The organism is Variovorax sp. FG153, from assembly GCF_057809595.1.
Genome location: NZ_JBMDKG010000003.1, coordinates 1 through 112910 on the forward strand (window position 1 = coordinate 1; position 112910 = coordinate 112910).

Here is a 112910-nt window from a genome sequence, read left to right on the forward strand (position 1 = left end):
TTTGGTTACTTTCTCTTGGCGAGACAAGAGAAAGTGACTCGCCCGCCGGGGCGAGTCCCGGCCAACAGCCTCAAAAAAACGCAAAGCAGACCCAGGCACCAGCCCGCCGAAACGCCCCTCAAATCATCGGCGTAACCGCCCCATCCATCGCCACGATCGCCCCCGTCACATAACTGGCCTTCCCCGAAGCCAGAAACAGCACCGTATTCGCGACTTCTTCCGGCGTAGCAATGCGCCCCAGCGGCAGCCGAGCGGTGGCCCGCTTCAGCGCCTCGTCGGTATCGATGCCCTGCAGCTTCGCATCAGCCTTCATCCCTTCGGCCAACCGCGCAGTCAGCGTGAGTCCAGGATTCACCGCATTCACGCGCACCCCCTTGGCGGCATAAGCCGCAGCCATCCCGGCACTGACCAGCATCAGCGCCGCATTGGCGGCACCACCGGCCATGTGCACGGGACTCGCGACCTTGCCGCCCTGCCCGATGACATTGACGATGGCCCCACTGCCGCGCTGCCCCATGCGCTTGACCACCGGGTCGATCATGTGGATGTAGCTGAAGTACTTCGCATCCATCGCGTCGTGCCAGGCGGCGGGCGTGAGGTCGTCGGGCGGGGTGCGGCGCGCGGCGCCGGCCGAGTTCACGAGCACGTCGACGGCACCTAAGGCCTGCTCGGCGGCGTCGAGCGCGGCCAGGGCGGCCGCCGGGTCCTTGAGGTCGGCGGCATGCAGCGAGACGCGGCCCTCGGCCTGCGCGTGGGCCGCGAGCAGTTCCTGGCGGCCCTGTTCCAGGTTGGCCGGATCGCGCGACACCAGGCTCACGCGGGCGCCCTCGCGCAGGAAGCCGAGCGCGCAGGCCAGGCCGATGCCCTTGCTGCCGCCGGTGATGAGTACGTGGCGGTCCTGGAGTTCGAGATCCATCTGAGTGTCCTTGTGGGTGGTTGGCGGAGTCGCGTGGATTGAATCACCGCTCTAAGATCGCCGGATGAACGCTCCCACGGTATCCCTGCCCCGCTTCTGGTCACAGCTGTCCACGCGCGACTTCGCCGCGCTCGATGTGGCAGCCACGGTGGCGGTGCTGCCGCTGGGCGCCACCGAGCAGCACGGGCCGCACCTGCCGCTCGGGGTCGACACGGTGCTGGCCGACGGCATCGTCGCGGCGGCGCTGCCGCTGCTGCCGGCGGAGCTGCCGGTGCTGTTCCTGCCGACCCAGCAGATCGGCCTGAGCCCCGAGCACGCGCGCTTCGCGGGCACGCTCACGCTGTCGGCCGAGACGCTGATCCGCATGTGGAGCGAGATCGGCGCCGGGGTGGCGCGCGCCGGGGTGAAGAAGCTGGTGCTGTTCAACGCCCATGGCGGCCACGTGGGCGCGATGGACATCGTGGCGCGCGAGCTGCGCGCCGCGCACGGGCTGATCGTCTATTCCGCGAGCTGGTTCAACCTGCCGCTGGGCGAGGCGGGCGCCCGATTCAGCGCGCACGAGCACCGCTTCGGCGTGCATGCGGGCGAGATCGAGACCTCGATGATGCTGGCGCTCGCGCCCCAACTGGTGCGCATGGACGCGGCACAGGATTTCCGCTCCAGCTCCGAGCAGCGCGCGGCCGACTACGCGATCCTCGGCAACGGCAGGAGCGCGAAGCTGGGCTGGGCGATCGAGGACTACAACGCGCAGGGCGCGGCGGGCAATGCGGCGGCGGCCACGGCGCCGGCGGGCCAGGCGGTCGTCGATGCCGCGGCGGCGCAGCTCGCGCTGCTGCTGGCCGAGGTGTCGCGCCTGCCCTTGAGCACCGCGAACACCGGCCCGCTGTCCTGAAAAAAGAACGAGAGAAGAGCGGGGGCGCTCAGGCCTTCGCCAGCACCTCGGCGAACATGCCCGAGTCGACGTTGCCGCCCGTCAGGCTGATGCCCACCGTCTTGCCGCGCCAGCGTTCCCGCTGCTGAAGCGCGCCCGCGAGCGCGGCGGCACCCGCGCCCTCGGCCACGTTGTGGGTGTCGCTGAAGAGGATGCGCATCGCCTCGCCGACCTCCTCGTCGCTGACCGCGATCACGTCGTCGGCCTCGCGCAGCAGCACCTCGAGCGACTCGGGCACGGGCACGCGGCAGGCCATGCCGTCGGCCAGGCGCGTGCTGACCGGCGACTCGACCGGACTGCGCGCGCGGAACGAATCGAGATAGGCGGTGGCATGGGCCGATACCACGCCGACGATCTTGGTGGCGACGCCGCAGTGCGCGCGCGCCGCTGCCGCGCCCGCGAAGCCCGAGCCCAGGCCGATGGGCACGAACAGCACGTCGGGCGGCGCGTGCTTCAGCGCCTCGAAGAACTCGACGTAGGCGGTCGACACGCCGCGCACCAGCTCGCGGTGGAACGAGGGCACGCGGTGCAAGCCGTCGCGCTCGGCCAGCACGGCCGCATGCTCGGACGCGGCCTGGAAGTCCTCGCCGTGCTCGACCAACTCGACGCCGAGCGCGCGCATCGCGGCGTTTTTCTCGACCGAGTTGCCATGCGGCACCACGATGGTCGCGGCCAGGCCGTGGCGGCGTGCCGCGAAGCCCAGCGACTGGCCATGGTTGCCGCGCGTGGCGCTGATCACGTGGCGCGCCTCGGGCCGCTCGCGTGCCAGCGTCTCGAAGTAGGTCAGGCCGCCGCGGATCTTGAAGGCGCCGACCGGCGTGTGGTTCTCGTGCTTGGCCCAGAGCTTCGCGCCCAGGCGCCGTTCGAGCAGCGGCCAGGCGTACTGCGGCGTGGGCGGCATCGCCGCGTGCACGGTGGCGAGCGCGGCTTCCATTTCTTCGCGGGTGAATCGCATGGTGGTCACTTTCTTTCGGTCAATGCGACACGCACCGCCAGCGCGGCGAGCACGCTGCCCATCACGTAGCGCTGCGCGCGCAGCCAGCCTTCGCTCTTCGACAGCACGGCCGTGATGCTCGCGGCGCCGACGATCATCGCCGTGTTGACCACGGCGCTGCTGGCCATCTGCGCGGCGCCGAGCTGCAGGCTCTGCAGCAGCACCGAGCCGCGCTCGGGATGGATGAACTGCGGAAAGAACGAGAGGTAGAACATCGCCACCTTCGGGTTCAGCAGGTTGGTGAGGAAGCCCATGCGGAACAGCTTGCCCGGCGGGTCGGCCGGCAGCGCGCGGGCCTCGAAGGGGGCCGCGCCGCCGGGGCGCACCGCCTGCCAGGCGAGCCACAGCAGGTAGGCCGCGCCCGCGAAGCGGATCGCGTCGAAGGCCAGCGGCACCGCGAGCAGCAGCGCCGTGAGCCCGAGCGCGGCGGCGCACAGGTGCACCAGGAAGGCCATCAGCACGCCGCCCAGCGAGATCAGCCCGGCGCGGCGGCCCTGGATCAGGGTGCGCGAGACGCAATAGATCATGTTCGGCCCGGGCGTGAGCGCGAGCAGCAGCGAGGCGAGCGCGAACCAGGCGATTTCGGTCAGGGTCAGCATGTCAGAGTCCTCGGGATTCCAGGGTGACGGGGCCGCGCGGCGTGTCGAGCACGGCCACGAGGTTCGGTGGGCCGGCCTCGACCTGCAGCGCGCGCAGGCCGATGGCCGAGAGCGCGGCCGACAGCGCCGGCGCGCGCGGATGCGTGGCATGCAGCGAGCGCAATGCGAGGCCCGAGGCCGGCACGGCATCGACCGGATGCACCGGGCCCCACTGGATCAGCGTGGGCAGCGCGCCGTAGAACAGCCGCTGGCCGTCGTCGCGCACCGCGATCTGCCATTCGAGCCGGCCGGCCGCGGTGTCGCGCGAGGCCTCGAGCAGGTGGCCGCGGTCGATGTGCGCATGCTCCTCGCGCGCCAGGGCCTGGATGGCGGCGCGCGCATCGGGCACGTGCGCCACGAAGTGGATCAGCCGCGGGCCGTGCCGAGCGAGCCCGGCCTGCAGCTCGGCATCGTCGAGATCGAACCAGCGGCGCGTGTTCGGGCGCGATGGCGTCTTGCCCGGCTCGATCGCGATGATCTCGGCATAGGCGCGCGGAAAGGTCTCGCTCGCGACCTTCAGTAGCCGGTTGTGGGTGCCCATCAGCGGATGCGCGCCGCCGGGCGCGGGCACCACGCCCAGCGTGGCCTCGCACCAGGCCACGCCCTCGGCCAGCGAGGCGGCGGCGATCACGAGGTGGTCGACTTCGGCGTGCATGGCGCGGTCTTCCGGGTTCAGAGCGTGACGTTGCCGTCGATGCAGGTCACGGCATCGCCGCCGACCCAGATCCGACCCTCGGCGTCGCGCTCGATGTGGACGCGGCCCGCGCGGCCCAGGCACTGGCCCTGCGCGGCCAGGTAGCGCGCGGGCATGTGGCCGTCGGCGATCAGCCATTCGGCCAGGCTGGCGTTGAGGCTGCCGGTGACCGGGTCTTCCTGCACGCCGACCGGCTCGGCGAAGGCGCGCACCTCGAGGTCGATCTTCGCGCCGTCGTCCAGCGGCACGGCGGGGCGGTTGCCGAAGGCGCGCGCCTCGCGGTTCGAGCGGCCGATCAAGAGCGAGGTGTCGTGCACCGTGGGCACGCCGGCCACGCCGGCCTTCACGCCCAGTTCCTTCAGCGCGCGATGGTCGGGCGCGAGCGCGAGCACGGCGTCGGCATCCTCGAGCAGCAGGCCGAACCAGACCGGGCCGTTGTCGAGCACCTGCGCGGCGATCACCTGCTGCGCCTTCAGGCCCAGCGCGCCGGCCACCTTGGCCAGCAAGGCGGGGCTCGGCGCGCTGCGCTTGAGCGGCGGCGCCGCGAAGGCCAGCCGCGTGCCCTCGCGCCGCAGCGGCACCAGGCCGGCGCCGCATTGCTGCACCACTTGGCCGGAGGCCTTGGGTTGGCCGCCGGCCTGCAGCCAGGCATGGCAGCTGCCGATGGTGGGATGGCCCGCGAACGGCAGCTCGCCGCCAGGCGTGAAGATGCGCACCCGGTAATCGGCCGCGGGATCGGTGGGCGGCAGCAGGAAGGTGGTCTCGGACAGGTTGGTCCACTGCGCGAAGCGCTGCATGGCCGCATCGTCGAGCTCGCTGCCATCGATCACCACGGCCAGCGGATTGCCGAAGTAGGGATGGGCGGTGAAGACGTCGACTTGCTTGAACGGGCGGGATTTCATTTCTTACTCGAGAGGGAGATCGAGCACGCCGCGCGCGCCCGGACGGAGGAGCAGGTCGTTGAACCAGCGCTCGACATTCGGCCAGCCGGGCCGGCGGTACTCGGCGGCCGGCAGGTTGAACCAGCGGTGCGCCTCGCAGCCGATCGGGATGTCGGCCATGGTGAAGCGCTCGCCGGCGATGTAGGGGTGGCGCGCGAGGTGGGCGTCGAGCAGACCGAACAGCGCCTCGCTCTCGCGCACCGAGGCCTCGATCAGCGCCGGCTGGCGTTCGGCCGGCGGCGTGCGCACCCATTGCACGAAGGCATCGCGGCTCGCGCGGTTGAGGGTGGTCTGCTGCCAGTCCATCCAGCGCTCGGCGTCGAAGCGCGCGGGCAGGTCGGCCGGGTAAAAGGCACCGTGCGAGTACTTGGCGCAGAGGTAGCGCACGATCACGTTCGACTCCCAGAGCACCACGCGCTCCGCGCCCTCGCCGTCGTCGATGGTGGGCACCATGGCGTTGGGATTCAGTGCCAGGTATTCCTCGGTCTGCACCACGCCGAAGCGGCCGCCGGCCTCGGTGCGCTGGAAGTCCAGCCCGAGTTCCTGCGCGCACCACACCACCTTGCGCACGTTGATCGAGCTGATGCGGCCCCAGATGTTGAGCATGTCGTCGTCTTTCCTTGAAATTGGGTGTTCGGGTCAGTCCCGCATGATGCGCGCGGTGCCCGAGACGCGGATCGAGCTGCCGGGCGCGGCCGGGATGCCGGCGTGCAGGCGCGACAGCATGCCCATGTCCTCGCCCTGCACCACGTCGATCGCGCCGCCGTGCGGCCAGCCGATATCGCGCAGGTAGCCCGCCAGCGCTGCGGTGGCGGCGCCGGTCGCGGGGTCTTCGTAGACGCCGCCCGAAGCGAAGGGATTGCGCGTGTGGAAGCGCTGCGCGCTCTCGGCATGCAGCAGCACGATGGTCGTGAGATCGAAGCGGGCCATCAGCGCGCGGCCGGCCTCGAGCTCGTAGCGCATCGCCGCCAGCGCCGCGCGGCTCTCGAGCGCCAGCACCAGGTGATCGGCACCCGCATGGGCGACGGCCGGCGGGATGCGCGCATCGAGCGCGGCCGCGTCGAGACCGAACAGCGCCAGCGCGGCCGACAGCAGGGCCGGCACGGCGGCGGCGCTGCGCGTGGGCGGCGATTGCAGCGCGGCCTCGACGGTGGCGCCGTTGCGGCGGCCCTCGACCGTGATCCGCGCCTGGTTCAGCGTGAGCGGAAACACGCCGTCGCCGTGCTGCAGCGCGAGCGCCGCGCCGAGCGCGATCGTCGCGTGGCCGCAGAACGGCACTTCGGACTGCGGCGCGAAGTAGCGCACGCGCCAGCCGTCGCCGGTGCGCGCGGCGAAGGCGGTCTCGGAGAAGCCCACGTCGGCGGCGATGCGCTGCATCCGCGCCTCGGGTGGCAGGGCCTCGGCGATGACGACGCCGGCGGGATTGCCGCCTTGCTCGCCATCCGAGAAGGCCGCGATCTTCAGGACATTCATGGGGACCTTTTCAGCGCGGCACGGGTCGGTCGAGGAACAGCAGGCGCACCGCGAGCGCCAGCATCACGGTGGCGAGCAGGCCGCGCTGGAATTTCTCGGCGCCGGGGCGGCGCTGCAGCCAGCGCCCGACCTGTCCGCTGCAGGCGCCCAGCAGGGTGTTGAAGCCCAGCGCCGCCAGCGACAGCACGATGCCGAGCTGCACCAGTTGCAGCGGCACGCTGCCGCGCGCGGGATCGACGAACTGCGGCAGGAACACCATGAAGAACAGCAGCGCCTTCGGATTGACCAGGTTGTTCAGCAGGGCCATGCGCACGATGCGGCCGAAGCCGGCCGGCCGCGCCTGCACGCCCGGGCGCAGGCCGCCGCCGCTGCGCAGCGCCTGCGCGGCGAGCCACAGCAGGTACAGCGCGCCCGCGTAGCGAAGCAGGTCGAAGGACGGCGGCCAGGCGGCCACCAGCGCGGTCACGCCGGTGGCGGCGAACAGCGTGTGCACCAGGTCGGCGGCCGAGATTCCGAGCGCCGCCGCGAAGCCGCCGCGCGGGCCATGGGCCACGCCGTGCGAGAGCACGAAGGCCATGTTCGGGCCCGGCGACAGGAACAGCGCCAGCACCGCGAGCAGGAACAGCGAGAGGGTGGCGAGGCCGATCAAGACAGGCTCCGGTGGCTGCGCGCGCTCAGATCTGCGCGGCCGCGAGCTGCTTGTCGCCGGCCAGCGCGAGCTCCTCGCGCACCGTTTGCGCCAGCGCGGCGATCGCGGTGTCGATCTCCTCGACGCTCGCGGTCACGAACGACAGCCGCAGCGTGCGCGCGTCGCCTTCGCCGGCATAGAAGGGCGCGCCGGGCACGAAGGCCACGTTGCGCTCGACCGCCTTGGGCAGCAGGGTCACGGTGTCGATGCCCTCGGGCAGGCGTGCCCACAGGAACATGCCGCCCTTGGGCGCGTTGAACTTCACGTCCAGGCCGGCCATCTCGCGCGTGAGCGCGGCGCTCATCGCATCGCGCTGGCGCTTGTAGAGCGCGCGGATGGTGGGCACGTGGCGCTCGAGGAAGTTGTCCTTCATCACGGCCGACACCATGCGCTGCGTGAAGATCGGCGTGTGCAGGTCGACCGCCTGCTTGGCCTGCAGCAGCTTCGGGTAGATGGACTTGGGCGCCACCAGGAAGCCCAGGCGCAGGCCCGGTGCCAGCACCTTCGAGAACGAACCGAGGTAGATCACGCCCTCGGGGTTGCGCGCGGCCAGCGGCAGCGGCGGGGCTTCGTCGAACCAGAGCTCGCCGTAGGGGTTGTCCTCGACGATCGGCAGGCCGGCCGCGGCGGCGGCGGCCGACACGGCGGCGCGCCGTTCCTCGGTCATGGTGCGGCCGGTGGGGTTCTGGAAGTTGGGCAGCAGGTAGATGAAGCGTGCATCCTTGGCCTTGGCGACCAGGTCCTCGACGATCACGCCGTCGTCGTCGCTGGCCACGCCCACGGGGTTGGGTTCCATCGGGCCGAAGGCCTGCAGCGCGCCGAGGTAGGTCGGGGTCTCGACCAGCACCTTGCTGCCCGGATCGATCAGCACCTTGGCGACCAGGTCGAGGCCCTGCTGCGAGCCGGTGGTGATCAGCACCTGCGAGGGATCGACGTTCCACGGCAGCATGTCGGCCACCGCCTGGCGCAGCGGCGCGAAGCCCTCGCTGGCGGCGTACTGCAGCGCGGCCTGGCCGTCGTTGTGCAGCACCTCGGCGCAGGCGTCGGCGAAGGCCTGGATCGGGAAGGTCTTGGGCGAGGGCAGGCCGCCGGCCAGGCTGATGATGCCGGGGCGCTCGGTGACCTTGAGGATTTCACGCAGCACCGACGGGTTCATCTTGGCGGCGCGGGCGGCGAGTTTCCAGTTCATGGGAGTCTTCTTTCTGACGGTGAGGGGCGATGCGAACGAACGGGGTGCGGATGCGAGGGTAAGACGGCGGGCGCGATCAGTCCACGGCGCCGACGGGCCCGCGAATGGCGGGGGCGGCGGGCGCCGGCGGCTGCGACAGCCGCTTGCCGACCACCACCGTGGCCACCACCGCGGCCGCGAAGCCCAGCGTGACCACGTCGAGCGGCTCGCCCAGCAGCGGGATCGACACCAGGATCGAGAGGAAGGGCTGCAGCAGCTGCGTCTGGCTCACGCGCAGCGCGCCGCCGAGGGCCAGGCCGCGGTACCAGGCGAAGAAGCCGATCCACATCGAGAACATGCCGACGTAGACGAAGCCCAGCCAGGAGGCGGTGGCGATCGGCTGCACGGGCCACAACACGAGCGTGGCCGGCAGGGTGACCGGCAGTGCCATCACGCAGACCCAGCAGATCACGCGCTCGGCGCCGAGCGCGGGCGTGACCTGCGCGCCGTAGATGTAGCCGAAGGAGGCGGCGATCACGGCGCCGACCAGCAGCAGGTCGGCCCATTCGAAACCGAAGCCGTGGCCGTTCTGGCTTGCGCGCACCAGCGAGAACACCACCACCAGCAGGCTGCCCGCGATGGCGCAGAGCCAGAAGCCGAGCCGCGCGCGCTGGTGCAGCACCCAGGCCGCAACCGCGGCCGTGACCAGCGGCAGCAGCGCCGTCACCACCGCCGCATGGCTGGCCGTGACCACGCGCAGCGCATAGGCCAGCAGCAGCGGAAAGCCGATGCAGTTGCCGAGCACCGCGATGCCCAGCGGCCTCCACTGGTGGGGCGCCGGCCGCGGCGAGCGCGTGACCAGCAGGAACACGGCCGACAGCAGGCCCGCGAGCGCGGCCCGGCCGAGCGTGACGAACCACGGCGAGAGCTGCGGCTGCGCCTGCGTGCCGGTGGCCAGCCGCGTCATCGGCAGCGTGACCGCGAACAGCGCCACGCCGATCACGCCGAGCCACATGCCGAGGGTTTCGTCCTTGATCTTCATGGCGGACCTAGACGCGCAGCATCCACCAGGCGGTGAGCACCAGCACGGCGGCCATCGCGCGGTTGAACCAGGCGAGGCGCTGGCCCTTCGACAGCCATTCGCGCAGCAGCGCGCCGGCCAGCGCATAGGTGAAGTTGCTCGCGAAGGCGTAGACCAGCATCACGGGCGCGACGATGGCGAAGCGGTGCAGCGGCTCGGCCTGGCCCGCGATCCAGCCGGCCACCAGCGTGAGCGCCAGCAACCAGGCCTTGATGTTGAGGAACTGCAGCGCCACGCCCTGCACGAAGCCGACCGACAGATTGGCATCGTCGGCGCGGCCCAGCGTGGTGCTGGTGGCGAGCTTGAACGCGAGGTACAGCAGGTAGGCGATGCCCAGCGCCTTGATGGCCCAGCGCAGCGCGGGCGCCGCCATCACCAGCGCGCCCAGGCCGGCCGCGCACAGCGCGAGCAGCAGGGTCCAGCCCACGGGCACCGCGACCACGAAGCGCATCGCGCGCGGCAGGCCGCCGTTGGCCGCGAGGGTGGTCGACAGCGTGGTGTTGGGGCCGGGCGAGAAGCTCATCGCCGTGGCCAGCACCAGCAGGGCGGTGAATTCTTGCCAGTTCATGACACACACTCTAAACTTTGGACCATTACAGTTCCAGTACAGATGGTCGTACACACTGCCAATCTGTATCGGGCTTGCGTACAACACAGATCGAACGCCGATGCTGACACGAACCTCGTCCCAGTCGCTGACCGCCCAGCTGGCCGATCGCCTGGCCGAACGCATCCGCAACCGGCTGCTGTTGCCGGGCGCGCGCCTGCCCTCGGTGCGCGAGTGCGCGCGCCAGCAGGGCGTGAGCCCCTACACCGTGGTGGCCGCCTACGACCAGCTCTTGGCGCTCGGGCTGGTGGAGGCGCGGCGCCAGCGCGGCTTCTTCGTGCGCGATTCGGGCCGCGATCCCGGCCGCGACCCGGCCCAGCCGCCCGGCGACCCGCTGCAGGTCAGCGCGCTGTCGATGGTCACGCAGATGATGGCCTCGCGCACGCCGGCCGACGCCAGCTCGCTGATCCGCAGCATGTTCCACCGCCCGAGCGACAAGCCGCAGCCCGGCATGGGCGTGTTCCCGCCCGACTGGCTCGATTCCTCGTTCATGCCGACGGCGGTGCGGCGCATGACCAGCACCGCGATGCTGCAGGAGCTGTCGCTGCAGTACGGCGAGCCCGCGGGCGACGCGGCGCTGCGACGCAGCCTGTCGCAGAAGCTGGTGGGCATCAACGTGCCGGCCGCGCCCGACCAGATCGTGACCACCATCGGCGCCACCCATGCGCTGGACATCGTGAGCCGCACCATGCTGCGCGCCGGCGATCCGGTGATGGTCGAGGAGCCCGGCTGGGCGCTCGAGTTCGCGCGCCTCGAGGCGCTGGGCATGCGCATCCTGCCGGTGCCGCGCCGCGCCGACGGGCCCGACCTCGACGTGATGGCGCAGTACTGCGCGCTGCACAGCCCGAAGCTGTTCGTCAGCGTGAGCGTGCTGCACAACCCGACCGGCTACAGCCTGTCGCCCAACAGCGCGCACCGCGTGCTGAAGCTGGCCAACGAGCACGACTTCCACATCGTCGAGGACGACACCTACAGCCACCTCGCGCCCGAGCACGCGACCCGGCTCAGCGCGCTCGACGGGCTGCAGCGCACCATCTACGTCAGCGGCTTCGCGAAGATCCTCGCGCCCAACTGGCGCATCGGCTTCCTGGCCGCCTCGCCCGCGCTCAAGGAGCGGCTGCTCGAGACCAAGCTGCTGGCCACCCTGACCTCGCCCGCGCTGTTCGAGCGGGCGCTCTCGTGGTGCATCGACCAGGGCCAGCTGCGGCGCCATTCGGAGCGCGTGCGCATCCGGCTGGAGGGCGCGCGCGCGCGCGCCGCCAAGCTGGTGCTGGCGCACGGCTGCACCTTCGCGTCCGAGCCCGCGGGGCTGTTCGGCTGGGTCGACACCGGCGTCGACACCGACGTGCTGACCCAGCGCATGCTCGACCAGGGCTACCTGTTGGCGCCGGGCTCGCTGTTCCATGCGCGCCGGCCGCCCACCACGCTGATGCGCATCAACTTCGCCAGCTCGCAGGACGCGAGCTTCTGGAAGGTCTTCGCCAGGACGCGCGACGAGCTTTGAGCCGGGCGGGGCGGGCCCTGCCTTGGAGTAAGCTGGCAGCACAACACCCGCCAGACCGGAGACCTGCCGCATGAACAAAGCCAGCCAACCCTTCGATTTCAGCCAGTTCGTACCCGGCTTCGACTTCCTCAAGAACCTCGCGGCCGGCGCGAGCGGCGCCGGTTCCGTGCCCGGCATCCCGAGCATGGCGAGCTGGGTGGCGCCCACCATGAGCGTCGAGGAGGTCGACAAGCGCATCCAGGAACTCAAGACGGTGCAGTACTGGCTCGAGCAGAACGGCCATGCGCTCAAGGCCACGATTCAGGCGCTGGAGGTGCAGAAGATGACGCTGTCCACCCTGCGCGGCATGAACGTGCGCATGGAGGACCTCGCGGGCGCGTTCACGCGGCAGGCGAATGCGGCGGCCGCGGCGGTCAGCCCGGCGCCGGCAGCCGCGGCGCCCGAACCCGAGGTCGAGCTCGAGGACGAAGAGGAACTCGACGCGGAGGAAGAGGAAGAGGAGGAAGAGGCACCGCCGTCGCGCCGCAAGGCCAGGCCGGCCGCCAAGGCCTCGGCCAAGTCCGCCGCGGGCGATGCCGCCGGCGGCGCGGTCGACCCGCTCAAGTGGTGGGGCTCGCTGACCGAACAGTTCCAGCAGATCGCGAGCACCGCGCTGCAGGACGCGGCCCAGCTCAAGATGCCGGCCGTGACCCAGCCGCTGGCCGACGCCGTCGGCAAGGCCATGGGAACCGCGAGCGCCTCGCGCAAGTCCACCCCCCGCAAGGCCTCGACGGCCGCCAAGCGACCGGCGGCGAAGAAGCCGGCCGCGGCGCCCGCGGCCCGCAAGCGAACGGGCGGCCGACGCTGAGCCGCCTTGTCCTGAACATCGAACGAAGCAGGTTGGCACGATGAAGTTGTTTCCCTCCGGTCACGCCACCCATCCGCAATGGCGCATGGCGGCCGGCCTCGTGCTGGCCCAGCTGCGTGCGCAGATGGCGCTGCCCGACTACGCCTCGGCACCCACCCTCGGGCTGCTCTACATCACCGACCACTATGCGGTCGACGCGCAGGAGATCCTCGACCACCTGAGCGCCGAGCTGCCCGAGGTGACCGACTGGGCCGGCACCGTTGGCGTCGGCGTGTCGGCCAACAATGCCGAGTACTTCGACGAACCCGGCCTGAGCCTGATGCTCTGCGCGCTGCCGAGCGACCAGTACCGCGTGTTCTCGGGCGTGGCGCCGCTCGCCAGCTCCGAGATGAGCGGTTTCGAGGCCCACACGGCGCTGGTGCATGCCGATCCCGCCACCCCCGACCTGACCGAGCTCATCGGCGAGATGGCCGGGCGCACCGACACCGGCTACCTGTTCGGCGGCCTTTCGTCGGGCCGCGGCGGCGCGTTGCAGTTCGCGGTCGGCGGCAACGGCAACATCCGCGGCCAGGGCGCGGCCGGCGGCGTGTTCTCGGGCGGCCTGTCGGGCGTGGTGTTCGGCGAGGGCGTGCGGCTGGTGTCGCGCGTCACGCAGGGCTGCCAGCCGCTGCGCTCGGGCAGCGCGCGCGAGCGCGAGATCACCGAGGCCGACGGCAACCTCGTGCTGCAGCTCGACGGCGAGCCCGCGCTCGACGTGCTGCTGGCCGACCTGCAGGTCTCGCTCGAGCGGCCGCAGGAGGCCATCGAGGCCGTGCGCGCCACCCTGGTGGGCCTGGTCGATGCTGGCAGCGATGGCATCCGCCGCACCGGCGACCTCGGCGCCGACGTGCTGGTGCGCCGCATCATCGGCCTCGACCCCACGCGCCGCGGCATCGCGATCGCCGACGTGGCCGAGGCCGGCATGCGCCTGAGCTTCTGCCGCCGCAACGCCCAGGCCGCGCGCGCCGACCTGATGCGCATCTGCGCCGAGATCCGCGAGGAGCTCGAGCCCGAGGAACAGACCCTGGCCACCGCGCGCGCCGTCGCCGCCGGCGAGGCCGAGGCGGCACCGCATCCCGCGCGGCGCATCGCCGGCGCCGTCTACGTGAGCTGCTCGGGCCGCGGCGGCCCGCACTTCGGCGCGCCCGGCGCCGAGCTGCAGATCGTGCGCCACGCGCTGGGCGACGTGCCGCTGGTCGGCTTCTTCGCCGCGGGCGAGATCGCGCGGCACCACGTGTATGGCTACACGGGGGTGCTGACTGTGTTCACGGCGGACTGAAGTCGGGATCGGACAGCCGAACGCGGAAGGAAGACCAAGGAGCGCAGAAGTCGCGAAAGAAGGCCATCAAGAAATTTCTTGGCGGTTGCTTTTGCGTCCTTCGCGAAACCTTCGCGTCCTCTGCGTCCGGCAACCCGCTTTCCGGGCCTCAGCCCAGCGCGGGCCGCGCCACGCCCGCCACGGGCCGGGGCAGTCCCGTGAACGCGAAATCCACCTCCGGCACCAGCCCGCTCACGATGCGCGCGATCGACTTGCCCGAGCCGCAGGCATGGGTCCAGCCGAGCGTGCCGTGGCCGGTGTTGAGGTAGAGGTTCGCGAGTTTCGTGCGGCCGATCAGCGGCACGTTGCTCGGCGTGGCCGGGCGCAGGCCGGTCCAGAACTGGGCTTGCGTGGTGTCGCCGGCGCCGGGGAAAAGTTGCTCGACGCGGCGCACGATGGCTTCGCAGCGCACGCGGTTGAGGTCGCGGTCGTAGCCGTTGAGCTCGGCCGTGCCGGCGATGCGCATGCGGTCGCCCGACTCCGAGGTGTAGCGCGAGAACACCAGCTTGTATTCGTCGTCGGTCAGCGAGACCTGGTAGGCCTTGCTCGCGTCCTTGACCGGCAGCGTGACCGAATAGCCCTTGGCCGGATAGATCGGCAGCCGGATGCCCAGCGGTGCCGCCAGCAGCGGGCTCAGCGATCCCATTGCCATCACGAAGGCATCGCCGCGGATGCGCTGGAAGCGGCCCTCGGCGTCGGTGGCCTCGACGTGGTCGATGGCGCCGCCCACCTCGCGCAGCGCGGTGATGGTGTGGCTCATCAGGAACTTCACGCCGGCCTCGGCCGCGCGCTTCGCGAGTTCGCGCGCGAAGCGGTTGGCGTCGCCCGATTCGTCCTCGGCCGTGTAGGTGGCACCGGCCAGCCGGGGCCGGATATGGGCCAGCGCGGGCTCGAGCTTCACGGCCTCGTCGGCCGAGATCACCTGGCGCTCGCAGCCCAGCGCGCGCATCTGCTCGGCGGGCGCGAGGGCGCCGTCGAACTCCTTTTGCGTCGTGTAGAAGTGCAGGATGCCCTGCGTGCGCTCGTCGTAGCGGATGCCGGTGTCGCGGCGCAGCTGCTGCAGCGTGTCGCGGCTGTAGGTGCCCAGGCGCACGATCTGCTCGATGTTGTGGCGCGTGCGCGCGGGCGTGCACTCGCGCAGGAACTGCAGGCCCCAGAGCCACTGGCGCATGTCGGCGCGGATGCGGAACAGCAGCGGGGCGTCTTCCTTGCCCAGCCACTGCAGCACCTTGAGCGGCGCGCTGGGATTGGCCCAGGGCTCGGCATGGCTCACCGAGATCTGGCCGCCGTTGGCGAAGCTGGTCTCGGCGGCCGGCGTGGCCTGCCGGTCGATCACGGTCACGTCGTGGCCGAGTTGCTGGAGGTAGTAGGCCGAGGTCACGCCGAGCAGGCCGGCGCCCAATACGATCACGCGCATTTCAAGTACCTTTCGAGGTCGAAGCGCTTGAACGGCTTGAAGGTCGTGCTACTGAATAGATAGCGCGCAACCGGACGGCCGTCCAATTGCCGCTCCCCCTGTCCTCGGTACCTGAGAGTTTCATCCGCTGCACCTTGCAGCGGACTTGCTCCTTCGGCGCAGCACGGCCGCGATGGGCGATGTGCTGGCTCTCCAGACGGCGTTTCAGTGGTTGCAGTACAGGTCCCGCGCGAAGCGTGGAGCCGACCTGAGCGTTTATGGGAGTTTGCGCCTTCGGTGGGGCTGCCTGCGCGATGCATGCGGCCCGCTCTCCTGCAATGGGTGGCGATTGTAGGCGGGCCCTGCGCACCGGCCAACCCCGGGATTCGGCCTTGCGCACGGGTGGGATAATCCATGCCCGGCCGCGCCCGCGCGGCTGCAGGCTTCGACCACGCGACTCAGCAATCACACAGCACAGGGGACTCCATGATCCTGGTTACCGGCGGCGCCGGCTTCATCGGCGCCAATTTCGTCCTCGACTGGATCGCGCAAGGCGACGAACCGGTCGTGAACCTCGACAAGCTCACCTACGCCGGCAATCTCGAGACCCTGGCCTCGCTCAAGGACGATCCGCGCCATGTCTTCGTGCAGGGCGACATCGGCGACAGCGCGCTGCTCGACCGCCTGCTGGCCGAGCACAAGCCGCGCGCGGTGGTCAATTTCGCGGCCGAGTCGCACGTGGACCGCTCGATTCACGGCCCCGAGGATTTCGTGCAGACCAACGTGCTCGGCACCTTCCGCCTGCTCGAGTCGGTGCGGGGTTACTGGAACGCGCTGCCGGCCGATCCGAAGGCGGCCTTCCGCTTCCTGCACGTGTCGACCGACGAGGTCTACGGCTCGCTCTCGAAGACCGACCCGGCCTTCACCGAGGAGAACAAGTACGAGCCCAACAGCCCCTACTCGGCCAGCAAGGCCGCGAGCGACCACCTCGTGCGCGCCTGGCACCACACCTACGGCCTGCCGGTGCTCACCACCAACTGCTCGAACAACTACGGCCCCTTCCATTTCCCCGAGAAGCTGATCCCGCTGATGATCGTCAACGCGCTGGCCGGCAAGCCGCTGCCCGTGTATGGCGACGGCATGCAGGTGCGCGACTGGCTCTACGTCAAGGACCACTGCAGCGCGATCCGCCGCGTGCTCGAGGCCGGCCGGCTCGGCGAGACCTACAACGTGGGCGGCTGGAACGAGAAGCCGAACATCGAGATCGTGAAGACCGTGTGCGCGCTGCTTGACGAACTGCGCCCGCGCGCCGACGGCAAGGGCTATGCCGAGCAGATCAGCTACGTCACCGACCGCCCCGGCCATGACCGCCGCTACGCCATCGACGCGCGCAAGCTCGAGCGCGAGCTCGGCTGGAAGCCGGCCGAGACCTTCGACACCGGCATCCGCAAGACGGTCGAGTGGTACCTCGCCAACGGCGACTGGGTGCGCAACGTGCAAAGCGGCGCTTACCGCGCCTGGGTCGAGAAGCAGTACGACGCGAAGGCCCCTGCATGAAGCTGCTGCTGCTGGGCAAGGGCGGACAGGTCGGCTGGGAACTGCAGCGCAGCCTCGCGCCGCTGGGCGAACTGGTCGCGCTAGATTTCGACAGCACCGACTTCCACGCCGACTTCAGCCGGCCCGAACAGCTGGCCGACACCGTGCGGCAGGTGCGCCCCGACGTGATCGTCAATGCCGCCGCCCACACCGCCGTCGACAAGGCCGAGAGCGAGCCGGAGTTCGCGCGCAAGCTCAACGCCACCTCGCCCGGCGTGGTGGCGCAGGCCGCGCAGGAGATCGGCGCGCTGATGGTCCACTACTCGACCGACTATGTCTTCGACGGCAGCGGCACCGCGCCCTGGAAGGAAACCGACGCGACCGGCCCGCTGAGCGTCTACGGCCGCACCAAGCTCGAGGGCGAGCAACTGGTGGCGCGGCACTGCGCGAAGCACCTGATCTTTCGCACCAGCTGGGTCTATGCGGCGCGCGGCGGCAACTTCGCCAAGACCATGCTGCGGCTGGCCAGGGAACGCGACAAGCTGACCGTCATCGACGACCAGTTCGGCGCCCCCACCGGTGCCGAGCTGCTGGCCGACATCACGGCCCATGCCATTCGCGCCACCTTGCAGGACCCGTCCAAGGCCGGGCTCTATCACGCGATCGCGGGCGGCGAGACCACCTGGTACGGTTACGCGCGCTACGTGCTCGAACTCGCACAGCAGGCCGGTGTCGAGCTCAAGGCCGGGCCGCAGCAGGTCGAGGCCGTGCCGACCAGCGCCTTTCCCACGCCGGCCACCCGGCCGCACAACTCGCGCCTCGACACCTCGAAGCTGCAGGCCGCCTTCGGGCTGGTGCTGCCGCCGTGGCAGAACGGCGTCGCGCGCATGCTGCGCGAGATCCTCTGAGCGCGCATCGCGCGCCGGACCCGAACCCCTGAAGAGAAGACACCAACGATGACCATCCAGACGACGCAGCGCAAGGGCATCATCCTGGCCGGCGGCTCGGGCACGCGGTTGCATCCGGCCACGCTCGCGATCAGCAAGCAGCTGCTGCCGGTGTACGACAAGCCCATGATCTATTACCCGCTGAGCACGCTGATGCTCGGCGGCATGCGCGACATCCTCGTCATCAGCACGCCGCAGGACACGCCGCGCTTCCAGCAACTGCTGGGCGACGGCAGCCAGTGGGGCCTGAACCTGCAGTATGCCGTGCAGCCCAGTCCCGACGGGCTCGCGCAGGCCTTCATCATCGGCGACAGGTTCGTCGGCAATTCGCCGAGCGCGCTGGTGCTCGGCGACAACATCTACTACGGCCACGACTTCGTGCACCTGCTGTCCGATGCCGATGCGCAGGCCAAGGGCGCGACCGTCTTCGCCTACCACGTGCACGACCCCGAGCGCTACGGCGTGGTGGCCTTCGATGCGCAGGGCAAGGCCAGCAGCATCGAGGAGAAGCCGCTCGAACCCAAGAGCAGCTACGCCGTGACGGGCCTCTACTTCTACGACAACCAGGTCGTCGACATCGCCAAGGCCGTCAAGCCCAGCGCGCGCGGCGAGCTCGAGATCACCGCGGTCAACCAGGCCTACCTCGACCTCGGCCAGCTCAACGTGCAGATCATGCAGCGCGGCTATGCGTGGCTCGACACCGGCACGCACGAGAGCCTGCTCGAGGCGGGCCAGTTCATCGCCACGCTCGAGCACCGTCAGGGCCTGAAGATCGCCTGCCCCGAGGAGATCGCCTGGCGCAACGGCTTCATCGATGCCGCGCAGCTCGAGAAGCTCGCCGCGCCGCTCGCCAAGAGCGGCTATGGCAAGTACCTGCAACGCCTGCTGAAGGACGAGGTGCGTTCGTGAAAGTCACCCCTACCGCGATTCCCGACGTTCTCGTCATCGAGCCGAAGGTGTTCGGCGACGCGCGCGGCTTCTTCTTCGAGAGCTTCAACGGCAAGGCCTTCGACGAGGCCGTGGGGCGCCATGTCGAGTTCGTGCAGGACAACCATTCGCGCTCGGCCAGGGGCGTGCTGCGCGGCCTGCACTACCAGATCCAGCAGCCGCAGGGCAAGCTGGTGCGCTGCGTGCGCGGCGCGGTGTTCGACGTGGCGGTGGACATCCGCCGCTCGTCGCCGACCTTCGGCCGGTGGGTGGGCGAGGAGCTCAGCGAGCACAACCACAAGCAGCTGTGGGTGCCCGCGGGGTTCGCGCACGGCTTCCTGGTGCTGACGGAGACGGCGGAGTTTCTCTACAAGACGACCGACTATTACGCGCCGGTGCATGAGCGGGCGATCCGCTGGGACGATCCGAGCCTGGCCATCGCCTGGCCCGAACTCGGCGCGGCCTTCACCTTGTCGGACAAGGACCGCGCGGCGTCGACCCTGGACGGCGCCGAACTGTTCGCCTGACGACTTCGCCCGCTGGACTCAGGCGCTGGCGCCCGGCGGCGCGTAGCCGTCGACGACTTCCATGATCTGGTCCGCGGTCACCTCCCACGAGGTGATCCGGTACTGGGTGGCGATCAGCTTTTCCCGCGCTTCCAGCGCCGCGGAATCGGCGCAGTAGTGACGAATCTTCTCGGCCCACTCCGGCACGTTCCACGGGTCCGCATAGTCGATGATGTCGCCCGCGATCTCGGGCACCGAGGCTGCGTGCGACGCGAGGCAGAACTTGCCGTGCGCCAGGCTCTCGGCGACCGGCAGGCCCCAGCCTTCGTACAGCGATGGATAGAGGGTGAACAGGCAACGCTGGTAGAGCAGGTTCAGCTCGACATCGGTGACGTTGTTCAGGATCACGATCCTGTCCTCGACCCGCAGGTCCTGCTGCAGCGAGGCCATGAAGTCGTCGACCCGCCAGCCCTGCATGCCGACGAACACCAGCTTCGGTGCGTCGAAGCCCGATTCGAGCAGGCGCAGGTAGGCCCGGTAGAGCGTTTCGTGGTTCTTCCGGATCTCGACGGTGGAGACGAACAGGAGGAAGCGTTCGCCGGCGAGCTTTCGAACGGCGCTCGAATAGTGTTCCTCTCCCACGACCTTCGGCAGCGTGTCGCCCTCGCGGATCACCGTCATCGGCGGCATCGGCGTTTCGATCTCGCGCAGCAGTGCCTTCAGGTCCCGGGCCGTGCATTGGGAATTGCACAGGATATGGTCCGAGGCCCAGGCCATCGTCGCGTAGAAGCTCGCGAAGAACTGGGCCTTGCCAGCCTGGTAGAAGTGCGGGAACAGGACCGGAATGATGTCGTGGATGACGTTGACGACCTTGAAGGCGCTGCGCTTCTTCTCGCGATAGAGGCAGGCCATCTTGTTGCCGTGGTCCCAGTCCAGGCCCATCGTGAGATAGAAGTCGCCCGGCTGGAACAAGCCGGGCGAGCTCGGGCCCGCGCCCTGCGCCGGCACGAGTCCCGCGGGACCCTCGGCGGCAACCAGCGGCACCAGTCGTGCCGCCTTCCATTCGTGATACGCGAAGGCCAATGTGCGGCGCACCGCGATCATGCGGCGCCGCACGCCCGACTCGTATCTGGCGGGCAGCGCGCTCAAGGTGCCCAGCACCGCCTTGCGCAGAAGCCGTTCCAGCCGCCGTGCCAGGCGCACCGGCGGTGGCCCCGATGCGGCTTCGGGTGCCGCCGGTTGCGAGGCCTTGCGGGTCGCCGCGGCCTGCTCGTCGGAGGCGCGATTCAGGATGGCCCAGGCCTCGCTCTGCGGCATCTCGAAGAACTGCTCCTTGCCCCAGTCGAAGACGCACAGCCGCACCCGGTCCGGCCATTTGGTCAGCATCCAGCGGCAGCATTCCTGCTCCATCCGGACGATGCCCACGGGCGCGCGCGTCCAGTGGAGCGAGGTGGTGAAGTCGAGCCAGAGGGTGCGTCGCTCAAGCATGGGCATGGCGTGCGAAGGTGGCGAGGAGGTGGGTGGGCATCGGTGCGAGTGTCGACTCCCAGAGCAGTCGTCGTCGGTGGTTCAGCACGGCCTCGCCGATGGCGAGGCGTTCGCGGTGCAGCAGCTCGAACAGCCGGGCGCGGAACGCATGCGGATCGTCCTCGACGAAAACGCCGGGGTCTCCGATGAAGTCCTCGAAGCCGCGGAACGCCGTCGAGGTCCCGATCACGTAGGCGCCGGTCAACAGTGCTTCGGCCGTCTTGATGTTGGATCCGCCGCCGGCCGTGATCGGCAGGATGTAGACGTGGCCGAGGCGGCGCAGCGCCACGATGCCCGCGTCGTCGACGATGCCGAGGCGCAGCGTGCGGTCGTCGTTGATGCCGGCCCAGCGCCTGTACTCGCGATGCTTCTCGAGCAGGCTCGTGACGCCCCCCGCGATGACGAGCTTGCGGTCCGGTGGGAGGAAGGCCAGCGACTGGCTGAAAACCGAAAAGAATCCCACCGCGTTGGGCGGGTGCGCACTGCTCACGAAGACCGCGAACGGTTCCCGCGGCAGGGCGCGCTTCCACGTCTCGATCGCGTCGGGCGAGGCGTCCGGTGGCGAAGTACCGTTGGGCGCGAGAACGGCGTCTTCGCGCTGGCCGAGCTCGTTGAGATAGGCCTGGTCGGCGGCGGTGACAGCGAAGACGATCTCCGCTTCCAGCGTGATCTCGCGCTCCAGCGCGAGGATGTCCTCGCCATGCTGCGCGACCAGCGCCTCGGTCGCCCCCGACTGCGCGAGGATCTGCCGCTTCATCGCGTGCTCGATGTTGTGCGCCGAGTGGACGATCCGGGGGCGATGCTCCTGCGGCCCGAGTTCGGCCAGGCAGGCGCGCACCAGTGGCCACAGATAGAGGTGGTCGATCTGGATGAAGTCGTAGGGCTTGCTGCGCAGCACGCGAAGCAGTGCATCGCGGGCCTGCCGGGTGGTGGCGATGTGCAGTCCCCAGAGATGGTCGTAGACGACGTGCTCGCACTCTTCCAGCGGCCGGCCGCCCAGGGTGCCGGGCAGCACGATGTCCGTCGTCGCATGCCGCGGGTAGGAGCCCTCGGGAAAGAAGCCGACATAGTCCACCTCGATGCCGGCCTTCCTGTACGCCTCGTAGATGTGCCGCGTCCTGAGCTGCCCGCCGTGCCGGGGCTCGATGATCGGGAAGGTGGCAATGATGAGGACTTTGGCTGCGGACATGAAGGCAATGGCTCCTGGCGACGACGGCATGGACTGCCCTTGCGGCGGGCGGGTCAGCGGTCCGCCCCGGACGATCGGATGAAGCGGGCGCACTCCGGCGGTGCGGCCCGCGCGGGAATCAGAAGGACTTGCCTTCGGCGTTGCGCCGCAGATCCGCTTCCACCATCATCGTGCACAGCTGTTCGAGCGTGGTCCGCGGCGCCCATCCGAGCTTTTCCTTGGCGCGCGCCGGATTGCCGATCAGCAGGTCGACTTCGGCCGGGCGATAGAACTTCGGATTCACGCGCACCAGCGTCTTGCCCGACTGGATGTCGATGCCGACCTCGTGCTGTTCCTCGCCTTCGAAGCGCAATTCATAGCCCGCCGCCTTGAACGCCATGTCGACGAACTGGCGAACGGTCTCGGTCCGGTTCGTGGCCAGCACGAAGTTGTCGGGCGTGTCGGCCTGCAACATCATCCACATGCCTTCGACGTACTCCTTGGCGAAACCCCAGTCGCGCTTGGCGCCCAGGTTCCCGAGCTCGAGCACATCGGCCTTGCCGAGCTTGATCTTGGCCACGCCGTCGGTGATCTTGCGCGTCACGAACTCACGACCGCGCAACGGACTTTCGTGGTTGAACAGGATCCCGCTGCAACCGAATATGTCGTAGCTTTCCCGGTAATTGATCGTCATCCAGTGCGCGAAGAGCTTGGCGACGCCATAGGGGCTGCGCGGATAGAACGGCGTGTCCTCGACCTGCGGAATGGCCTGCACCTTGCCGAACATCTCCGAGGTGGATGCCTGGTAGAAGCGGATGCCTGGATTGGTCAGGCGGATCGCCTCGAGCAGGTGCAGCGCACCCATGCCCGTGATCTGCGCCGTGGCATCGGGCTGGTTGAAGCTCACGCCCACGAAACTTTGCGCCGCGAGGTTGTAGACCTCGTCGGGTGCGGTTTCCTTCATCAGCATCAGCGAATTGCCGAGGTCGGTCAGGTCGTATTCGACGAGGTGGAGGTCGGGATGGTCCTGAATGCCCAGTTCCTCGATGCGCCAGAAGTTCACCGAGCTGGTTCGGCGATAGGTGCCGTAGACCACGTAGCCTTTGTTCAGCAGCAACTCGGCCAGATAGGCCCCGTCCTGCCCTGTGACGCCCGTGACGACCGCGCGCTTTTTTGTCATGAATATCCTCTCGAAACGAAGCGGCGCCTTGTTGGCCCGGAACACTCAATTGTGCCCCAACTGCCAGTGCGCTCCGGCCGCCGGAACCGGTGCGGACTCGCCGTCAGGAAAGTCCGGATCGGCCTGACCTAGAATTTGTCATCGTGCAATCGCTGCCGCTCAGGGTGGCCGAAATTCCAAGAATGACTGAACAAAAACCGCGGCTCGCGCTGGACCTGGATGTCCTGACCGAGGGGGGGAAGACCGACGCGTACCGGGTGTGCGAGAGACTTTGCGAGGGCTTGGCCCGGTCGCCGCAATTGGCCGTGCAATTCATGGCGGATGCGATGCGCGTGGCAGATGCGGATGCGCGTCTTCGCTCTGCCGGATTCGTTGCTTCGCTGCAGCCGATCGAGGCACTTCCCTCCAGGAAGACCGATATTGCACTGTCGTTCTTTCGGCCGGAATCGCAGGGCTGGCGCGAGGATCGCACCGTTGTGCATGCTCACGTCATTTACGACTTGATTGCAATCGCACGGCCCGAACTCTTTTCTCCGGCCGTAGCAAAAAGCGCTCACGATCTGGTATCGAGCCTCGATCAGCGCTCATTGGTATTCACCTTGTCGGAATTCGCGCGGCGGCAATTGCTGCGTTTCCGGCCGGATCTCAGTCCCGCCCAGGTCGCGGTCATACCGCCGGCGGTGAGTGCCTGGTTCGAGCCCTGCGAGGATGCCGCGCGCCGGGCTGCTGCGCGCTCGAAACATGGCGTTCCCGCGGCCGTGCCCTATGTGGTGGCGAGTGCATCGGCGCAGCCCTCCGAGGTGCTCGATCGACTGGTGCGCGCATTCCTGCAGGCGGCCGACCATGCGTCCGCGAGCGATCTCCACCTGGTGCTCGTGGCCGATCCGGACGAGCAGTCCTCGGCCATCGGGGCCGCGCTCGCTTCCGCCGGCGAGCGGCGGGCGCGAATCCTCGTCGTGCCGGCAGCACGGATCGAGAACGCGGATCTGGCCGCGCTCTATGGCGACGCCCTGTGCTTTGTCGACCTCTTGCAAGGCGCGGGCGCTGGCCTGGCACCGCTCGAGGCGATGGCGTGCGGCACGCCCGTCGTGTGCGCTGGCGATGCGGCCTTTGCGGAAACGGTGGCCGATGCCGGCGTGCTGGTGGAGGCCCGCGATGTCGACGCCGCGGCTCGCGCGATCGCGCAGTTCGCGGTCTCGCCGGAGGCGCGGCAAGCTGCGGCGGCGAGCGCGCTGCGGCGTGCGCGCACCTTCGATCGCGCGCATTGCATCGAGCGCGTGACGGCGGTGCTGCTGGATGCCTGCGAGCGCTACCGGGTCTGGCCCTCGTCCCTCCTGTGGCAACGGCAGACCGGCCCGGTGCGCGAGGGCCGCGCGCCGGTGCTCGAGCAAGGGCCGTCCCCCCTCGCCACCTACCTGGCCTACGAGAACGGCGCCCAGGGGCCGGACTTCGGCATCCCCTTGAGCACCCTCGAGGCGCCGGGCCGGGAATGGCCCCTGTGGCGCGACACGCTCGCGGCCTCCGGGGCGGCGGGGCGCGTCGAAGGCGGCCTGCGCACACGCGGTGTCCTGAAGTCCGGCACGCCGGACGAACCCCTGATCAGCTACGTGACCGTGGTGCGCAACAACGTTGCAACACTGGAACGGGCCATCGAGAGCGTGCAGCGCCAGACCTATCGCAACGTGGAGCACATCGTGCTCGACGGTGCATCCACGGACGGCACGGTGGACCTGATCCTGCGCCATGCCGAGCGATTGGACTACTTCGTCTCCGAACCGGACCGCGGACTCTACGACGCCATCAACAAGGCGGTGCCGCTGGCGCGCGGGCAATTGATCTGCATCCTCAATTCCGACGACTGGCTCGAGCCGCATTCGGCGGAGATCGCCGTGCATCGCATGCGAGGCCTGATGGACGCTCCGACGCTGCTGTTCACGGGCGCCCTGGTGCATGAAGTCGGTGGCAAGCCGGTCGTCGAATGGCCGCCGGCTTTCGTCCATCCCGGCAGCTATTTCACTTGCGCCAGCGATTGCCACAACGGCATCTATGCCACGCCCTCGGCCTACGAGCATTCGGGGCCTTACGACGCCAGTTACAAGATCGCGGCGGACTTCAAGTGGATCATGACCAGCCTCGATGCGGGCATCCGCTTCGTCTACACCCAGGAGGTCGCGATCCATTATTCGCTGGGCGGAACCTCGGGCGATGCCGTGGGACACAGCCGGGACTGCCTGCGCGTGGTCAGCGACCGCTTTCCGTTCCTGACGCGCGAAGAGGTGCGCGGTCTCTACGACGGCTACTTCGGTTTCGAGCATCAGTTGCCCGATGAGCCGGTGCCGAGAAGCGAGTCGTTGACGCTCTTCCTGCGGCGCGTCTTCGCGGACCACGTCGACCGCCCCGATTTCCAGACGGCGGTGGCCTGGGCGGCCATGGTCACGCTGCAGCATCCCAAGGACACCCCGGCGGCCGTGCCCATCGCGCCGAACGCGGTGCCTTCCATCCGCCGTTCCGCGAAGGACCTGGCCAAGGGGCTGCTGCATCGTTCTCCGTTCCTCTACAACGTGGCGGTCCGTTGCTACGCCCGGCTCCGGAGGTGAACGAGATGGCGCGCATCGCCTATGTGGACCATTCGTACCACCGCTCGACGCTGTCGACGGGTTTCCTCGTCGAGATCCTGCAGCGTCGCGGGCATGTGGTCGACCGCTTCTGGGACGAGGCCTGGCGCGGGGGCGCGCCGGTGCCCTGGTCCGACGTGCAGGGATATGACGTGGTCATCATGTTCCAGTCCTATTGCACGCCGCCCGCCAGGCATTTCCGGCACGTGCATCCCAACGTGATCTACGTTCCCATGCTGGACCAGTTCGCCTTGTGGCAGGGACCGGTGACGCCCCTCTCGGAATTCTGGGAGCCGTTCCAGGGTTCGAAGGTGCTGAACTTCTCCACGGCATTGCACGGCCTGACGAAGAGTTTCGGCATCGCCAGCCACTTCGTCCGCTACTACCAGCCGACGCGCCCTCCCGTGGCGCCGTCGGAGGGATTGCACGGCTTCTTCTGGGTGCGCCGGCAATCGCAGCTGCCCTGGGACTCGATCCGGCGCCTGATCGGAACGGCGCGCTTCGATTCGATGCACCTGCACCTGGCCGGCGATCCGGGATCGCCGCCGTCCGAAATGCCGCCCGAGGAAGACATCGCGCGGCATCGCATCACCACCTCCACCTGGTTCGAGGACAAGAAGGATCTCGAGGCCGTGCTGGATCGAGCCAATGTCTTCTTCGCGTCCCGCCTCGACGAGGGGATCGGGCAGGCGTTCCTCGAAGCGATGGGGCGCGGTCAATGCGTGGTCGCGCCGAATCAGGGCACGATGAACGAATACATCCTGCCGGGCTTCAATGGCCTGCTCTACGAACTCGATGCATTGCAGCCGCTGGATTTCTCGCAAGTGCATGTCTTGGGCGCGCGCGGCTGGGAAAGCGCGCGAGCCGGCCGCGTGCAATGGGAAGAGGCCGAGGAAGCGCTGATTCGTTTCATTCTGGCGCCGAGCGAGGGCCTCTATGCCGGCAAGTACCAGCATCCTTCCGTTCATGTCCAGGGTGCCGCCGCGGCCGGCGCGGTGAAGGTGGATGTGATGTCGCGCAAGATCGCAACCAGGTTGCGTCGCGTGGCTGGTTACGCTTTTTTCAGAAAGACGCGCTCGCTCTGGCATCCTCTGTTGCAATGGATGCGGCGACTCGTATCGCGCTAAAACCCCAGACCTCGATTCCAGGTACCCTCCAATCCAGAAACCTGGAGAACCCATTGCCATGACAACAAGAAAAGTCTTCGTCGCCGGACACAGCGGTCTGGTCGGATCCGCCACGCTGAAGGCACTCGCCGATCGCCCCGACATCGAACTGGTGACAGCCACCCATGCCCAACTCGATCTCGAGGACCGGGCTGCCACACGCGATTTCTTTCTGCGCGAGCGCCCCACCCATGTGGTGATGAGCGCGGCCAAGGTCGGCGGCATTCTGGCCAATTCGAACTTCCCGGTCGACTTCCTGCACAAGAATCTGCGCATTCAATTGAACGTGTTCGACGCGGCGCACGAAGCGCAGATCGAGCGGATGATCTTTCTCGGTTCCTCCTGCATCTATCCGCGGGACTGTCCGCAGCCGATTCGCGAGGACTATCTGTTGACCGGACCGCTCGAAGCCACCAACCGTCCGTATGCGCTCGCGAAGATTGCCGGCGTCGAATCGTGCTGGGCATTCAATCGGCAATACGGGACCCGCTATCTCGCGCTGATGCCCACCAACATGTATGGCCCCGGCGACAACTACCACCCGGAACATTCTCATGTGCTTCCCGCGTTGATCCGGCGCTTTCACGAAGCCAAGCTGCGCAACGATCCGTCGGTGATGGTGTGGGGCTCGGGAAATCCGCGCCGGGAATTCATGTACTCGTCGGACCTGGGCGAGGCGATCCTCTTCCTGCTGACCTTGCCGCAGGATCGATTTGCCGAGTTGACGCGTGCCGATGTGACGCCGCTGATCAATGTCGGCGTCGGCACCGACGTCACGATCCGCGAGGTGGCCGAGCGCGTGAAGCAGGCCGTGGGCTATACGGGGGAATTGCGCTTCGATGCGAGCAAGCCCGATGGCACGCCGCGCAAGCTGCTCGACGTCCAACGCATGGCCGCGCTGGGCTGGACCGCGAAGACATCGCTGGAGACCGGTCTGCAGGCAGCGTACGCTGATTTCCTGCAGCGGCATGGGTAAGCCGCAGGGCTCGCTGAAACGCAGCGCCCTCTGGGCCGCCCGGGGAGCATGGTGGCTCGTCACGCCCTGGCGCTGGCCGGAGCGCGTGCGCTTCATGCGCGCGCGCGCGGCCGCCGAGCTTCGCGAGCTCGAACTCGCCCGGTTGCTTGCGCGCACGACCGAACGCGGCGCATCGGCCGCTTTCATCGAACCGGTCGATCTCTTCGACAACGAGGCCGTCGCACGCCGCGTCGACCTGCCGTTGGATTCGATTTTCTGGCCGCCGGTCTCGGCGAGCGAGGTGGTCGATCTGCCATCGGCGGCGCGCTTCTGCATCGGCCTGTGGCGTGAAGACGATCAGCTGCGACAGCGATTTCCGCGCGCCTTTTCCGCGGATGCGTCGTCCTTCCTCGCTTCCTTGGGTGAATCGGATGGTCGAGGATTCGGCCTGTCTCCCGCCGCGCTGGCGCAATTGCAGCAGTTGCTGCGGTCGGACTTCGCGAGCCGCGCGCGTCAATACCTGCTCGTCGATTTTCCCGCGCGCGCCGAATTGCCCGACGGCTTGTTGCCGACCGGCAATGCCGAATTGCTGCGCTGGTACCTGCGCCATGCAAGATTCGATGCCAACCTGAGTCTCGAGGAAGTCTGGTGGCTTTTTCTCGAAGCCGCCCAGGACCCGCAGCGTGAACTCACGCGTGCCTATCTGTTCACGCCCGCCTGGCAATCGGAGCACCCCGATGCCCTGACCGTCTTTGGCCGGGAGGGGTTCGTGGCCTGGTTCAGGTCGGCATTCGGCGCCGATGGGAACTGGCTCGATGTCGCCCATTGGCCCGAATGGCAGGCGCCCGCCATGCAGCTTCGCATCGGCTATGCGGCGCATGGCGATTGGCGCGAAGCATTCCCGGATGCGTTGTTCTCGGCGGATCGCGCGCGCGAATGGCTGTCCTGGCTCGCATCGCTCGAAGGCCCGCTGGACGAGGCGCCGCGCAACTGGTGCCGGCAATTGGACGTCGATGCCACCGTCGAGGCGCTCATGCGGCCGGGCGCCAACATCGTGGGGCACTTCTGCTATCCCTCGGGCCTTAGGGTGTCCGCCGAAAGCCTGGTCCAGGGATTGGCCGCGGTCGGCATTCCCGCCTCGCTGCGCGACCTGCACACGGACTTCACCGACGATCCGCGGCATGTCGATTTCGACGGAATGGAGTGCCATGACGTCACCATCATCCATGCCCAGCCGGTGCCTTTCTTCGAGCGGGCTTTCGAGCTTGCCAATCTGAGCGAACGCGTACCGCGCACCTATCGCATCGCCTACTGGTATTGGGAATTCGACACCATTCCCGTGTCATGGCTCGAGCAGGCCGGAACCGTCGACGAGGTGTGGACCGCCACCGAGTTCGTGGCGCGCGGGCTGCGCGAGCGCCTGCCGGTGCCCGTGCGCACGCTGTTCCCCGGCGTGAAGCTGGCTCCCTTCGAGCCACGCGGCCGCCGACATTTCGGCCTGAGCGATGATCGCTACACCTTCGTCTTCAACTTCCACATGATGAGCGTGATGGAGCGGAAGAATCCGCTGGGTTTGATCCGCGCGTTCAGGCAGGCCTTCCGGCCCGACGAGCCGGTCGAACTGGTGCTCAAGACTTCATCGGGCGAGCGCCATCCGCAGCAGTTCCAGCAGTTGCGCGACGCGGCTGCGCAAGCCGGCGTCACGCTGATCAACGAGGTCTACAGCGCGGCGGACGTGCTCGCGCTGATCGATGCCTGCGATGCCTACGTTTCCCTGCACCGCAGCGAAGGGCTGGGGCTGACGATGGCCGAGGCGATGCTGCTCGGGAAGCCGGTGATCGCCACGAACTTTTCAGGCAATGTCGATTTCATGGACGAGGACAACAGCCTGCTGGTTCCCTATGAGATCGTGACGCTTCACGAGGCCATACCGCCCTACGGTGCCGGACTGAAATGGGCGCAACCGTCGGAAGCGCATGCGGCGCAATTCATGCGCCGGCTCTACGAGAACCAGGCATGGGGCCGCGAGCTCGGTGCTCGTGCACGCGAGAGCGCCAGAACGAGCATGTCCCTCGAGGCCAGCGGCCGGCGCGTACGCGCGCGGCTGGAAGAAATACGCGCGGCCCGCGGCCCCGCGCGGCATCCCGGCTGATCATCGTCTGGTCCGCCCGCGAGCAGGCGGAGCGGTTCAGGACTCGGGCTCGGATCGGGACTCGGAGACGATCCGGCCGTGCTCGAGGTGGATCACGCGATTGCATTCCTTTGCAATCAGATCGGGCGAATGAGAAGCCAGCACCAGGATGCCCGATTTGGTCACCACTTCGCGCATCCGCTTCTCGGCCTTCTCGGTGAATTCCGCATCGCCGACCGACAGCCATTCGTCCATCAGCAGGATGTCGGACTGGATGCTGGTCGAGATCGAGAACGCCAGCCGCATCAGCATGCCGGTGGAGTAGGTGCGCACCGGCATGTTGACGTACTCGCCGAGGCCGCTGAACTCGCAGATGTCCTGCGTCAGCTTGTCCACCTGCTTGCGGCTCATGCCCATCACGAGGCCGCGCAGCATGATGTTCTCGATGCCCGTGGCATCGACCTCGATGCCGAGCACCGGATCGATCAGGCTGGAGACGGTGCCCTGGCGCGTGAACGAGCCCGAGGTCGGTTCGTAGACGCCCGCGAGGGTGCGCAGCAGGGTCGACTTGCCCGCGCCGTTGTGGCCGACGAGCCCGAGCCGGTCGCCGCTGCGCAGCTCGAAGCTGACGTCGCGCAACGCCTGCACGACCGTCACGCCGGTCTCCTTGCCGAGGCGCCCACCGGTCACCGAGGCGGCCAGGGTGTTGCGAAGCGAACTGGCACCGGCGCCGTAGATCGGGAAGCTGACGGAGACGTTCTGGAGGGAAATCAGGGCCATGGGCAATCAGAGCCAATAAACGACGCGGCGTCGGTACTTCACGAACAACAGGCTGGCGCCCACGATGCTGACGACGGTCCAGCACAGGATGCCGAGCCAGTCATGCACGCTGGCCATGCCGCCCATCAGCGGGGTGCGCAGCAGGTCGAGCATCTGCGCCAGCGGATTCCACAGCACGTAGCGCGCGCGTCCCGGCAGGTTCTCGGGCAACCAGAACACCGGCGTCAGAAACATCAGCATCTGCATCAGGCTGGTGACGATCTGCGTGATGTCGCGAAAGCGCGTGCAGACCAGGCCCAGCACCAGGCCGATGGCGTGTGCGTTCACCAGCAGCAGCAGGAAGGCGGGAAAGAACAGCAGCACGTGCCACGACAGCGAAATGCCGGCCCACAGCGCCACCGGTACGTACAGCACGATCTGGTGGGCGAACTGGATGATGTTGCGCCCGAGGCTGCGCCACACGAACAGCGTGATCGGGAAGTAGCCCTGCTTCAGGTAGTGCGAGGAATTGACGAAAGTGTGGCAGGCGTCGGTGACGATGCTGGAGAACAGCCCCCAGAAGATCACGCCGAGCGCGAGGTGGGGGAAGAAGCGCGACAGCTCGGTGCCGAACAGCGCGCTGTACAGCGGGCCCATGCCCGCGATCATCACGCCCATGCTCAGCGTGAGCCAGATCGGTCCGAGCAGCGAGCGGCGATAGCGCAGGACGATGTCGAACCAGGCCAGGGTCCACCAGATGTCGACGCGGCGGGATCCTTCCCACCAGTCGGTCCACGCGTTGCGATGAAGATTCGAATGTGCTGTTGCGCTCATGCTCGCCCATAGGTGTCCGCGAGGCGGACGATGTCGTCTTCTCCCAGGTAGCTCCCGCACTGCACTTCGATCAGCACCAGCTCTTCGTGGCCGGTGTTCGTCAGGCGATGTTTTTCCTGGAGTGGAATGTAGCGGTATTGGCCGCGCACGGTCTCGTGCTCGACCTCGCCGATCTGCACGATGCCTTTGCCTTGGACCACGACCCAGTGCTCGGCGCGCTGGTGGTGGTATTGCAGCGAAAGCGACTGGCCCGGCTTGACCGTGATGCGCTTGACCTTGTAGCCGTCTTCTTCCTTGAGCGACGCATAGGTGCCCCAGGGACGATGGACGGTGGCCGGCAGCTGAACGGTCTCGTGCTTGCGCGATTTCAGCAGGTCCACGACCTTCTTGACCTGCTGCGCGCTGTTCTTGTGCGCCACCAGCAGCGCGTCGGGCGTGTCGACGATCACGAGGTCATGGACGCCGAGCGTGGCCACCACCTTGGCGCCATGGCTCTCGACCTGGACGTGCGTGCCGGTGGTGTCCACGGCCACGACGTCATCCGGCAGCGTGTTGCCGTTGGCATCCGCCGGATGGGCACTCGCCACGGCGGGCCAGGAGCCCACGTCGTTCCAGGAGAACTTGGCGGGCACCACGTGCACGTTGTCGGCCCGCTCCATGACGGCGTAGTCGATGCTGATGTCGGGTTGCAGGCCGAAGGTGTGCAGGTTGAAATCGAGGGTGCTGCCGTTGCGCGTGGCATTGCCCATGGCGTTGCGGGCGGCACGCAGAACCTCGGGGGCCTGCTTTTCGAACGCGGCCAGGATGCTGGCGGCGGTGAAGCAGAACATGCCGCTGTTCCAGTAGTAGCGCCCGGTTGCCAGATATTCCTGGGCCGTGGCGAGGTCGGGCTTCTCGACGAAGCGCTTGACCGGCTGGCTCTGGCGCGAGACGCGGTCGACCTCGACGTAGCCGAAGCCGGTTTCGGGCGCGGTGGGCGCGATGCCGAACAGCACCAGCGAGCCCTCGTTGGCCAGTCGGAAGGCTTCGCTCGCGCTGGCGACGAAGGCCTCGACGTCGGGGACGAGGTGGTCGGCCGACAGCACCAGCATCACCGTATCGCCACCGAACTGCTGTTCGCATTGCAGTGCAGCAAGCGCGATCGCCGGCGCGGTGTTGCGGCCCTTGGGCTCGAGCAGATAGGTGGTGTCCGGCGGATCGCTCATGCCGTCGAGCACGTCCTTGGTCAGGAAGAAGTGATCCTTGTTGGTCACGATCATCAGATCGCCCGTGCCGCAGGCCTGGCCCCGCTCGATCGCCTGCTGCAGCAGGGTCGAGCCCCCGAGCTTCATGAAAGGCTTCGGGAAGGCCTGGCGCGAAGCTGGCCATAGTCTCGATCCGGCGCCTCCCGACAGCACGACTGAAAGCACCCGCATTTTTCGAACCCTGTTTCTTTATGGAGCGATAATTTTACCGACCCCTGCCGGGGCGAGCCGTGAGCAGGCGTTCGTTGCGACGCCCCGCGCTGAAAGTGCGCACCACCGGCCTTTTCTTCGCGCGGCCATGGCCTCGGCGCGAGTTTTCGGAATGATCGACCGTATTTTATGAGGCCCACGCTGCCCGCCGCATCCACAGGGAGACGCCGACCCGCACGCCCCGCCGAGCTGACCAAGGCCCAATTGCAGGCCCGGGTGCATGCGCTCGAGCAGCAGGTGGCGGCCATGGAGCGCTCGACCAGCTGGCGGCTCACGGCCCCGGTGCGCTGGGCCAGCCGGGTGGTGCAGCGCCTGCGCGGCGGGCCGCCGCTGCCGGCGGGCATCGCGGGCGGCAACTACGCGGAATGGATCGCGCGGTCGGCGGCGCTGCAGGCGGGGCCGCTGGCGGCACTCGCGGCCGAGACGCAGGGCTGGTCCGAACGCCCGCTGATCTCGGTGCTGATGCCCACCTACAACCCCCAGCCGGCCTGGCTGCGCGAAGCCATTGCCTCGGTGCGCGCGCAGACCTACGACCGCTGGGAGCTCTGCATCGCCGACGATGCCTCGACCGATCCGCAGGTGGCGGCCCTCCTCGAGGCCGCGGCCGCCGAGGACAGCCGCATCCGCTGGGTCCGCCGGCCGGTCAACGGCCACATCTCCGAAGCCTCGAACAGCGCGCTGGCGCTGGTCGGTGGCGACTGGGTGGCGCTGATGGACCACGACGACCTGCTCGCGCCCGATGCGCTGCTGCGCGTCGCGCACGAGCTGCGCGCCCATCCCGAGGCGCGCATGGTCTATTCGGACGAGGACAAGATCGACGCCGCCGGCCGGCGCTACAACCCCTATTTCAAGCCCGACTGGAACCTCGAGCTGTTCCGCTCGCAGAACATGTTCTCGCACCTCGGGGTCTACCAGCGCGCGCTGGTGCTCGAGGTCGGCGGCTTCCGCAAGGGCTTCGAGGGCGCGCAGGACTACGACCTCGCGCTGCGCTGCATCGAGCGCATCGACCCGCTGCGGCAGGTGCGGCACATCCCGCACGTGCTCTACCACTGGCGCGCGCATGCCGAGAGCACGGCCCAGTCGGCCGGCGCCAAGCCCTATGCCGAGATCGCGGGCGAACGGGCCCTCGACGAGCATTTCGAGCGCATCGGCCTGGCCGCGCGCACCGAAAGCACGCCGCATGGCTACCGCACCCGGCTGGCGTCACCCGCGCGCTGGCCGAAGGTGTCGCTGGTGATCCCCACGCGCGATGCGCTGGGCCTGGTGCGTCAGTGCATCGAGAGCATCGTGGCGCTCTCGACCTACCCCGACTACGAGATCCTGCTGGTCGACAACGGCTCCACCGATCCCGAGGCGCTGCGCTACTTCGCCGAGCTGCGCGAGCAGCCGGGCTTCCAGGTGCTGCGCGACGACGGGCCGTTCGACTACGCGGCGCTCAACAACGCCGCGGTGGCACAGGCCCGGGGCGAACTGGTGGCGCTGATCAACAACGACATCGAGGTCATCACCCCCGACTGGCTCGAGGAGATGGTGGCGCTCGCGCTGCAGCCCGACGTCGGCGCGGTGGGCGCGAAGCTGCTCTACCCCGACGGCACGGTGCAGCACGCGGGCGTGGTGCTGGGCATCGGCGGCATCGCCGGCCATGCCCACAAGCACCTGCCGCGCGCGGAGGGCGGCTACTTCAACCGCGCGCAGCTGATCCAGTCCTTCGAGGCCGTGACCGCGGCCTGCCTGGTGGTGCGCAAGGCCGTCTACCAGCAGGTGGGCGGGCTCGATGCCGACCACCTCAAGATCTCGTACAACGACATCGACTTCTGCCTGCGCCTGCGCGAGGCCGGCTACCGCAACGTCTGGACGCCGCATGCGGAGCTCTACCACCATGAATCGGCCACCCGGCCGCGCGACCTGGATCCGGCCCAGCGCGAGCGCGCGGCGCGAGAAGAGAACCACATGAAGACCCGCTGGGCCGCCGTGCTCGACCGAGATCCCGCCTACAACCCGAACCTGAGCCTGGCCTCGGAAGACTTCGCGCTGGCCTGGCCGCCGAGGCCCGTGCCGGAGGTGCGGCCATGAACCGCCTCCTGCGTGCCTTGAGCTTCGTCCCGAACGCTCTCTACAAGGGCGGCGGCCTCGGCGGCACCGCACGCCGCGCCGTGAAGATCCTGCGCCAGTCGGGCCTGCGCGGCGTGGTGCGCTCGGTCAGCGTGCTGCTGCGCAACGACGGCCCGCCGCTGATGGCCGATGCCTCGCGGCCCGACCGCTTCCAGTACCGCGAATGGGTCAAGCGCCATGACGCGCCGCTCGCGCCGGCGCAGCGCCAGGCGCTCGAAGCGCAGGCCGGCGGCTGGCCGCGCCAGCCCGGCTTCGTGCTGGTGATGGCGCTCGATGGCGCCGATGCGCAGCAGGCGGAGCGCGCCGTGGCTTCGGTGCGCGACCAGGTCTTCGCGCACTGGCGGCTGGTGCTCGCGGCCGGCCCGGGCACGGCGCAGGAGGTCAAGGCGCTGGCCGGCCGGCTGGCCGCGGCCGAGCCGCGCATCGAGTTCGCCGAGGCGACGCTCGCGCAGGCCTTCAACGCCGCCGACCCCAGTGCCGACGGCTGGCTCGCCGCCTGCGATGCGCGCGATGCGCTGGCCGCCGATGCGCTGTGGCGCGTGGCCGAGGCCGCCGTGGCCCATCCCGAGGCCGCGCTGATCTACACCGACGAGGACCGGATCGCGGCCGACGGGCAGCGCTCGGCGCCGTACTTCAAGCCCGACTGGAACCTCGACCTGCTGCGCTCGCAGGACTTCGTCTCGCGGCTGGCCTTCTTCGCGGCGCCGCTGCTGCGCGAGGTGGGCCGGCTCGACGAGCGCTTCGGCGACGCGGCGCGCTACGACCTGGTGCTGCGCGCGGCCGAACGCCTCGATGCGGCGCGCATCGTCCATGTGCCGAAGGCGCTGTACCACCGCCATGTGGCCTCCGAAGAGGCGGTGCATGCGATGGACCCGGCCGAGTACGCGCCCGAGGGCGGCGAGCGCGCGCTGCAGGCGCACCTGGCGCGCGGCGGCATCGAGGCCACGGCCGAGCGCGCGGGCGCCGGCTTCCGCGTGCGCCATGCGCTGCCGGCCGAGCTGCCGCTGGTGTCGCTGTTCATTCCCACGCGCAACGGCCTGAAGCTGGTGCGCCAGTGCATCGAGAGCATCCTCGAGAAGACCCTCTACCCGCGCTACGAGATCATCCTGATCGACAACGGCTCGGACGACCCCGAGGCGCTGCGCTACTTCGAGGAGATCTCGGCGCGCGCGGGCGTGCGCGTGCTGCGCGACGACAGCCCCTTCAACTACTCGGCGCTCAACAACCAGGCCGCGGCGGTCGCCAGGGGCGAAGTCTTCGGCCTCATCAACAACGACATCGAGGTGATCTCGCCCGACTGGCTCGGCGAGATGGTCTCGATCGCGCTGCAGCCCGGCGTGGGCGCCGTGGGCGCGCGGCTGTGGTATCCCGAGAACACGCTGCAGCATGCGGGCGTGGTGCTGGGCTACCGCGGCGGCGTGGCCGACCATGCGCACCGCCGGCTCGGCCAGGGCGACGCCGGCTACTTCGGGCGCGCGGCGCTGCTGCAGGGCTTCTCGGCCGTGACGGCCGCCTGCCTGATCGTGCGGCGCGCGCTCTACGAACAGGTGGGCGGGCTCGACGAGAAGAACCTCAAGGTCGCCTACAACGACGTCGACTTCTGCCTGCGGCTGCGCGAGGCCGGCTACCGCAACGTCTGGACGCCCCATGCCGAGCTCTACCACCACGAGTCGGCCACGCGGCCCTCGGACCTGTCGGAGGCGCAGATCCAGCGCTTCCTCGGCGAGGAGGGCTACATGAAGCAGCGCTGGGGCGAGTTGCTGTTCAACGACCCGGCCTACAACCCGAACCTGAGCCTCGCGATCGAGGACTTCAGCTATGCCTGGCCGCCGCGCGCGCCGAAGGGGCTGGCGCCATGAGCGAGGTGGCGGCTTCTTCCGCCGGGGCACTGACCGTCTCGGTCGCCCTGTGCACCTACAACGGCGAGCGCTTCGTGCGCGAGCAGGTCCGCAGCATCTGCCTGCAGACCCGGCCGCCGATGGAGATCGTGCTGTCCGACGACGCCTCGCGCGATGCCTGCGTCGAGGTGGCCCGCGCCACCGTCGAGGAATGCCTGCGCGAGCGGCCCGGCCTCGCGATCGCGCTGCGCGTCATCGTCAATCCCGTTGGCCTGCGCGTGGTCAAGAACTTCGAGCAGGCGGTGCGCGCCTGCGGCGGCACGCTGATCGCGCTGTCGGACCAGGACGATGCCTGGGTGCCCGAGCGGCTCGAGCGGCTGGTGGCCGAGTTCGAGCGCCGGCCCGAGCTGCGGCTGCTGCACTCGGACGCGCGCCTCGTCGACGCCGAGGGCGCGCCGCTGGGCGGCACGCTGTTCCATGCGATCGAGGTCACGGCCAGCGAGCTCGAGCGCATGCATGCGGGCCAGGCCTTCGACGTGCTCCTGCGCCGCAACATCGTCACCGGCGCGACCACGGTGTTCCACCGCGAGCTGCTCGACGCGGTGCTGCCGTTCCCGGTCGAATGGGTGCACGACGAGTGGATCGCCACGGTGGCCTCGGCCTTCGCGCGCATCGACACCGTCGAGGCGCAGCTGATCGACTACCGCCAGCATGGCGGCAACCAGATCGGCGCGCGGCGCGACACCTTCATGGAGAAGGTGCGCAAGGCCCTGGCCTCGCGCGGCACCACCCACGTCGAGCGCGCGCGCAAGGCCGAGCTGCTGCTCGAGCGCCTCGAGCAGGTGGCGCGCGCGGGCCGCCCGGTGACCGCCGACACCCTCGACAAGCTGCGCGGCAAGATCGTGCACCAGCGCTTCCGCACGCAGCTGCCGGCCTCGCGCTGGGCGCGCGTGCTGCCGATCCTGCGCGAGGCCCGGACCGGTCGCTACGACCGCTTCGGCCGCGGTTTTCGCGGCGTGGTGCGCGATCTGTTCGAATCCGTCTGATCCATTCCCGAGCCATTCGTGAGCCACATTCCCCAGACCCCCGCCTCCGCGCCGCCGACCGTGGTGGTCGTGATCCCGTTCTACAACGGCTCGGCCTTCATCGAGCGCTCGGTGGCGAGCGTGTTCGCGCAGTCGATGCCGGCCAGCGAGGTCATCGTGGTCAACGACGGCTCGCGTCCCGAGGAGCGAGCCAGCCTCGACGCGCTGGCCGCGCGCTTCCCGTTCCGCATCCTCGACAAGGAGAACGGCGGCCAGGGCTCGGCGCGCAACGCCGGCGTGGCGGCCTCGACGGCCGAGTACATCTGCTTCCTCGACCAGGACGACTTCTATCTGTCGAACCACATCGAGATCCTGGTCAAGGGCATCCCGGCCGATGACCCGCGCCTGGGCTTCGTCTACGCCGACCTGGCCGAGGCCGATGGCGAGGGCAACATCATCCGCGCGGCGATGGTCAAGGACCACACGCCGCATCACCCGAAGACCAACATCTTCGAGATGCTGCGCCACGACATCTTCGTGCTGCCCTCGGCCGCGATCGTGACGCGCAAGGCCTTCGACGCGGTGGGCGGCTTCGACACCCAGTTCATGGGCTTCGAGGACGACGACCTGTTCCTGCGCATCTTCCGCAAGGGCTTCACGAACCACTTCATCGACAAGGTGGTCACGGTCTGGTGCATCCACACCGGCAGCACCTCGTTCGACATGCGCATGATCCGCAGCCGCTTCAAGTACTTCAAGAAGCTGGTCGGCATGTTCCCCGACGAACCCCGGCGCAACCGCTACGTGCTGCGCGACTGCCTGATGCCGCGCTTCGGCCGCTTCTTCATGGACCACGTGATCGAGGCAGTGAAGGCCAACGACCCGAACCGCGCCGAGATGAGCGCGGTGCTCGCCGAATACGCGGCGATCGTCTATGCGAGCCCGGCGGTCAGCGGCCGCAAGAAGCTCGAGCTGCGCGCCACCGTCTTCATGGCCGAGCACAGCCCGCCGGGGCTGATCCGCGCCATCGGCAAGCTGACGCGGCTGCCCGGGGTGCGCTCGTTGCGCCGATTGCTGGGCTGAGGGGCGGGGCCGATCAGGCCGCCTGGCGGCGCAGTCGGCGATAGCGCCAGAACGCGCTCGAAGCCCAGATCTTCAGCAGGCTGGTGACATGCCAGTAGAGGTACTTGCCGCTGCGGTGGCTCGCGCGCTGCGCGTCGTGCCGCGCGCGCAGCTGCTCGCCGACCTGCAGCCGCCAGCCGGCCAGCTGCACCCGCGCGCAGATGTCGAAGTCCTCGCCGTACATGAAGAAGCGCTCGTCGAAACCGCGCACGGCGGCATAGGCCTCGGCGCGGAACAGCATGAACAGGCCCGGCACCCAGGCCGGAACCGTGGGGCGTGCATAGCCGGGCTTCTTGCGCGTGAGGATCTCCAGCGGCGTCAGGATGTCGCGGTGCTGCTCGGGCTCGCGTTTGCCGGGCTCCATGATGCGCGGCGTGAGCAGCCCCGCGTCGGGTGCCGCCAGCGCGACCAGCGGCGCCAGCACATCGGCATCGAAACGGATATCGGGGTTGAGCACCAGGAACCATGGCGTGGCGCAGCGCTCGAAGGCCTGGTTGTGGTTGGCGCCGAAGCCCTTGGGCTGCGCGTTCTCGATGCGTTCGAGCGCGAAGCCCCAGGCGGCGCCGGCCAGCGGCGCATCGGACTCGGGGATGTTCAGCGTCAGCACCACCTTGGCCACCTGTTCGCGGCTGAAGCGGTTGATCTGGTCGAGCAGGGGGCGCACGAGTTCGAGCTGCCCGTGGCTCACGATCGAAATCGTGACGGCGGGGGAGGTCGTAGCGGGGATGGCCATGGTCTAATTTCGCCCGGGGATTCTAGGGGCCCCGCTACCACCCATGATTGCCCTGATCGTCATCAGCTTCTTCGTCTCCGCCTTCGCGGTCCAGATCTTCATGCGCCGCGCGCGCCGCCATGCGCGGCTGTACGGCGCCGACATGCCGCAGCGCTTCCACAAGGGCCACGTGCCGCGGCTGGGGGGCGCGGGCATCATCCTCGGCATGGGCGTGGCCTGGCTCGCGGCCGGCATCACCGGCACCGATCCGTTCAACGTCTCGTGGCCCGTGTCGGCCTCGATGCTGATGCTGGTCTGCATCCTGCCGGCCGTGCTCGGCGGCATCGTCGAGGACGTCACGCAGCGCGTGCAGGTGCGCTGGCGGCTGATGCTCACCCTGGGCGCGGCGCTGCTCGTGTGCTGGGTGCATGGCCTGAGCCTCGCGCGCACCGGCATCCCGCTGGTCGACGGCTGGCTCGCGGCCGTGCCCTATGCCTCGGTGCTGTTCGCCGCGCTCGCGATCGGCGGCCTGCCGCATGCCTTCAACATCATCGACGGCTACAACGGCCTCGCGGGCACGGTGGCGGTGCTGGTCTGCCTCGCGATCTCGCACGTGGCGCTGCAGCTCGGCGACCGCCAGCTCGCGGCCATGATGGTCTGCCTGGTCGGCGCGACCTTCGGCTTCCTGATCTGGAACTATCCGCGCGGCAAGATCTTCGCGGGCGACGGCGGCGCCTACGTCTGGGGCATGGTGATCGCCGTGGCCTGCGTCACGCTGGTGCAGCGCCACCGCGTGGTCTCGCCCTGGTTCCCGATGCTGCTCTTGATCTACCCGGTGTGGGAGACCCTGTTCTCCATCTACCGCAAGCTCGCGCGCGGCCAGTCGCCGGGCACGGCCGATGCGCTGCACTTCCACCAGCTGATCTTCCGCCGCATCGTGCGCGTGGCCTTCGCCGACGACGAGGCGCGCCAGCTGCTCGCGCGCAACAACCGCACCTCGCCCTACCTGTGGATCTTCGCCGCGATGTCGGTGGTGCCGGCGGTGCTGTTCTGGAACAACACCCTGGTGCTGATGTTCTTCTGTCTTCTGTTCGTCACGACCTACGTCGGCGCCTACCTCATGATCGTGCGCTTCAAGGTGCCGCGCTGGCTGCGGCCCTGACCGTTCGTCTTTGCGAGAATCCCGTCCCATCGTCCACCGTCCCGGAGCCTGACCGCCCATGACCGACCCCGTCCTCAACATTCCCCCGCGCGACAAGGCCGAGATCCTGGCCCAGGCGCTGCCGTACATCCGCAAGTTCCACGGCAAGACCATCGTCATCAAGTACGGCGGCAACGCCATGACCGACCCGGCGCTGCAGGCCGACTTCGCGGAAGACGTGGTGCTGCTCAAGCTGGTCGGCATGAACCCGGTGGTGGTGCACGGCGGCGGCCCGCAGATCGAGGCCGCGCTCAACCGCCTGGGCAAGAAGGGCAGCTTCATCCAGGGCATGCGCGTGACCGACGCCGAGACCATGGAAGTCGTCGAATGGGTGCTGGCCGGCGAGGTGCAGCAGGACATCGTGGGCCTGATCAACCAGGCCGGCGGCAAGGCCGTGGGCCTGACCGGTCGCGACGGCGGCCTGATCCGCGCGCAGAAGCTCAAGCTGGCCGACCGCGCCGATCCCAACGTGCAGCACGACGTGGGCCAGGTCGGCGACATCGTCTCGATCGACCCGAGCGTGGTCAAGGCGCTGCAGGACGATGCCTTCATCCCCGTCGTGAGCCCGATCGGCTTCGGCGAGGAGAACGAGAGCTACAACATCAACGCCGACGTGGTGGCCGGCAAGCTGGCCACTGTGCTCAAGGCCGAGAAGCTGATGCTCTTGACCAACACGCCCGGCGTGCTCGACAAGGACGGCAAGCTGCTCACCAACCTGAGCGCGCGCGAGATCGACGACCTGTTCGCCGACGGCACGATCTCGGGCGGCATGCTGCCGAAGATCGAGGGCGCGCTCGATGCGGCCAAGAGCGGCGTCAATGCCGTGCACATCATCGACGGCCGTGTGCCGCACGCGATGCTGCTCGAGATCCTGACCGACCAGGCCTACGGCACGATGATCCGCGCGCGCTGAAGCCGCGCGTGTCGATGACGAACGTGTTCCGGCGCGCCGGCCTGCTGCTGGCGTGCCTGTTGCTGGGGGGTGCCCTGTCGGTGGCGCTCGGGCAGGATGCCAACTGGGACCTGCGCAACTACCACCTCTACAACGCCTGGGCGCTGCTCACCGGCCGTTGGGGGCTGGACATGTACGCGGCGGGCATCCAGACCTATTTCAATCCGCTGCTGGACATTCCCTACTACCACGCAGCGTTCATCCATCTCGTGGACCGCCCGCGGGTCGTGGCCTTCCTGATGGGGCTGCCCTTCGGCCTGCTGGCGTTCGCGACCGCGTCCATTGCCCGTTCCGCGGTACAGGATCTGCCGTTGCGTTCGCCGCGTCCGCTGCTGCTGGCCTTTTGCGCCGCCATCTTCGGCCTGTCGGGCGCCGCGACGGTGAGCCAGCTCGGCACCACCTTCAACGAGATCCAGGTCGCCGCGCTGGTGCTGCTGGGCGTGATGTGCCTGTTGCGTGCGCTGTCCGGCGAGGCCGATGCCCGCGGGCGCGGCCTCGGCTTCGTCCTGCTCGGCGGGCTGTTGTTCGGGCTCGCGGCGGGCGCCAAGCTGACGGCCGCTGTCTATGCGCCGGCAGCCGTGCTGGGGTTGTTCCGGGCCCGGCGCGGCTGGCGCGCCGGGCTGGTCCGCGGCGTCGCCTTTTCCGCGGCCTGGTCGGCGGGCTTCGCGCTCACCTATGGCTGGTGGGGGCTCTTTCTCTATCGGCAGACCGGCAATCCGGTCTTTCCGTTCTTCGAGTCGTTCTTCCGCTCCGGCATGGTGCCGCCGGTCAGCGCCCGCGAGATGCGCTTCATGCCCGAGACGACGCTGGAAGTGCTGTTCTACCCGTTCCACTGGATGGACGACTCGACACTGACGGTGGCCGACGTCGCATTCAAGGATCCGCGCTTCGCGGTCGCCTATGGTGCCTTGATCCTCGCGGGCCTCGGCCTGCTCGCCACGCGCCTGCGGGGTCGCGCGGATGCCGTGCGACCCCGGGTCCTGCTGACCGCTCGCCTGCGCTTCCTGCTGATCTTCTGCGGCAGCGCCTTCCTGGTCTGGATGGGGCTCTTCTCCATCCTGCGCTACCTGGTGCCGGTGGAAGCGCTGCTCGGCGTGCTGCTGCTGATCGCCGTCGCCGTCCCGTTGGCCCGCGCCACGGGCCGTCCGGCATCGGGCACGGGCATGGTGTTGCTGCTGGTTGGCGCGGGCGTCGTCTCCGCCGCGGTCACGCGCTACCCCGAATGGGGCCGCCTCGAGCATGCGCCGCCGACGGCCGAGTTGGCCAATGTCAATTTGCCGCCGCACAGCCTGGTGCTGGCGTGGGCGCCGCCGCAGGCCTATGCGATGCCGTTCATCGAGCGGGCCAATCCCGGCACGCGTTTCCTCGGCGTGACCGGCGAGCTCGTGAGCGCGCGCGGCTACGGGCTCTGGACGCAATGGACGGCGCGGCTGCGCGCGCACCAAGGACCGGTGTTCATCATGCTGATCGACGACGAATTGCACTGGCCCGAGGTGCTGGGCGAACTGGGCTTCTCGCTGCCGCGCGAGCACTGCCAGAAGTTCAGCAGCCGGGTGTCGGGCGAGCTGAAGCTGTGCCCGCTGGTGCGCGAGGGTGCGGCGCCGGGCTGAGCCCTGGGATCGACGTCCGCCTTTCGGGGCCTCCGGGCGCACCGGAGGATGCGCTCACTGCTGTGCGAGAATCAATTGTTTACATCTTCCGCACGCGCCTCCCATGCAAAACGAAGAGACAGTCGTCCCCGGTGCAGAGACCCAGGCCGAAACCGCGCCGGCCGCCCCGGCGCGCAAGCGTCCCAAGCCCGGCGAGCGGCGCGTGCAGATCCTGCAGGCCCTGGCCGCGATGCTCGAGCAGCCCGGCGCCGAGCGCGTGACCACCGCTGCGCTGGCCGCCCGCCTCGAGGTCAGCGAGGCCGCGCTCTACCGCCACTTCGCGAGCAAGGCGCAGATGTTCGAGGGCCTGATCGACTTCATCGAGCAGAGCGTGTTCACCCTGGTCAACCAGATCCTCGAGCGCGAGGCCACGGGCAAGGAACAGGCGGCCCGCATCATCGCGATGCTGGTGCAGTTCGCCGAACGCAACCCCGGCATGACGCGCGTCATGGTCGGCGACGCGCTGGTCTACGAGAACGAGCGGCTGCAGCAACGCATGAACCAGTTCTTCGACAAGATCGAAGCCAGCATCCGCCAGGCGCTGCGCGAGGACCGCGCCGCCGAGGGCTCGGCCACGCCGAGCGTCGACGCGCAGGTGCGCGCCTCGGCGCTGACCTCGCTGGCGGTCGGCCGCCTGCAGCGCTTCGCGCGCTCGGGCTTCCGCCGCGAACCCTCCGAACATCTCGACGCACTGCTCGCGCTGGTGCTCTGACCCGCTGAGGACAGGGCCGCACAGCGGCCGCGACTTATCGCCGGCATAGGCAATCGCAATCGAAACTGGTCATTCGATTGTTGAAAATAAACGGGCTCCCACAACCGATAGGAAAAGCCCAATGACCGAATCCCGCAAGCTCACCACCGAGAACGGCGCGCCCGTCGAGAACAATCAGCAGTCGCAGACCGCGGGCGTGAACGGCCCCGTGCTGATGCAGGACCATCACCTGATCGAGAAGCTCGCGCGCTTCGACCGCGAGCGCATCCCCGAGCGCGTGGTGCATGCGCGCGGCTCGGGTGCCTTCGGTACCTTCGAGGTGACGGCCGACGTCACGAAGTGGACCAAGGCGAAATTCCTCGGCCAGGTCGGCAAGAAGACCGAGGTGCTGGCGCGCTTCTCGACCGTGGCGCTCGAACTGGGCTCGGCCGACACGGTGCGCGATCCGCGCGGCTTCGCGCTCAAGTTCTACACCGAGGAAGGCAACTACGACCTGGTGGGCAACAACACGCCGATCTTCTTCATCCGCGATCCGCTCAAGTTCCCCGACTTCATCCATTCGCAGAAGCGCGACCCCTACAGCCACGTGCAGGAGCCCGACAACGCCTGGGACTTCTTCTCGCACTCGCCCGAGGCCACGCACCAGTTCACCTGGCTGTTCGGCGACCGCGGCATTCCGAGGAGCTACCGCCACATGGACGGCTTCGGCTCGCACACCTTCCAGTGGGTCAATGCGCAGGGCGAGGCCTTCTGGGTCAAGTACCACTTCAAGACCAACCAGGGCATCGAGACCTTCGTCGCGGAAGAAGCACAGCGCGTGGGCGGCGAGAACCCGAACCACCACCACCTCGACCTGCTGCACTCGATCGAGCGCGGCGAGTTCCCGAGCTGGCGCGTGCAGGTGCAGATCATGCCGGTGGCCGAGGCGCAGAGCTACCGCTTCAATCCCTTCGACCTGACCAAGGTCTGGTCGCACAAGGACTATCCGAAGATCGACATCGGCATCCTCACGCTGAACCGCAACCCCGACAACTACTTCGCCGAGATCGAGCAGGCCGCGTTCAACCCGGCCAACTTCGTGCCCGGCATCGGCCCCTCGCCCGACAAGATGCTGCAGGGCCGCCTGTTCAGCTACGGCGACACGCAGCGCTACCGCCTGGGCATCAACCACACGCAACTGCCCGTGAACCGGCCGCATGCGACCACGGCGCAGAACTACGGCCGCGACGGCGCGATGCGCGGCGACGGCAACGGCGGCCGCGGCCCGAACTACGAGCCCAACAGCTTCAGCGATGCGCCGAAGCAGAGCAACGAGCCGGTGTATGCGCCGCTGCAGATCCACGGCTGGACCGGCAGCCACCAGTGGCAGCAGCACCCCGAGGACACCGATTTCGTGCAGGCCGGCGACCTCTACCGCCTGATGGACGAAGCCGCGAAGCAGCGCCTGGTGAACAACATCGCGGGCGGACTGGGCGCGGTCCGGCGGCAGGACATCATCGACCGTTCGCTGAGCTACTTCCGCCAGGCCGATGCAGACTACGGCGCGCGGCTCCAGAAGGCGATCGAGGCCGTGCAGGCCAGGATCAAGGGCGACGACACCAGCGTGCAGGTCGGCAAGCCCGCGCACGACGCCAGCAAGAGCTAGCGATATCAGGCGGCGACCGCGACCCCCACCTTCGCGCCCGCCGCCACGATCTCCCCCCAGGTCGCATCGTCGACCCAGATCCCGTCGCGCTGGCGCGCCGCGCGCGCCTTGCGCTCGGGCTCGCCCGCGATCTGCACCGCGTCGAAGCCCTGGCCCGGCGGGCTGCGGCGCAGCCACTCGACGAACTCGCGCGCCTCCTGGTCGAAGCTGGCCTGGGTGCCCAGGCGCTCGGGATCGATCAGCACGGTGAGCATGCCGTTGAGCACGCTGCGGCTGGTGTCGGCCGGCCGGTGCCAGGTGCCGCCGCCGGTCAGCGCGCCGCCCAGCAGCTCGCAGGCCAGCGCCATGCCGTAGCCCTTGTGCTCGCCGAAGGTCATGAGCGCGCCGAACAGGCCGTTGCCCTGCGGCACCACCACCACGCCGGGGTCGTCGGTGGGCGCGCCGTTCTCGTCGATGAGGTAGCCCGGGGGCACGCGCTCGCCCTTGTTGTGGGCCACGCGCATCTTGCCCTGCGCCACGCGGCTGGTGGCGTAGTCGAGCACGAAGGGCTCGGCGCCCGCGAGCGGTATGCCGATGCAGCAGGGGTTGGTGCCGAAGCGCCCGTCGCCGCCGCCCCAGGGCGCGACCACCGGGCGCGAGAGCACGTTGACGAAGTGCATCGACACCAGCCCGTGCGAGGTCGCCATCTCGGCGAAGTGGCCGATGCGGCCCAGGTGGTGCGCATGCGCGAGCGTGAGGATGCAGCTGCCGTGGCGGCGCGCGCGCTCGATGCCGAGCTCCATCGCCTGCACGCCCACCACCTGCCCGTAGCCGTGCTGGCCATCGAGCGAGAGCATCGTGCCGATGTCGAGGTTGATGCGCACCGCCGCGTTGGGATGCAGGCCGCCTTCGGCCACGGCGTCGATGTAGCGCGGCAGCATGCCCACGCCGTGCGAGTCGTGGCCGCTGAGGTTGGCCATCACGAGGTTGGCCGCGACCTGTTCGGCCTCGGCCTGCTGGCTGCCCGCGGCGCGCAGGATGCTCGCGACGGTGGATTGCAGGCTGTCGGCCTGCAGTGTTCTCGGCATGGTTCAGATTCCTTTGGCGTTCACGGTGATGGCGTAGAGCGAGGTGGTGGCGCAGACGAACAGGCGGTTGCGCTTGGGCCCGCCGAAGCAGACATTGGCCACGCGCTCGGGCACGCGCAGCTTGCCCAGCAGCGTGCCGTCGGGGTGGTAGACATGCACGCCGTCGGCGGCGCTGGTCCAGATCCGGCCCTCGATGTCGAGCCGGAAGCCGTCGAACAGGCCCGCGCTGCATTCGGCGAACACCTCGCCGCCGCGCAGGCTCCTGTTGTCCGGGTTGACGAAGAAGCGGCGGATGTGCCGCGGCCCGTTGGGGTCATGGCTCGCGCCGGTGTCGGCGATGTAGAGCAGGGATTCGTCGGGCGAGAAGGCCAGCCCGTTGGGCTTCACGAAATCGTCGGCCACGCGCTCGACCGCGCCGCTGGCCGGGTCGATGCGATAGACATGGCAGGCCCCGATCTCGCTGTCGGCGCGCAGGCCCTCGTAGTCCGACAGGATGCCGTAGCTCGGGTCGGTGAACCACACGCCGCCGTCCGAATGCACCACCACGTCGTTCGGCGAGTTGAGCCGCCGGCCCTGCCAGTGCGAGGCCAGCACGGTGATCGAGCCGTCGTGCTCGGTGCGCACCACGCGGCGCGCCAGGTGCTCGCAGCTCACGAGCCGGCCCTGGCGGTCGACGGTGTTGCCGTTGGTGTTGTTCGCGGGTTCGCGCAGCACCGCGGCCTGGCCGTTGCGCTCGTCCCAGCGCAGCATGCGGTCGTTCGGAATGTCGGACCACACCAGCGTGCGCAGCGCGCCGAACCAGGCCGGGCCCTCGCACCAGCGCCCGCCGGTCCACAGCCGCTCGAGCCGCTCGGGCTTGGGCACCAGGCCTGTGAAGCGCGGGTCCAGCGTCTCGAAGCCGGTGCCTTCCAGCGCACCGAAGGGAAGCGTCGTCATCGGCCGTGCGCTCCTACATCACAGCGCCGACTTGCCAGGGCACGAACTCGTTCTGCCCGTAGCCGTGCTGCTCGCTCTTCGAGGGCGCGCCCGAGGCCGTGGCCAGCACCAGCTCGAAGATGCGCTGGCCCATCTCCTGGATCGAGGCCGTGCCGTCGACGATCTCGCCGCAGTTGATGTCCATGTCCTCCTCCTGCCGCTTCCACAGCGCCGAGTTGGTCGCGAGCTTGAGCGAAGGCGAGGGCGCGCAGCCGTAGGCCGAGCCGCGGCCGGTGGTGAAGCAGATCAGGTTGGCGCCGCCGGCCACCTGGCCCGTGGCACTCACGGGGTCGTAGCCCGGCGTGTCCATGTAGACGAAGCCGTGCGCCGTCACCGGCTCGGCGTATTCGTAGACCGCCTCGAGGTTGCTGGTGCCGCCCTTGGCCACCGCGCCCAGCGACTTTTCGAGGATGGTGGTGAGGCCGCCCGCCTTGTTGCCCGGCGAGGGGTTGTTGTTCATCTCGCCCTCGTTGATGGCCGTGTAGTGCTCCCACCACTTGATGCGGTCCACCAGCTTCTGGCCCACCTCGCGCCGCACCGCGCGCCGCGTCAGCAGGTGCTCGGCGCCGTAGACCTCGGGCGTCTCGCTCAAGATCGCGGTGCCGCCATGCGCCACCAGCAGGTCGACCGCCACGCCCAGCGCGGGGTTGGCGCTGATGCCCGAGTAGCCGTCGGAGCCGCCGCACTGCAGCCCGATCGTGATGTGGGCCGCGCTGCAGGGTTCGCGCGTCACGGCATTGGCGCGCGGCAGCATCTCCTCGATCAGCGCCACGCCCTTGTCGACGGTCTTGCGCGTGCCGCCCGTGTCCTGGATGTTGAAGACGCGCAGGTTCTCGCCCTCGGCGAGGTTGCCGGTCGCGAGCCAGGCGTTGATCTGGTTGGCCTCGCAGCCCAGGCCCACCACCAGCACGGCCGCGAAGTTGGCATGCGTGGCATAGCCGGTCAGCGTGCGCTCGAGGATCTGCATGCCCGTGCCCTGCGTGTCCATGCCGCAGCCGGTGCCGTGCGTCAGCGCGATCACGCCGTCGACGTTGGGATAGGCCGCGAGCGCCGCCGGGTTGGTCTTGCGCGAGAAGTGATCGGCGATCGCGCGCGCGGCCGTGGCCGAGCAGTTCACGCTGGTCAGCACGCCGATGTAGTTGCGCGTGGCCACGCGGCCGTCGGCACGCCTGATGCCCATGAAGGTCGCCTCGCGCTTCGCGGGCGCGGGCTTCACGTCGGCGCCGAAGGCGTAGTCGCGCGCGAAGTCGCCCTTGTCAGGGCCCATGTCGAGGTTGTGCACGTGCACGTGCTCGCCGGGCGCGATCGGCTTGCTCGCGAAGCCGATGATCTGGTTGTAGCGGCGCACCGGTTCGCCGGCCGCGATGGCGCGCATCGCGACCTTGTGGCCCGGCGGTATCAGGCCGTGGACCTTGACCTCCTCGACGACGGTGCCGCCGAGCAGTTGCGAGCGCGCGATGACGACGTCGTCGGCGGGATGGAGTCTTATGTAGGGATTCATCGTCAGTAGAACATCTTCGGCAGCCACAGCACGAGCTTGGGCATGTAGGTGATCAGGCCCAGGCTCAGCAGCAGCGGCACCAGCCAGGGCAGGATGGCCATGGTCGTGCGCTCGAAGCTCAGGCCGGCCACGCGTGCCAGCACGAACAGCACCATGCCCATCGGCGGGTGCAGCAGGCCGATCATCAGGTTGAGCACCATCACGAGCCCGAAGTGGATCGGGTCGATGCCCAGCTGGGTGGCGATGGGCAGCAGGATCGGGACCAGGATGGTGATCGCGGCGGTCGGCTCCAGGAAGCATCCCACGAACAGCATCAGCAGGTTGGCGAGCAGCAGGAAGACCCAGGCCTCCTTGGTGAATCCCAGCACCCAGCTGGCGATGTCGGTGGTGACGCCGGTGGCCGTCAGCATCCAGCCGAAGATCGAGGCGGCCGCCACGATGAACAGCACCGTGCTCGTGGTCTCGATGGTGTCGAGGCAGACCTTGACGAACATCTTCCACGACAGCGTGCGGTACCAGGCGAAGCCCAGGATCATCGCCCACACGCAGGCCGCGATCGCGCCCTCGGTGGGCGTGAACAGGCCGGTCGTCATGCCGCCGATCAGCAGCACCGGCGTCATGATCGGCAGCAGCGCCTCGAAGCGGAAGAGCTTGTCGAGCACGAACAGCGAGGCCAGCCCGACGAACACCGAAAGCTGCGCCGGCGCGTCGAACTTCGCCACCACCACCCACAGCAGCAGCGGCCAGCCGATCACCACGGCCAGCTCCACCAGGGCCTTGAACAGCCGCGTGCTCGAGAACTTGATGTCCGCGCCCCACTTGTTCTTGTGCGCGTAGTAGGCCACCGTCAGCATCATCAGGATCGCCAGCAGGATGCCCGGCAGGATGCCCGCGAGGAACAGCGCGCCCACCGAGACGTTGGCCATCATCCCGTAGATCACGAAGGGCAGGCTCGGCGGGATGATCGGCCCGAGCGTGGCCGAGGCGGCGGTCACGCCCACCGCGAACTCGGTGGAGTAGCCGTGCTCCTTCATGGCCTTGATCTCGATGGTGCCCAGGCCGGCCGCGTCGGCGATGGCCGTGCCGCTCATGCCCGCGAAGATCACCGAGCCCAGCACGTTCACGTGGCCCAGGCCGCCCTTGAGCCAGCCCACCAGCGCGAGCGCGAAGTTGTAGATGCGCGTGGTGATGCCGGCGTTGTTCATCAGGTTGCCGGCGAGGATGAAGAAGGGCACCGCCAGCAGCGGAAAGCTGTCGATGCCGCCGACCATCCGGTGGATCACCACGAAGGGCGGCAGCGTGCTGTCGCTCACCAGGATGTAGACCAGCGAGGCGCCGGCCATGGCGATGGCCACCGGGATGCCGCCGGCCATGAAGACGAGGAAGATGATTTTCAGCATGGTGTGGGAACCGGGTCTGCCGTGGCCTCAGCGGTCGGCGAGGGTGGATTCGGGACGCTCGAGCACGCTGTAGCCGCGCCGCCAGTGGATGCGCAGCACCTGCAGCGAGCGCCAGGCCATCGCGGCGAAGCCGGCCAGGCACAGGCCGTAGACGATGTTCATCGGCGCATCGACGATGGTCATGCGCGTCTGGTTGCCGATCTTCATCATCATCTGCACCGTCATCACGATGGCCGCGAGGAAGAAGGCCACGCGCAGCAGGTCGACCAGCCGCGACAGCCACAGCCCGGGCGCGCCGCGCAGGTAGCGGTAGAAGAAGTCGACCTGGATCTGATTGTTCTTGGCCACGCCGATCGCCGCGCCGATGAACACCACGCCGATCAGCATGTAGCGCGCGACCTCCTCGGTCCAGGCGGCCGAGTCGTTCATCACGTAGCGCGTGACGAACTGGTAGAACACGGTGAGCCCGAGCAGCCAGAACAGCGCGAGGGAGATCCAGCCCTCGGCGATGGTGTCGGAAAGGTCCACGGCCTCGTCCTGCGCATGGAAGTGGCCTTCTTCGTCGATGATTTTCTCGTCGCTCATAACGATCTCCTCGTGGGTGGTCGGCGCTCGCGGCACGGCCCTCCTTGCGCGCGAAAGGAGGCCGGCCGCGCGAAGCGGAAGGGAAGGGCGGGCCTACTTGATCGCCAGGATGCGGTCGTAGTCCTGCTGGCGGTAGCCGTTGTCGGTGGGCTTGGTCGCCTTGAGCACGGCCTCGCGGAACACGTTCTTGTCGACCGTGATCACGTTGTTGCCCTTCTTCTTGAATTCGTCGACCAGCCGCGCCTCCGAGGCGATGATCTCGCGGCCCGTGCGCTCGGCCGCTTCCTCCATCACCTCGCTGAAGATCTTCTTCTCGTCGGCCGACAGCCGGCCCCAGAGCTGGCCCGAGCAGATGGTGAGCAGCGAGTCGACGATGTGGCCGGTCAGCGAGATGTTCTTCTGCACCTCGTAGAACTTCTTGGCCTCGATGGTCGGCAACGGGTTCTCCTGCGCGTCGACCGTGCCGTTCTGCAGCGCGAGGTAGACCTCGGCGAAGGCGATCGGCGTCGGATTCGCGCCCAGCGACTTGGGGAAGGCGAGGTAGGCCGGCGCGTCGGGCACGCGGATCTTCAGGCCCTTCATGTCCTCGGGCTTGCTCACCGGCCGCGCGGCGCTCGAGGTGACGTGGCGCGCGCCGTAGTAGCTCAGCGCCGTGATGTGGTTGCCGCTCTTGTCGTCGTAGCCCTTGGCGAGTTCCCTGAACACGTCGCTCTTGGCGTACTTCAGTTGGTGCTCGGCGTCGCGGAAGATGAACGGGAAGTAGGAGATCGCGAGCGGCGTGTAGGTGCGGCCCGCGAAGCTCGCGCCCGACAGGATGATGTCGACCGTGCCCAGCGTCAGGCCCTGGTTGATGTCGGCCTCCTTGCCGAGGCTGGAGGCGGGGAACACCTGGATGTCGTACTTGCCGTTGGTGCGCTTCTTGATCTCCTCGGCGGCCCACAGCGAGTACTTGTGGAAGGGCTCCGAGGTCTCGTAGACGTGGGCCCACTTGAGCTTGGTCTGGGCCGAGGCGAGGCCCGGCGCGCCGAGCGCGCCGGCCGCGAGGGCGCAGGCGGCGAGGGCCTTGAGGGTGGTGCGTTTGCTGTTTCCGCTGCTGCTGATCATGTGGCTTGTCTCCGTTATCGTCGTGGCAGGAAGAAGAAGGAACGCTGGCGAGAAGTCAGGAAGGCTTCGCGCGTCGCCAGCTCGCGCTGAATCGCTGGTGGGACTTGTCCATGTGCTCGTGCATCGCGGCGCGCGCGGCCTCGGCGTCGCGCGCGGCCACCGCGTCGCGGATCGCCTCGTGCTCGGCGATGGCCGAGCGCCACGAGGACACCGTCTCGAAGTAGCCGCCCAGGCGCGTGAAGATCGGGCCCTTGCGCGAGTCCCAGAAGTTCTGCACCGTCTCGATCAGCACCGCATTGCCGCTGGCGCCGACGATCGCGAGGTGGAAGGCGCGGTCGCCCTCGAGCGGCATCACCTTGCGGTCGGCCAGTTCGCGCATGACCTCGATGGCGCGCGTCATCGCGTCGACGTCCTTGCGCTTGCCCATCTGCGCCGCGATGGCCGCGGTCTCGCCCTCGATCACGCGGCGCGCGCGGATCAGCTCGAGCGGCCCCCATTCGGTGGGCGCCACCGGCGCGCTGGCGCGGTGCGAACGGTCGAGCACGTACACGCCCGAGCCGGTGCGCACCTCGACCCAGCCCTCGACCTCAAGCGCGATCAGCGCCTCGCGCACCGAGGGGCGGCTCACGCCGAGCTGCTTGGCCAGGTCGCGCTCGGCCGGCAGGCGCGCGCCCACGGCGAACTCGCCCTGGCCGATCAGCGCACGCAGCTGGTCGGCGATCTGGCGATATAGGCGTTGGGGTTCGACGGTCTGCAGGGGCACGGAGAAGAGAAGGTGAGCAGGTTTAAGGGTTGTCCTGAATTGGACAAGTGGTAAGGCCAATTCAGAATACGATGCGCGGCCCGTGCCACCCATCGGGCCAAACCCGAATCGGAGACACCATGAGATTGAAGGGAAAGACCGCGCTCGTCACCGCGGCCGGCCAGGGCATCGGCCATGCGAGCGTGCTCGCGCTCGCGGCCGAGGGCGCGCAGGTCTGGGCCACCGACGTCAACGTGCAACTGCTCGAGCGCTACGCTGGCGTGCCGAACGTCACCGCCGCCAGGCTCGACGTGCTCGACAAGGCCGCCATCGGCGCGCTGGTGTCGACCCTGCCGCCGCTCGACGTGTTGTTCAACTGCGCGGGCGTGGTGCACAACGGCACCATCGAGCAGGCCAGCGACGACGACCTCGCCTTCGCCTTCGCGCTCAACGTGCGCGCCCAGATGTGGACCATCCAGGCGGTGCTGCCCGGCATGCTCGCGGCGGGCCGCGGCAGCATCATCAACATGGCGAGCGTGTGCTCGAGCATGAAGGGCCTGCCCAACCGCTTCGTCTACGGCACGACCAAGGCCGCGGTGCTGGGCCTCACCAAGAGCGTGGCGGCCGACTACGTCACGCGCGGCATCCGCTGCAATGCGGTGTGCCCCGGCACGGTCGACACGCCTTCGCTGGGCGAGCGCATCAACGCCAACGCCGACCCCGAGGCCGCGCGCAAGGCCTTCGTCGCGCGCCAGCCCATGGGCCGGCTCGCGCGCGCCGAGGAGATCGCGCCCGTGGTCGTGTTCCTCGCCAGCGACGAATCCATCTTCGCCACCGGCCAGGCCTTCACGGTCGACGGCGGCATCACCATATGAACCAGCTCGACTTCGCCGGCCGCCACGCGGTGGTCACAGGCGGTGCCACCGGGCTGGGTTTCGGCATCGCGCAGCGGCTGGTCGCCTCGGGCGGCACGGTCACGCTGTGGGACCGCGACGAGGCCGCGGCCGCGCGCGCCGCCGAGTCGCTGGGCCCGGGCAAGGCGCGCGCCCTCAAGGTCGACGTCTCGCAGCAGCCCTCGGTGGCCAAGGCGGTGGCGGCCACGCTCGCGCATGCGCCGCGCATCGATGCGCTGGTCAACAGCGCCGGCATCACCGGCCCCAACGCCAAGCTCTGGGACTACCCGGTGGACGACTGGCGCCAGGTGATGGAGGTCAACGTCAACGGCGTGTTCCTGTGCTGCCGCGAGGTGGTGGCGCAGATGCGCGCGCAGGGAGGGCAGGGCCGCATCGTCAACATCGCCTCGGTGGCCGGCAAGGACGGCAATCCCAACGCCAGCGCCTACAGCGCCAGCAAGGCCGCGGTGATCGGCCTCACCAAGTCGCTCGGCAAGGAGCTCGCCGACACCGGCATCCGCGTCAACTGCGTGACGCCGGCCGCGGTCAAGACCGCGATCTTCGACCAGATGACGCCCGACCACATCGCCTTCATGCTGTCGAAGATCCCGCAGGGCCGCTTCGGCACCGTCGAGGAGGTCGCGGCGCTGGTAGGCTGGCTGTGCACCGACGACTGCTCGTTCTCGACCGGCGCGGTGTTCGACCTCTCGGGCGGCCGCTCGACCTACTGATCGCCCCTTCCCACAGAACCATCCAACCACCCAAGGAAAAGCAAGCATGAAACTCGTCCGCTACGGCAACCCCGGCAAGGAGAAGCCGGGCCTCGTCGACGCCAACGGCCAGCTGCGCGACCTGAGCGCCGTCGTCAAGGACATCGGTCCCGAGCAGCTCGGCGATGCCGCCATCGCCAAGCTGCGCAAGATCAAGACCGACAAGCTGCCGCTGGTCAAGGGCAAGCCGCGCTACGGCAGCCCCGTGGCCCGCGTCGGCAAGTTCATCGCCATCGGCCTCAACTACGCCGACCATGCGGCTGAGTCGGGCCTGCCGGTGCCCAAGGAACCCGTGGTCTTCATGAAGGCCACGAGCTGCATCCAGGGTCCGAACGATCCCGTGATGCTGCCCAAGGGCTCGGTCAAGAGCGATTGGGAAGTCGAGCTCGGCGTGGTCATCGGCACGCGCGCGCGCTACGTCTCGCAGAAGAGCGCGCTCGACCACGTGGCCGGCTACTGCGTCATCAACGACGTCAGCGAACGCGAGTTCCAGATCGAGCGCGGCGGCACCTGGGACAAGGGCAAGGGCTGCGACACCTTCGGCCCCATCGGCCCCTGGCTGGTGACGCGCGACGAGGTCGAGAACCCGCAGAAGCTCGCGATGTGGCTCGACCTCAACGGCCAGCGCGTGCAGACCGGCAGCACCAAGACCATGATCTTCAGCGTGGCGAAGATCGTGAGCTACGTGAGCCAGTTCATGACGCTGGAACCCGGCGACGTGATCACCACCGGCACCCCGCCCGGCGTGGGCATGGGCATGAAGCCGCCGCTGTTCCTCAAGAAGGGCGACGTGATGGCGCTCGGCATCGAGGGCCTGGGCGAGCAGCGCCAGGAAGTGGTGCCCTTCAAGCTCTGAGTCCGGCGGCAGCCGGGCCTCTCGCTTCCCGCCATCGACGGCCCCTTGGGGGGCCGTTTTCGTTTCCGCGCACGTTCAAATGTCCCATTGACAGAACATTGAAACTGCAAAAACATCGCCTGCATGTCGCAGATGCCCTTGCCCAAGTACCACCAGATCTACCTGGTGCTGCGGGAGCAGTTGCATGAGGGCCGCTTCGCCGCCGACGGGCTGCCGGGCGAGCTCGCGCTCATGCAGCAGTTCGGCGTGGCGCGCGTCACCGTGCGGCGCGCGCTCGAGCAGCTCGCCGCCGAAGGGCTGATCTCGCGCACGCCGGGCCGCCGCACGCGGCCCATCGGCCCGGTCGCGGGCGAGGCGCCGAGCGCGCCGGCCAGCGAGCGCGCCAACCTGCGCGGCCTGCTCGAGAACCTCGTCACCATGGGCCTGCACACCTCGGTCAAGGTGCTCGAGGTCGCGACCATCACGGCCTCCTCGCAGGTGGCCGAGGCGCTGCAGCTGCAGCTCGGCGACCCGGTGCAGAAGGCGGTGCGCGTGCGGTCCACGCGCGAAGGCCCGCTCTCGCACATCACGACCTACGTGCCCGACACGATCGCGCGCCGCTTCGGCCGCCGCGAGCTCTCGAAGAAGCCGATCCTGGTGCTGCTCGAGGAGTCGGGCGTGAAGGTGGGCCGGGCCCACCAGACCATCTCCGCGCGCCTGGCCGACAACGTGCTCGCGCAGCACCTCGACGTCTCGGTCGGCTCGGCCCTGCTCGCGGTGCGCCGCCTGATCTACGACGAAGACGAGCGCCCGGTGCAGTGGCTGCACGGCTTCTACCGTCCCGACCGCTACACCTACGAGATGCAACTGTCCCGCGTCGGCAGCATCGACGCCAAGGTCTGGGTCAGCCGGGACGTGTCGGCCAAGTTCAACTGAAGACAAAGAAAAGGAAACGCCCCATGCAGACCCGCCGCCGCTTCGTTTCGCAGTCCGCCACCCTGGCCTCCGCGCTCGCCTTCCCGCTGATCGGCGGGGCCCAACCCAAGCCGCTGAAGGTGGGCGTGCTGCACCCGGTGACGGGCGCGCTCGCCTACTCGGGCCAGCAGTGCCGGCTCGGCGCGCAGCTCGCGATCGAGGACATCAATGCCGCGGGCGGCATCAAGTCGCTCGGCGGCGCGAAGCTCGAGGCCCTGCTGGGCGACGCGCAGTCGCAGCCGCAGGCGGGCGCGGCCGAGGTCGAGAAGATGAACGAGGCCGGCGTCAGCGCCATCGTCGGCGCCTACGCCTCGGCGATCTGCCTGGCCACCACGCAGGCCGCGGCCAAGTACAACCTGCCGCACGTGGTCGACGTGGGCGTGGCCGACCAGATCGTCGAACGCGGCCTGAAGAACACCTTCCGCTTCGGCCCCGGCTACCGCAAGTCGACCGAGGTCGCGATGGCCAACCTGCTGGTGCTCAACAAGGCCGCGGGCAACCCGGCCAAGACCGTGATGGTGATCCACGAGGAGTCGCTGTTCGGCGCCGGCACCGCGCAGCTGCTGGCGCGCGAGCTGCCGGGCTACGGCTTCGAGGTGAAGGAGGTGGTGAAGCACGCCAACCCCACGCGCGACTTCAACAACATCGTGCTGCGCATGAAGTCGATCAACCCCGACATCGTGATCCCGGCCAACTACTACAACGAGTACGCGCTGCTGGTGCGCACCATGCAGCAGCAGAAGGTGGTGCCCAAGGCGATCTTCTCGGTGCTCGGCGGCGCGGCCTCGAGCTACAAGTTCGTGAAGGAGTTTCCCGACGCGGCCAACGGCATCATCGACTGCAACCACTGGTTCAATCCCAGGGACAAGCGCGCGCAGGAGCTGCGCAAGCGCGTCGAGGCCAGGGGCCAGTTCTTCAGCTACGAGGTCTTCATGACCTATGCCTCGATGTGGCTGCTGGCCGATGCGCTGGAACGCGCCAGGTCGGGCGAGCGCGCCGCGATCGTCGACGCCCTCGAGAAGAGCACCTTCTCGAACCACTTCATGCCCTATGGCCCCACGAAGTTCGTCAATGGCCAGAACGAGGGCGCGCAGCCGCTGATGACGCAGGTGGTGAAGAACGACATCAAGGTCATCATCCCGCGCGACTACCGCGAGGTGGAGCCGCTGTTCCCGCTGAAGGCATGAGCGTGAGAAAAGTGATCCCTAGGGGGCCCTGCGGCCGTCGATCAGGCGCGGAGCCCGGCATGTGGTGCGGGGCGGGCGATCCCCTCTGCGCCGCCGAGGAGCGCAGCGTTTCGCGGATCAGGGCTCGCAGCTGTTTGAGCGAAGCGAGTTCTGCGAGACCCCGCGAAACGCGAGCACCGCAGGGCAGCCGCGAAGCGGCCGGCGCAGTGGGGTCGCTCGACCCGCACCGCATGCCGGGCGGTCTCCAAAACGAGAGCACGTTCCCCAAATGCTAGACCCCAGCATCCTCTTCCCCTCGGTGCTCAACGGCCTCACGACAGGCGCCGTCTACGCACTGATCGCGCTGGGCCTCACGCTGATCTACGGCGTGCTGCACATCATCAACTTCGCGCACGGCGCCTGCCTGATGGTGGCGCTGTACGCGGTGTACTTCCTCAAGGAGCGGCTGGGCATCGATCCCTACCTCGCGCTGCCCGTGGTGGTGCTGGGCATGTTCGCGCTCGGCTATGCGCTGCAGCGCGTGGTGATCAACCGCGCGGGCCACGGCAAGGACGAGAACATCCTGCTCGCCACGCTCGGCATCGCGATCGTGATGGAGAACCTCGCGCTGCTGTTCTTCAAGTCCGACACGCGCAACATCGACACCGCCTACTCGCTGAGCACCGTGGCCATCGGCCCCGCGATGATCGCCGTGCCCAAGCTGGTGGCCTTCGCGGGCGCGCTCGTGGTCTCGGGCATCCTGTTCTGGATCATGGGCCGCACCGACCTCGGCCGCGCCATCCGCGCCGTCGCCAAGGAGAAGGAGGGCGCCAAGCTCATGGGCATCGACGTCGACCATGTCTACGCCATGAGCTTCGGCATCGGCCTGGCCTGCCTCGGCGCGGCCGCCTGCTTCCTGCTGCCGGCCTACTACGTCAACCCGCAGGTGGGAGGCAGCTTCGTGCTCGTGGCCTTCACCATCGTCGTGCTCGGCGGCATGGGCAGCTTCGTCGGCGCGCTGATCGGCGGCTTCCTGGTCGGCGTGGTGGAGTCGCTCGGCGGCCTCTACCTCGGCGAATCGCTGGGACAGATCGGCATCTTCGCGATCTTCATCGGCGTGGTGCTGTTCCGGCCGCAGGGCATGTTCGGAGCCAAGGCATGAGCGCGGCGAAGCAACTCGCGGGCATCGCGCTGTTCGCCGTGCTGGTGGCGTGCGTGCCGCTGGTCACGACCTCGGGCGTCACGCTCAACTTCGTGATGATGGCGCTCTACGCCACGCTGATCGCTCAGGCCTGGAACATCCTCGGCGGCTTCGGCGGCCAGTTCTCGTTCGGCCACGCGCTGTTCTTCGGCACCGGTGCCTACATCCAGGCCATCGCGCAGCTGCAGGGCGGCATCAACGCCTGGGTCGCGCTGCCGCTGGCCATCGCAGGTGCCGCGCTGGTCGGCCTCTTCATCGGCGCGCTGAGCTTTCGCTACGGCCTCAAGGGCTCTTACTTCGCGCTGGTCACGCTGGCCTTCGCCGAGGTGTTCCGCATCCTCGCGCTGTCGGTCGACTTCACGGGCGGCGGCGTCGGCCTGATGGTGCCGCTGCGCGAGTCGGTCGCCAACCTGCAGTTCGCCACGCGTGCCGGCTACCTGTGGGTGGTGCTCGCGATGGTCGTGGTGGCGCTGCTCGTCACCTGCTGGCTGCGCAATGGCCGCTTCGGCGCCTACCTGCAGGCGGTGCGCGACAACGAGGACGCGGCGCGCGCCGTCGGCGTCGACCCCTTGCGCGTCAAGCTCGCGGCCATCGGCCTGTCGGCCGCCTTCATGGGCGCGGCCGGTGCCTTCTACGTGCAGGTGTTCCAGTACATCGATGCCGGCATCGCCTACGGCCCGGCCGTGTCGGTCGAGGCGCTGGTGGCGGCCATCGTCGGCGGCATGGGCACCGTGTGGGGCCCGGTGCTCGGCGCGGTGGTGCTGCACCTGCTGTCGGACTTCACGCGCAACCTGTTCGGCGAGCTGCCGGGCATCAACATGGTGATCTACGGCACCGTGCTCGTGCTGATCGTGATCTTCGTGCCGCGCGGCATCGCGGGCATCGGCCAGTCGGTGCGGCAGCTCTGGAACGCGAAGGGAGGCCGTGATGAGTGACGCTTCCCTGCTGGTGCTCGAGGGCGTCTCGCGTTCCTTCGGCGGGCTCAAGGCGGTGCAGAACGTGAGCCTCGCCGTGCGCGAAGGCAGCCTCAGCGCGTTGATCGGTCCGAACGGCGCCGGCAAGACCACGCTGTTCGCGCTGATGTCGGGCTTCCTCAAGCCCGACGCCGGCAGCGTGCGCTTCGCGGGCCAGGACATCACCGGCCGCGAGCCGCACCGCAATGCCGCGCTCGGCATGACCCGCACCTTCCAGATCGTGAAGCCCTTCGCCGCGCAGACCGTGCGCGAGAACATCGCGGTCGGCGCCCACCTGCACCTGCGCGGCCGCACCGAGGCGCTGCGCGAGGCCGAGGCCGTGGCGCAACGCGTGGGCCTCGCGCCGCAGCTCGACAAGCCCGCCTCCGACCTCACCGTGGCCGGCCGCAAGCGCCTCGAGCTCGCGCGCGCGCTCGCCACCCGGCCGCGCCTGCTGCTGCTCGACGAGGTGCTCGCCGGCCTCAACCCGCAGGAGATCGCCGAGATGATGCCGGTGGTGCGCGGCATCGCCGCGAGCGGCGTGACCGTGCTGATGATCGAACACGTGATGCAGGCCGTGATGAACCTCGCCGAGCATGTCTGGGTGCTGGCACAGGGCCAGCTGATCGCCGAGGGCAGCCCGGCGCAGGTGACCTCCGACGACCGGGTGGTCGAGGCCTACCTGGGCCACGGCACCGCGGCGCGGCTGCGCAAGGCCGCAACGGGAGCCGCAGCATGAGCGCTTTGCTGGAAATCGAAGGGCTGCGCGGCGGCTATGGCCGCGTCGAGGTGCTGCGCGGCGTCGACCTGAAGGTGAACGCCGGCGAGATGGTCGCGCTGCTCGGCAGCAACGGCGCGGGCAAGTCCACCCTCAACAAGATGGTCTGCGGCCTCACCCCGGCCTGGGGCGGCACGGTGCGCTTCGACGGCAAGGACCTGAGCGGCGCGCACTACCGCGACGTCGTCAAGGCCGGTCTGATCCAGGTGCCCGAGGGCCGCAAGGTGTTTCCCAACCTCAGCGTGCGCGAGAACCTCGAGCTCGGCTCGTTCACGCGGGCGCGCGAGCGCCGCGCGCAGAACCTCGAGAAATCGTTCGCGCTGTTCCCGCGCCTGCGCGAGCGCATGGACCAGCATGCCGGCACCATGAGCGGTGGCGAGCAGCAGATGCTGGCCATCGCGCGCGGGCTGATGGCCGAGCCGGTGCTGCTGATCCTCGACGAGCCTTCGCTGGGCCTCTCGCCGCTGCTGGTCGAGGAGATGTTCACGCTGATCCGCGAGCTGCGCGATGGCGGCCTGGCCGTGCTGCTGGTCGAGCAGAACGTCGGCCAGTCGCTCGAGATCGCCGACCGCGCCTACGTGCTCGAGAACGGCAGCGTGCGCTTCTCGGGCCTGCCCGGCGAGCTGCTCGTGAGCGACGAACTGCGGCGTGCCTACCTGGGACTCTGAGGCGCTTCCCTCCACGATCTCTTCCGGAGAACAACACATGAAAAGACGCGACATCCTCCTTTCGTCGCTGGCCGCGGCATGGGCCGGCCACAGCCTGGCGCAGATCGGCGGCGCGCCGGTGCGCATCCTGGTCGGCGCGCCCGCGGGCGGCTCCACCGACACGCTGGCGCGCTCGCTGGCCGTGAGCATGGGCCCGGCGCTGGGCCGCAACGTCATCGTCGAGAACAAGCCCGGCGCGGGCGGCAACATCGCAGCCGATGCCGTGGCCAAGGCCGCGCCCGATGGCAACACGCTGCTGATGAGCTTCACCAGCCATGCGATCAATGCCACGCTCTATCCGAGCCTGCCCTTCGATCCGGTCAAGGACTTCACCGCGCTCACCTGCGTCGCGACCTCGCCCTCGATCCTCGTGGCCCATCCCTCGGTGCCCGCGAAGGACGTGCGCGAGCTGATCGCGCTCGCCAAGGCGAAGCCGGGCCAGCTCAACTTCGCGATCGGCGCCGTGGGCTCCTCGCTGCACATGGCGGGCGAGGCCTTCAAGATGCAGTCGGGCGTGGACATCGTGAACATCCCCTACAAGGGCACCTCGCCAGCGGTACAGGACGTGCTCGCGGGCCAGGTGCAGCTGATGTTCGCGGCCGTGGGCAACGTCAAGGCCCACATCCAGGCCGGCAAGCTCAAGGCGCTGGGCGTGACCACGGCGAAGCGGCTGCCGGCCTTCCCCGAGGTGCCGGCCATCGCCGAGGCGCTGCCCGGCTACGAATCGAGCGCCTGGTTCGGCCTGTTCGGCCCCGCGCGCATGCCCGCCGAGCGCATCAAACAGATCGGCGATGCCGCGCGCCATGCGCTGCAGCAGGCCGACATGCGCCAGCGCCTCGAGATCGAGGGCGCGATCCCCGTCGGCAATTCGAGCGAGCAGTTCTCGGCCTTCGTGCAGAGCGAGATCGTGCGCTGGGCCAAGGTGGTCAAGTTCTCGGGAGCCAAGCCCGAATGACCTCGACGGCTTCAGCACAGACCCTGGCGCAGAAGCTCATCGCGCGCGCCAGCGGCCGCGAGCGGGTGGCGGTGGGCGAGATCGTGACCTGCGGCGTCGACCTCGCGATGTTCCACGACTCCTCGGGACCGCGCCGCTTGCAGCCGATGCTCGAGGAACTGGGCGCGCAGATCTGGGACCGCTCGCGCGTGGTGCTCGTGATGGACCACTACGTGCCCGAGCGCGACGACGACTCGCGCCGCATCGTGCGCATCGCGCGCGACTGGGCGCGCGACCAGCAGCTGCCGCACGTCTACGACAGCCAGGGCATCTGCCACGTGGTGGTGCCGCAGCACGGCCACATCCGCCCCGGCATGCTGTGCGTGGGCGGCGATTCGCACTCGCCCACGGGCGGTGCCTTCGGCGCCTACATGTTCGGCGTCGGCAGCACCGAGATGCTCGGCGTGGTGGTCACGGGCGAGATCTGGCTGCGCGTGCCCGAGACCCTGCGCATGTGGTGGGACGGCGCGCTGCCCGCGGGCGTGACCGCCAAGGACATGATGCTGCACATGATCGGCCGCTTCGGCATGAACGGCGGCCGCTACCAGGCCGTGGAGTTCGCGGGGCCGGCGGTGGTCGCGCTGTCGATGCAGGAGCGCATGACGCTCTCGAACATGAGCGCCGAGCTCGGCGCGCAGGCCGGGCTGATCGCGCCCGATGCCACCACGGCCGCGTTCCTGGCCGGTGCCGGTGCGCCGCCGGTCGACATGGCGCCGTGGTTCACCGACGCCGATGCCGCGCTCACCGACCACCGCTTCGATGCCGCCACGCTCGAACCCCATGTGGCGGCGCCGCACAGCCCGGCCAATGCGCATGGCGTGAGCCGCTTCGTCGGCACGCCGGTCGACGTGGCCTACATCGGCGCCTGTACCGGCGCCAAGCTCGACGACCTGCGCGCCGCCGCGCAGGTGCTGCGCGGCCACAAGGTCGCGAACGGCATCCGCCTGATCGTGGCGCCCGCGAGCCTGCGCGACCAGGAGCAGGCGCGCGAGGAGGGCGTGCTGCAGGTGCTGATGGAGGCCGGCGCCGAGCTGTTCCCCACCGCCTGCGGCGCCTGCTCGGGCTATGGCGATCCGATGGGCGACGACATCACCGTCATCTCGACCACCGCGCGCAACTTCAAGGGCCGCATGGGCTCGCCGACCGCGCAGGTCTACCTGGGCTCGCCCTACACCGTGGCGGCCGCCGCGCTGCGTGGTTGCGTGACCGATCCGCGCGAGGTGCTGGCATGAGTGACCGGGACCTGCACCGTCTGCACCGGGTATGGCGCCTGGGCGCCGACATCGACACCGACGCGCTCGCGCCCGGCCATGCGATGAAGCATGGCATCGACCGCATCGCGCAGCACTGCCTCGAAGCCATCCGCCCCGAGTTCGCGCGCGAGGTCCGAGCGGGCGACGTGATCGTGGCCGGCCCCAACTTCGGCATCGGCTCCTCGCGCGAGCAGGCCGCGGCCGTGCTGGTGCAGCTGGGCGTGGCCGCGGTGATCGCGCCCTCGTACAGCGGGCTCTATTTCCGCAATGCCTTCAACGTCGGCCTGCTGCTGTTGACCTGCGCCGAGGCCGAGTCGCTGCACGACGGCGAACAGATCGCGCTCGACATCGGCACGCCCGCGCTGCGCGGCGCCGACGGGCGCACGCTGGCCTGCGAACCCGTGCCGGGCTTCCTGACCGAGATGGTCGAGGCCGGTGGCCTGCTGCCGCTGCTGCGCCGTCGCATGGCGGCGAAGAAGGAAGCCGATGCCGCCTGACATCGATCCACGACGCGCGGTGCTGCAGGCCGTGGTGGCGCTGCATGCGGCGCGGCCGGCCGATGCCGAAGCCGCCGCGCAGGCGCGCCGGCTGCTGGTCGACACCGTCGGCTGCGCGCTCGCGGGCCGGCAGGCGGACGAGGTGCGCCGGCTCGAGGCCGCGCTCGCCGCCTGCGAACCCGGCGGCTTCGCCTTTCCCGCCGGCCCGTCGCTGGCCGTGCAGGCGGCCGCGCAGGTCATCGCCATGGCCGCGACCTGGGACGAGGCCTGCGAGGGCCATGCGCTCGCGCACGGCCGGCCCGGCGTGCCGCTGGTGGCGGCGCTGCTGCCGCTCGCGCTGCGGCGCGATGCCAGCATCGGCGACTTCGTCGATGCCTTCGTGCTCGGCTACGAGGTCGGCGCGCGCTGCGGCGCCTGGCTGCGCATCCGCCCCGGCATGCATGTGGACGCCAACTGGCCCGCGCTCGGCGTGGCGGCGGGCGCGGCGCGGCTGCTGGGCCTGGCGCCCGAGGCCATCGTGCAGGCCATCGACATCGCGGCCTGCCAGCTCGCCACCAGCCTCTACCTGCCGGTGGCGCAGGGCCGCACCGCCCGCAACACCTACCTGGGACACAGCGCCTCGCTGGGACTGCAGGCGGCCTTCGCGAGCGCGGCCGGCATCGACGCGCCCGAGGGCGCGCTGGCGCACTATGCGGCGAACCACGCGGCGACCGCCGCGCAGCCGCTGCCCGATGCATCGACGCTGCTGCTGCGCGACGCCTACCTCAAGCCCTTCGCGGCCGTGCGCCACGTGCACTACGGTGCGACCGCCGCGCGCGCCCTGCGCGAGCGGCTGGCCGGCGACACCGCGGGCGTCCGCCGCATCGTGCTCACGGTCTACGAGGAGGCGATCGTCTATTGCGGCAACCGCGCGCCGCGCACGCCGATCCAGGCGCAGTTCAGCCTGAGCTTCGGCCTCGCGGCGATGCTGCGCTTCGGCGACGTCGATCCCTCGGTCTATGCCGCGCCGCGCTTCGACGACGCCGAGCTGCGCCGGCTCGAGGCACTGGTCGAGCTCGAGGTCGACGCCGGTCTCACGGCGCGCCGCGAGCGCGGCGCCACGCTCGCGCTGACGCACGACGGCGGCACGCACGAAGAGAGCGTGACCACCATCGCGGGCGACGCCGACCATCCGCTCGACCGCGCGACCCTGGTCGCCAAGTTCAAGCACTACGCCGCGCAGTCCGTCGCGCCCGCGCGCTCCCAGGCCTTCTGCGACGGCGTGCTCGACGCGCCCGCCGGCACCGCGCTCGGCGCGCTGTGGCAACGGCTCTGACCCGATTCCTCTTCACCACCTTCACGCCCCACCCACCATGAAACTCCTGCGCTATCTCGCCAGCACGCTGCTCGTGTGCCTGCCGCTCGTCGCCGCCGCCCAGGCCGGCGGCTTTCCCGACAAGGCGATCCGCATCGTCGTGCCCTTCCCGCCGGGCGGCGCCACCGATGCCGCGGCGCGGCTGGTCGCGGTGAAGATGAGCGAGCGCTGGGGCCAGCCCGTGGTGGTCGACAACCGCGCGGGCGCGGGCGGCAACGTGGGCTCGGACCTCGTGGCCAAGGCGCCGGCCGACGGCTACACGCTGGTGATGGGCGTGACCGGCTCGCATGCCATCAACACCTCGCTCTACAGCAGGATGCCCTACGACCCGGTGGCCGACTTCGTCGCCATCAGCCAGGTGGCCGTGGTGCCCAACGTGCTGGTGGTGCATCCCTCGGTGCCCGCGAAGAACCTGGCCGAGCTGGTCGCGCTCGCGAAGAAGGAGCCCGGCAAGCTCAACTACGCCTCGCTGGGCAACGGCACGGCCGCGCACCTGGGCATGGAGATGCTCAAGGCCGAGGCCGGCGTCGACATCACGCACGTGCCCTACAAGGGCAGCGCGCCCGCGGTGTCCGACCTGCTGGCCGGCCAGGTGCAGATGATGGTCGACGGGCTGCCCTCGGCGCTGCCGCACGTCAAGGCCGGCAAGCTGCGCGCGATCGCGCTCACCAGCCTGCGCCGTTCGCCTTCGCTGCCCGATCTGCCGACCATCGCCGAGAGCTACCCGGGCTTCTATGCCGATGCCTGGTCGGGCCTGTTCGCGCCCAAGGGCACGCCGCAGCCGGTGGTCGACAAGCTCTCGGCCGAGGTGCAGCGCATCCTCAAGCTGCCCGAGGTGCGCGAGAAGCTGGCCGCGCTCGGCGCCGAGCCGGTGGGTTCCACGCAGGCGGAATTCGCCGCCCACGTGAAGAAGGAAATCGACAAGTGGGCCAAGGTCGTGAAGACCAGCGGCGCGAAGGTGGACTGAACATGAACGACACACTCGACCCCGTCACGCTCGCCGTGCTGCGCGGCCGCCTCGAGCAGGTGGCCGACGAGATGGACGCCACGCTCTACCGCAGCGCGTTCAATCCCATCATCGCCGAGGCGCACGACGCCTGCCACGGCCTGTACGACGCGACCAGCGGCGACACGCTGGTGCAGGGCAAGTCGGGCCTGCCGGTGTTCGTCGGCGCCATGGCCTTCGCCGTGCGCGCCACCGTCGCCGCGGCCGCGCCGCGCGGCGGCATGAAGGACGGCGACATCTGGATCAGCAACGATGCCTACGACGGCGGCACGCACGCCAACGACTTCAAGCTGGTCAAGCCCTTCTTCCGCAACGGCAAGCTCTACTGCCACATGGCCTCGGCCGCGCACTGGCACGACGTGGGCGGCGCGGTGCCCGGCAACTACAACCCCGCGGCCACCGAGTGCTGGCAGGAGGCGGTGCAGATCCCGCCGGTGCGCATCGTGCGCGACGGCAAGCTCGATGCCGACGTGCTCGCGATCCTGCAGGCCAACACGCGCCTGCCCGACAGCCTGTGGGGCGACCTCAACGGCCAGCTCGCGGCGCTCGAGCTCGGCGCGAAGCGGCTGAACGGCCTGCTCGACGAGTACGGCGACGACCTGGTGCTGGCCGCGCTCGGCGAACTGCGCGGCCGCGCGCTGCGGCTGATGCGCTCGCACATCGCCTCGCTGCCCGACGGCCGCTACAGCTTCGAGGACCTGCTCGACAACGACGGCATCGTGAACGAGCCGCTGACCATCGCGCTCGACATGACGGTGGCCGGCGACCGGCTGCGGCTCGACTTCTCGCGCACCTCGGCGCAATGCGCGGGGCCGGTCAACATCTCGCGCGCCACCGCCGTGGCGGCCTGCTACGTCGCGCTCAAGCACCTGTTCCCCGACGTGCCCGCCAATGCCGGCGTGCTCGACGCGGTGGACTTCGATATCCCCGACCGGCTGGTGATCAGCGCCGAGCGCCCGCGCCCGGTCGGCGGCTATACCGAGACCATTCTGCGCATGATCGACGTGATCTTCAGCGCCGCCGCGCAGGCCGATCCCACGCGCGCCGTCGCGCAGGCCTACGGCACCATCAACGCGCTGTCGATCGCGGGCCACCGCAGCGACAAGGGCCGCGAGGGCCAGCGCTGGGTGATGTTCAGCTTCTTCGGCGGCGGCCATGGCGGCCACTCGGGCGGCGACGGGCTCTCGCACGGCAATGCGCCGATCTCGACCGCGACCATTCCGCCGCTGGAGATCCTCGAGGCGGCCTACCCGGTGCGCTTCACCGAATGGTCGCTGCGCGCCGACTCGGGCGGCGACGGCCGGCATCGCGGCGGCCTCGGCGCCGTCTACGAGATCGAGCTGCTCGAGCAGGACGCCGAGGTCTTCGTGTTCGGCGAGCGCGGCACCTCGCCGCCCAAGGGCATCGCGGGCGGCGGCGCAGGCGCGGTCAACGTGTTCCGCTACGAGAATGCGGGCGAATGGCACGTGCCGCCGATGGTCTCGAAGATGCGCGGCATCCGGCTCGAGCGCGGCGAGCGCGTGCGGCTCGAGACGCCGGGTGGCGGTGGCTGGGGCGAGGCCGCCGAGCGGCCCGCGGCGCAGCGCACGGCCGACCGCGCGATGGGCTATGTGACGACCGGCAACGACAAGAACGACAAGGACGAGGCATCCGAATGAGCTCCCCTGGCAACCCCCGCAATTCCCTGGTCGTCGGCGTCGACGTCGGCGGCACCTTCACCGACCTGTTCGTGCTCGACGAGGCGAACGGCACGGCGCGCATCGTCAAGGTGCCGTCCACGCGCGGCGAGGAAGCGCGCGGCTTCATGAACGGCGTGGCACGCGTGGCCGACTCGGCCGCGGCCATCGCCACCATCGTGCACGGCACCACCGTCGGCACCAACGCGCTGCTCGAGCGCAAGGTGGCGCGCACCGGCATCATCACCACGCGCGGCTTCCGCGACGTGCTCGAGATGCGCCGCCGCGACCGGCCCCAGACCTGGGGCCTGCGCGGCAGCTTCCTGCCCGTGGTGCCGCGCGACCTGCGTCGCGAGGTCGACGAGCGCGTGCTGGCCGATGGCACCCTGCACACCGCGGTCGATCTCGACCAGGTGCGCGCCGAGGCGCGCGCGCTGCTCGAGGCCGGCTGCGAGGCGGTCTGCGTGTTCTTCATCAACACCTATGCCAACCCGGCGAACGAGCGGCTCGCGGTCGCGGCGGTGCGCGAGCTCTGGCCGAATCCGCACGTCACATCGGCCAGCGAGGTGCTGCCCGAGATCCGCGAGTTCGAGCGCTGCTCGACCGCCACGCTCAATGCCGCGCTGCAGCCGGTGGTGGGCAGCTACCTCGGCCGGCTCGAGTCGGACCTGCGCGCGCAGGGCTTCGCGGGCGAACTGCTGGTGGTGCAGAGCAACGGCGGCGTGATGTCGCGCCAGACCGCGAGCGACCTGCCGGTGCGCACCGCGCTCTCGGGCCCGGCGGCCGGCGTGATCGCCTGCGCGGCCATCGCGCGCGCGGCCGGCTTTCCGAACGCGATCACCGGCGACATGGGCGGCACCTCGTTCGACGTCTCGCTGGTGGCCAACGGCGAGGCCGCGCTGGCCGCGCAGACCGCGATCGAGTTCGGCATGGTGATCCGCTCGCCGATGATCCAGATCGAGACCATCGGCGCGGGCGGCGGCTCCATCGCCTCGGTGGATGCGAGCGGCATGCTGCAGGTGGGACCCGAGTCGGCCGGCAGCGTGCCGGGCCCGGCCTGCTACGGGCGCGGCAACATGCGCCCCACGGTGACCGACGCCAACGTGCTGCTGGGCCGTATCGCGGCGGACCGGCCGCTGGGCGGCGGGTTGCTCGCGGCGCTCGACGGCGAGAAGTCGCGCCAGGCCATCGAGGAACACGTCGCGCGCCCGCTGGGCCTGGACGTGCATGCGGCCGCCGAGGCCATCCTCACGGTTGCCAACGCACGCATGGCCGGCGCCATTCGCCTGGTGTCGATCGAGCGCGGCCACGATCCGCGCCGCTTCGCCTACATGCCCTTCGGCGGCGGCGGCGCGCTGCACGTGTGCGCGATGATGCGCGAGGTCGGCGTGGCCACCGGCATCGTGCCGCGCTATCCCGGCGTGACCTCGGCGCTGGGCTGCGTGATCGCCGACATGCGCCACGACGCGGTGCAGACCCTCAACAAGCCGCTGGCCGAACTCGACGTGGCGGACGTCCAGCGCCGCATCGACGAGCTGGCCGCGAGCTGCCAGCAGCGCCTCGATTCCTCGGGCGTGCGCTTCGAGGAGGTGCGCGAGGTGATCGCGCTCGACATGCTCTACGCGGGCCAGACGCACACGCTGCCCGTGGTGCTCGGCAGCGCGCCGCTCACGGCCGCCGCCATCCGCGCCGCCTTCGAGGCCAGCTACACGGCCGCCTTCGGCCGCGTGCTCGAGGGCATCGCGATCCGCGTGATGAACCTGCGCTATGCGCGCATCGGCGTGCGGCCCAAGTTCGACCTGAAGGTGCTCGCGCCCGAGGGGAAGGGCAGCACCGCGCCGCTGGGCACGCAGCGCGTGTTCCACGACGGCCGCTGGCACGAGGCGCAACGCTATGCGCGCCTGGAACTGCCGGTGGCCGCGCGCATCGAGGGGCCCGCGATCCTCGAGCAGGCCGACACCACCGTGTGGCTCGAACCCGGCTTCCATGCCGAGGTCGATGCGCACGGCAACCTTCTGGTGAGGCTGTCATGAGCGAAACCAGGCAACCGATCGCGGCACGCACCGCGCTGGTCGTCATCGACCTGCAGAACGATTTTCTCGACGCCCGGGGCGCCTATGCGCGCGGCGGCGACACCAACCCGCCGGCGCTGCTGCTGCCGGCGCGCGTGGCCGTGGTGGCGCGCGCGCTCAAGGCCGCGGGCGGCATGGTGGTGGCGAGCCAGTTCACGCTGTGGCCCGATGCCGCGGGCGAGCCGATGGTGTCGCCGCACCTGAAGGCGCTGCGCCCCTACCTCGCCAGGGGCGACTTCGCGCCCGGCAGCTGGGGCCAGGCCAACGTCGATGCGCTGGCCGGCCTGGTCGACGTGAACGTGAGCAAGGTCGCGTACTCGGCCTTCTTCAACACCCAGCTCGACTGGGTGCTGCGCCGCGCGGGCATCGACACCGTGGCGGTCTGCGGCATCGTCACCAACGGCGGTGTCGCGAGCACGGTGCGCGATGCGCACATGCGCGACTACCGCACGCTGGTGCTGGCCGACGGCTGCGCGGCCTTCGGCGAGGAGCGCCACCAGACCTCGCTGGCCGACATGCGCAACGTGGCCGAGGTGACGGACTGCGCGGCCTTCGCCGCGTCGCTCGCATGAGTTCGAACCCGTCGCGACCGGTGCGCCGCGCGGCCTCGGTCGAGGCCGAGGTGCGCGTGCCGGTGGCGATCGTCGGCGGCGGCGCCTGCGGGCTCACTGCCGCGCTGATGCTGGCCGATGCGGGCGTGGACTGCGTGGTGCTCGAGCGCGATGCGCTGCCCAGCGGATCGAGCGCGCTGTCCTCGGGCTTCATCCCCGCGCCCGGCACGCTCGCGCAGCGCGCGCACGGCGTGCTCGACGACAGCGCCGAGCGCTTCGCCGCCGACATCCAGGCCAAGGCCCATGGCCGCGCGGCACCCGCGCTGGTCGCGGCCTATGCGGGGGCCATCGGCCCGGCGCTCGATGCGCTGCAGGCGCGGCACGGGCTGCGGTGGCTGCTGCTCGATGGCTTCCTTTATCCGGGCCATGGCGTGCACCGCATGCATGCGCTCGAGCAGAAGACCGGCGCCGCGCTGATGGCGGCGCTGCAGTCGGCCGCCGAGGCGGCGGGCATCCCGGTGCTGACGCAGGCGCTGGTCGACACGCTGGTGCTCGATGACGGCGACCGCGTGGTCGGCGTCGAGTACGCGCGCCCCGACGGCGGCCGCGAGACGCTGGGCTGCGATGCGCTGCTGCTGGCCTGCAACGGTTTCGGCGGCAACGCGCCGATGGTGCGCGCGCTGCTGCCCGAGATGGCCGAGGCCGCGTTCGGCGGCCACGTGGGCAACGACGGCAGCGCGATCCTCTGGGGCGAGGCGCTGGGCGCGCGGTTGCGCGACCTCGGCGGCTACCAGGGCCATGGCTCCTGGGTCACGCCGCAGGGCGCGCTGATGTCCTGGGCCGTGATGATGGAAGGCGGCGTGCAGCTCAACCGCGAGGGCCGGCGCTTCCATGACGAGACCCAGGGCTACTCCGAAGCCGCGGTGCATGTGCTCGCGCAGCCGGGCGGCATCGCCTGGAACGTGTTCGACGCGCCACTGCTCGCGCTGGCGCGCGGCTTTCCCGATTTCCGCGAAGCCGAGGCGGCAGGCGCCGTGCGGCGCTGCGAATCGGTGGCCGCACTGGCCGACTGCATCGGCTGCGAGGCCGCGGTGCTGCAGGCCACGCTCGACGCGATGCGCACCGGCACGCCCGCGCCCGATGGCCGCGTGTTCGCGCGCGGGCTCGACGCACCGTACCTCGCGGTCAAGGTCACGGGCGCGCTGTTCCACACCCAGGGCGGCCTCGACATCGCACCCGACATGCGCGTGCTGCGCCACGACGGCACGCCTTTCGACAACCTGCTGGCCGCGGGCGGCGCGGCGGGTGGCGTGTCGGGCGACGCGGTCTGGGGCTATCTCTCCGGCAACGGCCTCTTGAGCGCCGTGGCCGGCGGCTACATCGCGGCGCGCACGCTCGCCGCATCCATCCCAACCAGGACGAACTCCGCATGACGAATCCCTCTTTCAAGACCCGGCTCGCGCGCAACGACATCGTGCTCGCGCCCGGCGTGTACGACGCGCTCAGCGCGCTGGTGGCCGAGCAGGCCGGCTTCGAGGCGCTGTACCTCTCGGGCGCCTCCATCGCCTACACGCGGCTCGGCCGCTCCGACGTCGGCCTCACGACCTTCACCGAGGTGGCCGACACGCTGGCGCGCATCACCGAGCGCGTGCGCGTGCCGGTGATCGTCGATGCCGACACCGGCTTCGGCAACGCGCTCAACACCCAGCGCACCGTGCGCGGCTTCGAGCGCGCGGGCGCGGCCATGGTGCAGATCGAGGACCAGACCTTTCCCAAGCGTTGCGGCCACCTCGACGGCAAGGCCGTGGTGTCCGAGCGCGAGATGGTCGGCAAGCTCAAGGCCGCGCTCGATGCGCGCAGCTCGAGCGAGACCCTGATCCTCGCGCGCACCGACGCGGTGGCGGTCGAGGGCATGGAGGCCGCGCTCGACCGCGCCGAGGCTTATCTCGCCTGCGGTGTGGACGCGCTCTTCATCGAGGCGCTGCGCTCGCCCGAGCAGATGGACGCGGCCTGCCGGCGCTTCGGCGACCGCGTGCCGCTGCTGGCGAACATGGTCGAAGGCGGCAAGACGCCGATCGAGGATGCCGACGCGCTGCAGCGGCACGGCTTTCGCATCGCGATCTTTCCGGGCGGTACGGCGCGCGCCGTGACGCACACGCTGCAGGGCTACTACGCGAGCCTGCACCGGCACCGCACCACGCAGCCGTGGCGGCCGCAGATGCTGGACTTCGATGCGCTCAACGCGGTGATCGGCACGCCCGAGCTGATGCTCGAAGGACAGAAGTACGAGTAGGTCTCAGCGCAGCGCGCGCACCAGTTCGTCGTAGACCAGCCGCACGCGCGCCGGCACCGGCGCGCGCTGCGAGCGGTAGACATGGATCGGCCAGGACTCGGGCGCTTCGGCCTCGAGCACCTCGACCAGCTCGCCCGACGCGATCAGCGGCTCGGCCAGCGGCCCCGCGAGCTGGCCGAAGCCCAGGCCCGCGCGCACGGCGGTGCACTCGGCCTCCACGTCGTCGCTGATGAAGGCCGGTGTCGCCACCGGCATCTGCCGCCCCTTGCTGAAGAACCAGGACCAGGGCCGGCCCACGCTGCGGTCGAGCAGCGCGGTGAGCGGAAAGCCCGGCAGCGCCTCGATGTTCTCGGGGATACCGGTGCGCGCGATCAGCGCCGGCGCCGCCACCACGCGCAGCTGCATGCGCCCGACCGTGCGCGCGACGAAGCGCGCATCGCGGATCGGGCCGGCGCGCACGCCGATGTCGATCTGCTCGTCGACCACGTCGGCATGTTCCTCCGACAGCCGCAGGTCGAGCACCAGCCCCGGATGCGCCGCCAGCATCGGCGCCAGCGCCTCGGGAATCAGCCGCCGGCCGTAGACGTTGGGCGCGGTGACGCGCACCGTGCCCGCGTGCTGCGACAGCGCGCGCCGGTCGGTACGGTGGAACAGCGCATCGACCCCGCCGACCGCGGTGCGCGCGCGTTGCGCGAGCTGGCGGCCGAAGTCGGTGAGCTGCACGCCGCGCGTGCTGCGGTGGAACAGCGGCTCGCCCAGTTCCTCCTCGAGCTCGCGCACGGCGCGCGTGACCACCTGCGGCGAGACCGCCAGGCGCACCGCGGCATCGCGGAAGTTGGCCGCATCGGCGGCGGCGCAGAACACGCGCAGGGCTTCGAGCCGGTTCGACATGGGGGTGGGTTGAGTGTTCCTGAATCAGGAATTCTGAAGTCGTGAGAGTTTCATTTACGGGAACGCCCGGATTTTCCACACTGCATGCACTTCTTCAAGTTCTTCAACGCCCACCCCAAGGAAAACACCATGACTTCCGTTCAAGACAACATCCGCGGCAAGGTTGCCATCGTCACCGGCGCCAGCAGCGGCCTCGGCGAATCCACCGCCCGCCACCTGGCCGCCCGCGGCGCGAAGGTGGTGCTGGCCGCGCGCCGCACCGACCGCCTCGAGAAGGTGGTCGCCGAGATCCGCGAGGCCGGCGGCGAGGCGATCGCGGTCGCCACCGACGTGGCGAAGCGCGAGGACCTCGAGCGGCTCGCCGCCGCCACCGTCGAGGCCTTCGGCCGCATCGACGTGCTGGTCAACAACGCCGGCGTGATGCCGCTGTCGCCGATCGAGAAGCTCAAGGTCGACGAATGGGATCGCACCATCGACGTCAACATCAAGGGCGTGCTCTACGGCATCGCCGCCGTGCTGCCGCGCATGCAGGCGCAGGGCAGCGGCCACATCGTCAACGTGGCCTCGATCGCCGGCATCAAGGTGTTCACGCCGATCGGCACCGTCTACAGCGCCACCAAGTACGCGGTGCGCGCCATCTCGGAAGGCCTGCGCGTGGAGGTCGGCAACACCGGCATCCGCGTGACCATCGTCTCGCCCGGCGCGGTCGAGTCCGAACTGAAGTTCGGCACCACCGATGCCGAGACCGCCGCCGGCGTGCAGGCCTTCTACGAGGCCAGCCAGATCCCCTCGGACTCGGTGGCGCGCGCGGTGGTGTACGCGGTGGAGCAGCCCGCGAACGTGGACATCAACGAGGTGGTGCTGCGGCCGGTGGCGCAGGACTTCTGATCGACGGGCCCGGCCTTTCCGCTCCCCTGCAACGCCCCGTGCGCCTCGTGCGCACGGGGCGTTTCGCTTGTGGGGGAGTGCCACGCCACTGCCACGCGAGCGGTATAACCTTTGCTGAATCAAGGTCTTTGCCGGCCAAGAATCGAAAGCCCCTGCAAAATAGAACGACCGTTCGTTTTTGTCTGGAAGTCCCACGATGTCCGTCAATGCCGTTTCCGCCAAGCCGGCCCGCGCCGCCCAGAAGGGCCAGCAGACCAAGGCCGTGATCGTCGATGCCGCACTGGCGCTGGCCGCGCAGATCGGGCTCGAGGGCCTGTCGATCGGCGCCGTGGCCGAGATCACCAAGATGAGCAAGTCGGGCGTATTCGCCCATTTCGGCTCGCGCGAGGAGCTGCAGATCTCGGTGGTGCGCGAGTACCACGCGCGCTTCGAGCAGGAAGTGTTCTTCCCCGCCATCGAGGCCGACCGCGGCCTGCCGCGGCTGCGTGCGATGTTCGCCAACTGGATGAAGCGCACCTCGACCGAGATCGACTCGGGCTGCATCTACATCAGCGGCGCTTCCGAATTCGACGACCGCCCGGGCCCGGTGCGCGACGCGCTGGTGGAATCGGTCTCGATCTGGCAGGCCGCCGTGCTGCGCGCGATCGTGCAGTCGAAGGAGGAGGGCCACCTCAACGCCGATGCCGACGAGCGCCAGGTCGCGTTCGAGATCCACGGCCTGATCCTCGCGCTGCACTACGAGGCCCGCTTCCTGCGGGTGCCCGGCTCCATCGGCCGTGCCAATACCGGCTTCGACAACATCCTCGGCCGCTATGCGGCGGCCGGGACGCCCGCGCCGACCGCTGCCGCCGCGCCCTCGCGCGTGCGCCGCCTCAAGACCGTGCGCTGAGCGCGCGGCACCGTTTTTTTCTTCCCTTTCATCTTTCAGTTCGACCAGGAGAGTTCCGGATGCCCAGCTACAACCCGCCCGTGCGCGACATGCAATTCGTGCTGCACGAAGTGCTCAACGTCGCCGAGGAACTCAAGGCGCTGCCCGCGCACGCCGAGACCGACGCCGACACCATCAACGCGGTGATCGAGGAGGCCGGCAAGTTCGCGGCCGAGGTCACCTTCCCGCTCAACATCAGCGGCGACGAGGAAGGCTGCGTGCTCGACAAGGCCACGCACGAAGTGAAGACGCCCACGGGCTTCAAGGAGGCCTACGCCAAGTACGTCGAGGGCGGCTGGCCCGCGCTGTCGTGCGACCCGGCCTTCGGCGGCCAGGGCCTGCCCTTCGTGGTCAACCAGTGCCTGTTCGAGATGCTCAACAGCGCGAACCAGGCCTGGACCATGTACCCGGGCCTCTCGCACGGCGCCTACGAGGCGCTGGTGGCGCACGGCACCGACGAGCAGAAGAAGACCTACCTGCCCAAGCTGGTGAGCGGCGAATGGACCGGCACCATGTGCCTGACCGAACCCCACTGCGGCACCGACCTCGGCCTGCTGCGCACCAAGGCAGAACCGCAGGCCGACGGCACGTACCGCATCACCGGCAACAAGATCTTCATCTCGGCCGGCGAGCACGACATGGCCGGCAACATCATCCACCTGGTGCTGGCCCGGCTGCCCGACGCGCCCAAGGGCAGCAAGGGCATCAGCCTGTTCGTGGTGCCGAAGTTCCACGTCAAGGCCGACGGTTCGCTCGGCGAGCGCAACCCGATCTTCTGCGCCGGCCTCGAGCACAAGATGGGCATCCACGGCAACGCCACCGCGCAGATCGTGATCGAGGGCGCCACCGGTACGCTGGTGGGCGAGCCCAACAAGGGCCTGGCCGCGATGTTCGTGATGATGAACGCCGCGCGCCTGGGCGTGGGCAACCAGTCGCTGGGCCTGACCGAGGTGGCGTTCCAGAACGCGCTGGCCTATGCCAAGGACCGCCTGCAGATGCGCTCGCTGTCGGGCGTGAAGGCCAAGGACAAGGAAGCCGATCCGATCATCGTGCACCCCGACGTGCGCAAGATGCTGCTGACCGCCAAGGCCTATGCCGAGGGCGGCCGCGCGCTGCAGGTGTTCTGCACCCTGCTGCTCGACAAGGAGCACCACCATCCCGACGAGAAGGTGCGCAAGGACAGCGGCGAACTCGTCGCGCTGCTCACGCCGATCGTGAAGGCCTTCATCACCGACAACGGCCACATCGCGACCAATGCCTGCATGCAGGTCTTCGGCGGCCATGGCTTCATCAAGGAATGGGGCATGGAGCAGTACGTGCGCGACAACCGCATCAACATGATCTACGAAGGCACGAACACCGTGCAGTCGCTCGACCTGCTGGGCCGCAAGGTGCTGGGCAACAACGGCGCCTCGCTGAAGAAGTTCGGCAAGCTGGTCGCGAAGCTGGTGGAAGAAGAGGGCGTGAACGAGAAGATGGCCGAGTTCATCAATCCGATCGCGGGCCTGGGCGACCAGCTCACCAAGTTCACGACCGAGATCGGCTTCAAGGGCTTCCAGAACCCCGATGAAGTCGGCGCCGCCGCGGTGGACTACCTGCGCGTGGCCGGCCACTTCGTGTTCGGCTACCTGTTCGCTCGCATGGCGCAGGTCGCGCTGCGCGAGATCGCGGCCGGCAACAGCGATCCGTTCTACGTCGCCAAGCTGCAGACCGCGCGCTTCTACTTCGCCAAGCTGTTCCCCGAGACCGCGACGCTGATGCGCACGGCCCGTGCCGGCAGCAAGGTGCTGATGGACACCGACGCCGCGCTGGCCTGAGTCCGCGCCTCCCCTCTTCGACCACTTCCGGAGCCGACCATGAAAGCAACGCTTGCAGCCCTCGTCCTCGTCGCGACCTCGGTCACGGCCCTGGCCCAGACCACTCCGGTGGGCCTGTGGCGCAACGTCGACGACAAGACCGGCGAGGCCAAGGCCGAGATCCGCATCGGCGAGACCGGCGGCGCGCTCGTTGGCCGCATCGAGAAGTCGCTGAAGAAGGACGGCAAGCCCGACGCGGTCTGCGACGAATGCTCGGACGACCGCAAGGGCCAGCCGATCGCGGGCCTGGAGATCATCCGCGGCGGCAAGAAGGCCGACGGCAAGGACGTCTGGGAGGGCGGGAAGATCCTCGACCCCGAGAACGGCAAGGAATACCGCGCGAGCTTCACGCCGATCGACGGCGGCAAGAAGCTCGAAGTGCGCGGCTACCTCGGCCCCTTCTGGCGCACCCAAACCTGGAACCGCGTTCCTTGACCCACCCCCGTTGCTTGCTCACTTCGTGTAGCCGCCTCCCCCCTCAAGGGGGCAACACCAGTGGCCCGGCAAAGCCGGTTCCACGGTGTTCCCCGAATAAGTCAGAACCCCAAAAAGCTCTGTTATGTCCAGATTTCAAGTGAAGAAGGTCGCCGTGCTCGGCGCCGGCGTGATGGGCGCGCAGATCGCGGCCCACCTCGTCAACGTGCGCGTGCCGGTGGTGCTGTTCGACCTGGCGGCCAAGGAAGGCCCGAAGAACGGCATCGTCACGCGCGCCATCGACAACCTCAAGAAGCTCAAGCCCGCGCCGCTGGGCGACGTGGCCGATGCGGGCCTGATCCAACAGGCCAACTACGACGACAACCTCGACCTGCTCGGCGAGTGCGACCTGGTGATCGAGGCGATCGCCGAGCGCATGGACTGGAAGCTCGATCTCTACAAGAAGATCGCGCCGCACGTCGCCAGGCACGCGATCCTGGCCTCGAACACCTCGGGCCTGTCGATCACCAAGCTCAGCGAGGCATTGCCCGAAGCGCTGAAGCCGCGCTTCTGCGGCATCCACTTCTTCAATCCGCCGCGCTACATGTTCCTGGTGGAGCTGATCAACACGCCCACCACGCAGCCGCAGGTGCTCGACGACCTCGAGGCCTTCGTCACCAGCACGCTCGGCAAGGGCGTGGTGCGCGCGCACGACACGCCCAACTTCATCGCCAACCGCGTCGGCATCGCCGGCATGCTGGCCACGCTCAAGGAAGTCGAGAAGTTCGGCCTCACGCCCGACGTGGTGGACGACCTCACGGGCAAGAAGCTGGGCCGCGCGAGCTCGGGCACCTTCCGCACCGCCGACGTGGTGGGCCTGGACACCATGGCCCACGTGGTGAAGACGTTGCAGGACAACCTCAACGCCGAGACCGATCCCTTCTACGCCAACTTCGCGACGCCGCCGGTGCTCGCCAAGCTGCTGGAACTGAAGAACCTGGGCCAGAAGACCAAGGCCGGTTTCTTCAAGAAGGTGGGCCGCGACATCCTGCGCTTCGACCTCCAGAGCGGCGACTACGTGCCCGCCGGCGCCAAGGCCGACGAGGTCTACGGCCGCATGCTCAAGAAGCCCGCGGGCGAGCGCCTGAAGCTGCTGCGCGAGAGCGAAGGGCCGCAGGGCCAGTTCCTCTGGGCGATCCTGCGCGACGGCTTCCATTACGCGGCCGTGCACCTGGGCGACATCGCCGAGAGCGCGCGCGACATCGACTTCGCGATGCGCTGGGGCTTCGGCATGAAGCAGGGCCCGTTCGAGCTCTGGCAGGAAGCCGGCTGGGCGCAGGTCGCGAAGTGGGTGCAGGAGGACATCGACGCCGGCAAGGCGCTGAGCAGCGCGCCGCTGCCCAAGTGGGTGTTCGAAGGCCCGGTGGCCGAGGCCGGCGGCGTGCACACGCCCGAAGGCTCGTGGAGCGCCTCGCAGAACAAGTTCGTGCCGCAGCGCAAGCTGCCGGTGCACGACCGCCAGCTGTTCCCCGAGAGCGTGCTCGGCGCGAACGCAGCCGATGCCAACACGGCCGGCACCACGATCAGCGACGAAGGCGACGTGCGCGTGTGGACGCTCGATGGCGAGGTGCTGATCGCCAGCATCCATTCGAAGATGCACGCCATCAGCCCCGACGTGGCCGAGGCGCTGGGCGCCGCGGTCGACCTCGCCGAGGCCGAATACAAGGGCCTGGTGATCTGGTCGCCCGACGAGATGTTCTCGGTCGGCGCCGACCTGCAGGCGATGCTGCCGGCCTTCGTGGTCGCGGGCATCGGCGCGGTCGAGGGCGCGGAGGAAGAGCTGCAGAACGTGATGCTCAAGATTCGCTATGCCAACGTGCCGGTGGTCTCGGCCGTGCGCGGCCTGGCGCTGGGCGGCGGCTGCGAACTGGCCGTGTACTCGTCGAAGCGCGTGGCGGCGATGGAAAGCTACATCGGCTTGGTCGAGGTCGGCGTGGGCCTGATCCCCGGCGCCGGCGGCCTGACCTACATCGCGCGCCGCGCGGCCGAGAACGCCTCGGCCTCGACCGGCACCGACCTGCTGCCCTTCCTCACCGAAGGCTTCACGGCCGCGGCGATGGCCAAGGTGGGCACCGGCGCGCTCGATTCGAGGAAGCTCGGCTACCTGCTCGACAGCGACGTGATCGTGCCGAACAAGGACGAGCTGCTCTACGTGGCGCTGCAGCAGGCCAAGGCCATGGCCGACGCCGGCTACCGCCCGCCGCTGCGCCGCACCTTCCGCGTGGCGGGCCGCAGCGGCGCCGCGACGATCAAGGGCCAGCTCGTGAACATGCGCGATGGCGGCTTCATCAGCGCGCACGACTTCCACATCGCGAGCCTGATCGCGAACGTGGTCACCGGCGGCGACGTGGACGCGGGCTCGCTCGTGACCGAGGAATACCTGATGGCGCTGGAACGCAAGGCGTTCTGCTCGCTCATCGTGCACCCCAAGACGCAGGAGCGGATCATGGGGATGCTGAGCACCGGCAAGCCGGTGCGCAACTGAGGACGGATTTCATGAGCAAGCAAGTACAAGACGCCTACATCGTCGCGGCCACCCGCACCCCCATCGGCAAGTCGCACCGCGGCTACTTCCGCAACCACCGTCCCGACGACCTGCTCGCGACCACGCTGAAGGCCGCGCTGGCTGCAGTGCCCGGTCTCGATCCGAAGGCCATCGAGGACATCATCTGCGGCTGCGCGATCCCCGAGGCGCAGCAGGGCCTGAACGTCGCGCGCATCGGCGCGGTGCTCGCGGGCCTGCCGACCAGCGTCGGCGGCATCACGGTCAACCGCTTCTGCGCCTCGGGCCTGTCGGCGGTGCAGATGGCGGCCGACCGCATCCGCGTCGGCGAGGCCGACGTGATGATCGCGGCCGGCGTCGAGAGCATGAGCATGGTGCCGATGATGGGCAACTCGCCCTCGCTGTCGCCGTCCATCTTCGAGCGCGACGGCGACGTGGGCATCGCCTACGGCATGGGCCTGACGGCCGAGAAGGTCGCGCAGCAGTGGAAGGTGAGCCGCCAGGCCCAGGACGAATTCGCGCTGGCCTCGCACCAGAAGGCGCTGGCCGCGCAGAAGGCCGGCAAGTTCGCGGACGAGATCACGCCGATCGAAGTGACCGACCGCGCGCCCGATCTCGAGAGCGGCGAAGCGATCGCGACCACGCGCACCGTGAACCTCGACGAAGGCGCGCGCCCCGACACCTCGATCGAAGGCCTCGCCAGGCTGCGCACCGTGTTCGCCGCGCGCGGCACGGTCACGGCCGGCAACAGCTCGCAGACCTCCGACGGCGCGGGCGCGCTGATCCTGGCCAGCGAGAAGGCGGTCAAGCAGTTCGGCCTGACGCCGCTGGCGCGCTTCGTGAGCTTCGCGAGCAAGGGCGTGCCGCCGCACATCATGGGCATCGGCCCGATCGAGGCGATTCCCGCGGCGCTGCGCTATGCCGGCCTGAGCCAGCAGGACATCGACTGGATCGAGCTCAACGAAGCCTTCGCGGCCCAGTCGCTCGCGGTCATCAACACCCTGGGGCTCGACCCGTCGAAGGTCAACCCGATGGGCGGCGCGATCGCGCTGGGCCATCCGCTGGGCGCGACCGGCGCGATCCGCTCGGCCACGGTGGTGCACGCGCTGCAGCGCGAGAAGCTCAAGTACGGCATGGTCACGATGTGCGTGGGCATGGGGCAGGGCGCCGCCGGCATCTTCGAGCGCGTCTGATCGATCACGCGCCAGGCCACGCGACGAGGGCCGGCGCCAGAAGGAGACAAGCCATGCATCAGACGCAGCAGCTGCCGGTCGACGGCGGCACGCACGAACTGGCGGTGCGCCGCTACGAACCCGCGGGCGCGCCGCGCGCCAGCATCGTGATCGGCGGCGCCATGGGCGTGCGCCAGTCCTTCTACGAGGCCTTCGCACGCTGGCTCGCGGGCCAGGGGCTGCGCGTCTGGACCTTCGACTACCGCGGCTCGGGCGACTCGCGCGGCGCCGCCTCGCTGCGCGGCTTCGAGGCCGACCTGTTCGACTGGGCGCGCGACTACGAGGCGGTCATCGACGCCGCCAAGGCCGCGCTGCCCGCGCAGCCGCTCTACCTGCTGGGCCACAGCCTCGGCGCGCAGCTGCCGGGCTTCCTGCAGCGCCCCGAGCAGGTCGACGGCCTGGTGAGCATCGCGGCCGGCAGCGGCTACTGGCGCGAGAACGCGCCGCGGCTCAAGCGCAGCATCCTCTACTTCTGGTTCGTGCTGGTGCCGCTGGTCACGCGGCTGTGCGGCTACTTCCCGGGCCGCAAGCTCAGGAAGGTGGGTGACCTGCCGCGCGGCGTGATCCTGCAATGGCGGCGCTGGTGCCTGAACCCGCGCTACAGCGTGGGCGCGGAGGGCGAGCTGGCGCAGAAGAGCTACAGCCGCGTGCGCTTCCCGGTGCTCGCGTTGTCGATGACCGACGACGAACTGATGACGCTGGCCGGTACGCACAGCCTGGTGAGCTTCTACGACCAGGCGCCGCGCGCCATCGAGCGCATCGCGCCGGCCGACGTGCAGGCGCGGCGCATCGGCCACTTCGGCTTCTTCCGCGAGCAGTTCAGCCAGAGCCTGTGGCCCGCCACGGTCGACAAGCTGCATCGGCTGGGCGCGTTGACGACCGCGCCCGGCGTCCCGCACACGACTGCCTGAGGCCGCGCGCCGGAGCACACTGCGGCCATGAGCACGAGCACTCCCCATCCCTTCGACAAGGCCATCGCGCTGCAGCACAGCGACCTGCGCGCGGGCCATTTCACGGGCACCACCAGCCCCGACTACTGGAACATGGTCGGTCCCTTCGGCGGCACCACCGCGGCGGTCGCGCTGCAGTCCGTGCTGCAGCATCCGGACCTGCTGGGCACGCCGATCGCACTGACCGTGAACTACGCGGCCGCGCTCGAGGCCGGTGCCTTCGACGTGCAGGCGACCGCGGTGCGCACCAACCGCTCGACCCAGCACTGGACCGTGCAGATCACGCAGCCCGGCGCGGGCGGCGCGCCGAACATGACGACCACCGCCACCGTGGTGACGGCCGCGCGCCGCGAGACCTGGGGCCGGAGCGACCTCGCCATGCCCGAGGTGCCGAAGCCCGAGGCGGTCGAGCCGATCCGCATCGGCCCGGCTGGCGTGGCCTGGGTGCAGCAGTACGAGATGCGCCCGTTCAGCGGCGGCATTCCCGCGCAGTGGGACGGCAGCCTGCAGCACAGCCAGACCCGCATCTGGGTGCGCGACGCGCAGCCGCGGCCGCTCGACCTGCCCTCGCTCGCGGCCATGAGCGACGTGTTCTATCCACGCATCTGGCTGCGCCGCGCCAAGCACGTGCCGGCCGGCACGGTGTCGATCACCACCTACTTCCACGCCGACGCGGCGCAACTGGCCGAGGTCGGCACCGGCTTCCTGCTCGGGCAGGCGACGGGGCAGCAGTTCTTCAACGGCTTCTTCGACCAGACCGCGCAGTTGTGGAGCGAGGCCGGCGTGCTGCTCGCGACCTCGAACCAGATCGTCTACTACAAGGAATAGCCTCCGGTTTCGCAAGGCCCGCGGCCGCCCGGAGAGAATCCAGCCCACCCAGGAGACAACGCCGCATGACGAAGACCGTCGAGTTCTATTTCGATTTCGGCAGCCCCGCCGCCTACCTCGCCGCGACCCAGCTGCCCCACGTGTGCGCCGACACCGGCGCCGAGCTGGTCTGGAAACCGCTGCTGCTGGGCGGCGTGTTCCAGGCCACGGGCAACCACTCGCCGGCCGAGATCGCGCCCAAGGGGTCGTACATGACGACCGACCTGCAGCGCTTCGCGAAGCGCTACGGCGTGCCCTTCGTGCACAACCCGCACTTCCCGATCAACACGCTGCTCTTGATGCGCGGCGCCACCGGCGTGCAGATGGAACAGCCCGCGCGCTTCGCGGCCTATGTCGACGCGATCTACCACGCGATGTGGGTCGAGCCGCGCAACCTCAACGATCCGGCCGAGGTTGGCGCGGTGCTGCAGGCCGCGGGCTTCGACCCGGCCGCGCTGCTCGCGCTCGCGGGCCGGCAGGACGTGAAGGACCGCCTGAAGGCCGTCACGCAGGAGGCCGTGGCGCGCGGCGTGTTCGGCGCGCCCACCATGTTCGTGGGCAGCGACATGTTCTGGGGCCAGGACCGGCTCGACTTCGTGCGCGAGGCGCTGGCGGCCTGATCCCTTTTCTCTTTCTTCTTTCCACAGGACACAAGCCATGAGCGACATCCTCGTCCACGCCGAAGCCGGCGTGATGACCATCACCTTCAACCGCGTCGACAAGAAGAACTCGATCACCAGCGCCATGTATGCCGAGCTGGCCGATGCGCTGGCCAAGGCCGAGGGCGACGCGGCCGTGCGCTGCGTGCTGATCCAGGGCGACCCGACCATCTTCAGCGCCGGCAACGACATCGGCGACTTCCTCAACGCGCCGCCCGCGGGCAAGGACTCGCCGGTGTTCCGCTTCCTGCGCGGCATCGCGACCTTCCCGAAGCCGATCGTCGCGGCCGTCTGCGGCCCGGCCGTGGGCATCGGCACCACGATGCTGTTCCATTGCGATCTGGTCTACGCGGGCGACAACGCGGCCTTCTCGATGCCTTTCGTCAACCTCGGCCTGTGCCCCGAGGCGGCCTCGAGCCTGCTGGTGCCGCAGATGCTCGGCTACCACCGCGCGGCCGAGGCGCTGCTGCTGGGCGAGCCCTTCATGGCCGAGGCCGCGCTCGAGGTCGGCCTGGTCAACCGCGTGGTGCCGCCGACCGAGGCCAATGCCATCGCCCAGACCCAGGCGCGCAAGCTCGCGGCCAAGCCGCTGAGCGCGCTGGTCGAGACCAAGCGGCTGCTCAAGAAGGCGCAGCTGCCCGCGGTCATCGAGCGCATGGACGAGGAGGGCGCGAGCTTCGGCCGCATGCTGCGCGAGCCCGCGGCGCGCGAGGCCTTCGGCGCGTTCATGGAGAAGCGCAAGCCGGATTTCTCGAAGCTCTGAGCGCGCTGCGGGTCGGTACCTACAACCTGCGTTCTACGGGCTTTCCACAAGCCGCCGGGGCCCCTTCGGCGGGGTCGCACGCGTACACTGATTCGCGTGCCAGTCCTCCAGTTACACACGCCAGCAGCCCGCACCCAGCGGTCGTTCGATGCTACTGAAAAGGTAGCAATTCGACCAACCCGCAGGCAAGCCCTGGGCCTGCTCGGCGCCACATTGGCGGCGCCTTCGGTGGTGCTCGCGCGCGTGCGGCCGCTGCGCATCGGCGTCATCGGCCCCTGGTCGGGCGCCTACATCGGTGGCGGCCGGCAGTTCGACGCCGGCATGGCGATCTGGCTCGGCGCGCACAACCAGCAGATCGCGGGCCGCCCGGTCGAACTGCTGCGGCGCGACGTGCCCGTGAGCGCGCCCGACATGGCGCGCCGGCTCGCGCTCGACCTGGTGGAGAACGAGCGCGTCGACCTGCTGACCGGCCTGCACTTCAGCTCCAACGCCTATGCCGTGGCGGCCGTCGCCACGCAGGCCAAGGTGCCCACGGTGATCATGAACGCGGCCTCCTCGGGCATCACCGCGCGCTCGCCCTACACGGTGCGCGTGTCCTTCACCATCGCGCAGGTCACGCTGCCGCTGGCGCGCTGGGCGCTCAAGGAGGGGCTGCGCGAGGTCTGCACCGTGACGGCCGACTACGCCTCGGGCGTCGATGCCGAGACCGCCTTCGTCTCGGGCATCACGGCCGGCGGCGGCAACGTCGGCGCGATGCTGCGCGTGCCGCTGGCCACGCAGGACTACACGGCCTACATGCTGCGGCTGCGCGAGCTCAAGCCGCAGGCGGTGTTCTTCTTCCTGCCCTCGGGCCAGATGCCGGCCGGCTTCCTGCGCGCCTGGCGCGACCGCGGCATGGCCGACACCGGCATCCGGCTGCTGTCGACCGGCGACGCCACCGACGACCACTACCTGCAGAACATCGGCGAGCTGGCCGAAGGGCTGGTCACCAGCCACCATTATTCGTACGCGCACGAGTCGCCCGAGAACCGCCGCTTCGTCGCGGCCTTCGAGACCGAGTACGGCTCGCACCTGCGGCCCGGCTATTTCGCGGTGGCCGCGCACGATGCCTTCGCGGCGCTCGACCTCGCGATGGCCTCGCCGCTGATGCGCGGCGGCGGCAGCCCCGAGAAACTGATCGACGCCTTCCGCGGCCTCAAGCTCGAGAGCCCGCGCGGCCCGATCGAGATCGACGCCTACACGCGCGACATCGTGCAGACGGTCTATATCCGCCGCACCGAGCGCCGCGACGGGCGCTGGATCAACCGGGAGTTCGAGCGCTTCGAGAAGGTGCGCGATCCGGCGCTGTGAGGCTGCCCGGGCCGATCAGGCCGCCGGCTGCTCGATCGCCCGCGGCCGCCCGCTGTCGTCGATCGCCACGTAGGTGAAGGTGGCCTGCGTCACCTTGATGTACTCGCCCTGCGCCCGGAAGCGCTCGGCGAAGACCTCCACGGTCACGGTGATCGAGGTGCGGCCGATGCGCACCAGCTTCGAATAGAAGGACAGGATGTCGCCGATGCGCACCGGCTGCTTGAAGATGAACTCGTTGACCGCCACCGTGGCCTGGCGCCCCTTGGCGTAGCGCGCCGGGATCACCGAGCCGGCCAGGTCGCACTGGGCCATGACCCAGCCGCCGAAGATGTCGCCGTTGGCATTGCAGTCCGCCGGCATCGGGATCACCTTGAGCACCAGCTCCATGTCGGTGGGCAGGCTCTTCAGGGTGGCGGCGGCGTCGGCACTGGGGGAATCGGACATGGGCAACAATCAGGGCAGAAAAACGACCACGATTGTCCCTCATGCGCCGCGCCGGCGAAGCCGTTTCCACCCCCACCTCCTCCCCACCGCACGCCGGCGGCCATGCGCCCGCGCGCGCCGACCGCTCCGACTGGGCCACGCTGCGGCGCCTCTTTCCCTACCTGTGGGACTACAAGTGGCGCGTGCTGTTCGCGCTGGGCTTCATGGTGGCGGCCAAGGTGGCCAACGTCGGCGTGCCGCTGCTGCTGAAGAACCTGGTCGACGCCATGACGCCCAAGCCCGACATGGCGCAGGCGCTGCTCGTGGTGCCGATCGCGCTGCTGGTGGCCTACGGGCTGCTGCGCTTCAGCACCTCGCTCTTCAACGAGCTGCGCGAGCTGATCTTCGCCAAGGCCACCGAGGGCGCGGCGCGCCGCATCGCGCTCGAGGTGTTCGGCCACCTGCATTCGCTGAGCCTGCGCTTCCACCTCGAGCGCCAGACCGGCGGCATGACGCGCGACATCGAGCGCGGCACGCGCGGCGTGCATTCGCTGATCTCGATGTCGCTCTACAGCATCGTGCCGACCATCATCGAGCTGGTGCTGGTGCTCGCCATCCTCGGCGTGAAATTCGATGCGCTGTTCGTCTGGATCACGCTGGCGGCGCTGGTGCTCTACATCGGCTTCACGGTCACCGTGACCGAGTGGCGCACCCAGTTCCGCAAGACCATGAACGAGCTCGACTCGCTGGCGCAGAGCCGCGCGGTCGATTCGCTCCTGAACTACGAGACCGTCAAGTACTTCAACAACGAGGCCTTCGAGGCGAAGCGCTACGACGCCAGCCTCGACCGCTACCGCAAGGCCGCGATCACCAGCCAGCGCACGCTGAGCATGCTCAACGCGGGCCAGCAGGCGCTGATCGCGATCAGCCTGGTGCTGATGCTGTGGCGCGCCACCTCGGGCGTGGTCGACGGCCGCATGACCCTGGGCGACCTGGTGATGGTCAACGCCTTCATGATCCAGCTCTACATCCCGCTCAACTTCCTGGGCGTGATCTACCGCGAGATCAAGCAGAGCCTGACCGACCTCGACAAGATGTTCGTGCTGATGGAGAAGGAGCGCGAGGTGCGCGACGCGCCCGGCGCGCAGCCGCTGGCCGGTGCCGACGCCACGGTGCGCTTCGAGGACGTGAGCTTCGCCTACGAGGCCGCGCGGCCGATCCTCAAGCACGTGAGCTTCGAGATCCCCGCGGGCAAGACGGTGGCGGTGGTGGGCCCCTCGGGCTCGGGCAAGTCCACGCTGGCGCGGCTGCTCTACCGCTTCTACGACGTGCAGCAGGGCCGCATCACCATCGGCGGCGAGGACATCCGCGCGGTGCAGCAGTCCAGCGTGCGCCGCGCGATCGGCATCGTGCCGCAGGACACGGTGCTGTTCAACGACACGATCGAATACAACATCGCCTACGGTCGCCCGGGCGCCACGCGCGCGGAGGTCGAGGAGGCGGCCCGCGCGGCGCGCATCCACGACTTCATCGCCGCCACGCCGCAGGGCTATGCCACCACGGTGGGCGAGCGAGGCCTGAAGCTGTCGGGCGGCGAGAAGCAGCGCGTGGCGATCGCGCGCACGCTGCTGAAGAACCCGCCGATCGTGATCTTCGACGAGGCCACCTCGGCGCTCGACTCGGCCAACGAGCGCGCGATCCAGGCCGAGCTCAAGAGCGCGGCGCAGGACAAGACCACGCTGGTGATCGCGCACCGCCTCTCGACCGTGGTCGACGCGCACGAGATCCTGGTGCTCGAGGCCGGCGTGATCGTCGAGCGCGGCACCCATGGCGAGCTGCTCGCGAAGCAGGGCCGCTATGCGCAGATGTGGGCTTTGCAGAAGAGCGAGGCGGCGCCCTTGCTCTAGCCCGATCATTGCTTTCCGTTTTTTTCGACGATTCCAGGAGTTCAGACGTGTCGACCAAGATTCCCCTGCTGGTGCTCAACAGCCTCTCGAGCGCCCACCAGGCCCAGATTGCCGAGGTCTACGACATGACCTATGCCTTCGGCGACGAAGCCCGCGCGGCCGCGATCGCCGCGCGCGGCCATGAATTCCGCGCCGTGCTGACGATCGGCGTGATCGGCATCACGCCGGCCGAGATCGAGGCCATGCCCAAGGTCGAGCTGATCTGCTGCCTGGGCGCGGGCTTCGAGGGCGTGCCGCTCGAGGTGACCCGCGCGCGCGGCATCGTCACCGCCAACGGCGCCGGCACCAACGACGACTGCGTGGCCGACCATGCCTTCGGCCTGCTGATCGCCATCGTGCGCGGCTTTCGCACCCTCGACCGCCAGTGCCGCGAAGGCGTGTGGCGCGAGGCGATCCCGCAGCCGCCGAACGTGTCGGGCAAGAAGCTCGGCATTCTCGGCCTGGGCACCATCGGCCAGAAGATCGCCAAGCGCGCGGCGGGCTTCGACATGGAGATCGGCTATCACAATCGTTCGCCGCGCGAGGGCTCGCCGCACCGCTACTTCGGCGACCTGAAGTCGCTGGCCGCCTGGGCCGACGTGCTGATGCTGGCCGCGCCCGGCGGCGCCGCCACGCGCCACCTGGTGAATGCCGAGGTGCTCGACGCGATCGGCCCCCGGGGCTACCTCGTGAACATCGGCCGCGGCAGCGTGGTCGACACCGAGGCGCTGGCCGCGGCGCTGCGCGAGAACCGCATCGCGGGCGCGGCGCTCGACGTCTACGAGAGCGAGCCGAAGCCGCCGCAACAGCTGATCGGCCTCGACAACGTGCTGCTGACGCCGCACCTGGCGGGCTGGTCGCCCGAGGCGACGCAGAAGTCGGTGGACCATTTCATCGCGAATGCCGAGGGGCACTTCGCGGGACGTGGGGTTCTCACGCCGGTCTGAGCGAACTCAGCCCAGCACGGGTGGCTTGCGGTCGCCCCACCCGCAGGCCTCGTCGTACGCATGCCCGAGCCGCAGCACCTCGAGGTCCGCATGGATCGGCCCCGCGAGCTGCAGCCCCATCGGCAGGCCCGCCTCGCCGAAGCCCGCGCGCACGTTGAGCGTGGGCAGTCCCGCCAGCGTGAACGGCGTGACGATCTCCATCCAGCGGTGGTAGGTGTCGCTCGGCACGCCGGCCACCTGCGCGGGCCAGTGCAGCTCGGCGTCGAAGGGGAAGACCTGCGCGGTCGGCGCCAGCACGAAGTCGAAGCGCTCGAACAGCGCGAGGAAGGCGCGGTAGACGTTCGAGCGCCACACCGAGGCCTGGAACAGCGAGGCGGCATCGAGGTGCCGGCTCTGTTCGATCTCCCAGCGCGCCTCGGGCTTGAGCTGCTCGACCAGCGCGGGCGTGTTCATGTAGGCACCGAGCTTGCCGCCCACCAGCAGCTGGCGCAGGCGCAGCCAGGCGCTCCAGTTGTGGGCGCGCGGCACGTCGAGGGTGCAGGGCTCGACCTCGCAGCCCAGCGCGCGGAAGGTGGCGAGCGCGCTCTCGCCGAGCGCGAGCACGCCGGGCTCGAGCGGCAGGTCGCTCCAGATGCTGCCGAGCCAGCCGATGCGCAGGCCGCGCACCTCGCCCTCGATCCGCAAGTCGTCGGGCGCGGGCAGGGCGTGCGGCGAGGACAGCGGCACGCGGCCGTCGAAGCCGGCCTGCACCGAGAGCAGCCGCGCGGTGTCCTCCACCGTGCGCGCCATCGGGCCTTCGCAACCGAGCTGCTGGAAGAACAGCTCCTCGTCGGGGTCGCCGGGCACGCGCCCGCGCGAGGGCCGCATGCCGATCACGTTGTTGAAGGCGGCCGGGTTGCGCAGCGAACCCATCATGTCGCTGCCGTCGGCCACCGGCAGCATGCCGAGCGCCAGGGCCACGGCCGCGCCACCGCTGCTGCCACCCGCGCTGCGCTCGGGCGCGTAGGCGTTGCGCGTGGTGCCGAACACCGTGTTGTAGGTGTGGGAGCCGAGGCCGAACTCGGGCGTGTTGGTCTTGCCGATGACGACCGCGCCGGCCGCGCGCATGCGCGCCACGTGCAGGCTGTCGGTGCGCGCGGGCGTGCGCGGCGGCAAGGGCGAGCCCTTCGAGGTCGGCAGGCCGGCCGCGTGGCTCAGGTCCTTCACCGCGAGCGGGAAGCCGTGCATCCAGCCGCGGCGCTCGCCGCGCGCCAGCTCGGCGTCGCGCTGGTCGGCCTCGGCCAGCAGCGCGCCGGGGTCCCGCAGCGAGACGATGGCGTTGAAGCGCGGGTTCAGGGCGTCGATGCGCGCCAGCGTGGCTCGCATGAGCTCGCGGCACGAGAGGCCGCGATCGGCGATGCGGCGGGAAAGCTCGGTGGCGCTGAGGTCGAGGAAGTCGTCGGTGGGCATGGCGTGGAGGGAGGGAAGGGCGAGCCGCCAGTATGTGGCAGCCGGGCGCGGGTTGTCCCCGAGCACCGCCGGCCGCGGCTTCGCGCGCGGCGGCAGATAATCGCCCGCCATGGAAACCAAGTGGCTCGAAGACTTCATCAGCCTGGCCGAAACGCGCAGCTTCAGCCGCTCCGCCCAGTTGCGGCACGTGACCCAGCCGGCGTTCTCGCGCCGCATCCAGGCGCTGGAGGGCTGGGCCGGCACCGACCTCGTCGACCGCAGCTCCTATCCCACGCGGCTCACGCCCGCGGGCCAGACGCTCTACAGCCAGGCCATCGAGATGCTGCAGGCGCTGCAGAGCACGCGCGCCATGCTGCGCGGCCATTCGGCCGCCGGGCAGGACGTGATCGAGTTCGCCGTGCCGCACACGCTGGCCTTCACCTTCTTCCCCTCGTGGGTCACCAGCCTGCGCGAGCACTTCGGCCCGATCAAGAGCCGGCTGATCGCGCTCAACGTGCACGACGCCGTGCTGCGGCTGGTCGAGGGCAGCTGCGACCTGCTGATCGCCTACCACCATCCCTCGCAACCGCTGCAGCTCGACGCCAACAAGTACGAGATGGTGAGCCTGGGCGAGGAGACCGTGGCGCCCTGGGTCAAGGCCGACGCCGAGGGCGCGCCGCGCTACCGGCTGCCGGGCCGCGCCGGCCAGCCGCTGCCCTACCTGGGCTATGCGCCGGGCGCCTACCTGGGACGCGTGGTCGACCAGCTGCTCAAGGAATCGGGCACCGCGATCCACCTCGACCGGGTCTACGAGACCGACATGGCCGAGGGCCTGAAGGTGATGGCGCTCGAAGGCCACGGCATCGCCTTCCTGCCCCAGAGCGCGGTGCGCAAGGAGGTGCGCATGCGCAAGCTGGTGAGTGCGCTGCCGCCCGAGATCGACCGGCTCGAGGCCACGATGGAGATCCGTGCCTACCGCGAGCGCCCGCAGGCGCCGCTGCAGCCGCGCACGGGCGGCCGGGCCGCCGCCAAGTCCGCCGGGCTCGAGTCGCTGCAGCCCAAGAGCTCGGCCGACGCGCTGTGGTCGTACCTCGTCGGGACCCAGCCGCCGCGCTGATTCCGGGAACCCGTAGGGGGAGCGCCGCTGGTCGGGCCGGGCGTTTGGGTATAGCCTTTGGCAATGGGTTTGTGCACTGCACAATCTATAAAAGTCAGGCATAAGTGTTCCCGTAAACAGCATTGGCGTCCGTGCCATGACGCCCCTACAGTCCGGGCAGTTTTTCGGCCGCGGGTCGAACGACCGCAAATCCATGGCACGCGTTCTCGCGTGCTTTTTTTCAGCCGAGAGGTGGGATATGGGCTCCAACTTCAGAACCGAACACGACTTCCTCGGCGAGAAGCAGATTCCCGTTGCCGCCTACTGGGGCGTGCACACGGCCCGGGCGGTCGAGAACTTCGCGATCTCCGGCACCCGCGTGTCGGCCATGCCCGACCTGGTGCGCGCGCTGGCCTTCGTGAAGAAGGCCGCCACGCGCGCCAATGCCGACCTCGGCGCGATCGACCGCGACCGCGCGGCCGCGATCATCCTGGCCTGCGACGACCTGATCGAGGGCAAGCTGCTCGACGAGTTCGTGGTCGACGTGATCCAGGGCGGCGCCGGCACCTCGACCAACATGAACGCCAACGAGGTCATCTGCAACCTCGCGCTCGAGAAGCTGGGCCACGAGAAGGCACGCTACGACGTGCTGCACCCCAACGACCACGTCAACGCCTCGCAGAGCACCAACGACGTCTACCCGACGGCCGTGCGGCTGGCGCTGTGGTTCGCGATCGGCAAGCTGCTCGAGGCCATGGCGGCGCTGCGCCGCAGCTTCGAGGCCAAGGCGCTCGAGTTCAAGGACGTGCTGAAGATCGGCCGCACCCAGCTGCAGGACGCGGTGCCGATGACCCTGGGCCAGGAGTTCCTGACCTACGCCATCATGATCGGCGAGGACGAGGCCCGCCTGGGCGAGGCGCGCGCGCTGATCGAGGAGATCAACCTCGGCGCCACCGCCATCGGCACCGGCATCAACGCGCCGCACGGCTACGCCAACCTGGCCTGCCAGTACCTGGCCGAGCAGACCGGCGTGCCGCTCAAGCAGGCCGCCAACCTGATCGAGGCCACGCAGGACACCGGCGCCTTCGTGCAGCTGTCGGGCGTGCTCAAGCGCGTGGCCACCAAGCTCAGCAAGACCTGCAACGACCTGCGCCTGCTCTCGAGCGGCCCGCAGGCCGGTTTCGGCGAGATCCGGCTGCCCGCGCGGCAGGCCGGCTCGTCGATCATGCCGGGCAAGGTCAACCCGGTGATCCCGGAGGTGATGAACCAGGTGGCCTTCGAGGTGATCGGCAACGACATCACCGTGACCCTGGCGTCCGAAGCCGGCCAGCTGCAGCTCAACGCCTTCGAGCCGATCATGGGCTGGAGCCTGTTCAAGAGCATCAAGCACCTGGGCAACGCCTGCAGGACGCTGCAGCTGAACTGCGTCGACGGCATCGAGGCCAACCGCGAGTTCCTGGCGAAGCGGGTGCGCGAGTCGGTCACGCTGGTCACCGCGCTCAATCCGCTGATCGGCTACGAGAAGGCCGCGCTGATCGCCAAGACCGCGCTGGCCACGGGCGGGCCGATCGACCTGGTCGCCGAGTCGCTGGGCATCATGACGCGCGCCGAGATGGATGCGCTGCTGGTGCCCGAGAACCTGACCCAGCCCGTGCGCCTGTCCGTGCCGGTGCCGCCGGCCGCGGAACCGTCGGGCACAAAGGCTGCTTTGTGAAAGCCCGACAATGCCGAATCCCGTGTCCGCACCAGTGCAGCGCCTTATGCGCCCGCCCGGTGCGTGGCTCGGGGAAAATGCACCGGGTTGGTCCGGGTATTCCCCCGAGACATCATGTCTAGAATTTCGTTGTATCTCTCATTTCCGTCACCCTCAGGAGTTTTCCGTATGAAAAAGCAAGTACTGGCATTGGCAATCGCGGCGCTCGCCGCCGGCGGCGCGATGGCGCAGGCCAATGACACGCTGGCCAAGATCAAGGCATCGGGCGTCATCACCGAAGGTGTGCGCGAATCCTCGGGTCTGTCGTACACGCTGGGCAACGGCCAGTACACCGGCTTCCACTACGACGTCTGCGCCAACATCATCAAGGACCTCGAGAAGGCCGCCGGCAAGAAGCTCGAAGTCAAGTACCAGCCCGTGACCTCGCAGAACCGCATCCCGCTGGTGCAGAACGGCACCGTCGACATCGAGTGCGGCTCCACCACCAACAACGCCACCCGCCAGAAGGACGTGGCCTTCGGCGTGACCACCTACGTCGAGGAAACCAAGATCGTCGTGAAGGCGAACTCGGGCATCAACTCGCTGGCCGACCTGAAGGACAAGACCGTCGCCACGACCACCGGCACCACGCCGCTGCAGACCGTGCGCAAGCAGAAGCGCGCCGAGAACCTGACCTTCAAGGAGGTCTACGGCAAGGACCACTCCGACAGCTTCCTGCTGCTCGAGACCGGCCGTGCCGACGCCTTCGTGATGGACGGCTCGATCCTGGCCGCGCTGGCCGCCAAGTCGAAGTCGCCGAAGGACTACAAGATCCTGCCGGACGTGCTGGCCGTCGAGCCCATCGCCATCATGATCCGCAAGGACGACCCCGCCTTCAAGAAGGCCGTGGACGACAGCATCAAGGCCCAGGCCAAGTCGGGCGAGCTCGCCAAGCTCTACGACAAGTGGTTCCTGAAGCCGATCCCCCCGGCGAACGTCACCATCAACCTGCCGCTGGGCGAAGCCACCAAGAACGCGTGGGCCAACCCGAACGACAAGCCTGCTGAAGAGTACGTCACCAAGGAATAAGCGTCGCGTCGCTGCGTGAATGACGCCCACCTTTCGCGGTGGGCGTTTCTTTTCAGGGACTGATTTTCGGAAGAAGGCGAAGGAGTAAGAAAATGGGCAACTGGGATTGGCAGGTCTTCCTGCAGGACCCCGGGGGGGAATATCCGACCTACCTGCAATGGATGCTGTCGGCCTGGGGCTGGACGGTGTCCGTGGCACTGTTGGCGTTGATCGTCGCGTTGGTGTTGGGCTCGCTGGTCGGCATCGTCCGCACCTTGCCCGACAACCCGTGGCTGGTGCGCCTGGGCAATGCCTGGGTCGAGCTGTTTCGCAACATTCCGCTGCTGGTGCAGATCTTCCTCTGGTACCACGTCATCCCGGCGCTGATTCCGGTCATGAAGGGCGTGCCCAGCTTCATCCTGGTGGTGCTGGCGCTGGGCTTCTTCACCTCGGCGCGTATCGCCGAGCAGGTGCGCTCCGGCATCCAGGCGCTGCCCAAGGGCCAGCGCTACGCGGGCATGGCGGTGGGCTTCACCACGACGCAGTACTACCGCTACGTGATCCTGCCCATGGCCTACCGCATCATCATCCCGCCGCTCACGAGCGAGACGATGAACATCTTCAAGAACTCGTCCGTCGCGTTCGCCGTGTCCGTCACCGAGCTCACCATGTTCGCCATGCAGGCGCAGGAAGAAACCTCGCGCGGCATCGAGGTCTACCTCGCGGTGACGGCGTGCTACGTGGTGTCGGCCCTGGCCATCAACCGGCTCATGGCCTTCATCGAGAAGAAGACCCGCGTGCCGGGCTTCATCGTCTCGGCCAGCGGCGGCGGAGGACACTGACATGATGAATCTCGACCTGTCCTTCTACAACTGGGACGTCATCAGCAACTTCGTCATCAAGGGCTTCTACTTCAGCATCATGCTGACGGTGGTGGCCACGATCGGCGGCGTGATCTTCGGCACGATCCTCGCGCTCATGCGCCTGTCGGGCAAGAAGTGGCTCGATGCGCCCGCGGCGCTCTACGTCAACGGCATGCGCAGCATCCCGCTGGTGATGGTGATCCTGTGGTTCTTCCTGCTGGTGCCGGCCTCGTTCTATTCGCTGTTCGGCTCGGTGGGTTCCAACTACCGCTCCGAGATCTCGGCCGTGATCACCTTCGTCGCGTTCGAGGCCGCCTACTTCAGCGAGATCATGCGCGCGGGCATCCAGTCGATCCCGCGCGGCCAGGTGAACGCGGGCCAGGCGGTGGGCATGACCTACGGCCAGAACATGCGCCTCGTGGTGCTGCCGCAGGCCTTCCGCAACATGCTGCCGGTGCTGCTCACGCAGACCATCATCCTGTTCCAGGACACCTCGCTGGTCTACGCCATCGGCGCCTACGACATGCTCAAGGGCTTCGAGACCGCGGGCAAGAACTTCGGCCGCCCGATCGAGGCCTACCTGCTCGCCGCGGTCGTGTACTTCGTGATGTGCTATGCGCTGTCGTACCTGGTGAAGCGCCTGCACAAGAAAATCGCCATCATCCGCTGACAGAGCACTGAACCGGAGAGAAAGAAATGTCCGAAAAAATGATCGAAATCAAGAACGTCTCCAAGTGGTACGGCCCCGTGCAGGTGCTCAACGACTGCTCGGTCAGCATCGCCAAGGGCGACGTGGTCGTGGTCTGCGGTCCCTCGGGCTCGGGCAAGTCCACGCTCATCAAGACCGTGAACGCGCTCGAACCCTTCCAGAAGGGCGAGATCACCGTCAACGGCATCCCGCTGCACGACCCCAAGACCAACCTGCCGAAGCTGCGCTCCAAGGTCGGCATGGTGTTCCAGCACTTCGAGCTGTTCCCGCACCTGTCGGTGACCGAGAACCTCACGATCGCGCAGATCAAGGTGCTGGGCCGCACGCCCGACGAGGCCAAGACCCGCGGCCTCAAGATGCTCGACCGCGTGGGCCTGATGGCGCACAAGGACAAGTTCCCGGGCCAGCTGTCGGGCGGCCAGCAGCAGCGCGTGGCGATCGCCCGCGCGCTGAGCATGGACCCGATCGTGATGCTGTTCGACGAACCCACCTCGGCGCTCGACCCCGAGATGGTCGGCGAAGTGCTCGACGTGATGGTGAGCCTGGCCAAGGAAGGCATGACCATGATGGTGGTCACGCACGAAATGGGCTTCGCCCGCAAGGTCGCGAGCCGCGTGATCTTCATCGACGTCGGCGGCCGCATCCTCGAGGACTGCACGAAGGACGAGTTCTTCGGCCAGCCCGAGAACCGCCAGCCGCGCACCAAGGACTTCCTCAACAAGATCCTGCAGCACTGAACGCTGCGCCTTGCGGCGAACGACGAGGGCCATGCCGGCGACGGCGTGGCCCTTTTTTCATGGCGCCGGGGACTTCGGCAATGCCTCGTCGAAGAAGGCCGGAACCTCCCGCCCCAGGCGCGCCAGCAGCGCCTGCCGGTCGAAACCCGGCGGATCGGCGGCGATGTCGCCATCGGGCGTCTGGATGGGCATGGACGGCGTGTCCATGAACGCGAAGTGCCAGGCATTCGGGATGCGCCGCAGCTCGGCCGTCGGCATGTTGCGCGCGATCCATTCGGCATGGAAGCGCGGCACCAGGAAGCGGTCCTGCTCGGCTTCGTAGATCCGCGTGGGCACGCGCACCCGGGCCAGCGACGCGGCCGTGAAGGGCACGCCGGCCGGGGCCATGGCCACGACGGCGCGCACGCGCGGGTCGCGCAGCGAAGGCAGCAGCGATGCGGACGGGGCGGTGGGGGCGGCGGGCGTCGCGGCCGTCCCGTCATCGCGGCCCACGCCGCAGAAGATCGGATCGGCGGCGCGCTCGCTCGCGCAATGCGCGGCGATGCGCGACAGGTCGGCCTGCGCGCCCGCGAGCGCGAGCACCGTGTAGCCGCCGGCCGAGTGGCCCACGGCGCCGATGCGCGGGCCCTGGTCGTCGCGCGCGATCCGGTCCTTCCACTGCGGGTCCTGCAGCAGGGCGTCGATCACGTGCGAAGCCTGCCGCGGCCGTTCGCCGAAGTAGGCGGCCCCGCCCTGCTTCAGCAGCGAGCCGTCCTGCCAGTTGTCGCCCGGATGGCGCAGTGCCGCCACCAGGTAGCCCGCGCGCGCGAGCGCCTCGGCCAGGCTGTTGTGTCCCAGCTCGGTGCCGGCGAGGCCGTGGCTCAGCAGGATCAAGCCCTTGAACTTCTCGTCGGGCGGTGCCTGGATCGCGGCGCGCACGGTGAACGGCCCCATGGCCGTCGTGCGGGGCGCGGCCTGCGTCGGGTAGTAGAGCGCGACCACGGTCGGCGCGGCATCGGGCGTGGCGCCCGGAATGCGGAGCTGCCGCCAGCCGGCCTCGGCGGCCAGCAACTGGCAGGACAGCAACAGGCCCGAGGCGAGCAGCAGGGCGTGGCGAGAGAAGAGGGCAGTGGCGCGCATCGAGGTCTCCATGGCGGGGTCGGTGGAGCGCGCATGGTTGCCGCGGGACGGCGCGGCGGCCAGGCGAATGCGATGAAGTGCGCGAAAGACGGCGCCAAGCGACGGGAGCGGTCGCGGTCTTCGCGTCGCGGGTTTCGTGCGACCATCTTCCGCTGTCGTATTGGCACGGAGGTGAAAAGAATGGGCTTCCATCCATCCAGGTATTGCGCGGCGGCGGTTTGCACGGCGCTCGCGCTGATGACGCTGATGCCGGCGCAAGCCGCCGAGGACTGGACCGAGATCGCGTCCACCGCGCGCAAGAAGGTGCTGCTGCAGCGCGAGTCGATCCGTCCGCACGGCGACGCCGTCGAGGCCTGGACGCTCTATCGCTACGACGAACTGCAGACCGATGTCGGCAAGACCCCGTACCGCACTTCGCGCTACCTCTACGACTACGACTGCAAGGGCGCCCGCGAGAAGATGCGCCGCGTCGTGAGCCACAACGGGCCGCTGGAGGCGCACGACATCGACCTGAGCCGGCGCAGCGAGTGGAAGGCGGTGGGCGGGCCGACGACGGTGAGCGGGATCGTGTTCAAGAACGTGTGTGCCGGAGCACGTTGATCAGTGCCAACCGAGGAAGGACACGCCCGTGGCGTGCGCAATCGCATGAAGATGTACATCCTGGTTCGAGACGACATTCCGTTGGGCTTTGCGATGGTCGCGGTCGCCCATGCCTCGCTGGCCGGCTATCTCAAGTTTCAGGACGAGCCCGAAACGCGGCAATGGCTGGCCGGTCCTTTCTTCAAGGCGGTCTGCAAGGCAAATGCCAAGGAGTTCGAGAATGCGAAACAGGTCGCGGACCATCTGGTCTTGACCGAATCCGCCTTGGAGAACCGGGAGGTGGCGATCGTCTTCAAGCCTCGGGAAGAGTGGCCGAAGATGTTCAAGTTTCTTCGGCTCTACAAAGATGCGCCGCCTGTCGTGCCGGAGTCCTGATGACGCGTCCTACTTGAGCCCTTCGGTATCGAGCGCCTTGCGGACCGCGGGACGCGCCCGCACGCGTCGATACCAGTCCCGCAGGTTGTCCACCCCATCGAAATGGATGTCGGCCCTGTAGACGGACGCGAGCCACGCGGCCTGGCCCCATTGGGTCAGCGCATGGAGGTAGGCGTCGGCGGCCGTGAAGCTATCGCCCATCAGGTAGTCGCGGCCGGCAAGCTGTTCGTCGATGATGGATCGCTACGCCGCCTGAGCGGCCGCGCGCTCGAGCGCGGCAATGAACATGCGCTGCGCCGGACGCAGCATCTCGCCTCGGCGCGAGAAGCAGCAGATCGGACCGCGCAGCAGCACGTCGGGCGTCGCGATGCGCCGCGCGCGGCCCTCGCGCTCGAACTGAAGTGCATGGCGGCTGGCGATGGCCCACAGCATGTCGGCGTCGCGCAGCAGGTTCAACGCCAGCGCCGCCGATTCGGTCTGCACATCGGGTCCGGCCTGCGGGCGCCGCTCGCGATGCACGGACAGCAGGCGGTCGATCTTCGGCCGCAGCGGCGTGTCGCGCGGTGGCAGCACCCAGGCTTCCTGCGCCAGCTCTTCCCAGCTGACGCGCTTGCGGCGCTTCGCCAGCCGGTGGCCGGGCGCGGCCAGCACCACGCTCGATTCTTCGTACAGCGCGCGGACCTCCACCCGGTTGAGGTCGATGCGGAACTCCGCATGCGACAGCATCAGGTCGATGCGGCCTTCCAGCAGGCTCTGGTGAAGCGTCTCCAGCGACTGCAGGTGCACGATGGGCATCAGCTCGGGCAGCATGCGGCGGGTGGCCGCCACCGCCTGCGACAGGGCTTCGGGCGAGAACACCGCCAGCGCGCCGATGCGCAGCTCGCCGCCGGCGGTTTCGCGCAGGCCCAGCAAATCTTCTTCGGCGACGTCGATCTCCGACAGGATGCGATCGGCATGCTGCGCCAGGCTCTGGCCGGCCGACGTGGGCCGGATGTGCTTGGTGGTGCGCTCGAAGAGGGTGATGCCGAGCTGGCGTTCCAGCTGCGCCAGCGTGCGCGAGGCCGCCGGCTGCGTGGTGTGCAGCAGCTCGGCGCAGCGGCTCAGGTTGAGTTCGCGCGCCAGGGTGCTGACGAGCAGCAGCTGGCGTACGGTCAGGTGGCGGCGCAGCGAAAGGGTCATTGCGGGATTTATACCGCCGATGGCATGAATCGCCGCAAACAACTCATTTGTGGCCGGCCGGGGCGCTTTCCATAATCCGCGCCGAACCGCCGCAAAGAGCAAACCCATCCGCATCTCTGGAGACATCGCGCCATGCCGTTCTTCCTTCGCCATCTGTTCCTCGTCGTCCTGCTGGCCGCGCTGTGGCCCCTGGGTGCCAGCGCCCAGGCCTATCCTGCGAGGCCGATCCGGCTCATCGTTCCCTGGCCTCCGGGCACGCCGGCCGATGTCGCCGGACGCATCGTCGCCGAGCGCATGGGCGCGGGCCTCGGCCAGCCGGTGGTGGTGGAGAACAAGCCCGGTGCCGCCGGCACCATCGGCCTGGCCGATGCGCTGCGCTCGCCGGCCGACGGCCATACCGTCTACATGCTGTCCTCGGCCTCGCTGGTGGCACCGCTGCTGTTTCCCACGCAGAACATCGACTTCGCGCGCAGCCTGGCGCCGGTGGGCCACGTGGCCTGGAGCACCAATGTGCTGGTCACGCCGATGGACAGCCCGTTGCGCAGTGCGAAGGACGTGGCCGAGCAGGCACGCGCCCAGCCCGGTGCCTTGAGCTTCGCCTCGGGCGGCAACGGCACGCCGGCGCACCTGGCCGGCGAGTTGTTCCGCCAGCAGACCGGCACCGTCAGCACCCATGTGCCGTACAACCAGTTCACCCTGGCGGTGGGCGACCTGATCGCAGGTCGCGTGAGCTACATGTTCCTCACGGCCTCGGCGGCGCTGCCGCAGATCCAGGGCGGCAAGTTGCGTGCGCTGGGCGTCACCGGTGCCGAGCGGCTGCCCGCGCTGAAGGACGTACCGACCCTGGCCGAGCAGGGCTTCGGCGAATTCGTGCTGCGCTCCTTCGACGGCATGACTGTCAAGGCCGGTACCGCGCCGGAGATCGTCGCGCGGCTCAATGCCGAGTTGAACAAGGCACTGTCCACGCCCGAGGTGCGCGAGCGGCTGGCACCGCTGGCGCTCGAGCCGGAGCCGATGCCGGCGCAGCGATTCGGCGCCGTGATCGCCTCGGAGTCGGAGCGCTGGCTGCGCATCGCCAAGGCCGCTCGCATCAAGGCGGATTGAGATGCGCGACGACGCCGACATCGTGATCGTGGGCGCCGGCTCGGCCGGCTGCGCGCTGGCGGCGCGACTCAGCGAGGACCCGGGCCTGCGCGTGCTGCTGGTTGAGGCAGGCAGCGCTTCCCTCGACCCCTGGCTGCGCATCCCGATCGGGTACTTCAAGACCGTGGGCCATCCGCGCCACGACTGGCGCTTCGAGACCGCGCCCGACCCCGAGATGGACGGGCGGCGGTTGCCCTGGCCGCGCGGCAAGGGCCTGGGCGGCTCCAGCCTCATCAACGGCATGCTCTACCTGCGCGGCCATCGGCGGGACTACGACCAGTGGGCCGAGTTGGGCAATCCCGGCTGGGACTGGGACAGCGTGCGGCCTTACTTCGAGCGCGCGATGCATCCGGAAGGCCGTGCGCGCGCCAGCGACGGTCGAGGCGGCCCGCTCAGCGTGGCCGATCTGCCGCCCGATTCGCTGTCCGATGCTTTCATTGCCGCCGCGGCAGCGCGTGGCATCCCGGGCACCGACGATTTCAACGGCGGCGACAACCATGGTGCCGGCTACCTGCGCATGACGCTGCGCAACGGCCAGCGCATGAGCAGCGCGCGCGCCTATCTCGCGTCGGCGCGGAAGCGGCCCAACCTGCGCATCCTCGAGGGCGCCCGGACCCTGCGCGTGCTGTGCGAGGGCGGGCGCGCACGGGGCGTGGAGGTGCTGCACGAGGGCCGGCGTCGCCTGCTGCACGCCTCGGCCGAGGTCGTCCTGTGCGCGGGCGCCGTGCAATCGCCCCAGTTGCTGCAGCTCTCGGGCATCGGTCCCGCCGAGCAACTGCGCCACCATGGCATTGCCGTGGCCCTGGACCTGCCGGGTGTGGGCGCCAACCTGCAGGACCACCTGCAGGTGCGGCCGGCGTTCCGCTGCCACGGCGCGCTGACGCTCAACGACATCGCCAACAGCCGGCTGCGCGGCGCGCGCGAGTTCCTGCGCTACGTCTTCACCCGCGGCGGCGCGCTGCGCAACGGCGTCTATCGCGCCGGCGCCTTCCTGCCGGTGGAAGGCGGTGCCGACTGGCCCAATGTGCAGGTGCACTTCGGCCTGGTGAGCTTCGACCGGCCGCACCAGCCGCCGCATCCCTTCCCCGGCATCACGCTGTCGGCCTGCCTGCTGCGGCCGCACAGCCGCGGGCGGATCGGGCTCGCATCGTCCGACCCGCTGGCGGCGCCGCGCATCGAGGCCGGCTACCTGAGCGACGAGGCGGACCGCCGGCTCGCGGTGGCCGCGGTGCACGCGATGCGAGAGATCGCCGGCGCCGCGCCGCTGGCGGGCCACATAGCCGCCGAGCACGAGCCCGGCCCCGCCGTGCGCAGCGACGCGGAGCTGCTGCAATGGGTGCGGCGCCGTGCCGGCAGCATCTTCCATCCGGTGGGTACCTGTGCGATGGGGCCCGAGAGCGACCCGATGGCCGTGCTCGATGCGCGGCTGCGCGTGCGCGGCATCGAAGGACTGCGGGTCGTCGACGGCTCGGCGATGCCGCGCATCGTTTCGGGCAACACCAACGCGCCGATCATCATGATGGCGGAGCGGGCGGCCGACCTGATGCGCGAAGACCTCGGCGTGCGGGCCTGAGACGCCGGGGCCTGGTTCCCGAGCGGGCGGCGCCGGATGCGCTGTCCGTTCAGGGCAGGCGCGCGATCCTTTCCGTCAGCAAGTCGAAGAACCCCTGCGCATCCCCATCCGCGATCCAGCGCACGTTCGCCGGCTTCTTCAACCCCCCATACCAGTCCACCACCGTCTGCCCGAACCCCAGCCCTTCGCGGCTGTCGATCGCCACGTTGACCCATCGGCCGCTGAACAGCGAAGGCTGCAGCAGGTAGCCGATCACGGTGGCGTCGTGCACCGGCCCGCCGGGCAGGCCGTAGTACTGCATGTCGTGCCGCACATAGGCATCGAGGATGTCGGCCACGATCCGGCCCGCCTCGTTGCCGAGGCCGCGCAGCCGCGCGATGCGCTCGGGTGTGGCCAGCACCTTGTGCGTGAGGTCCAGCGGCAGCATGGTGATCGGCACGCCGCTTCCGAGCACGATCTCGGCCGCATGCGGATCGGCGAAGACGTTGAACTCGGCCGTCGGCGTGATGTTGCCGCCGTTGAAGTGCGCGCCGGCCATGAGCACCAGCTCGCGCAGGCCGCGCACGATGTCGGGCGCCTGCGCGAGCGCCAGCGCGAGGTTGGTCTGCGGGCCGAGCATCGCGAGCGTCACGCTCTGCGCGGGCGCGGCGCGCAGGGTGTCGATCAGGTAGTCGACCGCATGCCCCTCGGCCAGCGGCTGCGCGGGCTCGTGCACCTGCACGCCGGTGATGCCCTCGCTGCCGTGAATGTCGGCCGCGTAGATCGGCGTGCGCAGCAGAGGGCGCTGCGCGCCGCCGTGGACGGGAATGTCGGGCCGCTGCCCCCACTCGCGCGCGAGCCGCGCGTTGCGCGAGGTCTTGGCGAGCGGCACGTTGCCGGCCACCGTCGTCAGCGCCTGGATCTTCAGGCGCTCGGGCGAGGCCATGGCGAGCAGCAGCGCGATCACGTCGTCGGCACCGGGGTCGGTGTCGATGATCAGCGTGTGGACGGTGGTGTCGTCGGAAAGCGGGGGCGTGTTCGTCGGCATGCGGGCTCCAGGCAGGCACGACGATGCGCGCGCCTGCGGGCAGCCAGTCTGCCAGAGCTTCAGCCCAGGAGCCGCCTCGCGAAGAAGGCCAGGATCTCGTCGCGCGCGGCAATGGTCGGCTGCCCGGCCTCGTCGATCAGGTGCGCGGTGACCACGCTGTGCGGGCTCGCGACCACCTGCGCGAAGAAGGGCGGCGTGTCGGGGTTGGCCGCGCTGTCGGGCAGCACGCGCGCCACGAAGCGCGGGCCCAGTGCCTGCGAGAAGGCCGCGAAGCGCTCGGCCTTGCAGAACCTGTCGCCGTCGAAGCGGTAGGCCATCACCGTCAGGTCCTCGCGTTCCAGCCGCTCGCGCACGGCGGCCAGTTCATCGGCCGCCACGTTGGTGCCGGCCGGGTCGTCGAGCGGCAGCGAGGGCTGGCACACCACGGGCGCGAGCACGGCGCGCTCGAGCATCATCGACAGCGCGAAGTTGCCGGTGAAGCACATGCCGATCGCGCCCACGCCGGGGCCGCCGCATTCGGCGTGCGCGAGCCGCGCGAGCGCGCGCAGCCACTGCGTGACGGGGCTCGAGGCATTCGACGCGAAGGCGCGGAACTCGGCACTCACGCAGGCGCGCTTGAACACCGCCGCGCCTTCCTCGGCCTGCGGCACGGCCCCGTCGTGGCCGAACAGCGAGGGCATGTAGACGGTGAAGCCCGCATCGCGCACCCAGCGCGCGAAGCGCGCCACCTGCGGGCTGATGCCGGGCATCTCGGTCATCACGATCACCGCGGGGCCGTGGCCCATCAGGTAGACCTTCTTGGCGACGCCGTCGAGTTCGATCTCGCGTGAAGAGAAGTCGTCGAGCGGGTCGTCGCGGTCGAGCGGGCGGGTTGCGGGTGCGTGGGACATGGCGTGGGCAGTGGGGTGGATGAAGCTTGTATTGGGCCCACCGGCCGTTCAGAATGGCAGTGTCCTGTTTGACTGTTTCAGGGCCGAATCGGACAACACCTCCCCATGCATGACTTCACGATCCTGGTGCTTCCCGGCGCCTTCGCCTCCAGCGTCGCCGCCACGGCCGACATCCTCGGCGCCGCGCGCTCGGTGGCCGCGCGCGCCGGCGTGGCGCCGCCGCGCTGGCGGCTGTGCTCGCCGGCCGGCGGCATGGTGCCATTGCGCTCGGGCATGCACATCGACACCGTGCGCCTGCCGGCCCGCGCGCGCGACGACCGCTCGACCTGGGTGGTGCCGGGGCTCGGGCTCGACACGCCCGAGCAGATCCGCCGCTGCCTCGAGAGCGAGGACGCCGCGCGCGCCATCGAGGGCCTCGCGCGCCATGCACGCGCCGGCGGCCAGGTCGCGGCCTCGTGCTCGGCGGTGTTCCTGCTCAATGCGGCGGGCCTGCTGCAGGGCCGCCGCGCGACCACCTCGTGGTGGTATGCCGCGCTGCTCAAGCGCATGGCGCCCGATTGCACGGTCGACGTCGACCGCATGGTCTGCGCCGACGGCGCGGTGGTCACGGCCGGCGCGGCCTTCGCGCAGACCGACCTGATGCTGCACCTGCTGCGCGAACGCTGCGGCAGCGCGCTCACCGATCTGGTGTCGCGGCTGCTGCTGATCGACGGGCGCCAGGCGCAGGCGCCGTTCATCGTTCCCGAGCTGCTGGCCAACGGCAACGACCTGGTGGCGCGGCTTGCGGCACGCGTGGAAGCGGCGCTGCCGGCACCGCCCTCGGTGAGCGAGCTGGCGCGCGAGTTCTGCATGTCGGAGCGCACGCTCGCGCGCCACGTGATGAAGGCCACCGGCAAGAGCACGCAGGCGCTGTTGCAGGGCGTGCGGCTGCGGCGCGCGCGGGCGCTGCTCGAGTCCAGCCGCATGACGGTCGACCAGGTGGCCGGCGCCGTCGGGTATCAGGACGCCACCGCGCTGCGGCGCCTGATGAAGAAGGTGGCGGGCGCGAACCCCAGCCGCTATCGCAACTGAGGCGCGCCGGCCCGCGTGGCGTTTGCTCTTACTTCTTGCGCGCCGCGATCGCCTTCTCGGCGCGCGCCACGAGGTCGGCGCCCACGGTCGGCTTCCACTTCTCGTACACCGGGCGCGTGGCCTTCACGAAGGCCTCGCGCTCCTCGGGCGTGAGGCTGGTCACCGTCACGCCCATGCCCGCGATGTCCTTGAGCACGGGCTTGTCGGCTTCCACCAGGCCCTTGCGCGCGATGACGATTTCTTCCTTGCCGGCGTCGATCGCGGCCTGGCGCACGATGGCCTGGTCGGCCGGCGTCCACGAGGCCCAGATCTCCTTGTTGACCACGAACACCAGCGGGTCGGCCACATAGCCCCAGGTGGTCACGAACTTCTGGCCCACGGTGTGCATCTTGAGCACGGTGAACAGGAACAGCGGGTTCTCCTGGCCGTCGACGGCGCCGCTGGCGAGCGCGGGCTGCGCATCGGCCCAGCTCATCTGCGTGGGGTTGGCGCCCAGCGCGGTGAACATGTCGGAGTAGATCGGCGAGCCGACCACGCGGATCTTCATGCCCTTGACGTCGGCCGGCGTCTTGATCGGCCGCTTCGAGTTGGTGATCTCGCGGAAGCCGTTCTCGCCCCAGGCCAGCGGCACCACGCCGGCCTTGTCGAGGGTCTTGAAGATCTCCTGGCCGACCTCGCCCTGCGTGAGGGCGTCGATGGCCGCGTAGTCGGGCATCAGGAAGGGCATCGAGAACAGGTTGAGCTGCTTGACCTGCGGCGACCAGTTGATGGTCGAGCCCACGGCCATGTCGATCACGCCCTGGCGCAGCGCGCTGAACTCGCGCGTCTGGTCGCCTTGAATGAGCGACACGCCCGGGTACAGCTTGATGTTGATGCGGCCCTGGGTGCGCTCCTTCACGAGGTCGGCCCAGATCTTCCCGGCCTGGCCCCACGGCGTGGGCGGGCCCAGCACCAGCGACATCTTGTACTCGGCCTTGTAGGTGGCCTGCGCCATGGCGCCGGTCGTGAAGCCGAGAGCGGTGGCGGCCATCGCGAGGCCCAGCAGAGTGCGGCGGAATTTCATCTGATCTATCTCCTCGTTGAAAAAATCGGGCAGCCGGACGCGAAGAACGCGAAGGTTTCGCGAAGAACGCGAAGGTTTCGCGAAGGACGCGAAAGGAACATCCTTTTTCTTTTTTGCGTCCTTCGCGAAACCTTCGCGTCCTCTGCGTCCGGCTGTCCGCGTTCAATACCCCAGCTTCCTGGGCAGCCACAGCGCGAGTTCGGGGAAGGCGATCACCAGCACCATCACCACGAACATCGAGAACAGCATCCAGCCGACCCAGCGCACGGTCTCCTCCATGCGCACCTTGGCGATGCGGCACGACACCATCAGGTTGACGGCCAGCGGCGGCGTGAACTGGCCGAGCGCGACCTTGAGCGTGAGGATCACGCCGAACCAGACCGGGTCCCACTTGTAGTACTGAACGATCGGCAGCAGCAGCGGCACGAAGATCAGGAAGATCGAGACGCCGTCGAGGAACATGCCGACCGTGATGAGCAGCAGGATCAGCAGCGCGAGCACGCCGTATTCGCCCAGGCCCGAGTTGACGATGGCGCGCGTCACCGGATCGATCACGCCGAGCGTCGACAGCGAGTAGGCGAAGATGCCCGCGAGCGAGACCACCAGCAGGATCACCGCCGAGAGCTCGCCCGATTCGCGCAGGATGACGAACAGGTCGCGGACCTTGATGGTGCGGTGGATGCACATGCCGACGAAGAGGCCGTAGAACACGGCGACCACTGCGGCCTCGGTGGGCGTGAACCAGCCCGCGCGCATGCCGCCGAGGATCAGCACCGGCGCCGCCAGGCCCCAGGTGGCTTCGCGGAAGCTCTTCCAGAACGGCGGGCGCGGCAGGGTGGATTCGAGCGCGCCCATCTTGTGCTTGCGCGCCAGCCATACGGCCGGAATCATCAGCGCCAGGCCGGCCAGCACGCCGGGCACCATGCCGGCGGCGAACAGTGCCGGCACCGAGGCGCCGGGCACCAGCACCGAATAGACGATGAAGGCCACCGAGGGCGGGATCAGGATGTCGGTGGCCGCGGCGGCGCCGACCACGCTGGCCGAGTAGGCGGCCGGATAGCCGGCGCGCGACATGGCGGCGATCATCACCGCGCCCACCGCGGCGGCATTGGCCGGGCCCGAGCCCGAGATGCCGCCGAGGAACATCGCGACCGCGATCGCCACCAGCGGCAGCATGCCCGAGCCGCGGCCCACGATGGCGATGGCGAAGTTCACGAGGCGCAGCGCCACGCCCGAGCGGTCGAAGATCGAGCCCACCAGCACGAACATCGGAATGGCGAGCAGCGGGTACTTGCCCAGGCCGGCATAGAAGTTCTGCGGCACCGCGAGCAGGCCGAACCACTGGGCGTCGGTGTTGGCGAGCGCGATGCAGGCCGCGCCGGCCAGGCCGAGCGCCGCGCCGATGGGCACGCCCACCAGCATCATCAGCAGGAAGGCGACGAACAGGAGCGTGGCGATCATTCGGCGGCGTCCTGCTGGTCGTTGTTCTTGTGCTTGCGGCCGCGCCGCACGAACAGCCCGATGGCGCGCAGCGCGATGGCCAGCGACACGATCGGCAGCCAGATCGAATACCACCAGGCCGGCACGCCGATGCCCGGCGAGGTCTCCTCGAAGCGGTAGTCGTCCCAGACCATGCGCACGCTGAGCGCGGCGATCAGGCCGAACAGCGCGGCGATCATCAGCGCGCCGAACTGCGCCAGCCGGCGGCGCCGCGCCATCGAGCCGCTCTCGGCGAAGTACTCGATGCGGATGTGGCGGTCGCGCGCGACCGCGGCCGAGCCGGCGACCAGCGCCAGCATGATCATCAGGAACACGGAGAACTCCTCGGTCCAGGCGAAGGAGGAGTCGGTGAAGTAGCGCACCAGGACGTTGGCGAAGGTGATGAGCGCGAGCGCGCCCATGATGAGCACGGTGAGCCAGTCCTCGATGCCCAGTGGCACCTTGGTGGGCTCGTCGGCGGCTTCGATGTCGGGGGGGAGGGGGCTGGCGGCGTCCAGCGTGGGGCCGGACTCAGGAGGAGTGGTCATCGGAGGAAACGGGCAGCTGGGGCAGGCGCCATGTCACCGGGCGGTCGCCGGGACGCGATCCGTACACCTCGACAGGGGAGCTGGCGTCGATTCTGGGGCGTCAATGTCCACTGATATATCGGGGGTTTCCTTAGCTGTTGGCTGGGCTTTTGGGGCGCTGGAAGGGGTAGGTTTTCTGCGTTTTGGCGGCTATGGGCGGTTGCCTGGGGCGTCCGGGGCGTGCACAGGACACCGGGTGCTTCCCTCCGCGAATGTCCCCCGGCCTTCGGCCTCCTCCTTGATTTCGCTGCGGGAAGCACCCGGTGCCCTGTGCACGATAAGTGCTGCTGTGAGGTTGAGAGTTCGACCGCTGCGGTTGGTTGCAGATGGACGTGCGGGGGCGTACCACCGAGCTTCGTGAGAGAGAGGTGCCGCGGGGCGCCGGGCAAAATGGAAGCTCTCGAAGGACAAAACGTATGAAGTGGATCACCGCATTCGACTTAGGCACCTGGGCAGCGCGCACAACGTCCAAGGCCCTCTTCCCCGGACTAGTTGCGGACCTGATCCGCGCGTCGGTCGATGACATCGGTGCCTTCCGTTTCCCAAATGGCGAGAAAGGCTACGTCCGTGGGTTCGACGGCGTCCTCCAGACAGACACTGGCGCCAAGCCGTTTGTACCCAGGGGCCACTCAATCTGGGAGTTCGGGCTTGACGTAAAAGTCTCGGGGAAAGCGGACGACGACTACAAGAAACGCACGAACGAAGTCTCTGCCGAAGAGCGAAAGAACATGACACTTGTGCTTGTAACCGCGTACACCTGGGACAAGCCAAGGCTGAAGCGGGAGACGTGGCTCAAGAAGAAGCGCGACCTCAAAGAGTGGGCTGCTGTTGACCTTATCGATGGAAGCCAGTTGGAGCACTGGCTTGCAGACCACCCGGGCGTGGGCGCTTGGTGGGCTCGCGAAGTATTGGCACTGGTGCCGAGGCATGGCGTACGCAGTATCGACGAGTACTGGGCTGAGTTCTCCAACCGCTACGTCCCCGCGCTGACGGAACAGGTTCTTCTATGCGCGCGCCAGGCCCAGGCAGAGAAGTTGGTAAATGCGCTGATTGCGGGGGAGGCGAAGCTGCGCCTGACCGCCGACTCGCCGGACGAGGTCATTGCGTTCGCCGTGGCCGCGATCCGCAACGCCGAGGCACAGAAGCGGCTGTACCTAGAGTCGCGAACCCTCGTGGTCGATACTTCGGAAGCCGTCGATCAGTTGGTCAGCATGAAGGATCTCATGTTTCTGCCGCGGGGTGCGGCGCGTAATCGGGCAGGCCAGTTGGCGACGACGGGGCCGACCGTGATTAGCGCCGGCGCAGACGAAGATCGCAAGAGCTTTGATGTGCTGGAGCGCCCCTCGACGCATGCGCTCGGGGAAGCGCTGGCTTCGATGTTCCCTGCACAGGAGGTTGCGATGGACCGCGCCCGGAAGTGCGGCCGAAGTCTTGCGGTCCTGGCGCGCCAGATTCCGAGCAGCGCGGCCGAGAACCCGGCCTGGCTTTCTAACGCACGCGACTTAATCCCTGCGTTGCTCGCCGGCGGTTGGGACGCAGCCAGTGAGCCGGATAAGGATGTGCTCCAGGCGCTTGGGCGTCAGAAGGACTACGACGCGGTGGAAGAGCCGTTCCGCGACCTGAGGGTGTCTGTGGACCCGCCGATCGACCGGGTGGACACCGTGTGGCGAATGCGCGCACCAGTCGACGCCTTTACCTACCTTGGAAAGCGCCTTGGCCAAGCCGATCTAAATGCTTTTGCCGTTGCCGCTAAAGATGTGTTCGGGCGCGTCGTCGAGCCGCCCAAGGCCTCGGATCGGTTTCGGCTGGACAGGAAACCGGAAGAGATTCACAGCTCGTGGTTGCGTGAAGGCTTGGCTACGACCCTTCTACTGATCGCGGCGCTGGGTGAGGAGGTGGGCCTAGTGATCCCGAATTCCACACCGAAACGCTTCGTGGATGGAATCGTCAGTAGCTTGCCCGGGCTCGGAACAGATTGGCGAGTGGTCGCGAGCTTGCGGGACAACCTGACTTTTCTTGCAGAGGGCTCGCCCGATGCTTTTTTGGGCGCCCTTGAGCACCTGCTCGAGGGCGGCCCCAACAAAGTCCAGCCGCTGTTTGCTGAATCTGATGACATATTCGCGCCGACCAGCCCGCATGTGTTCGTGTTGTTTGCGCTCGAAGTTCTGGCATGGGATCCGGCGTATCTGCTCCGCGTCTGCAAGGTGCTCGCTCGTCTGTCCGCCTTCGACCCGGGGCTAAAAATGGAGAACCGGCCTGTCAATACGCTGCGGTCAATCTTCCTGTCCTGGGCGCCGAACACCAATGCTCCATCGAAGCAGCGTGACGGTGTCCTGACCACCATCATCGGTGAGTTTCCGGGGCTTGCTTGGGAGTTGTTGGTCAAGTTGCTTCCGAGGCCCTATGACCACTCTAGTTCGAACTCAAGGCCGCTCTTCCGGGAGGCGGGCGGTTCGAATGTGGAGGAACTCACCTATGGCATCGTCTGGAGCAGTCAAGATCACGTCGTGCGGTTAGCGCTCGACCAGGTGATGGGAGACCCCGCTCGCATGATCACGCTCATTAATGAGTTGGGCCAAGTGCAGGAGGGCTCGTTTGACTCGATTCTTGCCGCCACTGCTGAATTCCTGGCGACTGCGCCTGCCGCTCCGCGATATGAAGTGTGGAAGGCGCTTCGACATGAGGTGAATCGCAATCGCACCTATCAGAGCATGGATTGGGCGCTTAAGGGCGAGGCGATCGCCAAACTAGACGCAGTCGTTCAGCGGTTTGAGCCGAAGAACCCTGTGCTGCTCCATTCGAATCTCTTTGACGACTGGATGCCACACATCCCCGGCGTGGCAGATGACGACACTGAGAGCATCGAAAAGGCACGTGCGCAGGCTGTGAAAGAGATCCTCGAATACGGCGGCGTTCTCGCTATCGTCGAGTTGGCCCAGCGCGTGAAGGTTCCTTATCTCATTGCTCCGGCACTGGAGAGCGCCAATCTAAGCGAAGCGGACAGCAAGACGTTCGTGCTCGCCGCCGTTGGTGCCGGCACTGCCGATCTCATCGCGTTGGCCTCGTCAGTTTCGGCATGGATGTTTGCTAAGCACAAGACTGATTGGAATAAATCCCTGGCCGATCTGGCAGGTGTGAACGGATGGTCTGCGGAGACGTTGGCGAGCATGTTGTTGCAACTTCCAGAAAGCGCAGAATCGTGGGCTGTCGTGGACAGTTTTGGTGAGGAAACCAGTAAGGCTTACTGGCAGACGAAGCACCCGTTTGCAATCAAGGG

At 69.0% G+C, this 112910-nt stretch carries 102 protein-coding genes and 1 riboswitch (1 of these 103 running past the window's edge); of the genes, 65 read left to right on the plus strand and 37 right to left on the minus strand.

The window, feature by feature from the left end:
• Nucleotides 1-118: 118 nt before the first annotated feature.
• Nucleotides 119-916, minus strand: a complete 798-nt coding sequence (locus ACODT0_RS05245; protein ID WP_489040784.1) for an SDR family oxidoreductase — start codon at nucleotides 914-916, stop codon at nucleotides 119-121.
• Between the two features lie 64 nt (nucleotides 917-980).
• On the opposite strand from ACODT0_RS05245, the gene ACODT0_RS05250 reads away from it, so the two are divergent.
• Nucleotides 981-1808: a creatininase family protein gene (locus ACODT0_RS05250; RefSeq protein WP_489040785.1), complete on the plus strand. Its 828-nt coding sequence runs from the start codon at nucleotides 981-983 to the stop codon at nucleotides 1806-1808.
• A 28-nt stretch (nucleotides 1809-1836) separates the two neighbouring features.
• On the opposite strand, the gene ACODT0_RS05255 is transcribed toward ACODT0_RS05250, so the two are convergent.
• The 10 genes from ACODT0_RS05255 to ACODT0_RS05300 form a co-directional block, all read right to left on the minus strand.
• Nucleotides 1837-2802, minus strand: coding sequence for a threonine dehydratase (locus tag ACODT0_RS05255; RefSeq protein ID WP_209542446.1), 966 nt, complete (start codon nucleotides 2800-2802; stop codon nucleotides 1837-1839).
• 5 nt (nucleotides 2803-2807) lie between these two features.
• Entirely contained in the window at nucleotides 2808-3440 is a 633-nt protein-coding gene (locus ACODT0_RS05260; protein ID WP_261214929.1) for a LysE family translocator, read from the minus strand.
• Between the two features lies 1 nt (nucleotide 3441).
• The gene (locus ACODT0_RS05265) at nucleotides 3442-4134 is read right to left on the minus strand and encodes a VOC family protein (RefSeq protein WP_489040786.1); all 693 of its coding nucleotides are present in this window, start codon (nucleotides 4132-4134) and stop codon (nucleotides 3442-3444) included.
• A 17-nt stretch (nucleotides 4135-4151) separates the two neighbouring features.
• A complete protein-coding gene (locus ACODT0_RS05270) occupies nucleotides 4152-5075 on the minus strand; it encodes a PhzF family phenazine biosynthesis protein (RefSeq protein ID WP_489040787.1) in 924 nt (307 codons plus the stop codon).
• Between the two features lie 3 nt (nucleotides 5076-5078).
• Nucleotides 5079-5720 carry a glutathione S-transferase family protein gene (locus ACODT0_RS05275; RefSeq protein ID WP_057590903.1) on the minus strand — a complete coding sequence of 214 codons (642 nt, stop codon included), beginning with the start codon at nucleotides 5718-5720 and terminating at the stop codon, nucleotides 5079-5081.
• 33 nt (nucleotides 5721-5753) lie between these two features.
• A complete protein-coding gene (locus tag ACODT0_RS05280) occupies nucleotides 5754-6587 on the minus strand; it encodes a PhzF family phenazine biosynthesis protein (protein WP_489040788.1) in 834 nt (277 codons plus the stop codon).
• A 10-nt stretch (nucleotides 6588-6597) separates the two neighbouring features.
• Nucleotides 6598-7236: a LysE family translocator gene (locus ACODT0_RS05285; protein WP_489040789.1), complete on the minus strand. Its 639-nt coding sequence runs from the start codon at nucleotides 7234-7236 to the stop codon at nucleotides 6598-6600.
• A gap of 25 nt (nucleotides 7237-7261) precedes the next feature.
• Nucleotides 7262-8464 (minus strand): aminotransferase-like domain-containing protein, encoded by a 1203-nt coding sequence (locus ACODT0_RS05290; protein WP_057590906.1) that lies wholly within the window; start codon nucleotides 8462-8464, stop codon nucleotides 7262-7264.
• A 76-nt stretch (nucleotides 8465-8540) separates the two neighbouring features.
• Nucleotides 8541-9485, minus strand: a complete 945-nt coding sequence (locus ACODT0_RS05295) for a DMT family transporter (RefSeq protein WP_057590907.1) — start codon at nucleotides 9483-9485, stop codon at nucleotides 8541-8543.
• Between the two features lie 7 nt (nucleotides 9486-9492).
• Nucleotides 9493-10092 carry a LysE family translocator gene (locus tag ACODT0_RS05300; RefSeq protein WP_261214941.1) on the minus strand — a complete coding sequence of 200 codons (600 nt, stop codon included), beginning with the start codon at nucleotides 10090-10092 and terminating at the stop codon, nucleotides 9493-9495.
• A gap of 100 nt (nucleotides 10093-10192) precedes the next feature.
• On the opposite strand from ACODT0_RS05300, the gene ACODT0_RS05305 reads away from it, so the two are divergent.
• The 3 genes from ACODT0_RS05305 to ACODT0_RS05315 all read left to right on the plus strand — a co-directional run bounded on the left by ACODT0_RS05305 (nucleotide 10193) and on the right by ACODT0_RS05315 (nucleotide 13800).
• A complete protein-coding gene (locus ACODT0_RS05305; protein WP_057590909.1) occupies nucleotides 10193-11635 on the plus strand; it encodes an aminotransferase-like domain-containing protein in 1443 nt (480 codons plus the stop codon).
• A 70-nt stretch (nucleotides 11636-11705) separates the two neighbouring features.
• Complete coding sequence (locus tag ACODT0_RS05310; protein WP_489040790.1) at nucleotides 11706-12482, plus strand: PhaM family polyhydroxyalkanoate granule multifunctional regulatory protein; 777 nt, start codon at nucleotides 11706-11708, stop codon at nucleotides 12480-12482.
• Between the two features lie 40 nt (nucleotides 12483-12522).
• Nucleotides 12523-13800, plus strand: coding sequence for an FIST signal transduction protein (locus ACODT0_RS05315; protein WP_489040791.1), 1278 nt, complete (start codon nucleotides 12523-12525; stop codon nucleotides 13798-13800).
• A 148-nt stretch (nucleotides 13801-13948) separates the two neighbouring features.
• Here ACODT0_RS05315 and ACODT0_RS05320 read toward each other — a convergent pair whose 3' ends face one another.
• Nucleotides 13949-15256, minus strand: coding sequence for a D-amino acid dehydrogenase (locus tag ACODT0_RS05320; protein WP_489040792.1), 1308 nt, complete (start codon nucleotides 15254-15256; stop codon nucleotides 13949-13951).
• 88 nt (nucleotides 15257-15344) lie between these two features.
• A riboswitch (glycine riboswitch) is annotated at nucleotides 15345-15462 on the minus strand.
• 259 nt (nucleotides 15463-15721) lie between these two features.
• Between ACODT0_RS05320 and rfbB the strand changes: the two genes are divergently transcribed.
• From rfbB to rfbC, 4 genes are read left to right on the plus strand one after another with little or no spacing between them, the layout of a single operon-like run.
• Nucleotides 15722-16792, plus strand: coding sequence for a dTDP-glucose 4,6-dehydratase (gene rfbB, locus ACODT0_RS05325; RefSeq protein ID WP_489040793.1), 1071 nt, complete (start codon nucleotides 15722-15724; stop codon nucleotides 16790-16792).
• Nucleotides 16789-17679 carry a dTDP-4-dehydrorhamnose reductase gene (rfbD, locus tag ACODT0_RS05330; protein ID WP_422098118.1) on the plus strand — a complete coding sequence of 297 codons (891 nt, stop codon included), beginning with the start codon at nucleotides 16789-16791 and terminating at the stop codon, nucleotides 17677-17679. The genes rfbB and rfbD overlap by 4 nt, the downstream gene beginning before the upstream one ends.
• Nucleotides 17680-17727: 48 nt before the next feature.
• Nucleotides 17728-18627, plus strand: coding sequence for a glucose-1-phosphate thymidylyltransferase RfbA (rfbA, locus tag ACODT0_RS05335; RefSeq protein ID WP_261214956.1), 900 nt, complete (start codon nucleotides 17728-17730; stop codon nucleotides 18625-18627).
• Entirely contained in the window at nucleotides 18624-19172 is a 549-nt protein-coding gene (gene rfbC, locus ACODT0_RS05340) for a dTDP-4-dehydrorhamnose 3,5-epimerase (protein ID WP_057590916.1), read from the plus strand. Before rfbA ends, rfbC begins: the two co-directional genes overlap by 4 nt.
• Before the next feature lie 18 nt (nucleotides 19173-19190).
• Here the strand turns inward: rfbC and ACODT0_RS05345 are convergent, their stop codons facing one another.
• The 3 genes from ACODT0_RS05345 to gmd form a co-directional block, all read right to left on the minus strand.
• Nucleotides 19191-20639, minus strand: coding sequence for a glycosyltransferase family 4 protein (locus tag ACODT0_RS05345; RefSeq protein ID WP_172705328.1), 1449 nt, complete (start codon nucleotides 20637-20639; stop codon nucleotides 19191-19193).
• Nucleotides 20632-21867: a glycosyltransferase gene (locus ACODT0_RS05350; RefSeq protein WP_489040794.1), complete on the minus strand. Its 1236-nt coding sequence runs from the start codon at nucleotides 21865-21867 to the stop codon at nucleotides 20632-20634. Before ACODT0_RS05350 ends, ACODT0_RS05345 begins: the two co-directional genes overlap by 8 nt.
• 118 nt (nucleotides 21868-21985) lie before the next feature.
• Complete coding sequence (gmd, locus tag ACODT0_RS05355; protein ID WP_057590919.1) at nucleotides 21986-23026, minus strand: GDP-mannose 4,6-dehydratase; 1041 nt, start codon at nucleotides 23024-23026, stop codon at nucleotides 21986-21988.
• A gap of 143 nt (nucleotides 23027-23169) precedes the next feature.
• Here gmd and ACODT0_RS05360 point away from each other — a divergent pair, with 143 nt between their 5' ends.
• The 4 genes from ACODT0_RS05360 to ACODT0_RS05375 are packed head-to-tail and all read left to right on the plus strand — an operon-like array spanning nucleotide 23170 to nucleotide 29914.
• Nucleotides 23170-25623, plus strand: a complete 2454-nt coding sequence (locus ACODT0_RS05360) for a glycosyltransferase (RefSeq protein ID WP_489040795.1) — start codon at nucleotides 23170-23172, stop codon at nucleotides 25621-25623.
• A gap of 5 nt (nucleotides 25624-25628) precedes the next feature.
• A complete protein-coding gene (locus ACODT0_RS05365) occupies nucleotides 25629-26768 on the plus strand; it encodes a glycosyltransferase (protein WP_057598495.1) in 1140 nt (379 codons plus the stop codon).
• Between the two features lie 58 nt (nucleotides 26769-26826).
• Entirely contained in the window at nucleotides 26827-27783 is a 957-nt protein-coding gene (locus ACODT0_RS05370; protein WP_057590922.1) for a GDP-L-fucose synthase family protein, read from the plus strand.
• Nucleotides 27776-29914, plus strand: a complete 2139-nt coding sequence (locus ACODT0_RS05375) for a glycosyltransferase family 4 protein (protein WP_489040796.1) — start codon at nucleotides 27776-27778, stop codon at nucleotides 29912-29914. The genes ACODT0_RS05370 and ACODT0_RS05375 overlap by 8 nt, the downstream gene beginning before the upstream one ends.
• A 36-nt stretch (nucleotides 29915-29950) precedes the next feature.
• On the opposite strand, the gene ACODT0_RS05380 is transcribed toward ACODT0_RS05375, so the two are convergent.
• The 3 genes from ACODT0_RS05380 to ACODT0_RS05390 are packed head-to-tail and all read right to left on the minus strand — an operon-like array spanning nucleotide 29951 to nucleotide 32901.
• On the minus strand, nucleotides 29951-30673 hold the full coding sequence (locus tag ACODT0_RS05380) for an ABC transporter ATP-binding protein (protein ID WP_057590923.1): 723 nt from the start codon (nucleotides 30671-30673) through the stop codon (nucleotides 29951-29953).
• Between the two features lie 6 nt (nucleotides 30674-30679).
• Nucleotides 30680-31486 carry an ABC transporter permease gene (locus ACODT0_RS05385; protein WP_057590924.1) on the minus strand — a complete coding sequence of 269 codons (807 nt, stop codon included), beginning with the start codon at nucleotides 31484-31486 and terminating at the stop codon, nucleotides 30680-30682.
• Entirely contained in the window at nucleotides 31483-32901 is a 1419-nt protein-coding gene (locus ACODT0_RS05390) for a mannose-1-phosphate guanylyltransferase/mannose-6-phosphate isomerase (protein ID WP_057590925.1), read from the minus strand. The genes ACODT0_RS05385 and ACODT0_RS05390 overlap by 4 nt, the downstream gene beginning before the upstream one ends.
• A gap of 168 nt (nucleotides 32902-33069) precedes the next feature.
• On the opposite strand from ACODT0_RS05390, the gene ACODT0_RS05395 reads away from it, so the two are divergent.
• From ACODT0_RS05395 to ACODT0_RS05410, 4 genes are read left to right on the plus strand one after another with little or no spacing between them, the layout of a single operon-like run.
• A complete protein-coding gene (locus ACODT0_RS05395) occupies nucleotides 33070-35013 on the plus strand; it encodes a glycosyltransferase family 2 protein (RefSeq protein ID WP_489040797.1) in 1944 nt (647 codons plus the stop codon).
• Nucleotides 35010-36911, plus strand: a complete 1902-nt coding sequence (locus ACODT0_RS05400) for a glycosyltransferase family 2 protein (protein ID WP_489040798.1) — start codon at nucleotides 35010-35012, stop codon at nucleotides 36909-36911. The genes ACODT0_RS05395 and ACODT0_RS05400 overlap by 4 nt, the downstream gene beginning before the upstream one ends.
• A complete protein-coding gene (locus tag ACODT0_RS05405; RefSeq protein WP_489040799.1) occupies nucleotides 36908-37936 on the plus strand; it encodes a glycosyltransferase family 2 protein in 1029 nt (342 codons plus the stop codon). Before ACODT0_RS05400 ends, ACODT0_RS05405 begins: the two co-directional genes overlap by 4 nt.
• 18 nt (nucleotides 37937-37954) lie before the next feature.
• On the plus strand, nucleotides 37955-38998 hold the full coding sequence (locus ACODT0_RS05410; protein ID WP_489040800.1) for a glycosyltransferase family 2 protein: 1044 nt from the start codon (nucleotides 37955-37957) through the stop codon (nucleotides 38996-38998).
• Nucleotides 38999-39011: 13 nt separating this feature from the next.
• On the opposite strand, the gene ACODT0_RS05415 is transcribed toward ACODT0_RS05410, so the two are convergent.
• Entirely contained in the window at nucleotides 39012-39770 is a 759-nt protein-coding gene (locus tag ACODT0_RS05415) for a glycosyltransferase family 2 protein (RefSeq protein ID WP_489040801.1), read from the minus strand.
• Between the two features lie 43 nt (nucleotides 39771-39813).
• On the opposite strand from ACODT0_RS05415, the gene ACODT0_RS05420 reads away from it, so the two are divergent.
• From ACODT0_RS05420 to ACODT0_RS05440, 5 genes are all read left to right on the plus strand, one after another.
• A complete protein-coding gene (locus tag ACODT0_RS05420; protein WP_057590930.1) occupies nucleotides 39814-40911 on the plus strand; it encodes a glycosyltransferase family 4 protein in 1098 nt (365 codons plus the stop codon).
• A gap of 58 nt (nucleotides 40912-40969) precedes the next feature.
• The gene (gene argB / locus ACODT0_RS05425; RefSeq protein WP_057590931.1) at nucleotides 40970-41863 is read left to right on the plus strand and encodes an acetylglutamate kinase; all 894 of its coding nucleotides are present in this window, start codon (nucleotides 40970-40972) and stop codon (nucleotides 41861-41863) included.
• A gap of 14 nt (nucleotides 41864-41877) precedes the next feature.
• Nucleotides 41878-43512 carry a hypothetical protein gene (locus ACODT0_RS05430; protein ID WP_489040802.1) on the plus strand — a complete coding sequence of 545 codons (1635 nt, stop codon included), beginning with the start codon at nucleotides 41878-41880 and terminating at the stop codon, nucleotides 43510-43512.
• A gap of 103 nt (nucleotides 43513-43615) precedes the next feature.
• Entirely contained in the window at nucleotides 43616-44263 is a 648-nt protein-coding gene (slmA, locus tag ACODT0_RS05435; RefSeq protein WP_093353943.1) for a nucleoid occlusion factor SlmA, read from the plus strand.
• 121 nt (nucleotides 44264-44384) lie between these two features.
• Nucleotides 44385-45908: a catalase gene (locus ACODT0_RS05440; RefSeq protein ID WP_489040803.1), complete on the plus strand. Its 1524-nt coding sequence runs from the start codon at nucleotides 44385-44387 to the stop codon at nucleotides 45906-45908.
• 5 nt (nucleotides 45909-45913) lie between these two features.
• On the opposite strand, the gene ACODT0_RS05445 is transcribed toward ACODT0_RS05440, so the two are convergent.
• From ACODT0_RS05445 to ACODT0_RS05475, 7 genes are all read right to left on the minus strand, one after another.
• Nucleotides 45914-46975 carry a malate/lactate/ureidoglycolate dehydrogenase gene (locus ACODT0_RS05445; protein WP_489040804.1) on the minus strand — a complete coding sequence of 354 codons (1062 nt, stop codon included), beginning with the start codon at nucleotides 46973-46975 and terminating at the stop codon, nucleotides 45914-45916.
• Between the two features lie 3 nt (nucleotides 46976-46978).
• Nucleotides 46979-47911, minus strand: a complete 933-nt coding sequence (locus ACODT0_RS05450; RefSeq protein WP_489040805.1) for an SMP-30/gluconolactonase/LRE family protein — start codon at nucleotides 47909-47911, stop codon at nucleotides 46979-46981.
• Between the two features lie 13 nt (nucleotides 47912-47924).
• Nucleotides 47925-49451 (minus strand): UxaA family hydrolase, encoded by a 1527-nt coding sequence (locus tag ACODT0_RS05455; RefSeq protein WP_057590937.1) that lies wholly within the window; start codon nucleotides 49449-49451, stop codon nucleotides 47925-47927.
• A 2-nt stretch (nucleotides 49452-49453) separates the two neighbouring features.
• The gene (locus ACODT0_RS05460; RefSeq protein WP_261214998.1) at nucleotides 49454-50851 is read right to left on the minus strand and encodes a TRAP transporter large permease; all 1398 of its coding nucleotides are present in this window, start codon (nucleotides 50849-50851) and stop codon (nucleotides 49454-49456) included.
• Nucleotides 50852-50878: 27 nt separating this feature from the next.
• Complete coding sequence (locus ACODT0_RS05465; RefSeq protein WP_261215000.1) at nucleotides 50879-51436, minus strand: TRAP transporter small permease; 558 nt, start codon at nucleotides 51434-51436, stop codon at nucleotides 50879-50881.
• A gap of 93 nt (nucleotides 51437-51529) precedes the next feature.
• Nucleotides 51530-52540, minus strand: a complete 1011-nt coding sequence (locus ACODT0_RS05470) for a sialic acid TRAP transporter substrate-binding protein SiaP (protein ID WP_261215002.1) — start codon at nucleotides 52538-52540, stop codon at nucleotides 51530-51532.
• Between the two features lie 55 nt (nucleotides 52541-52595).
• The gene (locus ACODT0_RS05475; protein WP_057590941.1) at nucleotides 52596-53303 is read right to left on the minus strand and encodes a FadR/GntR family transcriptional regulator; all 708 of its coding nucleotides are present in this window, start codon (nucleotides 53301-53303) and stop codon (nucleotides 52596-52598) included.
• Nucleotides 53304-53422: 119 nt separating this feature from the next.
• On the opposite strand from ACODT0_RS05475, the gene ACODT0_RS05480 reads away from it, so the two are divergent.
• The 19 genes from ACODT0_RS05480 (at nucleotide 53423) to ACODT0_RS05570 (ending at nucleotide 73256) form a co-directional block, all read left to right on the plus strand.
• The gene (locus tag ACODT0_RS05480) at nucleotides 53423-54157 is read left to right on the plus strand and encodes an SDR family oxidoreductase (RefSeq protein WP_489040806.1); all 735 of its coding nucleotides are present in this window, start codon (nucleotides 53423-53425) and stop codon (nucleotides 54155-54157) included.
• On the plus strand, nucleotides 54154-54906 hold the full coding sequence (locus ACODT0_RS05485) for an SDR family NAD(P)-dependent oxidoreductase (RefSeq protein WP_261215006.1): 753 nt from the start codon (nucleotides 54154-54156) through the stop codon (nucleotides 54904-54906). The genes ACODT0_RS05480 and ACODT0_RS05485 overlap by 4 nt, the downstream gene beginning before the upstream one ends.
• Nucleotides 54907-54952: 46 nt before the next feature.
• Nucleotides 54953-55801 (plus strand): fumarylacetoacetate hydrolase family protein, encoded by an 849-nt coding sequence (locus ACODT0_RS05490; RefSeq protein WP_261215008.1) that lies wholly within the window; start codon nucleotides 54953-54955, stop codon nucleotides 55799-55801.
• A 132-nt stretch (nucleotides 55802-55933) separates the two neighbouring features.
• Nucleotides 55934-56716, plus strand: coding sequence for a GntR family transcriptional regulator (locus ACODT0_RS05495; RefSeq protein ID WP_296729243.1), 783 nt, complete (start codon nucleotides 55934-55936; stop codon nucleotides 56714-56716).
• Nucleotides 56717-56739: 23 nt separating this feature from the next.
• On the plus strand, nucleotides 56740-57942 hold the full coding sequence (locus ACODT0_RS05500; protein ID WP_489040807.1) for an ABC transporter substrate-binding protein: 1203 nt from the start codon (nucleotides 56740-56742) through the stop codon (nucleotides 57940-57942).
• Between the two features lie 268 nt (nucleotides 57943-58210).
• Complete coding sequence (locus ACODT0_RS05505) at nucleotides 58211-59083, plus strand: branched-chain amino acid ABC transporter permease (RefSeq protein WP_489040808.1); 873 nt, start codon at nucleotides 58211-58213, stop codon at nucleotides 59081-59083.
• The gene (locus ACODT0_RS05510) at nucleotides 59080-60057 is read left to right on the plus strand and encodes a branched-chain amino acid ABC transporter permease (protein ID WP_489040809.1); all 978 of its coding nucleotides are present in this window, start codon (nucleotides 59080-59082) and stop codon (nucleotides 60055-60057) included. Before ACODT0_RS05505 ends, ACODT0_RS05510 begins: the two co-directional genes overlap by 4 nt.
• Nucleotides 60050-60814 carry an ABC transporter ATP-binding protein gene (locus ACODT0_RS05515; RefSeq protein WP_093353983.1) on the plus strand — a complete coding sequence of 255 codons (765 nt, stop codon included), beginning with the start codon at nucleotides 60050-60052 and terminating at the stop codon, nucleotides 60812-60814. Before ACODT0_RS05510 ends, ACODT0_RS05515 begins: the two co-directional genes overlap by 8 nt.
• Nucleotides 60811-61521 carry an ABC transporter ATP-binding protein gene (locus ACODT0_RS05520; protein WP_261215021.1) on the plus strand — a complete coding sequence of 237 codons (711 nt, stop codon included), beginning with the start codon at nucleotides 60811-60813 and terminating at the stop codon, nucleotides 61519-61521. The genes ACODT0_RS05515 and ACODT0_RS05520 overlap by 4 nt, the downstream gene beginning before the upstream one ends.
• 37 nt (nucleotides 61522-61558) lie before the next feature.
• On the plus strand, nucleotides 61559-62515 hold the full coding sequence (locus ACODT0_RS05525; protein WP_057590950.1) for a tripartite tricarboxylate transporter substrate binding protein: 957 nt from the start codon (nucleotides 61559-61561) through the stop codon (nucleotides 62513-62515).
• Entirely contained in the window at nucleotides 62512-63786 is a 1275-nt protein-coding gene (locus ACODT0_RS05530; protein ID WP_208509322.1) for a 3-isopropylmalate dehydratase large subunit, read from the plus strand. Before ACODT0_RS05525 ends, ACODT0_RS05530 begins: the two co-directional genes overlap by 4 nt.
• Nucleotides 63783-64304, plus strand: a complete 522-nt coding sequence (locus ACODT0_RS05535; RefSeq protein WP_261215027.1) for a LeuD/DmdB family oxidoreductase small subunit — start codon at nucleotides 63783-63785, stop codon at nucleotides 64302-64304. Before ACODT0_RS05530 ends, ACODT0_RS05535 begins: the two co-directional genes overlap by 4 nt.
• On the plus strand, nucleotides 64294-65619 hold the full coding sequence (locus ACODT0_RS05540; protein ID WP_489040810.1) for an MmgE/PrpD family protein: 1326 nt from the start codon (nucleotides 64294-64296) through the stop codon (nucleotides 65617-65619). Before ACODT0_RS05535 ends, ACODT0_RS05540 begins: the two co-directional genes overlap by 11 nt.
• 37 nt (nucleotides 65620-65656) lie before the next feature.
• On the plus strand, nucleotides 65657-66625 hold the full coding sequence (locus ACODT0_RS05545) for a tripartite tricarboxylate transporter substrate binding protein (RefSeq protein ID WP_489040811.1): 969 nt from the start codon (nucleotides 65657-65659) through the stop codon (nucleotides 66623-66625).
• Between the two features lie 2 nt (nucleotides 66626-66627).
• Nucleotides 66628-68322: a hydantoinase B/oxoprolinase family protein gene (locus ACODT0_RS05550; RefSeq protein ID WP_489040812.1), complete on the plus strand. Its 1695-nt coding sequence runs from the start codon at nucleotides 66628-66630 to the stop codon at nucleotides 68320-68322.
• The gene (locus ACODT0_RS05555) at nucleotides 68319-70373 is read left to right on the plus strand and encodes a hydantoinase/oxoprolinase family protein (protein WP_413761510.1); all 2055 of its coding nucleotides are present in this window, start codon (nucleotides 68319-68321) and stop codon (nucleotides 70371-70373) included. Before ACODT0_RS05550 ends, ACODT0_RS05555 begins: the two co-directional genes overlap by 4 nt.
• Nucleotides 70370-70984 carry a cysteine hydrolase family protein gene (locus tag ACODT0_RS05560; protein ID WP_296729161.1) on the plus strand — a complete coding sequence of 205 codons (615 nt, stop codon included), beginning with the start codon at nucleotides 70370-70372 and terminating at the stop codon, nucleotides 70982-70984. Before ACODT0_RS05555 ends, ACODT0_RS05560 begins: the two co-directional genes overlap by 4 nt.
• A complete protein-coding gene (locus ACODT0_RS05565; RefSeq protein ID WP_489040813.1) occupies nucleotides 70981-72396 on the plus strand; it encodes an FAD-dependent oxidoreductase in 1416 nt (471 codons plus the stop codon). The genes ACODT0_RS05560 and ACODT0_RS05565 overlap by 4 nt, the downstream gene beginning before the upstream one ends.
• Nucleotides 72393-73256 (plus strand): isocitrate lyase/PEP mutase family protein, encoded by an 864-nt coding sequence (locus tag ACODT0_RS05570; RefSeq protein WP_093354010.1) that lies wholly within the window; start codon nucleotides 72393-72395, stop codon nucleotides 73254-73256. Before ACODT0_RS05565 ends, ACODT0_RS05570 begins: the two co-directional genes overlap by 4 nt.
• A gap of 3 nt (nucleotides 73257-73259) precedes the next feature.
• Here ACODT0_RS05570 and ACODT0_RS05575 read toward each other — a convergent pair whose 3' ends face one another.
• Entirely contained in the window at nucleotides 73260-74147 is an 888-nt protein-coding gene (locus tag ACODT0_RS05575; RefSeq protein WP_489040814.1) for a LysR family transcriptional regulator, read from the minus strand.
• A 129-nt stretch (nucleotides 74148-74276) separates the two neighbouring features.
• Here ACODT0_RS05575 and ACODT0_RS05580 point away from each other — a divergent pair, with 129 nt between their 5' ends.
• The 11 genes from ACODT0_RS05580 (at nucleotide 74277) to ACODT0_RS05630 (ending at nucleotide 86617) form a co-directional block, all read left to right on the plus strand.
• Nucleotides 74277-75035 carry an SDR family oxidoreductase gene (locus ACODT0_RS05580; protein WP_057590961.1) on the plus strand — a complete coding sequence of 253 codons (759 nt, stop codon included), beginning with the start codon at nucleotides 74277-74279 and terminating at the stop codon, nucleotides 75033-75035.
• A 196-nt stretch (nucleotides 75036-75231) separates the two neighbouring features.
• Nucleotides 75232-75924, plus strand: a complete 693-nt coding sequence (locus tag ACODT0_RS05585; protein ID WP_057590965.1) for a TetR/AcrR family transcriptional regulator — start codon at nucleotides 75232-75234, stop codon at nucleotides 75922-75924.
• 59 nt (nucleotides 75925-75983) lie between these two features.
• The gene (locus tag ACODT0_RS05590) at nucleotides 75984-77780 is read left to right on the plus strand and encodes an acyl-CoA dehydrogenase C-terminal domain-containing protein (protein WP_413761505.1); all 1797 of its coding nucleotides are present in this window, start codon (nucleotides 75984-75986) and stop codon (nucleotides 77778-77780) included.
• A 39-nt stretch (nucleotides 77781-77819) separates the two neighbouring features.
• Nucleotides 77820-78254 (plus strand): DUF2147 domain-containing protein, encoded by a 435-nt coding sequence (locus ACODT0_RS05595; RefSeq protein WP_057590967.1) that lies wholly within the window; start codon nucleotides 77820-77822, stop codon nucleotides 78252-78254.
• 124 nt (nucleotides 78255-78378) lie between these two features.
• Entirely contained in the window at nucleotides 78379-80778 is a 2400-nt protein-coding gene (locus ACODT0_RS05600; protein ID WP_489040815.1) for a 3-hydroxyacyl-CoA dehydrogenase/enoyl-CoA hydratase family protein, read from the plus strand.
• 11 nt (nucleotides 80779-80789) lie between these two features.
• Nucleotides 80790-81989, plus strand: a complete 1200-nt coding sequence (locus tag ACODT0_RS05605) for an acetyl-CoA C-acyltransferase (RefSeq protein WP_422098095.1) — start codon at nucleotides 80790-80792, stop codon at nucleotides 81987-81989.
• 53 nt (nucleotides 81990-82042) lie between these two features.
• A complete protein-coding gene (locus ACODT0_RS05610; RefSeq protein ID WP_489040816.1) occupies nucleotides 82043-82939 on the plus strand; it encodes an alpha/beta hydrolase family protein in 897 nt (298 codons plus the stop codon).
• A gap of 27 nt (nucleotides 82940-82966) precedes the next feature.
• A complete protein-coding gene (locus tag ACODT0_RS05615) occupies nucleotides 82967-83806 on the plus strand; it encodes an acyl-CoA thioesterase (RefSeq protein ID WP_413761501.1) in 840 nt (279 codons plus the stop codon).
• Nucleotides 83807-83871: 65 nt separating this feature from the next.
• Nucleotides 83872-84465: a 2-hydroxychromene-2-carboxylate isomerase gene (locus ACODT0_RS05620; protein WP_489040817.1), complete on the plus strand. Its 594-nt coding sequence runs from the start codon at nucleotides 83872-83874 to the stop codon at nucleotides 84463-84465.
• Between the two features lie 37 nt (nucleotides 84466-84502).
• Entirely contained in the window at nucleotides 84503-85267 is a 765-nt protein-coding gene (locus tag ACODT0_RS05625) for an enoyl-CoA hydratase (protein ID WP_208509310.1), read from the plus strand.
• 243 nt (nucleotides 85268-85510) lie between these two features.
• Complete coding sequence (locus ACODT0_RS05630; RefSeq protein ID WP_409976576.1) at nucleotides 85511-86617, plus strand: ABC transporter substrate-binding protein; 1107 nt, start codon at nucleotides 85511-85513, stop codon at nucleotides 86615-86617.
• Nucleotides 86618-86632: 15 nt separating this feature from the next.
• Here ACODT0_RS05630 and ACODT0_RS05635 read toward each other — a convergent pair whose 3' ends face one another.
• Nucleotides 86633-87061 (minus strand): acyl-CoA thioesterase, encoded by a 429-nt coding sequence (locus tag ACODT0_RS05635; protein ID WP_057590974.1) that lies wholly within the window; start codon nucleotides 87059-87061, stop codon nucleotides 86633-86635.
• A gap of 41 nt (nucleotides 87062-87102) precedes the next feature.
• On the opposite strand from ACODT0_RS05635, the gene ACODT0_RS05640 reads away from it, so the two are divergent.
• Entirely contained in the window at nucleotides 87103-88947 is a 1845-nt protein-coding gene (locus tag ACODT0_RS05640) for an ABCB family ABC transporter ATP-binding protein/permease (RefSeq protein WP_057590975.1), read from the plus strand.
• 47 nt (nucleotides 88948-88994) lie between these two features.
• A complete protein-coding gene (locus tag ACODT0_RS05645) occupies nucleotides 88995-89933 on the plus strand; it encodes a 2-hydroxyacid dehydrogenase (RefSeq protein WP_489040818.1) in 939 nt (312 codons plus the stop codon).
• A 6-nt stretch (nucleotides 89934-89939) separates the two neighbouring features.
• On the opposite strand, the gene ACODT0_RS05650 is transcribed toward ACODT0_RS05645, so the two are convergent.
• Nucleotides 89940-91382, minus strand: coding sequence for an amidase (locus tag ACODT0_RS05650; RefSeq protein ID WP_296739387.1), 1443 nt, complete (start codon nucleotides 91380-91382; stop codon nucleotides 89940-89942).
• Nucleotides 91383-91491: 109 nt separating this feature from the next.
• Here ACODT0_RS05650 and ACODT0_RS05655 point away from each other — a divergent pair, with 109 nt between their 5' ends.
• The 6 genes from ACODT0_RS05655 (at nucleotide 91492) to ACODT0_RS05680 (ending at nucleotide 97527) form a co-directional block, all read left to right on the plus strand.
• Nucleotides 91492-92478: a LysR substrate-binding domain-containing protein gene (locus ACODT0_RS05655; RefSeq protein WP_057590978.1), complete on the plus strand. Its 987-nt coding sequence runs from the start codon at nucleotides 91492-91494 to the stop codon at nucleotides 92476-92478.
• A gap of 238 nt (nucleotides 92479-92716) precedes the next feature.
• A complete protein-coding gene (locus ACODT0_RS05660; RefSeq protein WP_057590979.1) occupies nucleotides 92717-94171 on the plus strand; it encodes an aspartate ammonia-lyase in 1455 nt (484 codons plus the stop codon).
• Between the two features lie 168 nt (nucleotides 94172-94339).
• Entirely contained in the window at nucleotides 94340-95239 is a 900-nt protein-coding gene (locus ACODT0_RS05665) for an amino acid ABC transporter substrate-binding protein (RefSeq protein ID WP_057590980.1), read from the plus strand.
• Between the two features lie 92 nt (nucleotides 95240-95331).
• On the plus strand, nucleotides 95332-96060 hold the full coding sequence (locus ACODT0_RS05670) for an amino acid ABC transporter permease (protein ID WP_057590981.1): 729 nt from the start codon (nucleotides 95332-95334) through the stop codon (nucleotides 96058-96060).
• Between the two features lies 1 nt (nucleotide 96061).
• Nucleotides 96062-96751 (plus strand): amino acid ABC transporter permease, encoded by a 690-nt coding sequence (locus ACODT0_RS05675; RefSeq protein WP_057590982.1) that lies wholly within the window; start codon nucleotides 96062-96064, stop codon nucleotides 96749-96751.
• Nucleotides 96752-96789: 38 nt separating this feature from the next.
• On the plus strand, nucleotides 96790-97527 hold the full coding sequence (locus ACODT0_RS05680; protein ID WP_057590997.1) for an amino acid ABC transporter ATP-binding protein: 738 nt from the start codon (nucleotides 96790-96792) through the stop codon (nucleotides 97525-97527).
• A 57-nt stretch (nucleotides 97528-97584) separates the two neighbouring features.
• Here ACODT0_RS05680 and ACODT0_RS05685 read toward each other — a convergent pair whose 3' ends face one another.
• Nucleotides 97585-98646, minus strand: coding sequence for an alpha/beta hydrolase family protein (locus ACODT0_RS05685; RefSeq protein WP_489040819.1), 1062 nt, complete (start codon nucleotides 98644-98646; stop codon nucleotides 97585-97587).
• Nucleotides 98647-98826: 180 nt separating this feature from the next.
• On the opposite strand from ACODT0_RS05685, the gene ACODT0_RS05690 reads away from it, so the two are divergent.
• Nucleotides 98827-99246: a surface-adhesin E family protein gene (locus ACODT0_RS05690; protein WP_489040820.1), complete on the plus strand. Its 420-nt coding sequence runs from the start codon at nucleotides 98827-98829 to the stop codon at nucleotides 99244-99246.
• Between the two features lie 45 nt (nucleotides 99247-99291).
• Entirely contained in the window at nucleotides 99292-99621 is a 330-nt protein-coding gene (locus tag ACODT0_RS05695) for a peptidyl-tRNA hydrolase (RefSeq protein WP_489040821.1), read from the plus strand.
• Between the two features lie 9 nt (nucleotides 99622-99630).
• On the opposite strand, the gene ACODT0_RS05700 is transcribed toward ACODT0_RS05695, so the two are convergent.
• Together ACODT0_RS05700 and ACODT0_RS05705 are read right to left on the minus strand one after the other, a co-directional pair.
• A complete protein-coding gene (locus tag ACODT0_RS05700) occupies nucleotides 99631-99858 on the minus strand; it encodes a glutathione binding-like protein (RefSeq protein WP_365958480.1) in 228 nt (75 codons plus the stop codon).
• 6 nt (nucleotides 99859-99864) lie between these two features.
• Nucleotides 99865-100800: a LysR family transcriptional regulator gene (locus ACODT0_RS05705; protein ID WP_422098088.1), complete on the minus strand. Its 936-nt coding sequence runs from the start codon at nucleotides 100798-100800 to the stop codon at nucleotides 99865-99867.
• Nucleotides 100801-100932: 132 nt separating this feature from the next.
• On the opposite strand from ACODT0_RS05705, the gene ACODT0_RS05710 reads away from it, so the two are divergent.
• Together ACODT0_RS05710 and ACODT0_RS05715 are read left to right on the plus strand one after the other, a co-directional pair.
• Nucleotides 100933-101904 (plus strand): Bug family tripartite tricarboxylate transporter substrate binding protein, encoded by a 972-nt coding sequence (locus tag ACODT0_RS05710; protein WP_296739415.1) that lies wholly within the window; start codon nucleotides 100933-100935, stop codon nucleotides 101902-101904.
• A 1-nt stretch (nucleotide 101905) separates the two neighbouring features.
• Nucleotides 101906-103516 carry a GMC family oxidoreductase gene (locus ACODT0_RS05715; protein ID WP_489040822.1) on the plus strand — a complete coding sequence of 537 codons (1611 nt, stop codon included), beginning with the start codon at nucleotides 101906-101908 and terminating at the stop codon, nucleotides 103514-103516.
• Between the two features lie 49 nt (nucleotides 103517-103565).
• Here ACODT0_RS05715 and ACODT0_RS05720 read toward each other — a convergent pair whose 3' ends face one another.
• On the minus strand, nucleotides 103566-104543 hold the full coding sequence (locus tag ACODT0_RS05720) for a nucleoside hydrolase (protein WP_489040823.1): 978 nt from the start codon (nucleotides 104541-104543) through the stop codon (nucleotides 103566-103568).
• 59 nt (nucleotides 104544-104602) lie between these two features.
• Complete coding sequence (locus tag ACODT0_RS05725; protein WP_489040824.1) at nucleotides 104603-105433, minus strand: dienelactone hydrolase family protein; 831 nt, start codon at nucleotides 105431-105433, stop codon at nucleotides 104603-104605.
• A 105-nt stretch (nucleotides 105434-105538) separates the two neighbouring features.
• On the opposite strand from ACODT0_RS05725, the gene ACODT0_RS05730 reads away from it, so the two are divergent.
• On the plus strand, nucleotides 105539-106504 hold the full coding sequence (locus ACODT0_RS05730) for a GlxA family transcriptional regulator (protein WP_489040825.1): 966 nt from the start codon (nucleotides 105539-105541) through the stop codon (nucleotides 106502-106504).
• 28 nt (nucleotides 106505-106532) lie between these two features.
• On the opposite strand, the gene ACODT0_RS05735 is transcribed toward ACODT0_RS05730, so the two are convergent.
• The 3 genes from ACODT0_RS05735 to ACODT0_RS05745 form a co-directional block, all read right to left on the minus strand.
• Nucleotides 106533-107567: a DctP family TRAP transporter solute-binding subunit gene (locus tag ACODT0_RS05735; protein WP_489040826.1), complete on the minus strand. Its 1035-nt coding sequence runs from the start codon at nucleotides 107565-107567 to the stop codon at nucleotides 106533-106535.
• A gap of 162 nt (nucleotides 107568-107729) precedes the next feature.
• Complete coding sequence (locus ACODT0_RS05740; protein WP_057590991.1) at nucleotides 107730-109028, minus strand: TRAP transporter large permease; 1299 nt, start codon at nucleotides 109026-109028, stop codon at nucleotides 107730-107732.
• Entirely contained in the window at nucleotides 109025-109594 is a 570-nt protein-coding gene (locus tag ACODT0_RS05745; protein ID WP_057598344.1) for a TRAP transporter small permease, read from the minus strand. The genes ACODT0_RS05740 and ACODT0_RS05745 overlap by 4 nt, the downstream gene beginning before the upstream one ends.
• Nucleotides 109595-110049: 455 nt before the next feature.
• Here ACODT0_RS05745 and ACODT0_RS05750 point away from each other — a divergent pair, with 455 nt between their 5' ends.
• Nucleotides 110050-112910, plus strand: the 5' portion of a protein-coding gene (locus tag ACODT0_RS05750) for a hypothetical protein (RefSeq protein ID WP_489040827.1). 892 nt of this gene lie beyond the right edge of the window; the window shows 2861 of its 3753 coding nt (coding positions 1-2861); its start codon is at nucleotides 110050-110052; its stop codon lies off the right edge, out of view.

Bases quoted from the DNA above. Each gene is read 5' to 3' on its own strand.
- ACODT0_RS05245 (WP_489040784.1), bottom strand. From the start codon at position 916: ATGGATCTCGAACTCCAGGACCGCCACGTACTCATCACCGGCGGCAGC.
- ACODT0_RS05250 (WP_489040785.1), top strand. From the start codon at position 981: ATGAACGCTCCCACGGTATCCCTGCCCCGCTTCTGGTCACAGCTGTCC.
- ACODT0_RS05255 (WP_209542446.1), bottom strand. From the start codon at position 2,802: ATGCGATTCACCCGCGAAGAAATGGAAGCCGCGCTCGCCACCGTGCAC.
- ACODT0_RS05260 (WP_261214929.1), bottom strand. From the start codon at position 3,440: ATGCTGACCCTGACCGAAATCGCCTGGTTCGCGCTCGCCTCGCTGCTG.
- ACODT0_RS05265 (WP_489040786.1), bottom strand. From the start codon at position 4,134: ATGCACGCCGAAGTCGACCACCTCGTGATCGCCGCCGCCTCGCTGGCC.
- ACODT0_RS05270 (WP_489040787.1), bottom strand. From the start codon at position 5,075: ATGAAATCCCGCCCGTTCAAGCAAGTCGACGTCTTCACCGCCCATCCC.
- ACODT0_RS05275 (WP_057590903.1), bottom strand. From the start codon at position 5,720: ATGCTCAACATCTGGGGCCGCATCAGCTCGATCAACGTGCGCAAGGTG.
- ACODT0_RS05280 (WP_489040788.1), bottom strand. From the start codon at position 6,587: ATGAATGTCCTGAAGATCGCGGCCTTCTCGGATGGCGAGCAAGGCGGC.
- ACODT0_RS05290 (WP_057590906.1), bottom strand. From the start codon at position 8,464: ATGAACTGGAAACTCGCCGCCCGCGCCGCCAAGATGAACCCGTCGGTG.
- ACODT0_RS05295 (WP_057590907.1), bottom strand. From the start codon at position 9,485: ATGAAGATCAAGGACGAAACCCTCGGCATGTGGCTCGGCGTGATCGGC.
- ACODT0_RS05300 (WP_261214941.1), bottom strand. From the start codon at position 10,092: ATGAACTGGCAAGAATTCACCGCCCTGCTGGTGCTGGCCACGGCGATG.
- ACODT0_RS05305 (WP_057590909.1), top strand. From the start codon at position 10,193: ATGCTGACACGAACCTCGTCCCAGTCGCTGACCGCCCAGCTGGCCGAT.
- ACODT0_RS05310 (WP_489040790.1), top strand. From the start codon at position 11,706: ATGAACAAAGCCAGCCAACCCTTCGATTTCAGCCAGTTCGTACCCGGC.
- ACODT0_RS05315 (WP_489040791.1), top strand. From the start codon at position 12,523: ATGAAGTTGTTTCCCTCCGGTCACGCCACCCATCCGCAATGGCGCATG.
- ACODT0_RS05320 (WP_489040792.1), bottom strand. From the start codon at position 15,256: ATGCGCGTGATCGTATTGGGCGCCGGCCTGCTCGGCGTGACCTCGGCC.
- rfbB (WP_489040793.1), top strand. From the start codon at position 15,722: ATGATCCTGGTTACCGGCGGCGCCGGCTTCATCGGCGCCAATTTCGTC.
- rfbD (WP_422098118.1), top strand. From the start codon at position 16,789: ATGAAGCTGCTGCTGCTGGGCAAGGGCGGACAGGTCGGCTGGGAACTG.
- rfbA (WP_261214956.1), top strand. From the start codon at position 17,728: ATGACCATCCAGACGACGCAGCGCAAGGGCATCATCCTGGCCGGCGGC.
- ACODT0_RS05345 (WP_172705328.1), bottom strand. From the start codon at position 20,639: ATGCTTGAGCGACGCACCCTCTGGCTCGACTTCACCACCTCGCTCCAC.
- ACODT0_RS05350 (WP_489040794.1), bottom strand. From the start codon at position 21,867: ATGTCCGCAGCCAAAGTCCTCATCATTGCCACCTTCCCGATCATCGAG.
- gmd (WP_057590919.1), bottom strand. From the start codon at position 23,026: ATGACAAAAAAGCGCGCGGTCGTCACGGGCGTCACAGGGCAGGACGGG.
- ACODT0_RS05365 (WP_057598495.1), top strand. From the start codon at position 25,629: ATGGCGCGCATCGCCTATGTGGACCATTCGTACCACCGCTCGACGCTG.
- ACODT0_RS05370 (WP_057590922.1), top strand. From the start codon at position 26,827: ATGACAACAAGAAAAGTCTTCGTCGCCGGACACAGCGGTCTGGTCGGA.
- ACODT0_RS05375 (WP_489040796.1), top strand. From the start codon at position 27,776: ATGGGTAAGCCGCAGGGCTCGCTGAAACGCAGCGCCCTCTGGGCCGCC.
- ACODT0_RS05380 (WP_057590923.1), bottom strand. From the start codon at position 30,673: ATGGCCCTGATTTCCCTCCAGAACGTCTCCGTCAGCTTCCCGATCTAC.
- ACODT0_RS05385 (WP_057590924.1), bottom strand. From the start codon at position 31,486: ATGAGCGCAACAGCACATTCGAATCTTCATCGCAACGCGTGGACCGAC.
- ACODT0_RS05390 (WP_057590925.1), bottom strand. From the start codon at position 32,901: ATGCGGGTGCTTTCAGTCGTGCTGTCGGGAGGCGCCGGATCGAGACTA.
- ACODT0_RS05395 (WP_489040797.1), top strand. From the start codon at position 33,070: ATGAGGCCCACGCTGCCCGCCGCATCCACAGGGAGACGCCGACCCGCA.
- ACODT0_RS05400 (WP_489040798.1), top strand. From the start codon at position 35,010: ATGAACCGCCTCCTGCGTGCCTTGAGCTTCGTCCCGAACGCTCTCTAC.
- ACODT0_RS05405 (WP_489040799.1), top strand. From the start codon at position 36,908: ATGAGCGAGGTGGCGGCTTCTTCCGCCGGGGCACTGACCGTCTCGGTC.
- ACODT0_RS05415 (WP_489040801.1), bottom strand. From the start codon at position 39,770: ATGGCCATCCCCGCTACGACCTCCCCCGCCGTCACGATTTCGATCGTG.
- ACODT0_RS05420 (WP_057590930.1), top strand. From the start codon at position 39,814: ATGATTGCCCTGATCGTCATCAGCTTCTTCGTCTCCGCCTTCGCGGTC.
- argB (WP_057590931.1), top strand. From the start codon at position 40,970: ATGACCGACCCCGTCCTCAACATTCCCCCGCGCGACAAGGCCGAGATC.
- ACODT0_RS05430 (WP_489040802.1), top strand. From the start codon at position 41,878: ATGACGAACGTGTTCCGGCGCGCCGGCCTGCTGCTGGCGTGCCTGTTG.
- slmA (WP_093353943.1), top strand. From the start codon at position 43,616: ATGCAAAACGAAGAGACAGTCGTCCCCGGTGCAGAGACCCAGGCCGAA.
- ACODT0_RS05440 (WP_489040803.1), top strand. From the start codon at position 44,385: ATGACCGAATCCCGCAAGCTCACCACCGAGAACGGCGCGCCCGTCGAG.
- ACODT0_RS05445 (WP_489040804.1), bottom strand. From the start codon at position 46,975: ATGCCGAGAACACTGCAGGCCGACAGCCTGCAATCCACCGTCGCGAGC.
- ACODT0_RS05450 (WP_489040805.1), bottom strand. From the start codon at position 47,911: ATGACGACGCTTCCCTTCGGTGCGCTGGAAGGCACCGGCTTCGAGACG.
- ACODT0_RS05455 (WP_057590937.1), bottom strand. From the start codon at position 49,451: ATGAATCCCTACATAAGACTCCATCCCGCCGACGACGTCGTCATCGCG.
- ACODT0_RS05460 (WP_261214998.1), bottom strand. From the start codon at position 50,851: ATGCTGAAAATCATCTTCCTCGTCTTCATGGCCGGCGGCATCCCGGTG.
- ACODT0_RS05465 (WP_261215000.1), bottom strand. From the start codon at position 51,436: ATGAGCGACGAGAAAATCATCGACGAAGAAGGCCACTTCCATGCGCAG.
- ACODT0_RS05470 (WP_261215002.1), bottom strand. From the start codon at position 52,540: ATGATCAGCAGCAGCGGAAACAGCAAACGCACCACCCTCAAGGCCCTC.
- ACODT0_RS05480 (WP_489040806.1), top strand. From the start codon at position 53,423: ATGAGATTGAAGGGAAAGACCGCGCTCGTCACCGCGGCCGGCCAGGGC.
- ACODT0_RS05485 (WP_261215006.1), top strand. From the start codon at position 54,154: ATGAACCAGCTCGACTTCGCCGGCCGCCACGCGGTGGTCACAGGCGGT.
- ACODT0_RS05490 (WP_261215008.1), top strand. From the start codon at position 54,953: ATGAAACTCGTCCGCTACGGCAACCCCGGCAAGGAGAAGCCGGGCCTC.
- ACODT0_RS05495 (WP_296729243.1), top strand. From the start codon at position 55,934: ATGCCCTTGCCCAAGTACCACCAGATCTACCTGGTGCTGCGGGAGCAG.
- ACODT0_RS05500 (WP_489040807.1), top strand. From the start codon at position 56,740: ATGCAGACCCGCCGCCGCTTCGTTTCGCAGTCCGCCACCCTGGCCTCC.
- ACODT0_RS05505 (WP_489040808.1), top strand. From the start codon at position 58,211: ATGCTAGACCCCAGCATCCTCTTCCCCTCGGTGCTCAACGGCCTCACG.
- ACODT0_RS05510 (WP_489040809.1), top strand. From the start codon at position 59,080: ATGAGCGCGGCGAAGCAACTCGCGGGCATCGCGCTGTTCGCCGTGCTG.
- ACODT0_RS05515 (WP_093353983.1), top strand. From the start codon at position 60,050: ATGAGTGACGCTTCCCTGCTGGTGCTCGAGGGCGTCTCGCGTTCCTTC.
- ACODT0_RS05520 (WP_261215021.1), top strand. From the start codon at position 60,811: ATGAGCGCTTTGCTGGAAATCGAAGGGCTGCGCGGCGGCTATGGCCGC.
- ACODT0_RS05525 (WP_057590950.1), top strand. From the start codon at position 61,559: ATGAAAAGACGCGACATCCTCCTTTCGTCGCTGGCCGCGGCATGGGCC.
- ACODT0_RS05530 (WP_208509322.1), top strand. From the start codon at position 62,512: ATGACCTCGACGGCTTCAGCACAGACCCTGGCGCAGAAGCTCATCGCG.
- ACODT0_RS05535 (WP_261215027.1), top strand. From the start codon at position 63,783: ATGAGTGACCGGGACCTGCACCGTCTGCACCGGGTATGGCGCCTGGGC.
- ACODT0_RS05540 (WP_489040810.1), top strand. From the start codon at position 64,294: ATGCCGCCTGACATCGATCCACGACGCGCGGTGCTGCAGGCCGTGGTG.
- ACODT0_RS05545 (WP_489040811.1), top strand. From the start codon at position 65,657: ATGAAACTCCTGCGCTATCTCGCCAGCACGCTGCTCGTGTGCCTGCCG.
- ACODT0_RS05550 (WP_489040812.1), top strand. From the start codon at position 66,628: ATGAACGACACACTCGACCCCGTCACGCTCGCCGTGCTGCGCGGCCGC.
- ACODT0_RS05555 (WP_413761510.1), top strand. From the start codon at position 68,319: ATGAGCTCCCCTGGCAACCCCCGCAATTCCCTGGTCGTCGGCGTCGAC.
- ACODT0_RS05560 (WP_296729161.1), top strand. From the start codon at position 70,370: ATGAGCGAAACCAGGCAACCGATCGCGGCACGCACCGCGCTGGTCGTC.
- ACODT0_RS05565 (WP_489040813.1), top strand. From the start codon at position 70,981: ATGAGTTCGAACCCGTCGCGACCGGTGCGCCGCGCGGCCTCGGTCGAG.
- ACODT0_RS05570 (WP_093354010.1), top strand. From the start codon at position 72,393: ATGACGAATCCCTCTTTCAAGACCCGGCTCGCGCGCAACGACATCGTG.
- ACODT0_RS05575 (WP_489040814.1), bottom strand. From the start codon at position 74,147: ATGTCGAACCGGCTCGAAGCCCTGCGCGTGTTCTGCGCCGCCGCCGAT.
- ACODT0_RS05580 (WP_057590961.1), top strand. From the start codon at position 74,277: ATGACTTCCGTTCAAGACAACATCCGCGGCAAGGTTGCCATCGTCACC.
- ACODT0_RS05585 (WP_057590965.1), top strand. From the start codon at position 75,232: ATGTCCGTCAATGCCGTTTCCGCCAAGCCGGCCCGCGCCGCCCAGAAG.
- ACODT0_RS05590 (WP_413761505.1), top strand. From the start codon at position 75,984: ATGCCCAGCTACAACCCGCCCGTGCGCGACATGCAATTCGTGCTGCAC.
- ACODT0_RS05595 (WP_057590967.1), top strand. From the start codon at position 77,820: ATGAAAGCAACGCTTGCAGCCCTCGTCCTCGTCGCGACCTCGGTCACG.
- ACODT0_RS05600 (WP_489040815.1), top strand. From the start codon at position 78,379: ATGTCCAGATTTCAAGTGAAGAAGGTCGCCGTGCTCGGCGCCGGCGTG.
- ACODT0_RS05605 (WP_422098095.1), top strand. From the start codon at position 80,790: ATGAGCAAGCAAGTACAAGACGCCTACATCGTCGCGGCCACCCGCACC.
- ACODT0_RS05610 (WP_489040816.1), top strand. From the start codon at position 82,043: ATGCATCAGACGCAGCAGCTGCCGGTCGACGGCGGCACGCACGAACTG.
- ACODT0_RS05615 (WP_413761501.1), top strand. From the start codon at position 82,967: ATGAGCACGAGCACTCCCCATCCCTTCGACAAGGCCATCGCGCTGCAG.
- ACODT0_RS05620 (WP_489040817.1), top strand. From the start codon at position 83,872: ATGACGAAGACCGTCGAGTTCTATTTCGATTTCGGCAGCCCCGCCGCC.
- ACODT0_RS05625 (WP_208509310.1), top strand. From the start codon at position 84,503: ATGAGCGACATCCTCGTCCACGCCGAAGCCGGCGTGATGACCATCACC.
- ACODT0_RS05635 (WP_057590974.1), bottom strand. From the start codon at position 87,061: ATGTCCGATTCCCCCAGTGCCGACGCCGCCGCCACCCTGAAGAGCCTG.
- ACODT0_RS05640 (WP_057590975.1), top strand. From the start codon at position 87,103: ATGCGCCGCGCCGGCGAAGCCGTTTCCACCCCCACCTCCTCCCCACCG.
- ACODT0_RS05650 (WP_296739387.1), bottom strand. From the start codon at position 91,382: ATGCCCACCGACGACTTCCTCGACCTCAGCGCCACCGAGCTTTCCCGC.
- ACODT0_RS05655 (WP_057590978.1), top strand. From the start codon at position 91,492: ATGGAAACCAAGTGGCTCGAAGACTTCATCAGCCTGGCCGAAACGCGC.
- ACODT0_RS05660 (WP_057590979.1), top strand. From the start codon at position 92,717: ATGGGCTCCAACTTCAGAACCGAACACGACTTCCTCGGCGAGAAGCAG.
- ACODT0_RS05665 (WP_057590980.1), top strand. From the start codon at position 94,340: ATGAAAAAGCAAGTACTGGCATTGGCAATCGCGGCGCTCGCCGCCGGC.
- ACODT0_RS05670 (WP_057590981.1), top strand. From the start codon at position 95,332: ATGGGCAACTGGGATTGGCAGGTCTTCCTGCAGGACCCCGGGGGGGAA.
- ACODT0_RS05675 (WP_057590982.1), top strand. From the start codon at position 96,062: ATGATGAATCTCGACCTGTCCTTCTACAACTGGGACGTCATCAGCAAC.
- ACODT0_RS05680 (WP_057590997.1), top strand. From the start codon at position 96,790: ATGATCGAAATCAAGAACGTCTCCAAGTGGTACGGCCCCGTGCAGGTG.
- ACODT0_RS05685 (WP_489040819.1), bottom strand. From the start codon at position 98,646: ATGCGCGCCACTGCCCTCTTCTCTCGCCACGCCCTGCTGCTCGCCTCG.
- ACODT0_RS05690 (WP_489040820.1), top strand. From the start codon at position 98,827: ATGGGCTTCCATCCATCCAGGTATTGCGCGGCGGCGGTTTGCACGGCG.
- ACODT0_RS05695 (WP_489040821.1), top strand. From the start codon at position 99,292: ATGAAGATGTACATCCTGGTTCGAGACGACATTCCGTTGGGCTTTGCG.
- ACODT0_RS05705 (WP_422098088.1), bottom strand. From the start codon at position 100,800: ATGACCCTTTCGCTGCGCCGCCACCTGACCGTACGCCAGCTGCTGCTC.
- ACODT0_RS05710 (WP_296739415.1), top strand. From the start codon at position 100,933: ATGCCGTTCTTCCTTCGCCATCTGTTCCTCGTCGTCCTGCTGGCCGCG.
- ACODT0_RS05715 (WP_489040822.1), top strand. From the start codon at position 101,906: ATGCGCGACGACGCCGACATCGTGATCGTGGGCGCCGGCTCGGCCGGC.
- ACODT0_RS05720 (WP_489040823.1), bottom strand. From the start codon at position 104,543: ATGCCGACGAACACGCCCCCGCTTTCCGACGACACCACCGTCCACACG.
- ACODT0_RS05725 (WP_489040824.1), bottom strand. From the start codon at position 105,433: ATGTCCCACGCACCCGCAACCCGCCCGCTCGACCGCGACGACCCGCTC.
- ACODT0_RS05730 (WP_489040825.1), top strand. From the start codon at position 105,539: ATGCATGACTTCACGATCCTGGTGCTTCCCGGCGCCTTCGCCTCCAGC.
- ACODT0_RS05735 (WP_489040826.1), bottom strand. From the start codon at position 107,567: ATGAAATTCCGCCGCACTCTGCTGGGCCTCGCGATGGCCGCCACCGCT.
- ACODT0_RS05740 (WP_057590991.1), bottom strand. From the start codon at position 109,028: ATGATCGCCACGCTCCTGTTCGTCGCCTTCCTGCTGATGATGCTGGTG.
- ACODT0_RS05745 (WP_057598344.1), bottom strand. From the start codon at position 109,594: ATGACCACTCCTCCTGAGTCCGGCCCCACGCTGGACGCCGCCAGCCCC.